85 protein-coding genes (2 of these 85 only partly in view) are annotated in these 115,343 nt (G+C 67.4%); 43 read left to right on the forward strand and 42 right to left on the reverse strand.

What is annotated here, in order from left to right; genetic code table 11:
* The 3 genes from QHF85_RS00840 to QHF85_RS00850 all read right to left on the reverse strand — a co-directional run.
* On the reverse strand, positions 1-180 hold the start of the coding sequence (locus tag QHF85_RS00840; RefSeq protein ID WP_281325068.1) for a sigma-54 dependent transcriptional regulator. Its footprint begins 1,488 nt before the window's first position; the window shows 180 of its 1,668 coding nt (coding positions 1-180); it begins with the start codon at positions 178-180; its stop codon lies beyond the left edge, outside the window.
* A gap of 372 nt (positions 181-552) precedes the next feature.
* Entirely contained in the window at positions 553-1,044 is a 492-nt protein-coding gene (locus tag QHF85_RS00845) for an HIT family protein (RefSeq protein ID WP_281325069.1), read from the reverse strand.
* A gap of 4 nt (positions 1,045-1,048) precedes the next feature.
* Complete coding sequence (locus QHF85_RS00850; protein WP_281325070.1) at positions 1,049-2,125, reverse strand: hypothetical protein; 1,077 nt, start codon at positions 2,123-2,125, stop codon at positions 1,049-1,051.
* Here QHF85_RS00850 and QHF85_RS00855 point away from each other — a divergent pair.
* Positions 2,112-4,133 (forward strand): c-type cytochrome, encoded by a 2,022-nt coding sequence (locus QHF85_RS00855; protein ID WP_281325071.1) that lies wholly within the window; start codon positions 2,112-2,114, stop codon positions 4,131-4,133. The genes QHF85_RS00850 and QHF85_RS00855 overlap by 14 nt on opposite strands.
* Positions 4,134-4,369: 236 nt before the next feature.
* Here QHF85_RS00855 and QHF85_RS00860 read toward each other — a convergent pair whose 3' ends face one another.
* From QHF85_RS00860 to QHF85_RS00870, 3 genes are all read right to left on the reverse strand, one after another.
* Positions 4,370-5,038 carry a hypothetical protein gene (locus QHF85_RS00860; protein ID WP_281325072.1) on the reverse strand — a complete coding sequence of 223 codons (669 nt, stop codon included), beginning with the start codon at positions 5,036-5,038 and terminating at the stop codon, positions 4,370-4,372.
* Positions 5,035-6,228, reverse strand: a complete 1,194-nt coding sequence (locus tag QHF85_RS00865) for a hypothetical protein (protein WP_281325073.1) — start codon at positions 6,226-6,228, stop codon at positions 5,035-5,037. Before QHF85_RS00865 ends, QHF85_RS00860 begins: the two co-directional genes overlap by 4 nt.
* Before the next feature lie 318 nt (positions 6,229-6,546).
* Positions 6,547-7,722: a tetratricopeptide repeat protein gene (locus QHF85_RS00870; RefSeq protein WP_281325074.1), complete on the reverse strand. Its 1,176-nt coding sequence runs from the start codon at positions 7,720-7,722 to the stop codon at positions 6,547-6,549.
* 191 nt (positions 7,723-7,913) lie between these two features.
* Here QHF85_RS00870 and QHF85_RS00875 point away from each other — a divergent pair, with 191 nt between their 5' ends.
* Positions 7,914-8,330 carry a hypothetical protein gene (locus QHF85_RS00875; RefSeq protein ID WP_281325075.1) on the forward strand — a complete coding sequence of 139 codons (417 nt, stop codon included), beginning with the start codon at positions 7,914-7,916 and terminating at the stop codon, positions 8,328-8,330.
* A 42-nt stretch (positions 8,331-8,372) separates the two neighbouring features.
* Here QHF85_RS00875 and QHF85_RS00880 read toward each other — a convergent pair whose 3' ends face one another.
* From QHF85_RS00880 to QHF85_RS00890, 3 genes are all read right to left on the reverse strand, one after another.
* On the reverse strand, positions 8,373-8,996 hold the full coding sequence (locus QHF85_RS00880; RefSeq protein ID WP_281325076.1) for an MXAN_6652 family MXYO-CTERM-anchored protein: 624 nt from the start codon (positions 8,994-8,996) through the stop codon (positions 8,373-8,375).
* Positions 8,997-9,041: 45 nt separating this feature from the next.
* Positions 9,042-10,394: a hypothetical protein gene (locus tag QHF85_RS00885; RefSeq protein WP_281325077.1), complete on the reverse strand. Its 1,353-nt coding sequence runs from the start codon at positions 10,392-10,394 to the stop codon at positions 9,042-9,044.
* A gap of 261 nt (positions 10,395-10,655) precedes the next feature.
* Positions 10,656-11,117: a nuclear transport factor 2 family protein gene (locus QHF85_RS00890; RefSeq protein ID WP_281325078.1), complete on the reverse strand. Its 462-nt coding sequence runs from the start codon at positions 11,115-11,117 to the stop codon at positions 10,656-10,658.
* 351 nt (positions 11,118-11,468) lie between these two features.
* Here QHF85_RS00890 and QHF85_RS00895 point away from each other — a divergent pair, with 351 nt between their 5' ends.
* Positions 11,469-16,565 (forward strand): AAA family ATPase, encoded by a 5,097-nt coding sequence (locus tag QHF85_RS00895; RefSeq protein ID WP_281325079.1) that lies wholly within the window; start codon positions 11,469-11,471, stop codon positions 16,563-16,565.
* A 63-nt stretch (positions 16,566-16,628) separates the two neighbouring features.
* Here QHF85_RS00895 and QHF85_RS00900 read toward each other — a convergent pair whose 3' ends face one another.
* Together QHF85_RS00900 and QHF85_RS00905 are read right to left on the reverse strand one after the other, a co-directional pair.
* Positions 16,629-17,147, reverse strand: a complete 519-nt coding sequence (locus QHF85_RS00900; RefSeq protein ID WP_281325080.1) for a hypothetical protein — start codon at positions 17,145-17,147, stop codon at positions 16,629-16,631.
* 170 nt (positions 17,148-17,317) lie between these two features.
* Entirely contained in the window at positions 17,318-18,448 is a 1,131-nt protein-coding gene (locus QHF85_RS00905) for a hypothetical protein (protein ID WP_281325081.1), read from the reverse strand.
* 110 nt (positions 18,449-18,558) lie between these two features.
* Between QHF85_RS00905 and QHF85_RS00910 the strand changes: the two genes are divergently transcribed.
* Positions 18,559-18,966, forward strand: a complete 408-nt coding sequence (locus QHF85_RS00910) for a nuclear transport factor 2 family protein (protein WP_281325082.1) — start codon at positions 18,559-18,561, stop codon at positions 18,964-18,966.
* Positions 18,967-19,025: 59 nt separating this feature from the next.
* Here the strand turns inward: QHF85_RS00910 and QHF85_RS00915 are convergent, their stop codons facing one another.
* Positions 19,026-19,520 (reverse strand): hypothetical protein, encoded by a 495-nt coding sequence (locus tag QHF85_RS00915; RefSeq protein ID WP_281325083.1) that lies wholly within the window; start codon positions 19,518-19,520, stop codon positions 19,026-19,028.
* A 215-nt stretch (positions 19,521-19,735) separates the two neighbouring features.
* On the opposite strand from QHF85_RS00915, the gene QHF85_RS00920 reads away from it, so the two are divergent.
* Complete coding sequence (locus QHF85_RS00920) at positions 19,736-20,656, forward strand: hypothetical protein (protein ID WP_281325084.1); 921 nt, start codon at positions 19,736-19,738, stop codon at positions 20,654-20,656.
* A gap of 73 nt (positions 20,657-20,729) precedes the next feature.
* On the opposite strand, the gene QHF85_RS00925 is transcribed toward QHF85_RS00920, so the two are convergent.
* The 3 genes from QHF85_RS00925 to QHF85_RS00935 form a co-directional block, all read right to left on the reverse strand.
* Entirely contained in the window at positions 20,730-21,182 is a 453-nt protein-coding gene (locus tag QHF85_RS00925; RefSeq protein ID WP_281325085.1) for a hypothetical protein, read from the reverse strand.
* 289 nt (positions 21,183-21,471) lie between these two features.
* A complete protein-coding gene (smpB, locus tag QHF85_RS00930) occupies positions 21,472-21,954 on the reverse strand; it encodes an SsrA-binding protein SmpB (RefSeq protein WP_281325086.1) in 483 nt (160 codons plus the stop codon).
* A 55-nt stretch (positions 21,955-22,009) separates the two neighbouring features.
* On the reverse strand, positions 22,010-22,213 hold the full coding sequence (locus QHF85_RS00935) for a helix-turn-helix transcriptional regulator (RefSeq protein ID WP_281325087.1): 204 nt from the start codon (positions 22,211-22,213) through the stop codon (positions 22,010-22,012).
* Between the two features lie 514 nt (positions 22,214-22,727).
* Here QHF85_RS00935 and QHF85_RS00940 point away from each other — a divergent pair.
* On the forward strand, positions 22,728-23,264 hold the full coding sequence (locus QHF85_RS00940) for a hypothetical protein (protein ID WP_281325088.1): 537 nt from the start codon (positions 22,728-22,730) through the stop codon (positions 23,262-23,264).
* 344 nt (positions 23,265-23,608) lie between these two features.
* On the opposite strand, the gene QHF85_RS00945 is transcribed toward QHF85_RS00940, so the two are convergent.
* Positions 23,609-24,037, reverse strand: a complete 429-nt coding sequence (locus tag QHF85_RS00945; protein ID WP_281325089.1) for a hypothetical protein — start codon at positions 24,035-24,037, stop codon at positions 23,609-23,611.
* 80 nt (positions 24,038-24,117) lie between these two features.
* Between QHF85_RS00945 and QHF85_RS00950 the strand changes: the two genes are divergently transcribed.
* Entirely contained in the window at positions 24,118-26,964 is a 2,847-nt protein-coding gene (locus QHF85_RS00950; protein ID WP_281325090.1) for a hypothetical protein, read from the forward strand.
* A 37-nt stretch (positions 26,965-27,001) separates the two neighbouring features.
* Here QHF85_RS00950 and QHF85_RS00955 read toward each other — a convergent pair whose 3' ends face one another.
* The 5 genes from QHF85_RS00955 to QHF85_RS00975 all read right to left on the reverse strand — a co-directional run bounded on the left by QHF85_RS00955 (position 27,002) and on the right by QHF85_RS00975 (position 32,711).
* Positions 27,002-27,820 carry a ferritin-like domain-containing protein gene (locus QHF85_RS00955; protein WP_281325091.1) on the reverse strand — a complete coding sequence of 273 codons (819 nt, stop codon included), beginning with the start codon at positions 27,818-27,820 and terminating at the stop codon, positions 27,002-27,004.
* Between the two features lie 226 nt (positions 27,821-28,046).
* Positions 28,047-28,355, reverse strand: coding sequence for a hypothetical protein (locus tag QHF85_RS00960; RefSeq protein ID WP_281325092.1), 309 nt, complete (start codon positions 28,353-28,355; stop codon positions 28,047-28,049).
* Positions 28,356-28,363: 8 nt separating this feature from the next.
* A complete protein-coding gene (locus tag QHF85_RS00965; protein WP_281325093.1) occupies positions 28,364-29,128 on the reverse strand; it encodes a hypothetical protein in 765 nt (254 codons plus the stop codon).
* Between the two features lie 103 nt (positions 29,129-29,231).
* A complete protein-coding gene (locus QHF85_RS00970; protein WP_281325094.1) occupies positions 29,232-32,003 on the reverse strand; it encodes a hypothetical protein in 2,772 nt (923 codons plus the stop codon).
* A gap of 201 nt (positions 32,004-32,204) precedes the next feature.
* The gene (locus QHF85_RS00975; protein WP_281325095.1) at positions 32,205-32,711 is read right to left on the reverse strand and encodes a hypothetical protein; all 507 of its coding nucleotides are present in this window, start codon (positions 32,709-32,711) and stop codon (positions 32,205-32,207) included.
* A gap of 297 nt (positions 32,712-33,008) precedes the next feature.
* Here QHF85_RS00975 and QHF85_RS00980 point away from each other — a divergent pair, with 297 nt between their 5' ends.
* The gene (locus tag QHF85_RS00980) at positions 33,009-33,260 is read left to right on the forward strand and encodes a hypothetical protein (protein ID WP_281325096.1); all 252 of its coding nucleotides are present in this window, start codon (positions 33,009-33,011) and stop codon (positions 33,258-33,260) included.
* A gap of 78 nt (positions 33,261-33,338) precedes the next feature.
* Here the strand turns inward: QHF85_RS00980 and QHF85_RS00985 are convergent, their stop codons facing one another.
* Together QHF85_RS00985 and QHF85_RS00990 are read right to left on the reverse strand one after the other, a co-directional pair.
* The gene (locus tag QHF85_RS00985) at positions 33,339-35,456 is read right to left on the reverse strand and encodes a hypothetical protein (RefSeq protein ID WP_281325097.1); all 2,118 of its coding nucleotides are present in this window, start codon (positions 35,454-35,456) and stop codon (positions 33,339-33,341) included.
* Positions 35,457-35,559: 103 nt separating this feature from the next.
* Positions 35,560-38,289 carry a kelch repeat-containing protein gene (locus QHF85_RS00990; RefSeq protein ID WP_281325098.1) on the reverse strand — a complete coding sequence of 910 codons (2,730 nt, stop codon included), beginning with the start codon at positions 38,287-38,289 and terminating at the stop codon, positions 35,560-35,562.
* 482 nt (positions 38,290-38,771) lie between these two features.
* Here QHF85_RS00990 and QHF85_RS00995 point away from each other — a divergent pair, with 482 nt between their 5' ends.
* The 3 genes from QHF85_RS00995 (at position 38,772) to QHF85_RS01005 (ending at position 44,111) form a co-directional block, all read left to right on the forward strand.
* Positions 38,772-39,923, forward strand: coding sequence for a histidine kinase (locus tag QHF85_RS00995; RefSeq protein WP_281325099.1), 1,152 nt, complete (start codon positions 38,772-38,774; stop codon positions 39,921-39,923).
* Positions 39,920-40,717 (forward strand): LytTR family DNA-binding domain-containing protein, encoded by a 798-nt coding sequence (locus QHF85_RS01000; RefSeq protein ID WP_281325100.1) that lies wholly within the window; start codon positions 39,920-39,922, stop codon positions 40,715-40,717. The genes QHF85_RS00995 and QHF85_RS01000 overlap by 4 nt, the downstream gene beginning before the upstream one ends.
* Before the next feature lie 691 nt (positions 40,718-41,408).
* A complete protein-coding gene (locus QHF85_RS01005) occupies positions 41,409-44,111 on the forward strand; it encodes a hypothetical protein (protein ID WP_281325530.1) in 2,703 nt (900 codons plus the stop codon).
* Positions 44,112-44,208: 97 nt separating this feature from the next.
* On the opposite strand, the gene QHF85_RS01010 is transcribed toward QHF85_RS01005, so the two are convergent.
* Positions 44,209-46,095: a N,N-dimethylformamidase beta subunit family domain-containing protein gene (locus QHF85_RS01010; RefSeq protein ID WP_281325101.1), complete on the reverse strand. Its 1,887-nt coding sequence runs from the start codon at positions 46,093-46,095 to the stop codon at positions 44,209-44,211.
* 479 nt (positions 46,096-46,574) lie between these two features.
* Here QHF85_RS01010 and QHF85_RS01015 point away from each other — a divergent pair, with 479 nt between their 5' ends.
* The 5 genes from QHF85_RS01015 to QHF85_RS01035 all read left to right on the forward strand — a co-directional run bounded on the left by QHF85_RS01015 (position 46,575) and on the right by QHF85_RS01035 (position 50,672).
* Positions 46,575-47,105: a hypothetical protein gene (locus QHF85_RS01015; protein WP_281325102.1), complete on the forward strand. Its 531-nt coding sequence runs from the start codon at positions 46,575-46,577 to the stop codon at positions 47,103-47,105.
* 11 nt (positions 47,106-47,116) lie between these two features.
* Positions 47,117-47,275: a hypothetical protein gene (locus QHF85_RS01020; RefSeq protein ID WP_281325103.1), complete on the forward strand. Its 159-nt coding sequence runs from the start codon at positions 47,117-47,119 to the stop codon at positions 47,273-47,275.
* An 86-nt stretch (positions 47,276-47,361) separates the two neighbouring features.
* Positions 47,362-48,183 (forward strand): class I SAM-dependent methyltransferase, encoded by an 822-nt coding sequence (locus tag QHF85_RS01025; protein WP_281325104.1) that lies wholly within the window; start codon positions 47,362-47,364, stop codon positions 48,181-48,183.
* A 163-nt stretch (positions 48,184-48,346) separates the two neighbouring features.
* Entirely contained in the window at positions 48,347-49,870 is a 1,524-nt protein-coding gene (locus QHF85_RS01030; protein WP_281325105.1) for a hypothetical protein, read from the forward strand.
* 49 nt (positions 49,871-49,919) lie between these two features.
* Positions 49,920-50,672 carry a hypothetical protein gene (locus QHF85_RS01035; RefSeq protein ID WP_281325106.1) on the forward strand — a complete coding sequence of 251 codons (753 nt, stop codon included), beginning with the start codon at positions 49,920-49,922 and terminating at the stop codon, positions 50,670-50,672.
* Positions 50,673-50,724: 52 nt separating this feature from the next.
* Here the strand turns inward: QHF85_RS01035 and QHF85_RS01040 are convergent, their stop codons facing one another.
* Positions 50,725-51,354: a hypothetical protein gene (locus QHF85_RS01040; protein ID WP_281325107.1), complete on the reverse strand. Its 630-nt coding sequence runs from the start codon at positions 51,352-51,354 to the stop codon at positions 50,725-50,727.
* A 108-nt stretch (positions 51,355-51,462) separates the two neighbouring features.
* On the opposite strand from QHF85_RS01040, the gene QHF85_RS01045 reads away from it, so the two are divergent.
* On the forward strand, positions 51,463-52,440 hold the full coding sequence (locus QHF85_RS01045) for a DUF4423 domain-containing protein (RefSeq protein ID WP_281325108.1): 978 nt from the start codon (positions 51,463-51,465) through the stop codon (positions 52,438-52,440).
* Positions 52,441-52,635: 195 nt separating this feature from the next.
* Positions 52,636-54,561, forward strand: coding sequence for a glycosyl hydrolase family 8 (locus QHF85_RS01050; protein WP_281325109.1), 1,926 nt, complete (start codon positions 52,636-52,638; stop codon positions 54,559-54,561).
* Positions 54,562-54,574: 13 nt separating this feature from the next.
* Here the strand turns inward: QHF85_RS01050 and QHF85_RS01055 are convergent, their stop codons facing one another.
* The 5 genes from QHF85_RS01055 to QHF85_RS01075 all read right to left on the reverse strand — a co-directional run bounded on the left by QHF85_RS01055 (position 54,575) and on the right by QHF85_RS01075 (position 64,615).
* Entirely contained in the window at positions 54,575-55,705 is a 1,131-nt protein-coding gene (locus tag QHF85_RS01055) for a hypothetical protein (protein ID WP_281325110.1), read from the reverse strand.
* Between the two features lie 42 nt (positions 55,706-55,747).
* Complete coding sequence (locus tag QHF85_RS01060; RefSeq protein ID WP_281325531.1) at positions 55,748-56,167, reverse strand: response regulator; 420 nt, start codon at positions 56,165-56,167, stop codon at positions 55,748-55,750.
* Entirely contained in the window at positions 56,167-61,686 is a 5,520-nt protein-coding gene (locus QHF85_RS01065; protein WP_281325111.1) for an AAA family ATPase, read from the reverse strand. The genes QHF85_RS01060 and QHF85_RS01065 overlap by 1 nt, the downstream gene beginning before the upstream one ends.
* 485 nt (positions 61,687-62,171) lie before the next feature.
* Positions 62,172-63,557, reverse strand: coding sequence for a hypothetical protein (locus QHF85_RS01070; RefSeq protein WP_281325112.1), 1,386 nt, complete (start codon positions 63,555-63,557; stop codon positions 62,172-62,174).
* A gap of 155 nt (positions 63,558-63,712) precedes the next feature.
* Complete coding sequence (locus QHF85_RS01075; protein ID WP_281325113.1) at positions 63,713-64,615, reverse strand: sigma-70 family RNA polymerase sigma factor; 903 nt, start codon at positions 64,613-64,615, stop codon at positions 63,713-63,715.
* Between the two features lie 98 nt (positions 64,616-64,713).
* On the opposite strand from QHF85_RS01075, the gene QHF85_RS01080 reads away from it, so the two are divergent.
* Together QHF85_RS01080 and QHF85_RS01085 are read left to right on the forward strand one after the other, a co-directional pair.
* Positions 64,714-67,761, forward strand: a complete 3,048-nt coding sequence (locus tag QHF85_RS01080) for a serine/threonine-protein kinase (RefSeq protein ID WP_281325114.1) — start codon at positions 64,714-64,716, stop codon at positions 67,759-67,761.
* An 86-nt stretch (positions 67,762-67,847) separates the two neighbouring features.
* Complete coding sequence (locus QHF85_RS01085; RefSeq protein ID WP_281325115.1) at positions 67,848-69,074, forward strand: hydroxymethylglutaryl-CoA synthase; 1,227 nt, start codon at positions 67,848-67,850, stop codon at positions 69,072-69,074.
* Between the two features lie 35 nt (positions 69,075-69,109).
* Here the strand turns inward: QHF85_RS01085 and QHF85_RS01090 are convergent, their stop codons facing one another.
* Together QHF85_RS01090 and QHF85_RS01095 are read right to left on the reverse strand one after the other, a co-directional pair.
* On the reverse strand, positions 69,110-70,084 hold the full coding sequence (locus tag QHF85_RS01090) for a DUF5050 domain-containing protein (protein ID WP_281325116.1): 975 nt from the start codon (positions 70,082-70,084) through the stop codon (positions 69,110-69,112).
* Positions 70,085-70,231: 147 nt separating this feature from the next.
* Positions 70,232-71,506 (reverse strand): PAS domain-containing protein, encoded by a 1,275-nt coding sequence (locus tag QHF85_RS01095; protein ID WP_281325117.1) that lies wholly within the window; start codon positions 71,504-71,506, stop codon positions 70,232-70,234.
* A 707-nt stretch (positions 71,507-72,213) separates the two neighbouring features.
* Between QHF85_RS01095 and QHF85_RS01100 the strand changes: the two genes are divergently transcribed.
* From QHF85_RS01100 to QHF85_RS01110, 3 genes are all read left to right on the forward strand, one after another.
* Positions 72,214-72,813 carry a hypothetical protein gene (locus tag QHF85_RS01100; protein ID WP_281325118.1) on the forward strand — a complete coding sequence of 200 codons (600 nt, stop codon included), beginning with the start codon at positions 72,214-72,216 and terminating at the stop codon, positions 72,811-72,813.
* 95 nt (positions 72,814-72,908) lie between these two features.
* On the forward strand, positions 72,909-73,289 hold the full coding sequence (locus QHF85_RS01105; protein ID WP_281325119.1) for a hypothetical protein: 381 nt from the start codon (positions 72,909-72,911) through the stop codon (positions 73,287-73,289).
* On the forward strand, positions 73,264-73,416 hold the full coding sequence (locus tag QHF85_RS01110) for a hypothetical protein (protein WP_281325120.1): 153 nt from the start codon (positions 73,264-73,266) through the stop codon (positions 73,414-73,416). Before QHF85_RS01105 ends, QHF85_RS01110 begins: the two co-directional genes overlap by 26 nt.
* An 85-nt stretch (positions 73,417-73,501) precedes the next feature.
* Here the strand turns inward: QHF85_RS01110 and QHF85_RS01115 are convergent, their stop codons facing one another.
* On the reverse strand, positions 73,502-75,040 hold the full coding sequence (locus tag QHF85_RS01115; protein WP_281325121.1) for an FAD-binding oxidoreductase: 1,539 nt from the start codon (positions 75,038-75,040) through the stop codon (positions 73,502-73,504).
* A gap of 351 nt (positions 75,041-75,391) precedes the next feature.
* On the opposite strand from QHF85_RS01115, the gene QHF85_RS01120 reads away from it, so the two are divergent.
* Complete coding sequence (locus QHF85_RS01120; RefSeq protein ID WP_281325122.1) at positions 75,392-76,168, forward strand: hypothetical protein; 777 nt, start codon at positions 75,392-75,394, stop codon at positions 76,166-76,168.
* Positions 76,169-76,201: 33 nt separating this feature from the next.
* Here QHF85_RS01120 and QHF85_RS01125 read toward each other — a convergent pair whose 3' ends face one another.
* A complete protein-coding gene (locus tag QHF85_RS01125; RefSeq protein ID WP_281325123.1) occupies positions 76,202-77,035 on the reverse strand; it encodes a hypothetical protein in 834 nt (277 codons plus the stop codon).
* Positions 77,036-77,169: 134 nt separating this feature from the next.
* On the opposite strand from QHF85_RS01125, the gene QHF85_RS01130 reads away from it, so the two are divergent.
* Complete coding sequence (locus QHF85_RS01130) at positions 77,170-78,147, forward strand: acetoacetate decarboxylase family protein (protein ID WP_281325124.1); 978 nt, start codon at positions 77,170-77,172, stop codon at positions 78,145-78,147.
* 7 nt (positions 78,148-78,154) lie between these two features.
* On the opposite strand, the gene QHF85_RS01135 is transcribed toward QHF85_RS01130, so the two are convergent.
* Together QHF85_RS01135 and QHF85_RS01140 are read right to left on the reverse strand one after the other, a co-directional pair.
* Positions 78,155-80,410, reverse strand: coding sequence for a polyprenyl synthetase family protein (locus tag QHF85_RS01135; protein WP_281325125.1), 2,256 nt, complete (start codon positions 80,408-80,410; stop codon positions 78,155-78,157).
* Positions 80,411-80,420: 10 nt separating this feature from the next.
* A complete protein-coding gene (locus QHF85_RS01140; RefSeq protein WP_281325126.1) occupies positions 80,421-81,281 on the reverse strand; it encodes a hypothetical protein in 861 nt (286 codons plus the stop codon).
* Positions 81,282-81,446: 165 nt separating this feature from the next.
* Between QHF85_RS01140 and QHF85_RS01145 the strand changes: the two genes are divergently transcribed.
* Positions 81,447-84,878: an NAD(P)-binding protein gene (locus tag QHF85_RS01145; protein WP_281325127.1), complete on the forward strand. Its 3,432-nt coding sequence runs from the start codon at positions 81,447-81,449 to the stop codon at positions 84,876-84,878.
* Positions 84,875-85,831: an acetoacetate decarboxylase family protein gene (locus tag QHF85_RS01150; RefSeq protein WP_281325128.1), complete on the forward strand. Its 957-nt coding sequence runs from the start codon at positions 84,875-84,877 to the stop codon at positions 85,829-85,831. The genes QHF85_RS01145 and QHF85_RS01150 overlap by 4 nt, the downstream gene beginning before the upstream one ends.
* A gap of 13 nt (positions 85,832-85,844) precedes the next feature.
* Here the strand turns inward: QHF85_RS01150 and QHF85_RS01155 are convergent, their stop codons facing one another.
* The gene (locus QHF85_RS01155) at positions 85,845-87,050 is read right to left on the reverse strand and encodes an MFS transporter (RefSeq protein WP_281325129.1); all 1,206 of its coding nucleotides are present in this window, start codon (positions 87,048-87,050) and stop codon (positions 85,845-85,847) included.
* Positions 87,051-87,146: 96 nt separating this feature from the next.
* Between QHF85_RS01155 and QHF85_RS01160 the strand changes: the two genes are divergently transcribed.
* From QHF85_RS01160 to QHF85_RS01175, 4 genes are all read left to right on the forward strand, one after another.
* Complete coding sequence (locus tag QHF85_RS01160; RefSeq protein WP_281325130.1) at positions 87,147-88,109, forward strand: LysR family transcriptional regulator; 963 nt, start codon at positions 87,147-87,149, stop codon at positions 88,107-88,109.
* Between the two features lie 170 nt (positions 88,110-88,279).
* Complete coding sequence (gene traA, locus QHF85_RS01165) at positions 88,280-89,503, forward strand: outer membrane exchange protein TraA family protein (RefSeq protein ID WP_281325131.1); 1,224 nt, start codon at positions 88,280-88,282, stop codon at positions 89,501-89,503.
* Between the two features lie 340 nt (positions 89,504-89,843).
* Positions 89,844-90,833, forward strand: coding sequence for a glycoside hydrolase family protein (locus tag QHF85_RS01170; protein ID WP_281325132.1), 990 nt, complete (start codon positions 89,844-89,846; stop codon positions 90,831-90,833).
* 42 nt (positions 90,834-90,875) lie between these two features.
* Complete coding sequence (locus QHF85_RS01175; protein WP_281325133.1) at positions 90,876-92,327, forward strand: aminotransferase class I/II-fold pyridoxal phosphate-dependent enzyme; 1,452 nt, start codon at positions 90,876-90,878, stop codon at positions 92,325-92,327.
* Positions 92,328-92,362: 35 nt separating this feature from the next.
* On the opposite strand, the gene QHF85_RS01180 is transcribed toward QHF85_RS01175, so the two are convergent.
* Positions 92,363-93,442 (reverse strand): aldo/keto reductase, encoded by a 1,080-nt coding sequence (locus tag QHF85_RS01180; RefSeq protein WP_281325134.1) that lies wholly within the window; start codon positions 93,440-93,442, stop codon positions 92,363-92,365.
* Between the two features lie 89 nt (positions 93,443-93,531).
* On the opposite strand from QHF85_RS01180, the gene QHF85_RS01185 reads away from it, so the two are divergent.
* The 7 genes from QHF85_RS01185 (at position 93,532) to QHF85_RS01215 (ending at position 104,262) form a co-directional block, all read left to right on the forward strand.
* A complete protein-coding gene (locus tag QHF85_RS01185) occupies positions 93,532-93,960 on the forward strand; it encodes a MarR family transcriptional regulator (RefSeq protein WP_281325135.1) in 429 nt (142 codons plus the stop codon).
* A 164-nt stretch (positions 93,961-94,124) separates the two neighbouring features.
* Positions 94,125-96,509, forward strand: coding sequence for a pyridoxal-dependent decarboxylase (locus tag QHF85_RS01190; RefSeq protein WP_281325136.1), 2,385 nt, complete (start codon positions 94,125-94,127; stop codon positions 96,507-96,509).
* 172 nt (positions 96,510-96,681) lie between these two features.
* Complete coding sequence (locus tag QHF85_RS01195; protein WP_281325137.1) at positions 96,682-97,749, forward strand: isoaspartyl peptidase/L-asparaginase; 1,068 nt, start codon at positions 96,682-96,684, stop codon at positions 97,747-97,749.
* A gap of 73 nt (positions 97,750-97,822) precedes the next feature.
* On the forward strand, positions 97,823-98,788 hold the full coding sequence (locus tag QHF85_RS01200) for a hypothetical protein (protein ID WP_281325138.1): 966 nt from the start codon (positions 97,823-97,825) through the stop codon (positions 98,786-98,788).
* 187 nt (positions 98,789-98,975) lie between these two features.
* Positions 98,976-99,863, forward strand: coding sequence for an ABC transporter ATP-binding protein (locus tag QHF85_RS01205; protein ID WP_281325139.1), 888 nt, complete (start codon positions 98,976-98,978; stop codon positions 99,861-99,863).
* A gap of 12 nt (positions 99,864-99,875) precedes the next feature.
* The gene (locus QHF85_RS01210) at positions 99,876-103,484 is read left to right on the forward strand and encodes a M1 family aminopeptidase (RefSeq protein WP_281325140.1); all 3,609 of its coding nucleotides are present in this window, start codon (positions 99,876-99,878) and stop codon (positions 103,482-103,484) included.
* A gap of 10 nt (positions 103,485-103,494) precedes the next feature.
* Positions 103,495-104,262, forward strand: a complete 768-nt coding sequence (locus QHF85_RS01215; protein ID WP_281325141.1) for a hypothetical protein — start codon at positions 103,495-103,497, stop codon at positions 104,260-104,262.
* A 17-nt stretch (positions 104,263-104,279) separates the two neighbouring features.
* Here QHF85_RS01215 and QHF85_RS01220 read toward each other — a convergent pair whose 3' ends face one another.
* Complete coding sequence (locus QHF85_RS01220; RefSeq protein WP_281325142.1) at positions 104,280-104,744, reverse strand: hypothetical protein; 465 nt, start codon at positions 104,742-104,744, stop codon at positions 104,280-104,282.
* A 603-nt stretch (positions 104,745-105,347) separates the two neighbouring features.
* Here QHF85_RS01220 and QHF85_RS01225 point away from each other — a divergent pair.
* From QHF85_RS01225 to QHF85_RS01240, 4 genes are all read left to right on the forward strand, one after another.
* A complete protein-coding gene (locus QHF85_RS01225; protein WP_281325143.1) occupies positions 105,348-107,642 on the forward strand; it encodes a choice-of-anchor J domain-containing protein in 2,295 nt (764 codons plus the stop codon).
* Positions 107,643-107,652: 10 nt separating this feature from the next.
* Positions 107,653-108,789, forward strand: coding sequence for a vWA domain-containing protein (locus tag QHF85_RS01230; protein WP_281325144.1), 1,137 nt, complete (start codon positions 107,653-107,655; stop codon positions 108,787-108,789).
* Between the two features lie 44 nt (positions 108,790-108,833).
* The gene (locus tag QHF85_RS01235; RefSeq protein WP_281325145.1) at positions 108,834-109,928 is read left to right on the forward strand and encodes a hypothetical protein; all 1,095 of its coding nucleotides are present in this window, start codon (positions 108,834-108,836) and stop codon (positions 109,926-109,928) included.
* 218 nt (positions 109,929-110,146) lie between these two features.
* Positions 110,147-110,977, forward strand: coding sequence for a TonB family protein (locus tag QHF85_RS01240; protein WP_281325146.1), 831 nt, complete (start codon positions 110,147-110,149; stop codon positions 110,975-110,977).
* A gap of 10 nt (positions 110,978-110,987) precedes the next feature.
* Here the strand turns inward: QHF85_RS01240 and QHF85_RS01245 are convergent, their stop codons facing one another.
* The 3 genes from QHF85_RS01245 to QHF85_RS01255 all read right to left on the reverse strand — a co-directional run bounded on the left by QHF85_RS01245 (position 110,988) and on the right by QHF85_RS01255 (position 114,731).
* Positions 110,988-111,455, reverse strand: a complete 468-nt coding sequence (locus QHF85_RS01245) for a hypothetical protein (protein WP_281325147.1) — start codon at positions 111,453-111,455, stop codon at positions 110,988-110,990.
* Between the two features lie 240 nt (positions 111,456-111,695).
* The gene (locus QHF85_RS01250; protein ID WP_281325148.1) at positions 111,696-113,615 is read right to left on the reverse strand and encodes a hypothetical protein; all 1,920 of its coding nucleotides are present in this window, start codon (positions 113,613-113,615) and stop codon (positions 111,696-111,698) included.
* A 105-nt stretch (positions 113,616-113,720) separates the two neighbouring features.
* Complete coding sequence (locus tag QHF85_RS01255) at positions 113,721-114,731, reverse strand: M23 family metallopeptidase (protein ID WP_281325149.1); 1,011 nt, start codon at positions 114,729-114,731, stop codon at positions 113,721-113,723.
* Between the two features lie 189 nt (positions 114,732-114,920).
* Here QHF85_RS01255 and QHF85_RS01260 point away from each other — a divergent pair, with 189 nt between their 5' ends.
* A protein-coding gene (locus tag QHF85_RS01260; RefSeq protein ID WP_281325150.1) for an MgtC/SapB family protein crosses the window boundary here: on the forward strand, positions 114,921-115,343 show its 5' portion. Its footprint extends 264 nt past the window's final position; the window shows 423 of its 687 coding nt (coding positions 1-423); it begins with the start codon at positions 114,921-114,923; its stop codon lies beyond the right edge, outside the window.

The raw sequence follows: 115,343 nt of genomic DNA on the forward strand, positions 1-115,343 counted from the left end.
GACCGCAAAGGAGCCCCCTTCCCCGGTTTCCTCGAATATCGCGCGCTCGCCCACGCGCTCGAGGTCGGGGTGGTAGAGGATCGTGAGCGCGAGCCTCGACGCGCCGGCACCGGACTCGGCTGCGGTGCCTTGCCCCACGAGGGTGGTCTTCTCGATGGAACGGGTCGGTCCAGGCTGCATGCTCCGCGTAAGGGTAGGCCGGCACTCACGAAATCCGCAAGTCCGACCTCGCACCGACGCACGCGCCCTGCGTGCGGCGTGCGCCGCGCCAATCAAGATGAGTGCCAGCGATCCACGCGTCCGTGGCCCACAAACGCGTGGGTTACCCCACCCGATGGAGGCGCGTCGTCGTCGGCTGACGTCAGCGCGCCGCGGCTGACGTCAGCGATCCCCGGGCGGAGGGCGCGGCGCGGGCGGCGTCGGGGAGCCGGAGCCCCACGAAACATGCTGCGCGGCGACATCGCGGGCGCGAGACGAACAGGGCATGGGCTTTGTGGAGGTGCGTCGCTTGTCGACGCATCACCTTGCGGGTGCCCCAACCCCCGGATCCACTCACCACGCTTCCCCATAGCGTGCGCGAAGAGATTCCCATTCCTCGGAGTCGGCAATGTAGACGCCCGCCGACCAGCTGAAGATGTCGGCCGGTTTGTCGTCAGGCTCGAGGAGCGGAATGACGTGGACGTGGAGGTGCGTCGAGCTTTGCGTGATCTCGCCGGCGGCGCTCCCGGTCGAGGCGAGATAACAGCGCCGCGGACGCATGACGCGCTCGACGACCCTCGCAGCATGGAGGACGAGGCGGTTCGTCTCCGCCCAGGTCTCATCGTCGATTTCGCCGAACGATACGGCATGTCGCTTCGGCATCACCATCAGCTGTCCCCAGCGGCGCACGTAACGCGGCAAGAGGACGAGCTGGTGATCGTCTTCATGGACGACGAAGACGGGGCCGGCGCGCCGATCGCGGATCGCGCACATCAGGCATGCGACCTCGCCCGTCTCGTTGCGAATTCGATCGAGCGCTTCGACGCGCGAGACGAGACGGGGCATGCGCCTAGACCATGATGCGGACGCGCTTGGGGAGCTTCCGCATCCGGACATCCGGAACCTGCGCGTCGTACGCGAATTTCACCGAAGGCACGACGACGAGCGGAGCGCCTACCTGCTCCGCGCGTGCGAGCGCGTCCGCGAGCGTGCGGAGGTTATTGGCGGTCGAGCGATAGCGCTCGTTGTCGAACGCGAGGGCGCTCGCGTACAGGGCGGCACCGTCTCCGCCGCCGCTCGTCCAGTGCGGTCGCGCCGACCCCGGTTCGAGATGGGCCCCGGCGAGCGCCTGCGCGAGCGCGCGGTCCGCGGAGATCGCGTCCGTGATCTCCGGGGTCGCGAGCGACCATTCGGTGACCATGGTCTCGTTGCACAAGACATATTCTCGGTAGGCGACCGGAGACTCGTTTTCCGCGTGCACGTGGTAGACGGCGGCGACGACGGATGGATCGGCGAGGACCTGCCCGATCGAAATGGCGCGTCCGTCGAGATCGCGAAACTCGAACGGCGCGGGGCGCGCCGGATCGAAGCGCGCGACGATCGCCCTCGGCGAGAGCACGACGCGCAGGAGCTGATCGCCGTAATCGCGCTCGGCGAGGCCGAGCCGCGTGGGCCAAGGACGCGTCCACGCATAACGTCGAAGGCGAAGGCTCGGGTGAAACAGGAGCAGGCGCGCCATGTCGCCGTTCGGACCGCCGCCGGCCGCGACCTGTTCGAGGAGCTGGACGTACGTCGTCGGTCCCTCGGGCAGCGTGGTATCGAGCAAGAGCTGTTTGTCGCGCCGGAGCGTCGCCGCCTGCTCGCGCGAGGTCCAGGACCACAGCATTCGGCGCGCGTACGACGCATCGTTCACGGACGCCTCTTCGAGGCTCGCGACGACGCGTCGATCGAGGGGTCGCGCCGGTGGTCGCTCGATCGACGGCGCAGCAGGCGTCGCGGAAGCCGCGACCCCTGCAGACGCCTCGGGCGGCGGATCGACGGATGCGTCGCGACGCGCGCACGCCGCGAGCAGCGCTGCCAGCGCGAGGGAAGACGGAGCGCTCCGAACCCGCAGCGGCCGCCGTCCGCGCTCTTTGGAGGAGGGCATCCGTGACACGTCGAAGCGGAACGCTACTATAGCGGCAGCGGTCATGCACTGGGCAACGCGCGCCTCCGCGATCGTCGTGTGTCTCGCCATCGCCACGACGTGCGAACGACGCGACCCGCCGGGCGTCGAAGCAGGGACGCCGCACGCGCCGAGCGCGAACACGAGCTCGGCGTCGACGGCCAAGCGGACGAACCTCACGGCCGTGCGGGAGTTGGAGCGATCCTCGTCGGCGCTCGCGCTCGGGCGGATGGGTGACGAGACCGTTGCGATCCTCGCGGATGAAGACGACGCGAAGCTCCGCGTGATGAAGCTGCCCGAAGCTCGCGAGCTCGCCTCGGCGAAGCTCGACGGCGTCCCCGGGCACGTGCTCGTGGGGGACGACGGCACGATCTGGATCGCGGTGCGTGACGCGGATCTCGTCCAGTCATTCACACTGTCGTGCATCGAGAACACGTCCGAATGCGCGCTCGCCGAGGGGTTGCGCATCCGAACTGCGAAGGAGCCGCTCGCCCTCGCGCTCGCCGACGATCGCGCGCTCTTCGTCGTTTCCAGCTGGGGTCGCGAGCTCGCGCGGCACGCGCTCCCGTCTGGAGAAAAGATCGAAGCAACGCCGCTCGCTCGCGAAGCGCGCGCCGTCCTCGTCTCGAAGGACAAACGCCGCTTGGTGATCGCGCATGCGGCCGGATCGATCGTCACGACCGTCTCGCTCTCGCCCGGTTTGCCGACGCGCGAGCATCACCTCGACTTCCGCGATCATCATCTCGACGAGACCGCTTCGCTCGTGATCGGCGACGAGCCGCGTTTCGCCGGACAAGGCTTCGCCCTCACGCGTGCCTCAGGCAGAGTGATCGCACCGATGGTCCTCGTTTACCCGGGCGATCCGGTGCCGTCATCAGGGTATGGCTCGCTGGAGAGCCCGTACTTTCCGAACGAGCCCGTCCTTTGGGGCCTCGCCGATGCTTCGGAAGACGAGCCGCCGAAGCTCCGCGTACGTCACGCTGTCCTCCCCGCGGACAAACACCGCAGCAGCGTCGAGCGCGCCTCGTCGCCGAAAGCGACGCCCCCGTGCCTGCTGCCGCGCGCTGCGGCCTCCGACGAAACGCGCGGCTCGATCCTCGTCGCCTGCGCGGGGATCGATCAGCTCCTCGAGCTCGATGCCGCGGACGCGCCGCTCGCGACGTCGGAGCTTCGACGATGGCATTTGCCCTCGGGCCCTTCGGCCATCGCGATCGATCCGCGCACGCACGATGCGTGGGTCTGGTCCGACCTCGATCGAAAGCTCTCGCGGATCGTGCTCGGATCGACCGGCGTGGAGCCCGACGCCGGGAAGGCGTTCGTGTCGATCCACGACGCCGACGCGTCGATCGCCATCGCCCGCGACACGCCGCTCGATCCCGACTGGGAGCGAGGACGCCGCCTCTTTCATTCGAGCCTCGCGCCCGACGGTCGCGCCTGCGCGAGCTGCCATCCGGATGCGCGCACCGACGGCCTCACGTGGTCGTCGCCCAAAGGACCGCTGCAGACGCCGATCCTCGCAGGCCGCCTCCCCTCCACGGGTCCGTTCGGCTGGTTCGGGGAATCTCCGGCCGTGGAGGCGCACTTGAAGTTGACGTTCGCTCGCCTCGGCGCGCGCTCTCTTGACGACGCCGACCTGCGCGCGATTGCCACATACGCCACGCGCGCGAGAACGTATCTATCCGCTCGCCTGCGCACGGCGGAGGAAAACCGCGGGCGACAAATCTTCGATTCGATCGAAGCCGGCTGCGCGATGTGCCATCAAGACGGCGGCCTCAAGGGAGACGGCTCGCAGCGCGACGTCGGCACCGGCGGCACGTTCGACACGCCGTCGCTCCGCTTCGTCGGCGGCACGGCCCCGTACATGCACGACGGCCGCTACGCCACGCTCCGCGAGATGTTCGACCGAACCGAAGGCAAAATGGGGAGGACCCGCCACCTCGGCGAAAAAGACATGCTCGCCCTCCTCGCCTATCTCCGCTCGCTCGAGTAAGTTCTGCTGCGACGCGGCGTCAAAGCGACGACCTCGCCGCGGCCGAAATCAGGACGCAGATCAGGGGATGAGCAGGGCGACGAAGATATCGTAGGTCGGTGTCGAGTCGAACCACTCGGGCTTGGGTTCAATGCCTGCGCTCACCAGCGGGCCTCCGCCGAGGTCGAGGGTGCCATAAAAGTTCCCGGAACGGCGCGTGCTTCGTAGAGCCCACTCATCTCCTGAAAAGAAGCGGTCTAGAAGCCGTATCCCAGACGTATCCCGTAACGGCGCCTGGACGGCTCCTCCAGCGGTACTTCCATATCGAAAGCGTATGTATTGGGACAAAAGATCAGAAACCACGAGGCCGGCTTCTCTTCATCGAGGATCGACCAGACCGCGGGGAAGGACGCTCCAGCGCCGAACTTGAAGTCCCAGCCATGTCCTGCCTCCGGCAACCGATCGCTCAAGCCGTCCGCGAAGACCATCGTCAATGCCGAGCTCACGTAAAACTGAACATGGGGCCAAGCGCGCGAGAAGAGCTCGACCTTCTTGCCTCGCGCGACGCCCAGGCGAAGCTCGGGGCCGAGGGCGAAACGTGTGACATCGACCTCCCCATCGATGCCGCGAAGATCGTCGACGGTCACCTTTCCAGCGCTCAGGTGCATGCCGGCGCCCAGGAAGGGTGCCCAGCCCGGGTCCCGAACGGCGGACGCGAGAAACGCACCGGCATAAAGCTGCCCATCGACCGTGAGCGTTCCACCTCCTCCCCGTACGCCAAAGGCGACGTCTCCGTGCCAATGACGGAATCCCAGCTTGGTTTCAACTTCGTTCGGCTCGGTTTGCGCTTCGTCCGGCTCGGTTTGTGCCGCGGCCGGTGCCGAGAGCAACAAGATCGCGAGCGTCCAGCCCATGCGTTTGCTCACTGCCCCGACTCCCCGCGTTCATTGATTCCCCAGCAATAAATCTCGTCCTTGTCGGTCCGCGCGCAGGTGTGCAGATTGCCGCAGACCATTTCGACGATACGTCCGGGGACGGACTTGACCGCGACCGGCGCTCTCTCCAGGGTCCGGACCTCGTCGCCGAGCTGGAGAGACTGGTTGCTGCCCCAGCAGATGGCGCCTCCGCCGGCCAACCACGCGCAGGTGTGGTATCCGCCCGCGGCGACACCCACGGCGCCGACCACGCCCGGGACGCTCACCGGCTTGCGACGACAATCGGGCCAGCAGGACGGCTCGTCGTTGCAGCAGTCATTGCCGCCCGAGGAGACACCACACTCGCCATTTTGATTGCGGCCCCAGCACCAGACGCTTCCGTCGTCGAGGACTGCGCAGGCATGCCCCTCGCCCGCCGCGATGGTCTTCGCGGGGATGGGCAACTCGATCCGCTCGGCGCCCAGACCACCGGGCTGATCATACGCGTCCTCGGTGCCCCAGCACCACACAGCCCCTTCGACGTCGAGCGCGCATATCCGATGCGCGCCCGCCGCCACTTGCGTGACGTCCCGCAAAGGAAAGTTCTGGGCGTCCACCACCACCACGGGTGTCGTGCTCAACGCTACATTGCTCCCGCGCCCGAGCATTTGCTGATCACCTCCCCCCCAGCAGCGCACCAGGCCGTCCTCGTCCAGCGCACAGGCGACATGGCTCCGTTTGGCGGGGATTCCCTCCTCGGAGAGGGTCCTTCCCGCGACGACGGTCACGATGTTCTCGAGCGCCTGTACCTTCGCTGGCTCCGCCATGCAGAACGTTTGGCCTGCGCTACAGTCCGCCGTCACACCGAGCTGACCGTCGCCGTTATTGCCCCAGCAGCGGACCGTGCGGTCCTCGAGCACCGCACACGAACCAGCGGCCCCGGCTCCCACGTGAATCACCTTGTCGAGGATCGGCACCGGCTGGGGTGCAGCGGAAAACGCGGCGCCGTCCGCCAGGACTTTGCCGAGCTCACCCCGGTCGGCCTTGCCCCAGCAAGCCAGGTTGCCATTACGAAGTGCAGCGCAGGTATGCGAAAGTCCCGCGCTGAGCTGCGCCGCCGGGGCCACGTCGATGAGCGTCGGGGCGGCGGAGCCATTGGTGGAACAGGCGACGGTGCTCGCCGTGAACACGAGCGAAGCCAAGCCGAACCAAGCGGTAGGTTTGTTTTCCCGCATGAATGCCATCCTGGATTGGGGACGGGTGTAAGGAACGAGCCGCCATCGCAAGGACTGGTCCACATGGCTCGACCCTTGGGGAGCCACGGCGCCGAAAACTCGACAGGCAGCACTTGTGCCGTCGGCGAGCCGGATGCGCGGAGCAAGGTAGGATTGCCGTCGCGGGGGGACGCGCGCCTGCGGAGGATGGCGCTCGGGGAGTAGACGGTTACGCAGTGGCCGCGCGAAGGACGCTTCTGCACGCGCGAAGGGTCGTTCGCCCAGAAAGATTGGTGCCGAGGCCGCTCAATCGGCGCCGTGGCACTGTTCAAAACGAAGGCCGCTGCCACACGCGCAAGGGTGGGCCCCATGAAGCGCCGGCGTGGGCGCGCTTGTGGTGGCCCCCTCCGCTTCGCCTCTCGCCTCGAGGTTCTTGAATGTTTCGCGCATCTCCCACGATATCTGGATGTATCGCTCCGCGTCCACCAGCGCTTCGTGAATCCTGATCGTCTCCGGATGACCTGGGCCATTCTCCGTGATGGCGATCGCCAGCCTGCGTTTGAGGACGACCGATGCAGCTTCATACTTCTTCTGCTGCATCAAACAGCCCGACAGGCGCTTCATCGTGGACAGCGTCTCGGGGTGGCGCTCCCCGAGCGTTTTTTCCTGAAGGTCGAGCTGTCTCCGGGTGCACGCCTCCACCTCCTCGTACTTCTCCTGCACAGCCAGGATGTATTGGAGCAGGAACAGCGATTGCCAATATTCAGGGTGGGCTTCGCCCAGCGTCTCCTCCTTCAGGTCCGCCACCCTTCGCAAGAGCACCTCCGCCTCGCGATGATTCCCCTGCTTTTCCAATACGGCCGCGAGCCCGGACGCCGCCGACCAGAACTCGGGATGGTTGTTCCCCACCGCGCGCTCCGAGAGGACAAACCCCCTCCGGTGGACCGCCGCAGCCTCGTCGAGCTTGCCCCCAGCGTGCAGGACGCCGCCGAACAAGCGGAGCAGCGACCGGTACGAAGGCCGCCCCCCGTCCCGCGCGTCGTCCTTTTTGGAGAGGGCTCGCGAAAGGATCGCCTCGGCCTCCGCGTCCTTCTGGCGCTTTCCGAGGACGTTCACGAGGACGCTCAGCGACTGCTCGGTCAGAGGATGGTCGGGCCCGGCGACGTTCTCGTGGAGCGTCAGCACCTCCCGCAGCAAAGCCTCCTGCTCATCATGTCGGGCCTGGCTGCTCATGGCCGCCGCGAGGAGGTTCAGCGAAACCGGATAGGCGACATGCCGCGGCTCGAGCGGGCCTCGATCGAGGGCCAGCGTCCGGCGCAGAAGCGCCTCGAGCTCGGCGAACTTCTGCTGCGCCACGAGCGGCTCCACCTGCGCGAGCAGCGCGGCTTCGTCCAGCGCGAAGGCGGGAGGCGACGGCGCCTCCGCCGGCTCCGCGACGACCTGCAGTGTTGTTTTGCCCTTGAACCAGTCGAAGACGCCCATGTCCTATCGTTCCTCAGCGAGGAGATCAGAGAGGGACACGGTAGAGCACGCGCCGGACGACATCAACGCGAGGTTGGTTCGTCGGCCAGGACCTTCGAAAGGGGACCATGTGGGTCGCCTCTCGAAGGTCCGCCGCAAGTTTTCCCGGGGCGGACTTGTCTTCGAGGGCTGGCTGCGTAAGATGCGCCGCCATGCGCAAACTGTTTCCGTTGCTGATGCTTGTCCTCTTCGGGTGCGGCAGTGGAGCCGCCTCCGCGGTGCGGGTCCACGCCGCCACCGAAATGAAGTGCGAGGAGAGCCAGCTCAAAGCCACGCCCGTCAAGCCCGGGAGCAACTCGTTCACCGTCGAGGGCTGTGACCAGATCGGCCGCTACTTTGGCGTATGCAACGGCTTTGGCTACTGTCCCCAGGTCCAAGGCCAGTTGATCACGCCGATCCTCCGCAAGCAGGCAGCATTCGACCTGAACTGCGGCGAGGCCGAATTGACGATCGTCTCGCTCAACACCGATACCTTCGGGCTGCGCGGCTGCGGCCGGCAGGCGAGCTACATTCTCGTCGATTGCGAGCGTGGAAACTGCCGCGCGGTGCAGAACACGCAGACCCAGTAGCGGGTGGTTCCGAAAACCACCCCGCACCGCTCCAGGAGAACCTCAGCGCTGGCGCCGCCGGAACGACGCCAGGCGTACCATCATGAGGCCCCACACGGGCGCACCCCCTGCGGTACCGCATCCGCCGCTGTCCTCCGCACCTTCACCCTCGGAAGCATCGACGGGCGAACCCTTGCCCACCGTCACGGTCATTTTCGTGGCCGCGGCCTTGTCCCCCTCCGGAACGAGGTCCGCGTTCGAGGAATTGCCAGCCCCGAAGAGCGTGAGGGTCACATCGGCCGCAGGCGCGACGAGCGAGAAGTCGAAGCGCAGCTCCTCGGCGTCGAACGGCTGCGGAGCGGAATGCGTCAACTCGGCCCCGACCTTCTTCATCCCGCTGCTACCGGTCTGAAGGTCGGCCTCCGCGTTGTCCACGGCGATGTCGAGCCCTCCCGTCTTCGCGGCACCGCCCCGAATGACGAAGCTGTATTGGCCCGTGGCCCCCGGCTCCAGGATCGTGGGCCCCTCGAATTCGACGGTCGCGAGCGCTCCGCCCTTGTGACACGTGATGCACGTCGCCCCGGACTTGCCGGACTGTCCAGCGATGCCCGTGCTGGTGGCGAGAGCTGGAGACGACCACAGCGCCGAAAGGGCGACCCAACCTGCGACACGAAACAAACGATGCATGAAACCTCCCAGGAGGGATGAGGCACGGTGTGGCTTGCGGCCGCGTTAGCGAAGCTGGAGGAAGGAGAAGGAAAGACCTTCCGTGGTCACCGTCGGTTTGCCGTTCTCCTCCAGCACGTGCAGGGTGGTGGACGCGGCGCCCGCGCCGAATTCGGTGTAGAGGGTCCGGTTCTGCGACTCGAAGAGAAAGACGCTGCCCGAGGTCGCCGGGAAGCTGGCCTTGTGCGTCGCGGTCATCGTGTCGAGCGATAGCTCCCACCATTGCCAGCCCGTCCCGCTCGCAATGGTGCGAGGATGCGTGCCTTCCAGGACCGGGGCAATGGTCTCATCGAGCACGCGCACATACGCCAACCCCTCGGGGCCCGGGATGAGCGTACCCGCGGTGCCACCGCCCACGAGCTCCTCGAGCGTCCGGTAAAAGCTCGAATCAAAGGCGCGCGTCTGGGGATCGAACCTGAGCAGGCACGGCGCGGGCGCGTCCTCGCCCACCACCCGGCGCACCGCGGCTCCATAGGCCTCCGTCGCGATGTACACCTTGCCGTCAGCGCCCACGGCGGCGTCATGCGTGTACCCGCACCGGTCGTCCGTCGCAATGGTGGCCACATCGGTCGCCGTATCGATGGACACCACACCCGCCTTCGGGGTAATGCCCACGCCCGAGACGGGACGCCAACCCACGGGCATGAGGAGCTGATTCTCGAGCTGAATGGCCGCGCCCGAGAAGGCCACGACCGTGTCCGGCAGGTCGAGCTCGTCGAGCGGGATGTTGCCCGTGACCGTCATCTCCTCGGGGTTCCAGATGACGACCTGGGCCGTGGCGCCATCGAAGAAGTAGGCCTTGGTCTCCGAGACGAACTGGAAGTTGGCTTGGTACTCCCCGAGGGACGTCACCCCCAGGCTGTCGAAGCTCACGGTGCCCGTCGGCTCCAGCGCCCCCGCGCCGCTCAGCGTGTAGCGGGTCACCGTCGCGCTCGCGTCGCTCACGACGTAGAGCGCGCCGGACTTGGGGATGCCCACGCCCAGCGCACGGCCGGACACCCGGATGGCGTTGTCCAGCGAGAGCGACGCCGTCTGCTCCGCCTGGCCCGTCACGACGACGTAGCTGTCCACCGGATCGCCGGCGAGCAGCTGCGTGGTGATGGCGTACAGCGGCCCGTTGCCGTCGCCCTTCGGCTCCTCCGCGCCGGAACAGCCCGTGAGCAAGGCCAGGGCGAGCATGCCGGCGGAGAGCCGCAACCAAGTGCGGCCAACTACACTTTTCACCGGAACGCTCTCGTTATAACTGAAATCAATTTTCATTATCATTTTCAATACTAGAACTTCCCGCGTCGTGTCAAGCAGCTCGCCATCGAGGGGCACACGCGACCGGATGTAGCCGCTCGCACCGAGCGTCGTCACGCGTGGCTCGGCGGGCTCGTCCTGAAGGGCATCACGGAGGCTCGGTGGCGCTCCGCGCTGGGCTCAGCTCCCGCGCGCGGAGCAGCACACCGTGACGGGGTCGATGAGCACGACCTCCTCTTCCAGGCGGGCAATTTCTTCAGGGAGTCACCTGACCGCGCGGATCGTCACGAGAGGGATTTCGCGTCCCCTCGTGCATTCGCGCCCGACGCGATCGACATTTGCGAGGCAATGGCTCGATGTCGGCGCTCGGCAGGCTCTTCAGGGCAGGTCGGAGGGGAACGCCTGGGCCGTGACGGTCGACCCCGCGCGCATGTAAAGGAGATCGAACCGACGCCGGGTGAACCGGAATCCCGTCGACGTCCGCACGTAATCATCGCTGTAGACGCCGCCCACATAGGTGTCGACGCTTTCCTTCACGCCGAACTCGCTCAGATACCAGCGCCCCGTGGCCCGCTGGGGGTGCGTGTCCGACACCAGCTCGACGGTGCCGGAGTGGACCGCCTGAACGATACCGCTCCAGAGGCTCAGGATGTCGGCCAGGAACGTGATGATGTTATCACGGCCGACGACGTGCGTGGAAAAGCCGGGGATGTCGAGCACCGCGTCCACCGTGAAGAGCTGGTGCATTTCATTCATCGCCTTGCGGTTCACGAGATCGGCGAACCGGGCGACGAGCTCGTGGATCTCGAACTTTTGCCTCATATCAGCGTTTTTGGACATGGGTCACCTCATGACTTCGTACGTTGACGTGCCATCCCGCGGCGCCGACGCGCATGACAACCCGCGCGGTCATGCGCCATCCAGAATCGGCGGCGGCGCGCACGAGATATCGATAGGATAGCACCGTCCGAGGCATATGCGGCATATTGATTTTCGCGGCCCGGACATTGTTTGACATAGATTTCGTTTCACCAAAATGGCGCGTCGCGGCATTCTTTGCAGCGTCAAACCAGTGGCGGCCCGCTGGATGCATGGGCACAAAATTTGATGACACGTCGGCGTTGACTGATTTTCGGCGTTGTGAAACCTTGCTTGCACCCCGTTCGGGACTGAAAGGGCAACGCTCGCCCCATGGACGCCCCCCTCTTCCTCCCCAATTATTCCGGATTCGAGAAGATTCACGAGGGGCCTACGGTGGCCCTTTTCCGTGCCCTCCGGGACAACGACCGCGCACCTGTCGTACTCAAGGTGACGCGAGGGGAGCGCCCGCACCCGCGCGAGCTGGCCAGGCTGCGTCACGAGCACTCCATCCTGCGCATGCTGGATGGCCCGGGCATCATCAAGGCCCACGCGCTCCTCCGGTACGGCGCCGGCCTCGCGCTCGTCCTGGAAGACACCGGCGGCGCGTCGCTCGCTCGCCGCCTGCGACGCGGCCCGCTCGATCTCCGCTCCTGCCTCGACATTGCGCTCGCGCTCGCGCGGATCCTCGACGGCGTCCACGCGCGCGGCGTCATCCATAAAGACGTCAATCCGAGCAATGTCCTCGTGGGGGAGCACCCCGCAGACGTCCGGCTCATCGATTTCGGCATCGCCACGCTCCTCTCCCACGAGAGCGCGCCGGCCGGGGGTCACGCGTTCATTGAAGGGACGCTCTCCTATATCGCCCCCGAGCAGACGGGCCTCCTCCGGCGCACGGTGGACTCCCGCGCGGATCTCTATTCCCTCGGCGCCACGATCTACGAGATGCTGACCGGCGCACCGCCGTTCGACGAGCAGGACCCCATCGATCTGGTGCACAGCCACGCCGCGAGGGTGCCCGCGCCCCCTCACGAGCGCCGGAGCGGGATCCCGGACGTCGTGTCGGCGATCGTGATGAAGCTCCTCGCCAAGGCCGCGGAGGACCGTTATCAGCAGGCCGCCGCGCTCGCGGCCGACCTCTCGAAGTGCATTGCGGCGCTCGACGCCGGCGGCGCCGTCGAGGCGTTCGAGCTTGGCCGCAGGGATATTCGCGAGACGCTGACCATTCCGGAGAAGCTCTACGGGCGCGAAGCCGAAGTCGCGGCCCTCCTTTCGACGTTCGACAGGATGAGCCGCGGGGGCGCGGCGGAGATCGTCCTCCTCGCGGGCGCGGCGGGCGTCGGCAAATCGGTGCTCGTCCAGGAGGTGCAGCGCGCCCTCGCGCTTCGCGGGGGCCAGCTCGTCGCCGGCAAATTCGACGCATTGCGCCGCGATATGCCGTTCAGCGCGTTCACCCAGATTTTCCGCGAGCTCGTGAAGGGCGTGCTCAGCGAGCCGCCGGATCGGTTCGCGGAGCGCCGGATCGCGCTCCTCGCGGCGCTGGGCGAGGGCGGCGCGCTGCTCATCGACCTCGTCCCCGAGCTCGAGCGCGTCATCGGCCCGCAGCCCCCGGCCCCCCCCGCGGGCCCCGTCGAGGCACAGAACAGGCTCGGGATGCTCATGCAGAGCTTCGTCCGCGCCCTCTCCGGCCCGCAGCGCCAGCTCGTCTTCTTCATCGACGATCTGCAATGGGCCGACGCCGCATCGCTCTGGCTCATGCGCCTGCTCACGACGGATCCGGCCGGGAGCGCCGTCATGCTCCTCGGCGCCTATCGGGACACCGAGGTGGACGACACCCACCCGCTTCGAATGGCGCTCGGCGAGATCCGGAAGCAGGGCGTGATCACGACGGAGCTCGCGATTCGTCCGCTCGACGAGGCGAGCGTCGTGAGGCTCCTCGGGGACACACTCCCGCGGAGCGATCCCGAGCGCCTCCGGACGCTCGCGGGGCAGCTCGCGGCAAAGACGGGGGGCAATCCGTTTTTCCTCTCGCAGCTCCTCCTCGCGCTCCATCGCGACGGCCTCTTTCGCGCGGATCGCGCCGAGGGGAAATGGACGTGGGACGACGCGGCGATCGCGGCGGCGCAGATCGCCGACAACGTGGCCGACCTCATGGCCGCGCGCCTCGGGCAGCTCGATCTTCGCGCCCAGCGAATTCTATCCATTGCGGCGTGCGTCGGCCGCGAGTTCGACCTGGCGACGCTGCATGCGATCGACGGCGAGCCCCCGGGCCACGTGGCCGCTGCGCTTTGGCCCGCGCTCCGCGAAGGGTTCATCGTGCCGCTGGATCAGGACTATCTGCTCCTGCCGACGTCGGGGGACGGCGAGGCCCCAAGCGGCGTGTCCGGCGTCGATGCCACGGACGGGGCCGCCGCGGACGGGGATACCGCGATCAATGCGCGATATCGATTCCTGCACGATCGTGTCGAGCAGGCGGCATACGCGCTCGCTCCGGCCGAGGTCCGGGCCGGGGTTCACCTGCGAATCGGATGGCGGCTCCGTCGCGCGCTCGGCGAGGGCGCGCGTCCCGAGGAGCTCTTCGACGCGGCCCGCCACCTCAATGCCGGCGCCGCGCACCTCCAGGGCGTATCGGAGAAGCGGATCGTCGCGCGACTGAACCTGCAGGCCGGCCGGGCCGCGAAAGGCCAAGGAGCGTACAGCGAGGCGGCGGCCTTCTTTGCGGCGGGCGTCGCCCTGGTCCACGACGAGGGGTGGGTCGACGAGGACGATCTGACATTCGCGCTCCTCCGCGATCAGGCGGAGTGCGAGGCCACGGCGGGGCGCTCCGCCCAGGCCGACGCGCTCATCGATCGCATCCTCGGGCAGGCAGGCCGCGCGTGGCAGCGCGCGGACGCCTATGGCGTGCGTGCCATCATGTACACCTCGCTCGGTCGATTCTCCGAGGCGATGGACGCGGGGCGCGCGGGCCTCGCGCTGCTCGGCGTCGACCTCCCCCGGACCCCGGAGGAGGCGGACGAGATTGCGACACGCGAGGCGGAGCGGATCGATCACCTCCTCGCGGACGCGGGCGAACGCGCGCTCCTCGCGTCGCCTGAGCTCACGGATCCCGAGGAGCTCGCGGCGGCCCGGATCCTTCCCGATCTGCTCGTCCCTGCGTACTGCACCGACATTCGATTCTGGAAGCTCGTCCTCGCCACGCAAACGTTGCGCGGGATGACGCGTGGCCATTGCGGAGCGACCGCGCAATCCTATGTGTCGTACGGGTTCTATCTGGCCGGAGCGCTCGGGCGTTATGCCGAGAGCCGCGTCTTCGGCGAGGTCGGGCTCAGGCTCGCCGAGGCGCACGGCGACCCGGCGCTCCTCTGCAAGGTGACCCAGTCGTTCGCGACGTTCGCCGGGTATGCGCATCCGCTGCGGCGGGTGGTCCCGCACTTCGCGCGGGCCCGGCAATTGAGCCTCCAGTCGGGAGAGCTCGTGTATGGCTCGTTCGCGTGCGTTTTCGTCCCGGTGACGCTCTTCCGGCTGGGCGAGCCGCTCGACGCCGTGACCGCAGAGGCGCGTCGCAGCAGCGCCATCCTGAAGCGGATCCAGAACCCCATGTCGAGCGCGCAGCTCCTCGCGGTCGATCAGGCGATCGCTTGCCTGCGTGGAGACACCGAGAGCCCCACGTCCTTCAGCGACGGGACGTTCGACGAGGCGGCGTGGCTCGAGGGCCTCGATCCGGTCATGATGGGGTTTGTCCGGGTCCTCTATTTCACCTACAAGACGCTCACGCTTTTCCTTCACGACCGCCCCGCCTTGGCGCTCCCGCTCATCGAGCGGGCCGAGGAGGGCGCGGGGGCGGTCGTGGGACATCACTGGCCGACCGATCTGCCCTTTTATGCGAGCCTCGTGCTCGCCGCGGTGCACCCGGATGCGAAGCCCGAAGAGAGGCCGGGCCTGCTCGATCGGCTTGTGCGTTACAGGGACAAACTCGCCTCGCTCGCCGACGCGTGCCCGGAGAACACCGCCCACCGGCACGCCCTCGTCTCGGCTGAAATCGCGAGGCTCGAAGGGCGCCCCGGCGAAGCCATGGACGCCTACGAGCAGGCCATCGCGCTGGCCGGCAAGCACGGCTTCGCGCAGGACGAGGCGATCGCGAACGAGCTCTACGGCCTCTTTTTCCTCGCGCGGGGGCAATCGAAGAATGCCCGCACGTATTTGACCGAGGCGCATTATGGCTACCTCCGCTGGGGCGCCTCGGTCAAGGTCGCGCAGCTCGAAAGAAAACACAGGGCCCTCTTGTCCGTGCCGGACCTCCAGCCCGCCCCTGCCGTCGACGCGGGCTCGATGAGCCTCACGAACCGGTCGACGGTCGGCAAGCTGCTCGACCTGACGACCGCCGTTCGCGCCGCGCATGCGCTCTCGGGCGAGATCGTCCTGGATCACCTCATCGAGCGGCTGATGCGCATCATCCTCGCCAATGCCGGGGCGGAGCGTGGCTTTCTGATCCTCGATCGGGGCGGAACATGGGTTGTCGAGGCCCGATTCCAGGTCAGCCCGGATCTCGTGGAGGCTCGGCTCGACACTCCGCTCGAAGCGCGCGCGGATCTCGCCCAGTCCATCGTCCGTTACGTGGCGCGCACGCAAGAGCCGTTGGTGCTGGAGAGCGCCGCGCGCGACCCGCGCTTCGCGGCGGATGCGCACGTGAGGAGCGCCGCTCCCCAGAGCGTGCTCGCCGTCGCGCTGATCCACCAGGGCCGCTGTCGCGGCGTCCTGTACCTCGAGCACAACCGCACCGCGGGCGCATTCGCCGAGGAGCGTCTGGAGTTCTTGCAGATGCTCTGCGCGCAGGCGGTCATCTCCATCGAGAATGCGAGGCTTTACGATCGACTGCAATCGGTGAGCGACGAGCTCCGCGAGCTCAACCAGCACCTCGAGCAGGAGATCGCCCGCCGCACCGAGGAGCTCTCCACGGCCAACGAGCGCCTGGAGCGGGAGCTCGAGGAGCGCGCGCTGACGGAAACCGCGCGCGCCGCGCTTCAGGAGGAGATGATCCAGATGCAAAGCGCGCGGCTCGAGGAGCTCTCGATGCCGCTCATCCCGATCACCGAGGAGATCCTCGTGCTCCCGCTCATCGGGACGATGGACGCTCCGCGCGCCGACGCGATGATGCAGGCACTCCTCCACGGAACCCAGCAGCACAGGGCGCGCACGGTCATCATTGACGTGACGGGGATGAAGCGCGTGGACGCGCGCGCGGCCAGCGCATTGCTCCAATCGGCGAGCGCGCTCCGCCTGGTCGGCGCCGAGGTCGTCCTGACGGGCATGCGCCCGGATTTCGCGCGCGCGATCGTGGATCTCGACCTCGACCTCGCCGCGATCGTGACCAAGGGGACGCTCCAGAGCGGCATCTCCTACGCCATGGGCCGCGCGCGCCGACGGATTTGAACACGACAGGTGCGGTGAACCGGCCTCGTCCGGCCTGGAGGGATTGAAGCGCAGCGTGTATCATCACGGAATGACGACGCGCTCTGCTCCCCCTTCCGCCGCCATATCGCTGCTCGTGGCGCTCGCCGCGTGCGGTACCACCGTCGACACGCAGCACGCATCCGGCGGCGCGGGGGGCGCCGGCGGGGCCGCGGGCGCGAGCAGCGGGGGCAGCGTGACCGCGAGCAGCGGCGGGACGGCGAGCAGCGGGGGCGCCTCGGGCGGGTGCGACGCGCCGCCGCCGGAGGCCTGCCTCGCGACGGCGCAGTGCGTGAGCCCGACCCTCGATTGCGGGTGCATTGGCTCGCCGGGAAATTGGTCTTGCTCCCCTGGCGGCACGCCGCCGAGCCTCCCGAGCGTTGCGCCCCTCGATGGATCCTGCTGCGAGGAAGAGGGCATGTTCTGCGGCGGCTTCGAGACCTGCGGGCCCATCTGCCATTGCGTGGGCGGCGCTTGGTCCTGCAAGACCCCCGCCGGTTGCCCTCCATTCGCCTGCCCGAGCCCCGTCGAGACCCTCGCCGGCGAGGCATGCCCGACGCTCATCGGCGAAGTATGCGAGGGGACCGGGTTTTGCCATTATACCTGCATCTGCAATCTCGACCCGGCGACCGGATCGGCCACCTGGGAATGCTCCATTCCGCCCTGCTGAGGCGAGCCGACGTTTGTCCAGGAAGCCCAAGGGCCACGCACCGCGGCGTGGACGAGGTCGACGGCTATTGCGCGATCCGTACGATCACGCCTTCGATCGGCTCGTCGGTGCCGCCGCGCGTGTACGCGACGTAGAGGCCGGTGTCGTCGAACACGGGCGGCGTGAGCTTCGGGGCCATGGCCAGATCGACGAACTCACCGCTGCCGTCGGCGCGCACGCGCGACAGCCAGGCGTAGCCATCGCCGTCGCCGAAGTTCTGCAGGAAGTACAGCCACGCGCCGTGGCGGCGCAGGCTGTGCGGCACGCCGCGCGGGATCTCGAAGTCGCCCATCGGCGCAGCGAACACGAGCTCGTTCACGCCGCCGGCCCCGAACCGGCGCAGCTCGTAGGGCGCGGCCGCGGACGTCGTGTACACGTAGTCCGCGTCGACAGCGAAATCGAGAAGGCCGTGCGACGACAGTCCCGACGCGAGCAGCTCGGCCGCGCCGCCCGCCATCGGCACACGCTTCGCCTCGCTGTCGTGCCGGTAATAGAGGAACCCGCCGGCGACGCCGATGGGCATACCGTACTCCTCCGTGAGCACGGTCGGGCTGCTACCGTCATACCCGATCGCGATCACGGGGCCCGCGCTCGCCGAGGAATCCTCGTGTACGATCGATTCTGCATACAGCCGCTCGCCGTCGCCGATCATCGGCGCGACCAGCTCGTAGCGGTCGCCCCATGCAACGACCTCTGCTTCGCCGTCGGGCGTGGCGGTCACGGCGTCGAACGCCATCAGCGCGGTCCGCACGTAGCCGGAATGAATGATGTTCCCGGGGAAGTACAACGTCTCGTCGCGGACCACGGTGCTGCTCGCGAGCTGCAGCGTGGTCGCGGTGAACTCGTAGCGGAAGAGGCGCGTCGTGCTCGCGGCCGCGAGGTCGATCGCCGAATACGTGTTACTCGGAGACACCACGTACACGCGCCCCGCGGCGGCCGCGACGGGCGTGATGCCGGGGCCGAAGTCGCAACCGACGACGACCTGCCCCTCCGGGACCTCCGTCGTGCACGCCGGAGGGACTGCGATATCGATGTTGTCTGCAGGCGGCGCGGGCTGGATGTCGTGGGAGACGCACGCCGCGGCGTGCGGGAGGAGCAGGAAGGCCACGAGGAGCTGGCAACGCATGCGCGGCACGATGCCGCCGGCGGCCCGCATCCGCAGCTTAATTCACATTAAATCCGCTCCGTGGTCCGACCGCACGATCAGCACGTCAGGTCCAAAGCGCCCTTGACGGCGCGGCAGACTTGGGCGAACAGCCTCGTACCATGAACGCGGCGCTCGTCGTACGGTCGGTTTGGGAAGGGATGGAGGCGAGAGAGTGGAACGCCGTGCGGCGCCTCCTCGCCGAGGATCTGGTCGTGACGTGGCCGCAGACGCGGGAGCGGATCCGCGGCGCCGATGCATTCGTCGAGGTAAACCGGACCTACCCCGGAGACTGGCACATCACCGTGGAGGATGTGATCGCCGAGGGCGAACGCGTGGCTGCGAGGGTGACCATCGTCAGCGGGGAGGACGTATTCTACGCGAGCGGCTTCTACCGGGTGCGTGATGGCCAGCTCGTCGAAGCCACCGAGACATTCGCCGACCCGGGGGTGCCCCCGTACGACCGCAGCCACCTCGTAGAACGCTACGAATCGCGGAATTCGCCGGCGGAAGGCCCCACATCCTCCTGACCTCTACCCCGCCGCCCGCGAGCACTTCGCCGGGATCGAAGCGCTGGCACGGATCCAGTCTACGGCTTCGTCGACGCCCCCGCGGGCGCTTGAAGCCCTCCCACGCGCACGCACGCGGCGCCACGCACTTCGCATGAAAATGGCGCGGGGCGGGGAGCCGCGTGCGCCGTGCATTCCTCGTCCTCGGCGACGAGCGCGTCCACGCAGCTCGATGCCGCGCCGGCTCCGGTGCAATATACTTGGCAGCCGGACGTGCCCGCGTCCTCCGGGAAGCAATGGTGCCTTCGCGTGAAGATGGCGCCCTTGGACGGCCCGGTCTCCGCGCGCCATCGCTCGGGCGTCCCTTGGTCGATCCGCTCGAACGATTGACACTCGGCCCATACACCGCAATGCGCCGCCGGCTCACAGGTGCGCTGCCCAGCGGTGCGTCGCGCCTCGGCCGATCCGAGGGCCGCCGGTGACGCCACGGAGCTCGCCACGGGAGGCGTGGAGGATGGCTCGGCGTGGCACCCCGCGGCGAGGACGACGAGGAAAACGGGGCGAGCGGTGTGCATGCGACATGCTACGCGACGAGCAAAGGGTGTCAAGACATGGAGGGGGCGCATTCATCTCGATACTGCTGCCATTGGATGAACGTCGGATTCTTGCCGGGTTGGCAGCACCACCTGCAGGGCGCCAACCGGGTTGCCAAGGCGCGAAGGTGCAGAACGAGAAAAAGCCGCCCATTCGCGGCATGCACGTTGCCGTACTCCAGGCCCGGATTGTCGAAATGCTGCCATTATCAGCAGGGGTCCTGGCCATCGACAAGTTCCTGCTGGGTGATACGGATCCCGACGGCACGCAAAACTACTTCACGGGCTGGAAGCAATATGGAATGAACCTCGATGGCGTGACGTCGACGAAAAACTCCGTCGGGTTGTGCCAGCCGGCGGGCGGTGGCGTCCCCGCCGCGGTCTACCCGGACGGGAACGACGGCAAAGACAACTCCTTCGGCAAGAACATCCTGCCCATCATCCTGGGGCTCACCAGCGACGACTCGAACCAGGTCAACGAGGACCTGCAGGCCGGCATATTCACCTACATGCTGGCCATCGAGGGGCTGGGCGCGTCGACGTCGTGCGCGGCGACGAGCAAGCTTTATCGCGGCGACAACCTCGCGACGCTGCCGCAATGGGACGGGAGCGACGCCTGGCCCCTCGGCCCGGATTTCTTGAACGACCCGGCGAATCCGGCCTCGGCGAAGAACGTGTTCCTGGAGAGCGTGATCGATCAGGACGTGTACCGATCCGGTCCCGAGGCAAACTTCGACCTGGTGCTCGGCGATGGAAGCGGCGCGATCCTCACGGCGATCCCGATCCGTCACGCGCGCCTCGGAATGAAACTCTCTCCAGGCCACGACGGGGCCATCGAGGGTCAACTCGGTGGCATCATCGATACCGAGGCGTTCGTGACGGAGATCGCGAAATCGGCCGCGAAGCTCGACGAATCGTTCTGTGATCCGAGCTCGCCGACATTGCAATCGATCCTGAGCCAGATCCGCCAGGCATCCGACATCATGAAGGACGGGACCCAGGACCCGACGAAGACGTGCGACGGGATCTCGATCGGAATCGGATTCACGATGAAGGCAGTCGATCTGGGCGTCGTGGCCCCACCGGACCCGCCGCCCGTCGATCCCTGCGTGCCCTGATCACGCGTCCCGGGTACGCGGCTTGGTACGGCCGCGTTCGCCCATGACCTCGCAATCGAGGCGATCCATGAGCTCACGGCGTCGGTGACATCGCCGCCGTGACCTCTCCGCAGGTCCAGTCGGTTTCGAGCGGCACGCAATTCTCGAGTTTCGGGAATTGGGAGCAACTGCCCGGCTGGCACGTATCCGGCGGGTCCGCCACATCGCACAGCTCGTGCGCGGCGAGCTCCCAGGGCATAGTCTGCAAATCGCTGCAGCTGCTGTCCAGGCAGCTGCGGCTTCGGCTTTGGACGAGCGCCCTGCCGTCCCCCAGGAGCAACGTGAGCTTATCGCCCATCCAATTGCCAGGCCCCGGCCGATCGTTCACCTGGATCGCGCCGCTCGAGCCTTCGAGCCAGAGGTCGCCCGGGCACGTCAGCGCTTCCGCGCCGCCGCAGTCGCCCACGCCGAGGTGCGTGCAATATTCAGGGCAGCTGAGCTGCACGCCGCAGGCGAACAGATCCACGTGCGCAGGCGTGCTGTCCACGGGCTCATTCTCGATTGCCGTGCCGCAGGCGATCGAGCCAAGCGCCAGGACCGAGGAGAATGCGCCAAGAAGGAGGGAACGAAGCAAGGAAGAATGGTGTGTCATCGCGGCCGGCGCCTCAGGCACGGGTCGTGCCACGCGAAATGACGCTGCTTTGATGGGGTATGAGCAGACCGCGTGGCCATCTTGGCGCAAGATGACACAACGTGTGCCTCATGTCGGGGGGGCGCATGTCGGGATGCGAATGATGGTGCCCCATCCGCGGCGCGCTCCTGTCGACAGGACGGCGTTACCCGCCGCGGCGCTGACGGGCGCGCAGTTCTTGCAGCGCTTCGCGCTCCTCCGTGCGCTCGGCGATGGCGGCGCGCTTGTCGTGGACCTTCTTCCCGCGACCGACGCCGAGGGCCACCTTCACGCGGCCATGGCTAAAATGCAGGTCGAGCGGCACGAGCGTGTAGCCCTCGCGCATGATGACGCGCTCGATCTGCCGGATCTCGCTCGCGTGGAGGAGCAGTTTGCGCGTGCTGCGCTCGTCGTGCGGAAACGCGCGCGCCTGAGCGAAGGCTGCGATGTGCAGGTTCTTCAGCCATACCTCGCCACGCTCGACCACCGCGAATGCATCGACGAGGTGCACGTGCCCCTCACGCAGTGACTTCACCTCGCTCCCGCGCAGCACGATGCCCGCCTCGTACCGGTCCGACAGCTCGTAATGGAACGTCGCCGAACGATTTCGCGCGATGATGTGCTCATCGCTCTGCTTCCGTCCTGTCATGCAGCGTCTTTCTGATGTTCCGAGCCGCGAGCGCTGGGAAGGCGGCGAGATGTCGTCACTTCCGCCTCTGCCTCGCTTCGACCTCGGAGACCAGGCGCGTCATCGTGGTCCCGAGCGCCGTCGCGAGGGCCTGGACGACACGCAGCGACGGATTGCGCTTCCCTCGCTCGAGCAGGCTCACGTAGGTGCGATGCAGCTCGGCCCGATCGGCAAGCTCTTCCTGCGAGATCCCCACCCCGATCCGGGCTTCGCGGACCACTTGCCCAAAAATCTGCTCCAGCCCTTTGCCGGTCACCTTGATGGCAACGGTCGGTCCATCGAGACTCGGCGTCTACAGACAATCGTCTGCAACACGCCGCCACGAGGGACCTGGACCCGCGCCGGCGCATGGTGCTTGAAGAGCCTTCGCCGCGAAGCACGTTCGTCGTGGCGGAGGAAAATCGGCAGGTGTGCCCCTCCTTTTGCGTGCGCTTCGTGCTATCCAGGGCGCCGCTATGTTTCATCGTCTCGTCAAGTGCATTGAAACGGTCTGTCTGCGAACGTTCGCTCGACCTCGGCTCCTCGCGTATGCCCTCGCGCTCCCGGCGGCTGCCAGCGCGTGCGGCGGGGCTGCCCCTCCTCCCCCTGCGGACGCCACGAATGCGACAGTCCGTCCCACAGCGGACCATCCCACAGCCGAAACGTCGGACCCCCAGAAGGTATGTGAACACCTGCGTGTCGTCATTTCGCAGGAGCGCTCGGCGAACGGAGACAACGACGAGGAGTTCGTTCCGGTGTGTCTGGAGGAGGAGTCGGCTTTCCGGTCCAAGAGCAAGGAGCGCTGGCTAGGCCGCGCCGCCTGCTTCCTCGCCGCGAAGACGGGCGACGAGGTCCTCGACTGCGAAGAAAAGCACCCCTTTCCGCTCGTTCCCGTCCATTGCGACAAATTGCTCGCGCCGGAGGATATCCAGGCGGAGCTCGGCATTTCGATGAGGCTGCCGACGGACGAGGACGAAGACGCGACGGAGGACCACTGCAGCCAAGACTTCCACGGGGAGGCTGGGGAGTTCGTGCTCATTCACCTTCGATCGCAGCGCACCGAGACGGAAGCCAAGGCCATCGTCAAGGGACCTCATCCGCGGGCGACGCAGGTGAAGCTCCTGCCCGCCCTGGGCGATACGGCACAACGCTTCGTGTCGGACTCGTTATGCCGTGTGGCGCTGGCGAAGGGCAGCGTCACCATGGTCATGACGCTCCATGTGCCGGGGCAGGCGTGCGCGTTCGACGCGTTCGAGCGCCTGGCAACCAAGGCGGCTGCGCATCTGCCCTGACGGCACCCCTCCCAGCGCTCCCGCGCGTGGCGCGCACGAGGCATCGAATTCGTGCGCGGGCATCGCGGGCTCGGCCTCGACGCGCGGGAGCGCAGTGGGCTCGAGCAGCGCCCGGTTGCGCTCGCGCTCCCAGATCAGTGTGTCCTCCGAGACGCCGTCTCCGTCGGTGTATTCGACGCGCACGAGGTGAAGCCGCCCTTCGGGCCGCGTGTCGTAGGGGTCGACGGAGACGATGACGCACCGACGGTTGCGAACGGTGGCAACCATGCCGACGCGGGGGAGCTCGGAGGATGCTGTCATGGGAAGGGTATACGGCCATGCCAACTGGCATCGGCCCAGAAGGCTCAGTCGAGCACGTCGAATCCCATCTCCCTCAGCTCGTCGAGCTCGTCATCCGAAAAACCCATATCGAGCTCGTCCGGACGCTTGATGAATCCGGATGAATTGATGATGTACTCTACACGTTTCTCGACGACCGAAACGACATAGGTGATCGTATTGGTGCCTTCGATCGTGGAGGGCGGGAGCGGCGCTTCGATCACCCAAGCGGCGCCTGTGACGCCTTCCATGGAATCGTACAGCCTGGCATCCGTCCCAGCATCGATCGTCGTTTCGTATCCCTGGCGATCCCGAAACGCCGTTGCAATTTCCAATGCTTCTTGTTTCGTCATGGTCTTGCGCCCCTGCGCCTCCGCGATCCCCGACCATTTGTCTACCGCACGACCATGATCAAAAACAAGAGAGGAAAGGTCCGTCGCCGTCCGTCGATCCACCGCGCACCGCGTTGGACAGCAGGATTCCGACGCCGGTGGCGCTGAATACCGTCGCGGGGACGAGCAACGTAGGTGCCAGCATGCGTTCCAGCAGAAAGAACCGGGCATTGCCGTGGTCGGGGGCCGCCGCGCTCCTGGGGATCGTGTTCTCCGGCAGCGCGGCGTTCGCCGCGGAGATGGGTGCGAGCGACGCCGTGCTCGCTGCGTTCGGCCCGGAGGGGATGCGGTTTTCTCCGCGGAACCAGGGCCCGGCCCGCGGGATGACGCTCACCGGCGCCGGATGCAAAGGCGATCCGCGGCCCGTGGGACCCGCCGTCGTGCACGCCGCGCAGGGGCGCGTGGAGTACGTCCGGCACGGCGTACCGCTCGTGGAATGGTACGAGCAAAAGCCCGAGGGAATCGAGCAGGGTTTCACGCTGGCCGCGCCGCCGTGCGAAAAGAGGGGCTTCGAGCTGTCGCTCGCGCTCTCCGGGATGGAGGCCACACCGGGCGCGAGCGCCGGGGATATCGCGCTGCGCGACGCGAGCGGGGGGATTTCGCTCCGCTATGGCGAGCTTTCGGCCTTCGACGCGCTCGGCCGCGTGCTGCCCTCGCGCATGGAGGTGGAGGGCGGGCGCGTGATCTCGCTCCGGGTCGACGACGCCGGCGCGGTGTATCCCGTCATGGTGGATCCGCTGGTGGTGCTGAACGTGCGACGATCGCTCATCACCAAGGACGTCCTCGATGTGGCTTTCTATCAGGATGGACGGGGCATCGCGCTCGAGGACGGCTTTTTGGCCGTCAGTTTTTTTGGCCCCGACCTCGGGGGGCTCTATCCCCCGGGCACCCGCTTCGCCCCGGACTGGCAAAAATTCTACGACACGTCGAGCCCCGGCACCGGCTTCCCCCTCAGCCCCTACCCCTACGGGGCCTTGGCCATCGGCGGGAGGAGCCTGTTCATCGCGCCCTCCAATGCCCCGATCGAGGTGTACGAGCCACAGCCCAACGGCACCCTCAACCAAACACAAATCGGCCTTGTGGGCAGCGGCATTGCCGCCTCGGGGACGACCATGGCCGCGCTGAGCTCGGGCTCGCTCTACGTTCACGTGAACGGCGCGCAGGGCTGGGCGCAGGAAGCGGTGGTACCGCCGCCCGGAGGCGGATGGCAAGCCCCTCTGGCCGTCTCCGGCGACCGGATCGCGCTCTTCAGCGGCAACCGTGTGGTCGTGCTCCTGCGCAGCAATGGTATCTGGGACACGGAGGCCACGTTGCCTTTCCCGATGACCGGCACCCCAAAGAGTTTGGCGCTCTCCGGCACGGCACTCGTGCTCGGTATGCCGGACGCTGACATTGCCGCGACGGGCGCAGGGGCGCTCCAGGTCCATGTCGTGAGCGGGGGCGTATGGGTCCCGCACGCCATTCTCACGGCGAGCGACGCGGCGGCCGGCGACAAACTGGGCGCCTCGGTGGACATCGACGCGGATACGATCGTGGCTGGTGCACCCGGCAAGAACGGCGACGAAGGGATGCTCTATGTCTTCGGCAGGACCGGCAGTCTCTGGTTCCAGCACGGCTCGTACCGGCCGAGCAACTACAACCCCTTCCCCGGCGGCACGTCTGGCCCGTCGAAGTTCGGCAGCAGCGTGGTCATCTCGGGCGACGTCGTGGCCGCCACCGCGCCCTCGGAGGAGGGTTATTACTCGCAAAAGCCGTATATCGGCGCGGAGTACGCTTTCCGGATCGACGTGTCGTGCAAGGGCCCGGCGGACTGCCCGAGCGGCTTCTGCGTGGACGGGGTCTGCTGCGACACGGCGTGCGGCGGAGGGGACCAAACCGATTGCATGGCGTGCAGCACGGCGTTCGGCGCGCCGGCGAACGGAACATGCGTCACGGTACCCACGGGCGGCATTTGCCGCGTGGCCGCGGGTGTATGTGACGTGCCCGCGACGTGCAACGCCGGGGTATGCCCTCCAAACGCGGCGGGTCCCGCAGGGATTCTCTGCCGGGAGAAAAAGGGAGATTGCGATGTGGAGGACTTCTGCGACGGGGTGAGCCCGCTCTGTCCGCCCGACCAGGTGCTGCCCGCGGGCACGTTCTGTAACCCCGCGTCGGCGTCCCCCTGCGACGTGGACGATACGTGCACGGGTATCAGCCCGTACTGCCTCAACAAGTTTGCGCCACCAGGGACGATCTGCCGCCCCCAGGCGGGACCATGCGACAAGGCCGAGGTGTGCACCGGCAGCATTGTGTGTCCAAAGGACACTTTCCTGCCCGCCGGGATCTTTTGTCGTGTAGCGAATGGCCCATGTGACAAGGCCGAAGCCTGCAGCGGCGCGAGCATCGATTGCCCGGCGGACGCTTTCCTGCCCGCCGCGACGACTTGTCGCGTGAAGAATGGAGCATGTGACACGGCCGATTCCTGCAGCGGCGTTAGCGTCGATTGCCCGGACGCGGTGCAGCCGGCCGGAGTCGTCTGCCGCAATCCGGTGACCGAATGCGACGTGGCCGAAACGTGCGATGGATCCGGCACGTCGTGCCCGGCGAATGAATTCGCGCCGGATGGGTCGATGTGTTCCACCGGATTGTGCATGACCGGCCTTTGCATGAGCCAGGGCGGCGCAGGTGGCGGCGGTGGCGGCGGCGGCAGCGGCACAGGAGGCGGTGGCGGGAGCAGCGGCACCGGCGGCAGCGGCACCGGCGGGAATGGCACCGGCGGGAATGGCACCGGCGCCACCGGCGGGAATGGCACCGGCGGCACCGGCACCGGCGGCACCGGCGGAAGCTCGGGTGCGGTGCCGGCCGCCCCCGACGGCGAGGCCATCTCCACGAGCCTCTGCGCATTTCGACTGGCCCCGACGCGAATGCCCTCCCCGGACCTCGCACTCCCCGCGCTCGCCGCCCTCGCGCTCGTCCTGCGCAGACGAGCGACACCTCGCTCGAATCGATGACCGGCGCGGGATCAGGCCGCCCGAGAAGGCTTGATCCTCACAGGAGGATCCCCACCCGCGCGAGCGGCCCCCGGACCGACATTTCGATCGTCTCCCGCGCGAGCTCCGCATACGCCGACGCTTCCATCCACCCGAGCTCGCGCACGTGTTCCAGGAGAAACCCTTCGCTCGTCACGCCGTCCACCACCCGGCTCCGGGTATTCTCCCAGAGCGAACGATATTCGTCGACCGTCTCGCGCGCGGCCTTTCCCAGGCGATCCCGCTCGGCGGGCCCGAGCTCCGCGGCGATCCAGTCGAGGTAGAGGAAGCCGAACTTGCCATGGAGCGCCTCGTCCTTGACGATCGTCTCCAGAATCGAGCGACTGAGCGGGTGAGAGGCGCTCCGCATCGCGCCGGAGAGCAGGGGAAAGCTCAGCGCCTCACCCACGCAGCAGAGGCGCACGACGATCTCGGTCGCGCGCTGGAGCGGGTCGAGCGAGGGGTCGAGCTCGAAGACGAGGTCCTCGGGATCGTAATGGAGCGGCGCGCCTCCACCGAGGCGCATGGCCATGCGGGCGCAGAGCTCGACGTGCAGCACCTCTTCCACGGCGAACCGGCTCGCCATGCCGATGAGGTCGAGCGGCGCGCGGGCTTGCACGAGCGCCTGCAACATCTGGCCCATCGCCGCGGCGGTGGTGAACTCGTTGAAGGCATTCTCGGTCCACCCGAAGCGGGCCCGCGCGACGAGGAGCGGTGGATAACGAGCTGGATCGAGGCTATCCCAGGGATAATCGCGCTCGATGGCGCCGAGCGCGCGCTCGTGCAGCGTGCGCGCGAACCCGTTCGAGAAGGAGAGCTCGAAGATCTCGCGCGGCAATTCTCAGCTCCGCCGCAGGGTCGGGGCGATCCCGCGAGGATGCCGAGGATGGACGATGCCGCGCCGACGAATCACGAGCCGCGCTTCGAGCTCCATCTTCCTCTTCTCGGTCATGCGCTCCTCCGCAAGGAAAGTATCACGCCCGCCCGCCCACGACGAGATCGATCTCCCGCGGAGGCGTTTGGGCGGCGAAGGTTTGCCTGGGTGGACTGCCACCCCTTCACGACTACGTGCCGCTCGGGCGCCAAAGCTGCATGATTCCGTCGCGCGTCACGCCGTCCACGGATGCCGCGTAGGCGACGCCGTCACTCCACGCAAACGACCTCAGCTGAGGAATGTACCGCCACTTCGACAGGACGACCTCGCCGCCGCCTCCCGTCCCTTGAAGGCTCCACGCCGGCGCGTCGCCGCCGAAGGTCTCCGTCCCCCAGGTCCAGGTCGCGGTCGTGAAATCGAGGCTACTCGGCGTCAGCGTCTCGAGGAAGCCAGGGTCGAGCGGGCGGCGCCGCGGGGGGAGACAGCGCCGCCCGCTCATCGCTCGCTTCACCAGCTCGCCAAGAGGGATCCGTCGTCGCCGACGACCAGCGTCGTCGTCTCCGCCGGGTCGAGCCGCGCGTAAATCACGTACTGGCGCTCCCAGGAACTCCCGTCCGCACGCGGCGTCGTCTCGCTGATGTCGCTGCGGGCGATGAAGCGCGTGGCGTTCATGGCCGCGTTCGCGAGCAGCGGGAGGATGCGATACTGCGCGATCTTCCCGCCCGAGCTGCAATGATAGGAATGGGAGACGGGCGCCGTCGTTTTGCCGGACGCCGTCTTGAACATCCCGTTGAATGGTATCCAGCACTCCCCGGGGAACCCGACAGGCGTGACATAAGCCGTCCCGTAAACAACCGGATTCTTGGCATTGGTCCCGGTCCCATATTTGAGCTGTGCCAGGCCGTCCACTTCCATGGTGACGCTGAAATCGTACTCGCTGCCTAGCGCGTCGGTCTGCTCGTACACGGGAACCGTGGCGCCCTGCCAGGCTCCGCAGACGCCGGCGACGCACGATCGCTGACGCATGCCCAGCACGAAGTTGCCGAACTTGGCAGGCTTCGAGGCGTACTTGGTGCGAATCTGCGTCGCGGTGAGCGCGCCCGTCTTGAGGTTGCTCTCGAACAGCTCCTCGGTCCCCGTGGTGATGGCCTCCGCGCTGCTCGAAACCGTGTCGTCGAGCGCGTCTTCCACGTCGCCCTCCACGACCGGCGCGGCCACGCAAGCGACAGGAGCCAGGCAAAAGAGCATACACAAACCCATCCAGCGGGACATCTTGCCTCCGTGTTCGTCTTCGGCGCGGCGCTGCAAAGGAGCGCGACCGCGTTGATGGAGAGCAAGATGCGTCGAGAACGGGCGCGCTTGCGGTTACCAGCGGTTACATCCCGCTCGCGCCGAGGCGGCCGAGACGCACCAGCACGCCGAGGCGATAGCCGTCTCCGTCGCGGAGGAGCAGCGCCGGCTCTTTTGGATTTTCCTCCAGCACCTGCCGCATCCGGTGGACGGCGACCTGGAGCCGCTTGTCGTCGCGGTGCGGATGGTAGCTCGCGAGGCCCCACGCGCCGAGCACCAGGTCCTGCTTCGTCGCGCGCCCGCCACCGCGCACGAGGACCTCCAAAATGCGCACGTGCAAGTCCGCCGACGACAGGTCCACCTGCTTGCCGGAGGGCAGCCGCACGGCGCGCTGTTCGAGGTCGAGCACCACCACCGAATCCTCGCTCCGTGTCACCGCGTGGGCCGAGCGCTCCACGATTCTTCGGTCGAGCGCGTCGAGCGTGACCTCGCGCCCGAGCAGCCCCCGCGCTCGCCGGCGCACGACGGGCGACGCCGGATCTTCCGCCATCTCCAGCAGCACGGCCGGGTCCCTCCGGTCCGAGACGAGCCAGGTCGCGAGGCGCGCCTCCGCGGCGAGGTGCGCCGAGCCGAGTCGCTCCGCGGCCTGCGCGAGCCCGCGCGCCGTGAGCTCGACGAGCGTGCGCGCGCTCGTGCCCCGAGCCGCGCGCAGGAGGCGCACGTCGAGCAGGACCGCGAGCAGGTTCGCCTCTTCGATGGCGAAGCCCTCGTGCCGGGCGAGATCCAGCGCGCTCTCCGCGATTCCGTCGGCGAGATCGAGCTCCTCCCGGGCGATCGCAGCCTCCGCCTCCGCGCGTCGCGCGACGAGCCCGACGTCGGTCGGCAGGTCCGGCGGCGCCGTGAACGAAGCCGTCGTCGCGCCGCGACGCGCCGCGACAATCACCTGCCACGCTTCGAGCAACACGCGCGCCGTCCCTTCCGGGACAGCCATTCCTGCCGGAAGATCCGCGAGCGTCGCAGGAGGCGCGCACGTGACGTCGACCGCCGCCTTGGCGCAGAACGACCAGATGACGAGCTCCGGCAATTTGAACAGCGGCGCGTCGAAGGCGAGCTCACGCGCGAGCTCCTCCAGGCCTTCCCCGGGCCCCGCGAAGAGGCGCAAACGGAGCGTGTTGTACCGGTGGACGAACCGCAGGTAGACCGACTCGTCGACGAAGGGCTCGACGCGATCGAGGAGCCGACGCCCGAGGCCGAAGCGGCCACGCTCGACCGCGAGCGCGAGGTGCGCGAAGAGCTCGGTGGGGCGGCAATCGGCGGGCGGATCGCCGTCGCCGAGCACGCGTTCGAGCTCGCGGAAGCGCGAGGACGCGAGGAGCGCCGAGGCGAGCGTGGCGCGCAGCCGGCGGCGCTCCTCGACGCGCAGGCCTTCGAGTTGGTCCGGCATGGACGCGAGCATGTCCGTCGCGCGGGCGAAGTCCCCGCGCAACATGAGCGCGGTCGCGAGGCGCAGGTCGCGATCGATCCGCTGGGATGTGGTGCGTACGTCGAGCCGCTCGAGCAAGGCGACCGACGCGTCGACCTCCGCCGTGTGGCGGAGGATGTCCGCAAGGAGCAACGCCGCGTCGGTCTGGACGTCGTGGGGCCCGTGCTCCGCGAGCGCGCGTGCCGCGTCGCGCGCCCGCGCCACGGCGCCACCATGCACGAGCAACCGGCACCAGAGCAGGCGCACGCGGGGATCGGCGGGCTCGGCGAGGGCCGCGGCCCATGCGAGCGACGCACCCCCATGGATCCAGTCGGCGCAGCCGAGCCGATGCCCGATCAGGGCGGGGCTCTCGAGGCGGCCGAGCAGCTCGAAGAGCCCCTCGGCATACCCTGCCGCGCAGATCGTGAAGAGGCGCTCGTCGAGCAGCGACGTGCAGAGGGACGCGTCGCCCTCCTCGATCGCAAGCCGTACGGCCTCGAACGATGCGGCAGGGCCCTCGGTGCGAAGGAGCAGCGAAAGCGCTGTGCGCCGCGCCTCGGCGGCGTCGAGCGGCTCGGTATCCAGAAGGGAGCGCAGGCGATCGTCGAGGCGAACCCCGCCCGCCGTGAGCCGGATCAGGCCACGCTCGTCGAGCTCGCGCGCCACGTGCGCGGGGAGCGCGACCGCGAAGCGAACGACCCGCAACGCTTGCACCGCGCGCTTCGCCTCGTCGCCGAGATCGACGAGCAACGAGCCGCCTGGATCGGCTCCCTGCGAGAGGACCAGGCGGCGTGCGCGGAATGGGGAGCCCATGGCCTCGCGCGCGAGCGCCGCGGCCTCGGGGGCCGAGCGCAATGGCGCGCAGCGACGCACGAGCCGCGCGAGATCCTCTTCGGGGAGCGGCTCGATGCGCAGCGCCTTGTCTGCGAGCTCCTCGTGGCGCGGGCGCGTGCGTGTCATCACGACGAACCGGCTCTTGCGCGCATAGCGGCAGATCGACAGGAGCAGGCGCTCGGTGAGGTCGTGATCGACTGCGTGGAGGTCGTCGACGAGAACCACGGCCCCCGCGCGCTCGGCGAGCTCGATGTTCAGCATGATGAGATCGGCGCGCGAGCGCCCCTGCGCCATCCATTCGACCGCTTCTCCGGCGAGCCCTGCGAGGCCCCGCCCGAGGCTGATCAGGAAGGTCGTGTCCTCGGGCGTGTCGAGCGCCGAGTGATAGGCGGCGCGTGGGCTCTTTAGGTCCGCGACGACGCGCAGCGCGAGCCCTGTCTTGCCGAGGCCGAGCGGACCCCAGAGGATGGAGAGGGGCCTCTGCGCGAGACGCTCGCGGAGCCACGCGCGCTCGTCCGTTCGGCCTTCGAAGGTCTCCGGGGGATTCGGCAGGTGGAACATGTGCCGAGAGTGCAATGGGTGGTCTCTGGCCGCAATCTCGGACGGCGCCGGGGGGAAGCAGCGCCACGCCCTTCGGCACAGCAGGCTGCGCAGATGAGCTTGCTGCGCGCCCAGGCTCGTGGGTTGTATTCGTGATGATTCACGTGACGTTGCGTGGGGGCGCAACGCAGATCCTCGTTTTCGCCTCGGGCGCGAGCGCGATCAGCCGGGCGGAAGCAAAGCGAGCAGGGCTCTCGCGCCGACCTTCTTGTCGACGACGAGCACGCTCCGGACCATCTTCGCGCTGCCGAGGAGCGCTTTGCCGAGCTCTTCGCCCGGAATGTCGAGACGGCACGCGAGAAGGCGCTGCGGGTAGCGGGAGAGGAGCGCTTCGCAATCTCGATAGAATCGCTCGCTGCCGTCGTTCGCCAGGAAGAGGATCCGCGACACGCGGGCGTTCTGCGGGCTGCCGGGGGTCTTCTCGTTCAGCGCGTCGAGGCCCTTCTGCTCGCCGGCCAGCTTCTCGCCGATGAGCTCGAGGCCCTGGTAGGCGTGCCCAGCGACGAGCGCGCCGCGGAGCTCCGCGGCCAGCGTGTCGGTCATCGGGAGCGTCGCGACCTCGTGGCGACCACGCTCCCATAACGGACGCGCGTGCGTCTCGAGGAGGCGCACGACCGCGTCGTGACGAGGGTCGGCGACGACGTCTTTCGGCAACTTGAGGGTGGACATCGCGGGCAGGTCTAGCAGAACCCCGCTCCCCCGGCGAATCGACGTACCGAGCCGGCCTCGTGGATTCTGGTCCCGTGTCCCAACACGTACGCTTTCGATATGGAGGTACCGCTGAAGGAACCGTCCAGGCGCCGTCACGGGATACGTCGGGGATACGGTTTTCAGGACCACCTTGCGACGACGAGCGCTGGCGCACCGCCGCGAGGTCGAAGCGTGAGACAGCAACCAACTCGCCGCCCACGCGTCGCTCCGGCCGGGCCTTGACACGGTCGGTTCCGGTCATACGTTGCGCAGCCTGTGAGCACCAAGGCCTCCCTTCACCTCGCCCGGGCCAGCAAAGCTGCGAAGCTTCTGCAGGAGGCGACGTCCCAGGAGGAAGCTGCGCTCTTGCTCGACGCGGGCCTGAGCGAGCTGAACGCAGCCCTCGCAGCCGCGCCGAAGGCGATCGCCGAGCGCGTCCAGCGCGTCGTGAACGACATCGCGCGGCAGATGATGAGCGTCGTCCACGAGGACGTGCTCGCCGAGGCCGTCGAGGCGGCGCAGGCCTGACGTTCAGGGCGGCGGCGCCTGAGGGTCGACGGCTCGAAGCGAAGTCGACCCTCCGTACACGCCGGAGCGATCAGGGTCCTATGACTGGTGGACGAAGGAGCGGGGCCCGATCCCCCAGCGCGGATCCTCGGCCAGCGCCGCGCGGCACGCAGGGAAATTCGAGGCCTGCGCGATCCGCATGAACGCAGCTTCCGCCCCCTCGATTTGCCGATTCGCGCACTGGGCGAGCGCGCACATCGCATACTCGAAGTAGTCGGCGCCGAACCCCTCCTTCACCGGCATGCCCTCGAAGCCGAGGGTCGACCAGTTCGTGCCGTGAATCTTTCCGTCGTCCAGGTCGGTCCCGTTGGGACGGCCTGCGAATCGCTCGAACGCGATTCCCCAGTTCGCGTCGTAGTTGGCCTGCTGCTGATTGTCGGGGTAAGCAAAGGTGCTGACATTCGGCGAATAGGCCTGATGCGCCCAATGCCACCCCTCGGGGTTCGAGCCGTCCGACATGCGCTGGACGAGGCCCTTGCCGAGCCATTGCATGAACGCCTCCGCGTCGGCCTCGTGGGTCGCGTCGAAGATCTCGAGGTCGAGCACCCACGCGACCGAGCCGACGACGTAATCGCTCATCCACGTACGTTGTCCGCCCGGATCACCCCAGGCGACCTGGTCCGGCTCGGTCACGAGCCCGAGCGCATTCGTGTGATAGCCGCGCATCCACACGAGCGACGCGCCCACGGCGCCAGCATACGCGAGGCGCTCGGGATCCTCGTCGGGCGTGATCGCGGCGGCCATTCCGCAGTTGCGAATCTGCCAGGCCGTCCCGCGCGCCTGGAGGCTGCGCACCATGAGGCCGGTGGTTCCACCGCGCCCATCGATACTCAGGGTGTAGTGGGTCCACTTCACAAAGAACTGGAGCGATTCGAGGTGCCACCAATCTCCCGTGACCAGATAGGCGACATAACCCGGCAGCCATCCGTGCGAGATGTCCCAATCCGTGCCGTATTGGCCCGAGTAATAAGCGCGTCCCCCGTATTCCTCTCCGGTCGAAAGCGGGACTTTGACGTCGGGATACGCTGCGAACGTCGGCGGATTGTTCGTCTTCGGGTCACGCAGGTGCACGCTCCATGCCCCTGCGGCGAACGAGTTGACCAGCACCGATCGGAGCGCGCGCGGCTCGGCCGAGACGACGTAGGTGGCGTCCCACAGCGGGAGCCAGCCGATCGACTGGCTGTCACCGCCGCCGCCCAGGGAGTTTCCAGGCAGGTTGTGTTGCGCGTAGGGTACGTACTTGTCCGCGAGCTTTTCGAGGAGCGTCCCGCTGACCGACTCCGCGAGGAAGGAGGGAACCGCCGCGCTGCGCTGGAGGTACGTGGTGTCGTGCGCGACGACGATCTGCGGATCTGTATCGAGCCAGAGCTTGCCGCTGTACCCGTCCGTGCAGACGATCCGCGTGTGGTGCTTGATGTCGATGTCGCTCATCGAGTCGTAGAGCGTCTTGCCCTTCGACGTCACGACGACGCGACCGACCTTGTTGATGGCGCCTGCAGGGTCGAACCAGCCATTCTCGACGCTGACCAACGTCTCGATGGCGCCCCCCTTGTAGAGGCGGACGAAGAGCCAGACGATGAGCTGGTCGTCGATGTCGAGGCGATATCGCCACTCCGAAGCGACCGGGCCCGAGAGGATCTGCTGGACCGGGCTGCCGAGCGCGGACGAAAGCGAAACGGTGCCGAGATTGCCCACCTGGACGCCGAGGTCCGGCGCCGCCGCGACGAGATCGGCTTCGGTGATCGCGGGCGGGGAATCCGCGGCCTCGCCGGTGCGCGAGATCGTCACGGTCCGAGGGGTTTCAGCGGTGAAATCGCAACGCCCCGAGAGGACGGCGAACTTCACCGAACCGTCGGGCCATCGATTGCGAACGACGGCCTGGAGTTCGTCGACATCCGCAACGATCCGGGCCTTCTGCGGGATGTCTCCTTCCACGAAAAAATGCCCGATCGTCCACGGGAGCAGCTTGCCGCTCGTGCCCGCGGTGAGGTTCACGGTCGTGATGTCCTTGGGCGTCACGTCGGATCCGCCGCCCCCCGCCGTCCCGCCGCCGCCGGCGGCACCGGAGTCCCCCTTGCCACCACCGCACGCGCCGAGGCCGACAACCCCGACGAGCGCGAACGTGGACCCGAGAAAAAGTCGTCGATCGATCAACATTGTAAGCTCCTTTAAACACTCGACTCGGGAGTCACGCGCCACGGCGCCCATCGCATGGCGCGCGACTCCTCGAAGGCAATACAAGCAGGCGTGTTCGCGCCGCTCAGAGAGGCGTCGTCGTGATGTTCCCGAAGGCCGCGCGCAGCGCGAAATTCTCGGCGTAGTTGCAGAGCGAATAGAGCCGGCTGCGCGTGGCGTCGATGGCGATGCCGCAATCGACGCTGCCGAATTGCTGGTTCGGGTGTCGCGCGATGTTCGTCTTCACCCAGCGATTGTTCGCCACGTCATAACCGACCTGCTGGTTGTCGACCCACATCTGCACGAAGAGCACGAGATCGAGGGCCTCGATGTAGACCGTCTCGCGAACACGATTGAGCCCCGATGCCCCGGTGCTGTCGTCGATGAAGGCGCGGTTCGTCGGGTCGAGCGCCGCCGCCGCCCCCGAAGCGAAGTCGTAGGCCCAGACCTGCCCGCCCGGATCGTCGTATCCCTGCGCGGAGAACATGAGCATGCGATTGCGCTTCGAGTCGTAGACCATTCCGCCTTCGTCACCGCCGACCATGGGCGCGAGCTCACCCGTGACGGGAAGGGGCTCCCACGCGTGTTTGTCGGCGACGAACTTTCCGAAGAATCCGCCGGCCGTCGGGCCGCCCGTCCACGCCACGACGCCGACCGGGGTCGACGCCGTCTTGACGGCATAGAGGTCGTAGCCGAAGGGCTGCGTCGGAACGAAATCGACCCAGTCTCCGAGCGCGGGATCGTACACGTGCGTGCCTGCTCGATGCGGCGCAATGAGGAGACCGGACACGGGATCGAGGGCGACGGCGTTGTACGTGTGGTTGTTGCAATCGGGGCGCCCGTTGAACGTGTTTCCGATGCCGAGGGCCTCCGCGACGTGCCCGATGCTGTAGCGACCCGTCTCGAGGTGGAGGTGCTGCACGGCGTTCGTCGGGTCGGACTGGTGGCCGCCGGTCCAGTGCAGGATCTGATGATTCTTCTCGTCGAAGATCGTGCTGCCCCAGGAACGGGAGGTGTTGGGGCGCGGGGCGGTCGGCAGCGCCGTCCAGACGTTCTCGGGCAATGCGTCGACCCACGCGCCGAACGTGCCTTCCGGATCGCGCGGCGCTTCGTCGTACCACGCCGGCGACCAGCCGGGCGTGGCTTCGGTGCGTGAATACGAGGTGCCGGGGCCGACGGCTTTCGCGGCCGTGGCGGACGCGTCGAGCGTATTCGGATCGAGCCGGAGCGCCCACGTGCTCGATCGCTGCAGGCTCACGTACTCCGAGCCGCCGTTCGCGACCGCGAGCATCGCATCGCCTCCGAGGTGCGCCGCGCCGACGACGCGCATCAGGGCCGCCTCTTCTTCCGCGGGCACGCCCGCGACGAAGGACCATTTCATCGTCGTCGCGTCGAAGAGCCACGCCTCGGTCGGGAGCTTCTCGTCTGGCATTTGCGCGTCGATCTTTTTGCGGAACGTGTTGCCCCCGACGAGCAGCGCGCGTCCGCCCGTCATGCCAAGGAAGCGGGCGCCGTGCCGCGGGCTCGGCGAATGCTCGGGCCAGAGCTGCCGGTAGCGCCGCGAGGCGAAATCGTAGAGCCAGGTGTCAGCCGTGACGAAATCGCCATGGGTTCCACCAAAAAGGACGAGGCCGCTGCAGTCCGGCAACACGGCGACGGAGGCACCCATGCGCGGGGGCGGCTCGGGGGCGACGGCCCATGCGGCTTCTCGAACCGCGGCGGCGACGCGATCGAGCTCGGTGAGCGTCTCGCCGGCGAGCGCACCGCCGAGCTTCTCCACGCCGGCCACATGACCGGCGACGGCCGCGTCGATCTTCGTCTTGCCCATTGCAATGCTTTGCTCGTCGAGGCCGGACATGCCACCGAGCCCGGCCACGCGATTCTGGAGCTGTTTGAGCTCGGCATCGAGCCCTTGCCACGCCGGGACGATGTCGGTCTGGACCCGCGCGGCGAGATCGCTGGCCGACAAACCGCGATGCCACGCGGCGCGGGCGCGCGCGACGACGAGCCGGAGCTTGTTCGAGGTCGTCTCCAGATCGGTAAAGAGGGCGCGCGCGATGTCTGTGCCGCTCGGAGACGCCTGCCACGTGTTGGCCTTGGGATCGAACGTCCAATTCCCGAGGGTCGCTTTGGCGGCGCCGGGCGCCTGGCCGCCGAGCATCAACACTGCCTCGTGCGCGGAATCCCACACGAGATTCGTCTGGTCGATGGTCCCGAACGGATTGCCGTAGTCACGAAACGCCGCCCAGGTCGGGCTCACGTCCGTCTTCCACGACTCGTCACCAACCGCGGTGCTCGTGAGCGCCGCGAGATCGACCTTTTCGAGCAGCGTCGACGTCCCGTAGACCTTCGTGAATGCGTACGCCGCGTCCGGCGCGAACGCCGGCTGAAGGGCCCCCGAGAGCGACACCCCGAACATCGTGGGCGTCGTCGACCAGGCCTTCGTCGCGGGGTCGAACGTCATGACGGCGCTGCGCGCCGCGCCCGCCGGCTCGGCGCCGACATCGACCGCGGGCGAGGCGAGGACCACCTTGCCCTCGCGGAGGAACATGAGCGAGTTCCCTCGGATGCCGGTCGTGTCGACGTCGATCTTCGTCAGGGTGTTCGCCGGGATGTCGAGCGGCGAGGACGATCCGGGGGCGGGTTTGCATGTGAGCGCGAGGTTATCGACGGGCGTCGTATCGGGGGGCTCGGTCCCCGCGTCGCCGGAGGTGCTCGGTTTCGTCGTATCATCTTCGGGGCTGCCGCATGCGACGGCGAGAAGGCAGGCCGCGACGGGGAAAAAGAAAAGTCGTCGAGAAGAAAGGTTGCGCATGCGCGCACTCGACCACGTCGTGCGGTCGGGCGGCGGTTACGAGTGGTTACAACTGGCTACCCGGGCGCTCCGGCGATCGGCCGCGTGTCGTCAGCAACGCCGCCCCTTCGGCGTACTCGCGCGCACACCCCTCATTCGCCCGACGGCGAGCTCCGGGCCCTCTCGCCGCGGACCCCGATTGGACCCTCAGGTTCTTGATGGGCTCAATCCTGTGCGAGCCATCCGAAGTCGGACCGTACCGACGAGGACGCGCGGGGCGAGCAGAATCCGACGACGGGTCATGCGCGCCGGACGAGCCGTGCCCTGGAGGGGACGAGCCGGATATCACGAGGCGATTCGAATGAGGGCATTCTTGCGCTGCCGTACACTCGCGCACATCTCCCTGCGCCGAACCGCAAGCGCATGAGAATCACGAGCACCCGATCGAGCACTTCGCGCAGCTTGTGGTTTCCCCGGACAACATGGGCGGTTATCATCACGCCATGCGCGAAACCGACACGGCGGGGCCCTCGCCGCTCTACGCCGAATTCTTCAGCGGGAGGCGCTGGGCCGTCGGGACGCTCGTCGTCCTCGGCGTCATGATTCTCCAAGTGGTCCCCGCGTACCTCAGCCGCGACCGCAATGCGACCGTCGTGACGATCTTCCTCGTCGTGAGTGTCCCCGCCCTCATGTTCACCCTCTCGCTGAGCTCCCGCTGGGGCACGCGGAGGCGTCTCGGGTCGGGGCTCGCGCTCACCGCCAACCTCCTCGTCGCCGCCGCTGTCGGCGCAGCGTGCACCCTCGCCATCACCGCCGTCGCCCGGAACGTCCCCAGCCTCGGCCTGCAGACCGAGCCCTCCCGCACGTACCTGCGCATCGCGGGCATCGGCATCGGGTATGGCCTCCTCATATGCGCCATGTGGGCCCTCGTGGTCGTGTATCCCTTCGCGGCCGAGGATGCGCGCCTTCGCGCGCTCGAGACCGAAAAGCTCAAAATCGAGGCCGAGAAGCTCCGCGCCGCGGCCGAGCTCGCACACCTCCGCGCGCAGCTCGAGCCCCATTTCTTGCTGAACACCCTGAATGCGATCGCCGGCCTCGTCACCCAGGATCCCCGCGAGGCGCGCCGCCTCCTCGCTTGCCTCGGCGATCTCCTCCGCGACGCCTTGCATGACGCGGACGAGATGCAGACCCTCGACGAAGAAATCGAATGGCTGCATCGTTATGCCGAGATCCTCGAATCCCGTCACGCCGGCGCCCTCCGCTTTCAGTGGGACATCGAGGCCCGCGCCGAGCACGCGCTCCTGCCCCGGCTCCTCCTTCAGCCGCTCGTCGAGAATGCCGTCAAGCACGGGGCCCTGCGCAGGCGCGGCGGGGGGACCGTGCTCGTGCGCGCGGTCGTGACCCCCGCCGAGAAAGGCGCCGACGCGCGCCTCGTCTGCACCATCGAGGACAATGGCCCCGGAATCCCGAACACGCCCCCGCGCGCCGGCGCCCTCGGCTTGCACGTGGTACGGAGACGCCTCGCGCTCAAATATGCCGATGCGGCCATGCGGCTCGACTCCTCGCCCGACGGGACCCGTTCCATCGTCGAGCTCCCGTGCATTCGGCGGAAGAATGGCCCCGGACCCGAGACCTACGTCGAGGTGACGCGATGAATGATCTTTCGAGGACCGTCGATACGTCTCGATTCCGCGTGCTCGTCGTCGAGGACGAGTGGCCCGCGCGCAATTACCTCGTCGAGCTGCTCGAAGCCTCGCGCCTCGCCGAGGTCGTCGGCGCGGTCGCGAGCGTCGGCGAGGCGCGCCAGGCTTTGCAGCCGGCCCCCGCCGGGCTCGAGGTGGACGTCGTCTTCGTCGACATCGCGCTCGAAGGTGACGACGAGACCGGGCTCGATCTCGTGCGGGCTTCGGTGCAGAACCCGCGGCGGCCGATGTTCGTGCTTGCGACGGCGTTCAAGGAGCATGCGATCGAGGCATTCGAGCTCGGCGTCGACGATTACCTCTTGAAGCCGTTCACCGAGGAGCGCGTCGAGCAATGCATCCGACGCCTCGCCGCTCGGCGTCGCCTCGTCGTGCCCCAGAGCCCGCTCCGGATCGTCGCGCGCCGCGGGCGCAGCCTCGTGTTCCTCGAACAGAACGAGGTATGGGCCTTCGAGGCGGCCGACCGGCTCACCTCGGTGCACACCCCGCACGGCACGTTCGACCTCGACCTCTCGTTGTCGGCGATCGAGGCCTCGTTCGGCCGGGCGCTCACGCGTGTCCACCGCAACTGGCTCGTGAATGCGGCCCATATCAAGGAACTCGAACGGGACGGGGGGGAGACGCGGATCTTCGTCGGCGTGGGCATCGGCCCCGAGCGGCGCGGCGTGAGCGTGCCCGTCGCCCGCGAGCGCGCGCAGGCCGTGCGCGAGATGCTTCTCGCCAGCGCGACCGGTCTCCGCCGCATCTGATCGCCCCTCGCCTCCGGACCACTCTCTCTATAGAGGGGCTCGCACGACGGAAGCGGTCGCACGCCGACCGATGCGCGCGGTCACCGCGCCCTGCATGGAAAGCGCCGCGACCACCCCAGTGACTGCCAGGTAAACCGATGCGGCGGGTGCGGGAACGGTGACCTCTTCATAGAACTGTTCCAGCCGAATCCGTGTGCGCTGCCCGTGCGTGAGGATACGGGAAGCGAGGGTTGGCGCAGAGGGACGGGTGGGGACGAGCGCCGAAAAGGCAAGGTGCCTTTCGTGAGCGTGCCGCGACCACGCGGGCGTGACGAAAGGCTCATGCCAACGATGGCGTCGAACATTTGGCGTTCTACCCATTCATGCGCACCGGGATACAAAATAATCTTGAAAAACGGACAGGGACCGGGTAGTCAGTACACTCGCAGGAAGAAGACCCCAACCGATAGGTAGGAGGAGTCGAGCGATGGTCCGTTCATGTCGACCATCGATCCCCTCTGCCTTGTCCGCTTAGCTGAATTCCATTCGTCCGACCTTGGGCGATTGCTTGGTCGCTGAAAGGGGAGATATGTCCACCGATCTCCACACGCGGGAGCTCCATGGCTCCGGGCTCGATCACGCCATGAGCACGGCGGCGCCACGTCGCCGCAACAAGACCTGGCTCACCCTCGCGGCCGCCCTTTCGGGCGCGATGTTGCAAGTGAGCCCTGCCAGTGCGGCGTCCTATACACTCTTTGAAAGCGGCCAGGTCCGGCCTCTCGCGCTCTCGCCAAACGGTCAGCGTCTATACGCCGTGAACACCCCCGACAATCGGCTCGAGGTGTTCCATGTCACGACCTCGGGGCTCTTGCATATTGGGTCGGTCACGGTCGGACTCGAGCCTGTCGCCGTCGCGGCGCGAAATGACAGCGAAGTCTGGGTGGTCAATCATCTCTCCGACAGCGTGAGTGTGGTGGACGTCTCCGCCCCCTTTGCGCCGCGCGTCGTCCGGACGCTGCTCGTCGGCGATGAGCCGCGCGACATTGTGTTCGGCGGCCCGAGCCGCAGCCGCGCGTTCATTACCACGGCGCACCGCGGCCAAAACGCTCCTTTTGATCCCCAGCTCACGACGCCCGGCATTGGCCGGGCGGATGTCTGGGTCTTCAACGCTACAAACCTCGGATCGAGCACGCTCGGAGGGGTCCCGCTCAACATCATCAGCCTGTTCACGGACACGCCACGGGCGCTCGCGGTGAGCCCGGACGGGCAACGGGTCTACGCGGCCGGCTTCCACACGGGCAATCGCACCACGAGCATTCACAGGAACCTCGTCCTCAAGTATGGCGCGATGCCGCCGCCGCACACCAATGCGGACGGCGACCCCCAGCCGCCGACGGCGCTGATCGTGAAGTACGACGGCAATCACTGGGTGGACGAGAGCGGGACCGCGTGGGATCCGGCCGTCAAGCTCTCCCTCCCCGACAAGGACGTGTTCGTCATCGACGCGATGGCCAACCCCCCCGCGCAGCTCGCAGGGAGCTCGGGCTATTACACGGGTGTGGGCACGGTCCTCTACAACATGATCGTCAACCCCGTGAACGGGAAGGTCTACGTCACGAACACCGAGGCGAACAACCTTCAGCGATTCGAGGGTCCGGGAATCTTCGCCGGCTCGACGGTCCGGGGTCACCTGCATGAAGCCCGTGTCTCGGTGCTGTCGAATGGCACGGTCAAGCCGCGCCACCTCAACAAGCACATCAACTACGCCTCCTGCTGCGCGCCGCTGCCCAACGCCGTGAGCGAAAGCAGCCTGTCGACGCCCGTCGGGATGGCCATCACCAGCAATGGCTCGAAGCTCTACGTCGCGGCGCTCGGCTCCAGCAAGATCGGCGTCTTCGACACGGCCGCGCTCGAGAACGACACGTTCACCCCGAGCGCCTCGAATCAAATCGTCCTCGATGACGGCGACGAGCCCGTCGGCCCGACGGGCCTCGTCCTCCACGAGTCGAAACATCGGCTCTACGTGCTCACGCGGTTCGACAACTCGATCGCGATCGTCAACACGACGACGAAAGCCGTCGTCGGCCGCGTCCCGCTCTACAACCCCGAGCCTGCGAGCGTCATAGGCGGCCGGCAATTCCTCTACGACGCTCGATTCAGCTCCGCCAACGGGGAGTCGTCCTGCGCGAGCTGCCACGTCTTCGGCGACATGGATAGCCTCGCCTGGAACCTCGGCAATCCGGATGGCCCGACAGGCGTCCTGCCGGGGCCGATCGCCAGTCCATTTCCGAAGTTCTTCGCGACGTTCGATGGTTTCTCCTCGCTCAAGGGGCCAATGACGACGCAGAGCCTGCGCGGAATGGCGAACCATGGCCCCATGCACTGGCGCGGCGATCGCACCGGCGGCAATGACGAGCCGAGCGCGCAGCCGAACGCCGGGACCTTCGACGAGCGCGCGGCGTTCCGGCAATTCCAGGCCGGGTTTGTCGATCTGCTCGGCCGCAGCGAGCCGATCCCCGAAGACGACATGGAGTCCTTCGCGGATTTCGCGCTCCAGATGATGTACCCGCCGAACCCGATCCGGAGCCTCGACAACTCGCTCACGCCGGACCAAGAAGCGGGGCGCGATCATTTCTTCCTGGAGGGTGGGGCCCTCGCCGGCGCTTGCGAGACGTGCCACAGGCTCGACCCGGCCGCGAACGCCGAATTCGGCGAATCCATTCCGGGATTCTTCGGCACCGCGGGCGGATACATCGTCAACGAGCAACCCCAGAGCCTGAAGGTCCCGCATCTGCGCAACCTGTACCAGAAGGTGGGCATGTTCGGCATGGACCAGGTGCCAAACATCTTCGCCAAGGACAACCAGCACATGGGCGACCAGGTGCGCGGATTCGGCTTCACGAACGACGGGTCCGAGGACACGGTCTTCCGCTTCATGAACTCACGCGGGTTCGATAATCTGACGTCGTTCCCCGCGAGCCCCCCCGTTTCTCCGAACGGCTTCGACGAGAGCCCTCCGGGGGCAGGCGACCCGGTGCGCAGGCAGGTCGAGCAATTCCTCTTGGCATTCGACAGCAACCTGGCGCCGATCGTCGGTCAGCAGGTCACCGTCACGAACCACAACAGCGCCGCCGCGAAGGTGCGCCTCGATCTTCTCGTTGCACGCGCCGAGGTCGGCGAATGCGATCTCGTCGGAAAGACCCGCTTCGCGCTGCACGAGGTCGGCTTCCTGTATGTGGGCGCGAACGAGTTCACGTCGAGCTACCAGTCGTTCGGAACGGTTTCAAAGACCGCGCTGCTCAACCTGGCGCAATTCTTCCAGCGCGAGCTGACCTTCACGTGCGTGCCCCCCGGGACCGGCGAGCGAATCGGTCTCGACCGGGACGAGGACGGCATCCGGGACGGCGACGAATGATCCCGCGCGCTGCCGGAAAGCACGGCCCCACGCCTTCGCGGTCCTGAGGACCCTTCGCTCGTGGCGGCCCTTCGCCGCGATGCAATTCACCGATGGCTCATCCCGTCTCCGAGAGCTCGTCGAGCAACTGGCGCGCGAGCTCGGCGAGGCGATCGGCATGATCGCGGATCGCGCGTACGATCCGCGCTTCGGGCGGGGCACTGGGGCGCTGGAAGAAGGGCTCCGTCGGATCGAGCGGCTCATACTCGGATGCAGATAGAAGGGGGTCGCGCGCTCCACAGCGCGTCGCGTGCTCCGTCGGGCCCCCGTCGTACGCGATTGCGGCGACCTCGCACCGCATCTCCAGCCAGCGCACCTCGGCGCGTGTGTAGGGCACGACGGTGAGCGTGCCGAATGCGCCCGCGGGATCGCCCTCCACGTCGATGAGCACGCTGACCGTCACCGGCGCGCGCGGCGAGGGCATCGTCAGTGTGAGCGAGGGGCCGTCGAGCGGCCCGGTCTCGCCTCCGGAGGCCGACCAGCGATACGTGAGCGCGCGCCCCGGCGGCAAGGAGCTCGTATCGATGTAAAACGTGCCTGCCTCGCCCTCGATGGCGACGGGACGGCCGCACCGGGTCGGGAAGGAGCCGCTGATGCGTACCGACGCAGCGCCGAGCCTGTCGAGGACATTGCGCGTGATGCATTCGACCGCCGGCTCGCCCGCGTCGAGCACGCGCGGCCAGTCGACCGTGGCTGCACTGAAGACGATCCCGCGACGTGCATGAAGGCCCATCGTCGCAGCCGCGAGGGGGCCGCGACTCGCGCCCTCCCAGCCCGCAACCGAGGCCGTGGCGAGGATGTCGAAATCGAGCGGTGTGCCATCCTCGCCCGTCGGCATCGGCACGCCCGCGGGGCCTTCGGTGAACACGGCGCCGTCGGCCTCGTAGCCGACGACGGCCTCGCGCTCGCCGAATACGGAGCCGTCGTCGAGCCCGGTGCCCTCGAAGACCCAGTGTCGCGCGCGCCGGACCGTGTAGCCGCCGTTCGACGGCCGCGGTCCATTCCATTGCCCGCCCGCGCCGGCGTAGCCCACGCCGGTGAGAACATTCTCGGGAAGGATACGGCGCCATAGATCGCAGGGAAGGCGCTCCCCGGGGGCCCGCCTCTTGTCGACCGTGATCGCGGCTCCGCCGTCCTCGACGCTGACGCGCCAGTAGCAAACGTTGCCGCTGAAGAAAGCGACGTTGCCGCCGCGATTCACGAAGGCCTGGATGTGCTCGCGCATCGCCGCGCTCCAGTATTCGTCGTGACCGACGCTCAGGAGGAGCCGATAGGCCGAGAGGAGGCCTCGATCTTCGTGGATGTCGAGATCGGTCGCGTAATCGACGTCGTAGCCGTTCGCCTCGAGCCAGCGGATGAATTTGGCGTCCCAGTGCTCGAACACCTGTCGAGGCGACGCCAGGTCGTAGACGTCGACGGCGAACGCGTCCCACGGCGTGCCACCCGTGCCGTTGCCGGGCCTGTGCAGCGTGACCTTGCGGCCGGGCCAGGTGTAAAGGCTTCCCCTGGGCTCGCCCTCCGCGTTGTACGCGCAATACGTGAAGAGAGGGATCTTGTAAAGGATGCGCGCGGAAGAGCCGGGCGTCAGGTTTTTCACGACGAAGAGCGCCTTGGCCTCGCGCCCGTCGGCGCTCGAGCGATCGAGCTTTTGGCATGCGCGTTCGCGGCCGTGGCCATCGCCCTCGATGAACATCGCGACATGAGCGCCGGTCCGGAAGCTCTGGGGGATCTGAAATGGGTGGCCCCGCCAGGCCCTCGCCCCATCGTCGTAGGGCGCGAGCCGTGGAAAGCGCTCTCCCGCGATCCAGTCGGTTTCGGCCACGCGCTCGAGCGTGGCGCCCTGCCGGTAAAGCTCGATCCGGAACTCGGGGGCATCGGTGGAGACATGAAAACGAATCGTTTGTCCCGGAAATACGCTCGCGGCGCTGGGGTAGCCGAGGATCATGCCGGGCTCGTGAGGCCAGCAAGCCGCTCACGCAACTGGCCGTCACCGTCATCGACCACGCCGGCGACCGCCGCACCGACACCCACCGCTGCATGCGGACAAGCCGAATACGCCGAAGAGCGTGGAGGGCGCGAACTCTCCCACCAGAGACGGGCTCGACGTGGCCCCCGGATTCAATGCACACGAAAGAATTCATCGCAGCCACAATGTCCTGAACGCGGAAGTTTTCACGACTATCGCTTTCACCAGCGACGCAATCGTGCTGCGGGCTGGCCGCTCCCATGGGCGCACACCAAGGTGAGCGATTCTTATCGTTTGTGCACGTACGGCTTTGGCGTGTTCGATGCCGGGATCCGGCGCTCGTTCGCACGCACGGGGCTGCTTGCGCGGTCGCTGTCCGCGGTGGAGCAGAAATGAGACACGCAAACACCGAGCCTTTCGCGCGCGAGGAGACGCTCGCTTCCCGCGGCTCCCGGCCAATGTCCCCGCTCGAGGGGAAGCTTTCGTCGCTCGACGAGGTCCTCGCCTACAGGAACCGCGACGTCGTCCAGCGCTTTCTCGATTCGTATCCCATCGATCCGGCGGACGCCGAAGAGATCTTCATCGAAATGAAGCGATGGCTCTGGTTGACGGGACATCAACCCATGCTCCGCAGCCGCAGGCAGCTCGTCGTGACCCGGCCGATGGCCGCGCTCGACGAGATGTGGCACTGCTTCGTCCTGTTCACGCAGGATTACGCGGATTTCTGCTCTCGCTTCTTCGGTCGATTCATCCACCACCAGCCCGTGACCCTGGCCGAGAAGGCACGCACGCGAAGGCGCCTGCAGAAGGATCCGGAGGGATTCGCCCGCGCCATGGCTCGGCAAATGGAGTGGCAATACGGGCTCATCGCGGAGCACCTCGGGGAGGATACGCTCCGCAAGTGGTACATCGAGCTACCCTCGAAATATCCACTGGAAACGTTGCAGCGGCTGAATGCGCAGTCCGCTGTGGCTGGTCGGCACGGTTGAAGGAGACGATCATGAAGAAGAAGAGCAAGGTGATCACGAAGAAGGCCGCGAAGAAGGCGGTGGTGAACAGCGCGCTCATCCAGTCGCTCGTGAAGAAGGACCTCGAGAGCCTCGCGTCCGGCGACTCCGCCGTGTGTAGTGGTCCCGTCTGCATCACCAACTGCAAGTAAACCAAGGCACCCCCATCGAGCGGCCCTCGGGTCCCCCGGGGGCCGCTCCCCTGACAGGCCGGACGCGCCCGGACGAGGACGCCACCATGGATGCGACAGCGCTGATTCGCGATACATACGACAAAGTGGCTCCGACCTACGATCGGGACGAGAACGATCAGGTGCTCCGCCGTCGGCTCTACTGGTTCGTGTATGAGAGCCTCACGTGGAATGCGGTGGCCGCTATCCTTCCCGAGGGCCGGAGCCTGCGCGTCCTCGACGCCGGAGGCGGGAGCGGCAAGTTCGCCGCGCTCTTCGCCGAGCGTGATCATCACGTCACGGTGCTCGATCTCTCGCCTGGAATGATCGAGCAGGCCAAAGCCCGCTTCGCACAGCGAGGGCTGCTCGCGCGCGGCGCCTTCGAGGTGGGGACCATCGTCTCCTTGCCTTTCGCCGATGGCGCATTCGATCTGGTGTTCTGTGAAGGCGATCCGGTCTCGTACTGCACCACCCGATATCGAGAGGCCATCGCAGAGCTATGCCGGGTGGCGGTCCCAGGTGCTTACGTGGTCCTGGGGGTCGACAATCGGCAGTCTTATTTCACGGACGCCCTGAGGTCCGGAAACAAGGCGGAGGCCATGTCGATCCTGCTCACCGGGCGGGCGACCTGTCCCTACGGGCTGCCCACCCACGCCTTCACGATTCCCGAGCTCGAGGAGGCGGTGGACGCGGCCGGCGCCGACGTGGTCGAGATTTTCGGCAAGCCGGTGCTCTTTCGCGAGGTGGTGGAGGCCCTCGCGTCGGCGCGCGGGCCCGACTTCGATCCTTGGGATGCACGCCACGAGATCCTCGCATTGCAAGAGCGAATCGCGCACGAGGGGTATGCGACCGCGGGCGGCCACCTCCAGGTGATGGCGCGCCGTCGCTGATCTCTCGACGGCGGAACAGAGACCGCAACGCCGCCCCTGGTGGGTGTTTCCCGCGGATTCTTCGGGCCCGCGCGCCCTTTCTCCTGGACGCCCACCGTGCGAGCGCTCTACCGTGCACCGGACGGAGGGACAAAGCCGCCCTCGTCGGGGGGGTGATTCCATCATGGCCAGGAACCGGGGCGCACTTTTGTCGAGCGTCTACGACCGGGAGTTCCCGGACGTCAAAGGCCTGGACGCGCTGGCCCGAGCCGTCCAGCAACGCGCCATCGCTCAGCGCAAGTGGTCGTCCGAGGGGCTCCTCGCGTCGCTCGCGCATATCGCGAGCTACGACGACGCCACGTTCGACGACATCGTGATCGACCCCGGGTTCGTCGACGCCCTCGCCGAGGGGACAGAGGCGCGAGACCGGGACATCGTCGCGGAGGCGAGCGTGGAGCTCCGGCGATGGCTCGACGATGGTGACGGCGGCAAACGACAGCGCGCGCTTTACACGCTCGTTCGGTTCGTCGGCCCCACGTCGGAGCTCGTCGCGAGCGGGCTCGCCGGCCCCCCCGAGGACCAGCTCGCGGTGATTCACGCGCTCGCAAACGGCGTCCGCTTCCCGGTGCTGCCCGCGGAGCTCCTGCCGCTGCTCCGACCTCTGCTATCGCCCGCGGCCGTGAAGCGGCGCGCCGACGGAGACGTGGCGGATTGGCGGGACTCCGAGCGCATCGTGCGACTTTTCCTCCGGATCGAATCGAGAGCTGGGTCGGACGAGGTCCACGCCGTATTCCTCGACGCGCTGGAGGTCGACGAATTCCGGCCGCTCCTCCACCGGCAGCTCGCGCGAGGCGAGCTCTCCGACCTTCGAATGCCCGCCTCTCCTGTGGTCCGAGGCCGATTCGAGCGCGGAGCGGCCATCCTCGAAAAAGCTCGCAAGGCCGGCCTACCGAATCGCGTCGAAATCGTGGTGCTCGGGCTCCTCGCCGCGCTCGTGCGACGCGACGAGGCCCTCGCTCGCCGAACGGTCTCCATTTTCGATTTGATCGGAAGCACGACGTCGCCCGAGACGTTGGTCCCTTTCGTCGAGCTCCTCACGGGCTCGATCGATCTGCTCGGGCCGGACGAGCTCCTGAAGCTCGCGGCATTCATGACGTGGGATCCCGAGGAGCGGCTGCCCGCGGCCGCGGCCGCGTGGGTGCGCCTCGAGCCTGCGAAGGCGAAGGAGCTCGCGCAGCGCTTTCACGAGGGGGACCGGGCCCGCGTCGAGAGGCGCTGGCTCGCCGCCGCCCGCGCGCACATGGCCTGGCCAGGCCGCAAGCCCGAGATTGCCGCGCTCATCCCCGAGACGGCGCTCGCCGCGGCGCTGGGAGATGCTCCGAGCGCGATCGCCCGGCCCATTCTGGAGAGCCTCCTCCGCAAAGCGCGGAACGGCGCCGAGCTGATGTTCGCCGTCTCGGTCGCTTCGGAGCGCCGCGAACGCGACGTCCTCCGCGCGGTGCTGGAAAAGCTCCGAGACACGCCGTTCCGCGTCGACGTTAAGCTCGAGCGCCTGCTCGTCCCGCTCATGGGGCCGGAGAACGAAGACGAGGTGCGAGACGAGATTGCCGGGGAAAACCCTTTTCGCGACCGGCGCGAAGCATTGGCGCGGGCCCTCGCCGCGGCCCTCGCGCAGCCCACCTCCCGAGGGACCTCCGCGTCTTCATGAGGCTCGCGCGGCCCTACGAAACCCCGGGTATGCTACGAGGAGGAATGTGATGCTTCGCTCCCGCGCGCGGGTCGTCAGCACAGGCTTGCTGCTCGCGTCCTGCCACGCGCCCGATCAGCGCGCCGACGCGCATACCACCGATTCCGCGGCGACCGGTCGCCCAGCCGCGCCGGCGCATTCCGCGCCCCCGACGCCTGGCGCGGGGAGCGCCGCGGGAGCGCCGCCCCCGGCCGAGCGCGCATGCAAGCGGGACGATGAATGCGCCGTGGCGCGGGTGGACGTGGAGGGCGCGAATGCATGCTGCCCGGCTTGCGGGACGACGCCGGGCACGCGCCGCTGGCACGCGGATCTGCAGCGGTATTGCGCGGCTCACCCGCCCTCGACGTGCTCGGGGCTCGCGTGTCCGGAGGGGCCCACGCGCGCCAGCTGCCGCGATGGCCACTGCGAGGCGACGGCGACGGGCACGGACGGACAGCCCGCACGCGTGCCGGTCGAGCAGCAATGCATTCCCGCCATGGTCTGCGACGCGTGGGCGGGTTGCGCCCTCGTGACCGGGAATGCGCAGGACGGGTGGTTCGTCGCCGACGGCGAAAAGGTCCCGCGCGGCGAGATTGCCACGATGGGGAACGTGTGCACCGTCGGGGATCGCTGCGAGGCGGCGCGGGTCCTGCCGCCCGGCGTGGTTTGCCCGCCCTGGAGCGTGCCGCCGCGCATCGAAGCGCCGCCCTATACGTGCGCAATGGTGGGCGGGAAATGCCGCTCCCGCTCCTCGCCGCCTCCTCCCGGCACCCGCGCCCCGTGAAAGCGCGTTTCGCCTCAGGAGAGGCGATGTGAGCACGTGCAGGTGCTCGGTCTCAAAACGTGCCGACTTCGCCGAGCAGCGTGCCAGCTTGGACCAGGTCCGCATGACCCCGAGGGGTCGACGCGCCCGCCTCCCAGTGCAACTCGACCTGGAGCTCGTAGGAGGAGCCGCACGCCTCGCAATTGTCCCCCGAATTGCCGCCGGCGTACACGTCCGGAAACGGGTTCGTCTGGAAGTAGAGAACCAAGCGAAGGTCCGCGGCCCCGTCTTCAGCCCGATAGAGATCCCCGCGCTGCTCGTGCTGGAGAATGCCGTCGGCGCTCGCCAGGTTGCTGAGCACGGAGACACCCAGATACTCGTCGCCGCACTTGACGCGGTCGAGGTGAACCACCACCGGCGAGCTCTCGGTGTCGGCGGCGAGCGACCAGCTCACGGTGCTCTTCTTTCCGTTGGCCCACGCTACCTCGAAGGTCCCTGACCCGCCCGTCGCGTCGATCGCCTGCTGGCCGCTCACGCCGAAGGGCGTCACGTCGTTGAGGTCATGCTCCGTGGCCGTCCCAACCGGCCACCAATGCGGGGACATATCGCAGGGATCGGCGGCGATCTCCCCCGTCTGTCCCCCGATGCTCGTGCACCCCATGAGCAACCCCGCCAAAGCCCAGCAAGCAAGTCGTGCGTTCATCGAAGCCTCCGTTGCCCTCCATTTGCCGCAGCCCTCGGGCCAACGCAAGGACCGCGTAACGCACATACGCACTATCTATCCTTCCGATCTGCTATCCTATGTGCATATATGCGATACAAAAAGGCGCACTACGATGAAATCGCAAAGGATTTCTGCCGAGCGCTCCGCGGTCGGCGCTCGCAGCGGCAGCTGAGCGTCCGGCTCGGGTACGGAACGAACGTGGTGTTCGGCTGGGAGTCCGGGCGGCGTTTTCCCACGCTCCCCACCCAGCTCCGCGTCGCGGCGTACAACGGCGTCGACGTCCATCGCGCGCTCTCGGAATTCGTGCGCCAGGAGCAACCGTTCGGCGCGGACATCGCCGTCTCCGACCCGGCCCTCACGGCCGCCCTCTTTCAGGTCCTCAAGGGCGGCCTGAGCAACGCCGAAATCGGCTCTCGCATCGGGCGCAGCGCCTCCCAGGTGTCGCGCTTCATCGCGGGCACGTCCCAGCCGCGGCTGCCCGACGTGCTTGCCATTCTCGACGCGACCACCGACCGGCTGCTCGACTTCCTCGCCCTCTTCGTCCACCCGGGCGAGTTGCCCTCGGTTTCGCGCGACTTCCGCGTGCTGGAGGAGCGCCGCCGGATCGCGACGGAGCTACCCTGGTCCCACGCCGTCCTTCGCGTCCTCGAGCTCGCCAGTTATGCGGCCCTGCCCTGCCACGACGACGCCTGGGTCGCCGCGCGCCTCGGGCTCCCGGACGACGAGGTGCGCGCGTGCCTCGAAGCCCTATCGCGGGCGGGCCTGGTCCGATGGCACGAAGGGCGATATGCCGCGACCGCCGAGACCGTCGACATGAGCCGAGGCCCCGCCGAGCCACGACAACGATTGAAAGCGCACTGGCTCGACGTCGCCGCCCGCCGGCAGCGTCGCGGCGATCCCGGCCTGTATTCCTACAATCTGGTCAGCGTCGCGCGCGCGGACCTCGAACGGCTGCGCGCTCTGCACGTGCGATATTTCCACGAGCTTCGCCAGATCGTGTCGGATTCGCGCGAGCCGGACTGCGTCGCGCTGGTGGCGATGCAGCTCCTGGAGCTCGGCGCGTGAGGCCTCGGACCTCGCGGGGGTGATTTCGTTGATCACCCCTGCGATCGAGCAAATCACCTGCCTTTGACGCATCCGCCGGCGAGCCCCTCGAATCCCGCGCGATGGAAGGGCTCGGAGCGTGGCACAGGAGCTGCTCTAGCTCCGGGCCGACGACGCTGACCCGGAGCGGGTTGGCCGAACCTCAAGGAGCGCCCCATGAAGACGAATCGTGCCTTCTTCCACGTCGCGACATTCAGCCTCCTCGCGGCGACCACGGCGATCGGCTGCGGCGACATGGATGCGACCGAGCTCGACGAGGACGTGTGGGAGGCCGAGAGCCTGCTCATGGCGCCGAGCCAGGCCGACGCGGACAGCGCGATTAGCAGCGCCTACAGCTCGTGGAAGAGCAAATACGTCACGTCTTCGGGCGCGGGCGGCTTCCTGCGCGTGCAGCGGCCCGAGAACTCGAACGACACCGTGTCGGAGGGCATCGCGTACGGCATGCTGCTCGCAGCATACCTGTCCGACAAACCCACGTTCGACGGCCTCTGGAGTTACGCGAAGAGCCACCTCGACGGCAATGGCCTCATGCACTGGCAGATCAACGCGAGCAACTCGGTCATCGGCTGGAACGCGGCCACCGACTCCGACGAGGACATGGCGCTCGCGCTCATCGTGGCCGAGAAGGCCTGGGGCGCGTCGTACGGAGTCGACGCGAAAGCGCTGCTCGGGCGCATTCTGCAGTACGAGGTGGAGAGCGGGACGAACGTGCTGAAGCCCGGGGACGCGTGGGGCGGTTCCTCCGTGACGAACCCGAGTTATTTCGCGCCCGGCTATTACAGGGCGTTCAAGGCCTACACGGGCGACGCGCGGTGGGAGAGCGTGGCGAACGCGTGTTACCAGATCATCGCGAATCTGAATACCAAGACGGGCGCGGGCACGACGGGCCTCCTGCCCGACTGGACGACCGCGGCGGGCACGCAGGCCTCGGGGATGGGCTTCGATTATCGATACGACGCGGCGCGCGTGCCGTGGCGCCTCGCGGTCGACGCGGCCTGGTACGGGGCGCCGCAGGCGATCGCGCAGCTCGACAAGTTGAATGGGTTCTGGAAGGGCGTGGGCGTCGGGAACATCAAGGACGGGTACACCGTGTCCGGGGGCCTGCTCGGGCAATGGCACAACGCGACGTTCGTGGGAACGGCGGCGGCCGGGGCGTCCGTCTCGACCGACGCGGCCTTCAAAGCGGCGATGTGGAACGAGACGAAGAACTTCCAGAGCGAGAATTATTATAACGACTCGCTCCGCGTGCTCGCGCTTCTCTTCATGGGCGACCGGATGCCGAACCCGGTGGGCGGGAGCACGCCGCCGCCGTCCCAGAATGCGGCGCCCTCGGTGAGCGTCACGGCCCCGTCGAACGGGGGCACGTTCACGTCACCCGCGAGCATTTCGATCGAGGCGTCGGCGAGCGACAGCGACGGGACGGTGAGCAAGGTGGAGTTCTTTGCGGGCGCGGTGAAGCTCGGCGAGGACACGACGGCCCCGTATTCGTATACGTGGAGCAACGTCGCGGCGGGCTCGTACGCGATCACGGCGAAGGCGACCGACAATGCGGGCGCGGCGACGACGTCGAGCGTGGTGGCCGTGACGGTGAACGACCCTGGCCAGCCCCCGCCGAACGGGGGCGGCTCGCTGTCGGTGCAGTACAGGGCGGGGGACACGAACGCGAGCGACAACCAGATCCGGCCGCATCTCAACATCGTGAACACCGGGGCGAGCAGCGTGCCGCTGAGCGAGCTCAAGATCCGGTACTGGTACACGAGCGACGGCGCGAACGGGCAGCAATCGGCGTGCGACTATGCCGTGGTCGGGAGCTCGAACGTGACACGGCAATTCACGGCGGTGAGCCCCGCGCGGTCGGGCGCCGACACGTTCGTCGAGGTGGGCTTCACGGCGTCGGCGGGCAGCGTCGCGGCGGGCGGGCAGAGCGGCGAGATTCAGCTTCGGTTCAACAAGGACAACTGGTCCAATTACAACGAGGCGAATGATTACTCGTGTGATCCGACGAAGACGAGCTTCGCGAACTTTACGAAGGTGACGCTCTACAGGAACGGCGCGCTCGTGTGGGGGACGGAGCCGCAATAGAGCGGAAGCTGCTTCAATTCTCCACGGGCGCACACCCGTGGAGATCGAAGGCCCTCACGAGGAAGGCCGCATCCTCGACCGGGTGAATGGCCTTCGTCCACGCCTGCACGCGCGCCTCGTCGCCCGCGCGTTCAAGCACCTCGATCGGCGTGTCCTTCGCAATCGCGCCCACGGTCCTGCGTTCGCCGAATGCCTCCGCCACGAGCGGCACGTCGCGCGCGCAGCGCCATCGCTCCTTCACGACGAACGCAGGCTCCGGAACGCCCCTGCCGCCGCCGCCGCTCCCGTATCCCGCGAGCGAACCGGCGGGCTTGAGATCGGATGTCTTCACCCAGCCGAACACGACGAGCGTGTCCACCGGCAAGGACACGCGGGACATTCCACCCCTTGATTCGAATACGGTCACGTGCGTCGCTTCCTTCACGGCGATACGAGCGACGGGTTTTCCCTTCGGCTCGACGGCGATCGCCACCCGGCTGCCCGGTAAAAACGCCTTGATGTCCTGCTTCTTCGATTCACCCCCGCCGGGGACGGCCTCGTCCGCGTCGAAGGAGCCCCCGTCGAGACCCACGTCCCCGCACGGCCGCGTCGCGCGGAGGGGCGGATCGAGCACCTCGAGCGTCGCGGATCCGGGGTGCGTCACGGTGAGCGACGCGTCCTTGCCCTCGGACCAAGCGAGGCGGGCGAAGATCGTGGGAATGGCAAACCCATTCAGGACGAAGGGCACATTCGGGCTCAAGGAAGAGCCCGCGGCCGGAAGGTGGCCCTGGACGGTGAAGCCCGCGTCCCGGATCTGCAGGACGGTATCACCGGCCGGCCCAACGGGGACCGAAAGGCGCGCCGCGCCGCCCCTGATTCGAACGAACGGTTTGTCGCCGAGGCGCAAAGCGAGGTCGGTGATGTCGGCAGTGCCCATCCATCGCGGCGCGTCGAAGGCGCACGCGACCGCGGCGTCGAGGGCGACGAGCGGAGGCAATGGGGTTTCGGGAGGCGGAGACGGAGGCGACGGCCCGGGGGCCGGCAGGGGCGCGGCGGCGACAGGCGGCGGCACATTCACGAGCGGCTGGGGTTCCGGTGGCGGCGGAGGCGCAGAGGCGCAGCTTGCGAGGAGGAGCAGGAGTGCGAGGGCCGGCGAGCGAGGCATGCCGCGGGACGGTATCATGGAACCGCTCCCGCGTCCGTTCCTTCAGGCCCCTTCCTCGCTCGACGATGGGTTCGTCGCGAGCGGCGAGCGCCATTGCGTCATGATTTCCACCAATCGATCGAGGTTGTACGGCTTCTGCAGCACGGGCCGGCCCCGATCCGAATCGCGCAGCCCTGCTCTGCCGTACCCGGTCATGAAGACGAACGGGAGACCCCGCTCGGCGAGGATGTCGGCCACGGCATAGACCTTCTCGCCTGCGATGTTGATGTCGAGCCCAGCCCCATCGATCACCGCCTCGCGGGCCAACCGAAGCGCGTCCTTCATGTTCAAGGCCGGGCCGATCACCTCGCAGCCGAGGTCGGTCAGGGCGTCTTCGAGGAACGAGGCGATCATGGCTTCATCCTCGACGATGAGGATACGGAGTCCCCGCAGCACATCCGCGTTGTGGGCATCGGGGTCCATCATACGGCCACGCGCTCCAGGGGCAGGTCCATCACGCAATGCACACCCTCGGGCAGGAATTCGAGGTGCACAACACTAGCGAGCTGACGCCCGAGGTCGCGCTCGATCAGGCGCGAACCGAATCCCTTGCGGCGCGGCGCCCGCACCGGCGGCCCGTCCATCTCCTGCCATTCCAGGTGGATCCTTCGTTCGTCCGCGCAGGTGTTCACGCTCCACGTGACGTCGACGTGGCCGGACGGCACCGAGAGCGCTCCATACTTGGCCGCGTTGGTCGACAGCTCGTGGAAGACCATGCCGAGCGTCACCGTGGCCTCCGGGCGCAGGCGCACGTCCTCTCCGGTAAGGCGGAAGCGGGCGGCGTCGCCATGGGCGTGCGGCGCCAGCTCCGCGCATACGACGTCGCGAAGGCTGGCGCCCTGCCAGGAGGTCTGGTTCAAGAGGTTATGCGTCTGGGACAGGGCCAGGAGCCGGGCCATGAAGGATTCCGCGAAAGCCTTCGGCGAATCCGCCATGCGCAGCGTCTGCCCGGCGATTGCCTGCACGATCACCAGCGTGTTCTTGACCCGATGGTTCAGCTCGTTCAGCAGGATCCTCTGGCGCTCCTCCGCCTGTTTGCGCTCGGTCAAGTCGAGCAAAAATGACACTCCCTCGCTCTTCGACCCCTCGAATCGCGCACCGCCGAGCAGCACCGGGACGCGGCTGCCGTCCTTCCGGAAAAACTCTTTCTCGAAGAGCCCGAACTGGCCTGTCAAACGCACTTCCTCCCGCGCCCGCTCATCGAGCGCATGGTATTCCGGAGGCGTCATCGCCGTCCAGCGGAGGGCCCCCGAGGCCAGATCCTCCCGAGTATAGCCAACGAATCGAAGAAATTCATCGTTCGCGTCCGTGATCCTGCCATCCAGGTCCCAGAACGAGATCCCGACGATGTTCGAGTCCACCAGGCGCCGGATCCGCGCTTCCCTCTCCCGCAGCGCCTGCTCCGCCCGCTTGCGCTCGCTGTTTTCTTGCTGCAACTGGGTATAGAGGCGGGCATTCTCCAGCGAAATGGCAGACTGGGAGGCCAGGAGCTCCAGCATCGAGATCCGGTCGGCGGTGAAGACGCGCGGAGTCAGGTTGTTCTCCAGATAGAGCACGCCCACCAGCGTCCCCTGTTTCACGAGGGCGAGGCAGAGCACGGAGCGGGGACGCCGGTCGCGCACGTAGACGTCCTCCGAGAACAGGTTTGGCGCGGCAGCGTCGTCGAGGATCACGGTCTCCCGCGTGCGAATCACGTATTGCAGAATGGCCGTGGGGAGATCGGCCGGGGTGACGGGCGCCTGGCGCAGGGTGACCTCGACGTGGTCGCGCACGGTGACGACCTCGGCCTCGATGTCGCATTCGGCGCCGCGGGGGCGGATCAAGAGGCCTCGCTCGGCGCCCGCATGCTCGATCGCAATCGATAGCAGCGTGTCGATGAGCCGGTCGAGCTCGAGCTCGCCGGAGACGGCCTGCGAGGCCTTGAGCACAGTGGCGAAATCGAGCTCCGCGCACGTGGCGTCGAAGAAGGCGGGAGGCCCCAGCGCGTCCCGGTCTTGCTGTCGCGGCGAGCCGATATCGCGCCGATCCAGCGGCTCGACCTGCCGAGCCGGCCCCGAGCGTTCCCGCATCTGGCGGGCGGGCTGCCGGCGCGTCGCGTCGCGCTGGAGCAGGTGCGGGACGTCTCGCTCCAGACGCGCAATGACCCGAAAGGCGCCCCAGCGAGCGTACAGGCGATGCGCCTCGGTCATGTAGGCGCTCGCCAGGAATTCCCTGCCGAGGTCGAGGTAATGCCGGGCGCAGAGCTCGCTGGCCAGCGCCGCGTCATGCAGGAATCGCCCTTCCCGCGCGGCGGCGATCCCGTCGTCGTAGTACAGGGCGGCCGCGGTGGCGCGCCCCTCGACCCGGGCAATCTCTGCCTGCAGGATGAGGCTGCGATGGCGGAAGCTCGCCGGGCCAAACCGCGCCCAGGTCTCCACCTTGCGCGCGCATTCCCCGAGCCTCGCGAGGTACGTTTCCCGGAGCGCTGGGGCGGCCGTCATGGCGGCCCGCGAGAAGGCCAGCCCGCCATAAAAATAATAGCAGGGGCTCGCGTGCCACGCCGCGAGCATTCCCAGGCTCCCCGGATCGGTCGAGCCCCAGATCTCCGCCACCTTCTCGTACGCGCCCTGGAAGACGCCGGTGAGGACGGCGAAGACGTTCAAGAAGTAGAGGGACGCCTGGTTGTTGATCCTGCGGGCCTCCTCCACGACGGCGTCGATGTCCGCCCAGCCCCCCGCGTGGGTCCGCTCGCCCTCGGCTGGCGCGCCGAGCTCCTCGGCGAGATGCGCGACGGCGGCGACCAGCCACATGATCGCATTGAATTTGTCGAGCTTGCAGAGGGGCTGGTAGAGCTTCGCCTCCTCGAGGACATCGCGCAGGTGCGCCCCGCGGAGCAGGCTGTTCTGGACGGCGTTGCACGTGTTGTAGAAGGCCCAGATGTATTGCCCCGTCTCGAGGCCGGCGTGGATGCCCTTGCGCAGGGAAGCCTTCGAGTTCTCGTAGGTGTCCTTCCAGTGCTGGACCCACGCGCCCCACATGTTGCACAGCATGGCCTCGGACTTCTTGTCGGGATGGATCTCGTTCAGGCGGATCGCCGCCCGCCCGAACGCGTGACCCTTCTCGATGTCGTTCCTCGAGCAGAGGAGCGTCCCGAAATTCACGTATGCGTAGACCGAATTCTTCGAGATGCCATGCTCGATCGAATTCTGCAGGATCCGCATCACCGTGATCCCGAAATTGTTCGTGCCGAGCTGATAGGTGGGCGAGAACATCTCCTGCAGGACGTCCTGCAGGACGGCGATCTCGGGATCGTCCAGCGCGGGCAGGTCCACGAGAGATGCAATGGGGCGGTCGCCGATCATGGCGATCGTCCGATCGAATTCGGCGGCGAGCGTGCCGTCGTCGGGGTAGGGCGGCAAATGGATGTCGAATGCCCGCAGGGCGGCGAGCCCCTCTTCCAGGGCAGCGGGCAGATCGTTCTTGAGGATCTGCACGTTCATTTTCAGGCGCCGCACCTCGGTCTTGTGGAGGCGTCCTTTCGCAACCTCGAAGCAGCCCGCGAGGGTCGCGAGCGCGTCGTCGTGCCGCCCGCAGAGCGACTCCATCAATCCCTTTTTCGTGTGGTAGACGAAGGTCAGCTCGTACTCGGAGGTCCACGCATCCCCGGGCAACATGGCCATGCCATGCTCCAGGTACTTCAAGGCCGCGGTGAACGCCGCCGAGTCCTCGGCTCGCCCGGCGGCCTCGAGGTTCAACCTGGCCGATTGCATGCGCTCTTGCGGGGTCCGGATCAAATCGCCCGCGCTGTTCAAGTGGTTGACGATGTCGAACAGGTTGCGCCCCGCGCCAGGATCCAGCTTGCCGAGCAGGAGCTTTGCGATCCGGTAGTGAAACGCCGGTCGGTCTCGCACCGGGATCAGCGAGTACGCCGCCTCCTGGATCTTGTCGTGCGCGAAGCGGTACTGCTCGTCGGCGCTCACGATCAAGCCTTCCCCGAGGGCTCTGTCGAGGCTCCCGTACGTCTCCTCGGGAGGGCGCTCGCAGACGGTGTTCAGGACGTCGAGCTCGAACATGTTGCCGATCGCCGAGGCCAGCCGCAGCACCTCCTGCGTCGCGTGCGACAGGCGCCGAATGGTCTCCGCCATGAGGTCGAGGACGTTGTCGGTGTATTCGAGCCCCGCGATCTTCGGCAGATCCCAGCCCCACCCGGACTTGGGATCGAAGACGAGCACCTTCGTCTCGTACAGGTGCCGCATGAACTGCTTCACGAAGAACGGATTGCCGCCGGTCTTCTTCAAAACCGCGCTCGCGAGCGCGCCCCCGTCGGTGGTCTGCAGGCTGTCGTTGACGAGATCGATCAAATGGACCAGCCGGAGCGGCTGGAGGACGATGTTCACCACCTCGAGGCCGCTCTTTTGAAGCTCCTCCAGCGCGACGAGGAAGGGATGCGTCGGGCTCACCTCGTTGTCGCGGTAGGCGCCGCAAAAGAAGAGCGATTCCATGTTCTCTTCGTTCGCGAGGATGCTCGTGATCAGGCTGAGGCTGGCCGAGTCCGCCCATTGCAGGTCGTCGAGGAAGATCGCCAGCGGGTGGGCGTGTCCGGCGAAGACCGACACGAATTTTTGAAAATACAGGTTGAATCGGTTCTGGGCCTCGACCGGGCCGAGCGCGGGGACGGGCGGCTGCTCGCCGACGATGTGCCCGAGGCACGGGAGGACGTCGCAGAGGACCTGCGCATTGCTCCCGAGGGCATGCAGGATGGCGTCCCGCCACTTCGTGATCCTCTCCTCGCTCTCGGAGAGGAGCTGCTTGATGAGCGAGTCGAACGCCTGGACGATGGCGCTGTAGGGCGTGTCGCGGTTATGCTGATCGTATTTCCCGCTGATGTAGTAGCCCTTCTCGCGCGCCAGCGGCTTCAGGATCTCCTGAACGAGGGACGATTTGCCGATGCCCGAATAGCCCGACACGAGGACGATCGCGCGCTTGCCCTGGAGCACGTCCTCGAACGATTCAATGAGCTTCCGGATGTCCCCTTCGCGGCCGTAGAGCTTCTGGTGGATCTGGAAGAGATCTCTCCTGTCGTACAGGCCCGGGCTGAACGATCCGATCCGGCCGCCGCGCTCCCATTGCCGCTGGCACTCTTCCAGATCGGCCTTGAGCCCGTCGGCGCTGTGGTAGCGGTCCTCGGCGTTCTTGCAGAGGAGCTTCATCGTGATGGCGGAGAGCGCGTCGGGCACCTCCGGGTTGATTTCCACGGGTGGAACCGGCTTCACGGCGATGTGCGCGTGCATCAGCTCGAGTGGGTCCGTCGCCTCGAACGGCTTTCGCCCGGCGAGCATCTCGTAGAAGACGATCCCGAGCGAATACATGTCGGAACGGTAATCGACGCTGCGATTCATGCGGCCGGTTTGCTCGGGCGACGTGTAGGGGAGCACCTCCGACAAAACGCGAGGGCTGTAGATCTCCTCCTTCTCGCGCGTCACGAGGGAATCGACGCCGAATCCGGTGAGCTTCACCTGATTTCCCTCGCCGAGCAGGATGTTCGAGGGCCTCACGTCGCCGTGGATGAGACCTCGCCGGTGAATGTCGGCCAGCGCTTCGGACATCGAGGCGGCGACGGTGAGGAACGCGCGGACGTCGAGCTTGCCGAGGGGCTTCGCGGACAGCGCGGTGCCCGGGAAATCCTCGGTGATGAGCATCAGCCCATCCCGGTGCTCCTCGACGTCGTGGACCTTGACGACCCGCTCCGAATCGATGCGCTTGATGATGCCGTAGGTGTGCTTGAAGCGCGTGATGTCGGCGATCCGCGTGTAATCGGTGTGCAGCACCTTCATCGCCACAAGGGCGCCGTCAGCCTCGCGGTAGGCTCGATACGTGATGGAACCTGCGCTCTCGCCGGTCTTCGCGGTGACGTGATACCCTTTGAGCTGAACCGTCCCAGGGTCGGTCGGAAGGTGTGTCATCGGGATGTCCTCCGCATGCCTGACGTCGAGCAGGCGAGACCGCCCTCGCGTGGCGGATCGGGCAGGCTCTTGAAAGCTATGCCGCAACTTTCGGAGGCAACCCTTCGAGCAGGAGAAGCGCGTCGACAGGGGAGCGGAACGGCGAGGCTCGCGGACAAGCCGAGCCGCGCGGCGCTCGGGGCATCGCGGAGCCGCCACGTATCGAGAGGCGAGAGGCCGCGCCTCGGGCCCGAACAGGCCATCCACGGCGCGGGCGCTCTGGTCCGCAGGTACGACCGTCGGGGCAGAGCGGCCGCGATTTCGGATCGACGAACTCCCCCCATATCGCATGCTTACGAGCGTCCCTCCGCCCTGTCAACGCGAGCCAGCGGATAGGAAAAACCCCGCGATTGCGCAACATCTGCCGGGCGAGCTCGTGATGGGGGGTCCGAGGACGCGGGACGGCGGGACGGCGGGACGGCGGCGACGTTGCGGATGCGGACGCGTCAGAAGGAGTGCACGACCTTGCCCTCGCGCTTCACCTGCACGAGGTGTTTTCCTTCGAATGCGTGGGAGCGGCTGGTCACGACCTCCGACGGGGTTTGCTTCACCGTCTTGTCCTTCTCCTCGCGGGAGAGATCGCCATAAAACGTGACCTCGTCGCCCTTCGCGAGCGGAATCGAGGCAGGGAGGTCGGCGAACGTGACCTCCGAGATGCGGATGCTCGTCTTCGAGCCCACCTTGCAATTGCGCCCGTAGACGGGGTTGTTGTTGATGTCGTACGACTCGATGACGCCGGTCGAGCGGCAATCGTAATTGAACGGCTCGGTCTTGCGCTGCTCGCCGACGACCACCACCTTGTCGCCCGCGCGCTGGATGGCGGTGAGGGTGTAGGGCCCCGTGTAGAAGAGCTTGGGCGCCTTGGGCTCGCGATCGAGCGTCCCCATCTCGAGCCTGGGCACATTCCATCCCTGGATCGCGAGCGCCGCCGCCGATTGCGGTTGCAGGCTCCGGAGCTTCTTGTCGACCTCGGCGTGACGCTGGGCGGCGACCGGCCAGCGCGCCGGCGCGTCGCGGCCGGGCTCCCAGCCGCCGATGTCAGGCAGCTTCGGCGTGCGGTGCGTGCCGCTCACCTCGGCGTACGCGCAGAAGGCGTCACGATCGAACGTCTTGTCCTCGGACCAGGGCCGGCCGAAGCGCGAGAACGTCTCGACCTGGTCTCCCACGGGCTTCACGAAATCGGCGAGCGCATACTCGTGACCGCCGTCGCGGTACACCTGGAAGAGGGCCGTGATGATTTCGTAGGGCAGGCCCACCGAGTTCATCGGATGCCCGCCGGGGAGCTTCAGTCCCTTCTGCTCGGCCTCCTTCGCGACGTCGACCAGGAGTGCGCTCAGGCCCGCGGACTGCTCGTAGAAATTGCCCTGCTTGCGCAGCGTTTCCAGCCGCGGGCGGTGCTTTCCTTCGATGTCGGCCCAGCCCTTGCGATAGTCCTCGTAATCGGCAAAGCATTGCTTTTGCCAGGTGCGGTTGACGGCGGCCTGCGCCAGGGCGTTCATGAGCTCGATGGTCGAGAGGTCGTTCGACCAGCCGGGGATCCACTCCGGATCGACGTTCCCACGCTTGAAGAGCCCCGTCTGATCCACGCCGGCCTTCTGGAAAAACCCGAGGCCGCTCGCGCGCGTCTGCGTGCAGCAGGTGTAATCGATGGACTGGTACAGCTCGAGGAGCTCCTCGTCGGTGGACTTCGGGCCGGCGGCCTCGGCGGAGCCGGCGGAGCTCTCCGATGGCTCACCGGACGAGGACGAGACGGAGGGAAGGCCCGATACCTTGATGAAGCCGCATCCGGCGACGAAGGTGGCGAGCAGCGAGGCGAGGAGCATTCGTGTCATGGTCGATGGTCTTCCGGGGGTGAAGGGGCAGGCGCAGCGTCTCCTGCCGCCCGAGATCGGACCCCGGCGAACAGGCGCTCGCCTTGGAGGACGGGGAACCCGCGCGCGTTTGCGTTTTTTGTTTGGCGGGTACGCGCGGCGACGGGGCTCTCGCCCTACCGTCGTCCGTCGAGCATGCTCCGCGAGAGCTCGAGCTGGCTCTGGACGAGGAGCAGGATGTTGTCCACTTCACGCCCGCTGATCCGCAGCCGCGCCATCAGCGCGTTGCGCACCCGTCCCATGAGGGTCGCGCGGGTCTTCGCGAGGCTCCGGCTCACGGCGGAGGGCGAGACCCGGTAGAGCGCGGCGAGCGCCTCCAGGTTGGCGCCGTCGAGGTAGTACTGCTGGAGCAGGGTCCGCTCCCGCGGGGCCAGCGCGCCGAGGGCGTCGCGCAGGGCGAGCTTGAGCTCGGCGAGCGAGGTGCGCTTCAGGTGCGACAGCTCCGGATGGTCGGCCGGGACCTCGATGGCGTCGAGCAGCTCGTCCTCGACGGGGATCTCGCGCGCGGCGCGCAGGGCGTCGATGCTGGCGCGCACGGCGACGGCGCGGAGCCACCGCCGCAGCTCCCCGCGGCCCCCGTACTCGCGGATCTTCGGCCCGGTCTCCGGCTCGCCGACGAATAACTTTTGCCGGAGCACCTGCAGGACGTCGTCCGCGTGGCTGCCGGATCGATCGACGTGCTGGATCGCTGCAATGAGATCCGGGACGTAGGACCGCTCGAACGCCGCGAGCGCCGCGCGGTCGCCCCGCTCGCAAGCACAAGCGAGGTAGAGGTCGCCGAGGCGCAGCGTTCCGAGCGTCCGCTCGAGCGTCTCCACGTTCGCCGCCGGCAGCCGCGCCGCGAGCCAGCCCACGAAGACCTCCACGGGCACGTCGATCTCCTGCCACGCGGCTCGCGCGGACGCGACGGCGCCTTCGAGCAGCCCCTCCAGCGCGTCGTGCCCCTCGTCTCGCGCCGCCCCTTGCCCGCTGACTTGTCGCAGGAAAACCTCGGTCAGACGGCGCGCCGGGGCGGTCACGCGCAGACTTTACCGGATTCACGCGACCCCTGTACAGTCACGCGTGTCCCACGCCCTCGTCCGCCAAACCTCGCGTCGTCCACGGCAAACGGGATTCGATGAGCTGCCTGAGTGACAACACGGTCGCCGAGTTCGCGGAGGGTTTGCTCGATGCGCAGGCGGTCGAGCGTGTCGAGCGGCACGCCGCGACGTGCGTGTCCTGCCGGAGGCTCCTGTCCGAGCTGGCCAAGCAGTTCTCGGTGCTGGAATTGCCCGGCGGCGAGGCGAGCGCCACGGACGAGGGGCGCGCCGGACGGGCGACGCCTCGAAAGAGGGCCATGGCGGCCGCCTCCGCGCCGGTCGGGGGGCTCTCGCGGGGCGCGATCCTCGGGCGGTACATGATCCTCGAGACGCTCGGCGCGGGCGGGATGGGCGTCGTGTTCGCCGCCTACGACCCCGAGCTCGATCGGAAGGTCGCGCTCAAGATCCTGCGACCGGAGATCCTGCAGCGGGCCCCGGGGGCCGAGCTGCGGCTCATGCGCGAGGCGCAGGCCATGGCGCGCATCTCCCACCCGAACGTGCTCGCCATCCACGACGTGGGCACGCTCGGCGACGGCCTGTTCTTCGCCATGGAGTACGTCGACGGCTCCACGCTCGCCGGGTGGTTGTCGCAGAAGGAGCGCTCGTGGCGCGAGATCCTCGACCTGTTCGTCCAGGCGGGCCGGGGGCTCTCGGCCGCGCACGCCGCGGGGCTGGTTCACCGCGATTTCAAGCCGGAAAACGTCCTCGTCGCCAGGGACGGGCGCGTCCGCGTCGCCGATTTCGGCCTCGCGCGCGCCCTCGCCGCGCCCCCCTCCCCTCCGGAGGACGCGCCGGCGGCGCGCGAGGACGGCGAGGGCCTCGCGTCGCTGACCCGCTCGGGCGCCGTCCTCGGCACGCCGGCCTACATGGCGCCCGAGCAATTCGAGGGCGTCACCGTCGATGCGCAGGCCGACCAGTTCAGCTTTTGCCTCGCGCTCTTCGAGGCGCTCCACGGCGAGCGGCCCTTCTCCGTGAACACGCGTGAGGCGGTCATGACCGAGGCGCCCTCCGGCAGGTTGCCGCGGCCGAAAGACGCGCCGGGGCTGCCCGCGCACGTGCTGCGCGCGCTCGAACGGGGCCTCCGGCCCTCGCCGGCGGAGCGCTTCCCGTCCATGGACGCGCTCCTCTCCGCGCTCACGCACGACGGGCAGCGCGCCTTCCGGAACCGCGTGGTCGGCGCGCTCGCCGTGGCGGCGCTCGGGGGGGCGGCGCTCTTCGGCGTGCTGCGCGCCGAGCCGAGCGCGCCGCTCTGCAGCGGGGCGCCGGAGAGGTTCGCCGCCGTCTTCGGGGAGCCGCAGAAGCGCGCGATCCGCGAGCGCTTCCTCGCGACGGAGCTCCCGTACGCGCAGGACGCCTGGCTCGGCATCGAGCAGGCGCTCGACGCCTACGGGCGCGGCTGGTCGACGATGCACACCGAGGCGTGCGAGGCGACGCGGCTGCGGGGCGCTCAGTCCGACGAGGTGCTCTCGCTGCGGATGCTCTGCCTCGATCGGCGACTCGACGAGGTGCGCGCGCTCCTCGGCGTGCTCGAGACGAGCGGCAAGGACCAGGTGGCGAAGGCCCCCGAGGCCGCGAAGTCGCTCGGCGACGTCTCGGTCTGCGCCGACGTCGAGGGGCTCCGGTCTCCGGTCCGCCTGCCCGAGCGGCAAGCGGCGGCCGACGAGGCCCGGCAGATTCGCGAGCAGATCGCGCGGGCCTCGGCGCTGTCCGCCGTCGGCCGCTACCAGGAGGGCCTCGCCGTCGCCGAGGCGGCGGTCACACGCGCGCAGGCCCTCGCGCACGCGCCGACCGAGGCCGAGGCGCTCACGGCGCTCTCCGAGCTGCAGAGCGCCATGGGCGACCCCAAGGCGGCCGAGGCGTCGCTTCGGCGCGCGTTCTCGGCGGCGCAGGCCGGACACCACGACCGCGCGGCGGCGCAGGCGGCCATCCAGCTCGTCGACGTCGTGGGCTCGCAGCTCCGCCGCTTCGACGAGGGCCTTCAATGGGCCTGGCTCGCCGAGGCGCTCCTCCGCAGGGGCAAAGAGGACGAGGGCCTCCTTGCCCAGCTCCACGAGAACCGGGGGGATGTTTACCTGACGCAGGCCGATCACACCCGCGCCGGGGAGCAATACGCGCGCTCGCTCGCGCTGTGGCAGCGCGTGGCCGGGCCGCAGGACTTGCGGGTGGCCGGGGTGCTCTACAACCTGGGTCAGGTGGCGACGTGGCGAGGCGACATGGCGGAGGCCATGGAGCAGACCCGCCGTTCGACCGAGCAACTCGAGGCCATCCTCGGCCCCCATCACCCGAAGGTCGCGTTCGTCTTGGGCGGGGTCGCGACGGCGCATTTCAACGAGGGGCATCACGTCGAGGCGCTTGCCGTCTACAAGCGTGCGCTCGCGATTCAGCGGGCGGCGCTCGGCTCCGGGCACGTCAACGTCGCGCGCACGCTGCTCGGCATGGGCCACGCGCTCCAGGCGCTGCACGAGAATGCCCAGGCGCTCGCCGCCTACGAGGAGGCGCTCTCGATCTTCGAGAAAGACAGGAGCACGCTGCCGCTCTCCGCGGAGGTGCTCCTCGGAATCTCGTGCGCCGAGGTCGACGCAGGCCGCCTGGAGAAGGCGCTCGCCGCGAGCGAGCGGGCGCTTTTGGCCTTCGAGCAGGTCTTCGGGCCCGAGCACGACCAGGTCGCCGCCGCCCTCGACAACATGGCCGATGTCCTCCTGGAGCTCGGGCGAACGGAGGAGGCGGGCGCGCGTTTTCTCCGCGCGCAGAAGATGTGGGAGAAGGTCAACGGACCTGACGATTTCCAGATCGGCATCGCGCTCACGGGGCGGGGCAAGGTCGAGCGGAAGATGGGACGAACCGCGCAGGCGGTGCCCCTGCTCGAACAGGCAACACAAACCCTCGAGAAATTCGACGGCAACCCTGTGTTTCTCGCGCTCGCGCGCTTCGAGCTCGCGCAGGCGCTCTGGGACGGCGGCAAGACGCGCGACCGCGCCAAACAGCTCTCGACCCAGGCTGAACAGACGCTCGCGAGCATGGGCGAGGCAGAGACGAAAGAGCTCTTGCGCGTGCGGGGGTGGCTCGCGCGCGTGGCGGGCCGCTGATCACGTCGCCTTTTCCCACGATCGCTCCCTCGACCCTCCTTCGAGTCTCCTCGGCCGATGCACGCGCCGCCCGTAGGCTCCGCGCCATGAATTCTTGCAGAAGCACGCCCGACGTCGGGATCGATGCCATTGCCTTGAGTGTACCTCGCGGCTATGTCGAGCTGTCCGAGCTCGCCGAAGCGCGTGGGGTCCCGCCGTCGAAGTATCTCAGCGGGCTCGGGACGCGCCGGATGGCGATCGCCGCGCCGGACGAGGATCCCGTGACCCTCGCCGTGAATGCGGCGCGTCGGCTCTTCGAGCGATCCAGCGCGAGCCCTGCGGAGATTGGCCTCTGCATCGTCGGCACGGAGACGGCGGTCGACCATTCGAAGCCGGTGACCGCGTTCGTCCACGGCCTGCTCGGTTTGCCGAGCACGTGCCGCATCTTCGAGGCCAAACACGCCTGCTTCGGCGGCACGGCCGGGCTCCTCTCCGCCGTCGATTGGATCGCCTCCGGCTCGGCGCGCGGCCGCGCGGCGCTCGTCGTCTGCACCGACATTGCACGATATCCCCTCCACTCGGCGGGAGAGCCGACGCAGGGAGCGGGCGCCGTCGCTCTGCTCGTCCGGGAAAAACCGCGGCTGCTCTCGCTCGACGTGGGCCAGACCGGCACGTTCGCGCGCGACGTGCACGATTTCTGGCGTCCCCTCCACCACAAGGAGGCCCTCGTCGATGGGCACTACTCCGTGCAATGTTATCTCGCCGCCCTGGAAGGCGCGTACGACGCGTGGCGCCGCCTCGAAGGCGCGACGGACGGGCCGCTCGTGCGGACTTGTTATCACGTGCCTTATGGCAAGATGGCCCGCAAGGCGCACCGGCATCGCCGGGGGATGGACGGCCTGACCGAGGAAGCCGCCGACGCGTCGTTCCCGGTGGAGGTGGAGCCGTCGCTCGATCTGCCGTCCCGGATCGGCAATGTCTACACGGGCTCGCTTTACCTCGCCCTCGCGTCCTTGCTGAACACGCAAGCGGGCGAGCTCGCCGGCCAGCGCATTGGTCTCTTCAGTTATGGATCGGGCTGCTGCGCGGAGTTCTTCGCCGGCAGGACGAACCCGGAGGCCGCCGAGCTCGTGGCTCGACTGGAGATCGACGGCCCCCTGCGGGGCAGCCAGCGAATGACGGTCGCCGAATACGAGCGGCTCCGCGCCGAGGACGCCGCCGCCGACACCCGGCCGGCGACGGCGCGCGCTCCCCTGGGAACGGCGAACGAAGGCGGACGGGCTGTGTATCTCGGCGTCGATTCGAACGAGCGACGGGTGTACGCCTACGCGTGACTGTCGGCGCGAGCCGATTCAGCTCCCGTCTCGCATCATTTGCAGCTCGCGACGGCGCCTGCGCCCACCACCTTGACGGTCCAGTACACGTGCGTGGCATCGACCGCCACGTCGTAGGCACTGATTCGCCCGCCGCGCGCCACATCCTCCACGGCGCCGCCCTCCTTGGGGACGCGAATGACACCCCGCTCGTCGACCGAGCCGCCATCCTTGCTGCGCAGCGTGACGTAAACGTGACCGCCGTCCAGCGTGAGGCTCATGGGATCGGCGAGGTCCTTGGCCAGCACGACCGGCGTGCCGCCGGCCTTGGGGGCCTTCATCAGCGTCCCGGCCGAGGGCTCGACCCAGTAGACGTTCGCCCCGTCCACCGCAAGCTCGTGGGAAAAATAGTGGTATGCGACGGGGGCGGGTGGCGCGATCTCCTCGATCTCGCCACCCGCCTTGGGCACGCGCACAGTGCGGCCCGATGAATCGCCCACATTGCCGATGGTGCGCACGTAAACGTACGCGTCGTCGAGCGCGATGGAATCCGCGTCCGGAATCGACGCGACGGATTCGACATCGGAGGCGTCCTTCGACGTCCGGAAGACGCCTTCCGTCGTGGTGAAATAGACGCGATTTTCGTCCACCGCGACCGCGCTGCCCACGTTCTCTGCGAGGACCACCGTCGCGCTGCCGTCCTTGTCGACCCGGACGAGCTTTTCGGCGTAATCCACGACGTACAGCGCATCGGCATCCATGGCCAGCGTGTACGCAGACTGGAACCCCTGCGCGAGGCGCTCCGGCGAGGCGCCGCCCGGATCCGCTCTCCATACCGAGTCTTCGCGGGTCCAGTAGACGCCGCTCGCATCCGCGACGATACCGTTCGTCCAGCTCTCGTCCACGCCCTCGTTGAACGTGACGAGCGGACAGCCACCAGGGCCGGAGCTCGTATCCGATCGATCGTTCGTTGGCTCGTCGCTGCACCCAGCGAGGAGCGGGATCACCAACATCCACGAAAATGCACGCACGTTGATCCTCCTGGAAGGAAGCGGGTCGGCGCCCGTGCACGCGACGTGCCAACAATCAATTCCGAGGGAAATGCCCTCCCACTATGAATGGAGGTTCACGACGGTCCGGACCCAATCGTCCTCTCCGGCCGCTGCGGAGCCCAGGCGCTACGCGCGCGGGCCACCGCTGACGCGGAGGCGAGGCGCGAGCGCCCGCCCCTTTCCTCGCACCGCGTACGCAATGCCGTCCTGCAGCGACGCGAGCGTCACCACGCCGCCGAGATCGGCGTCGAGGTCGACCAGCGCTTGCGCCACGGCGGGCCGGATTCCCGTCATGATCACCTCCGCGCCGAGCAGCTTCGCCGCCCGCGCGGCTCGCACGAGCACGTCGGCCACGTGCGTGTCGACCGTGCTCACGCCGGTCACGTCGACGACGACGAGATGCGCCCCGCGCTCCTCCACGCCGCGCAGCATCGTCTCCACGAAATGCGCGGCGCGCACCTCGTCGATCGCCCCGATGAGCGGAATGGCCACCGCCGCGTCCGTGAGGGGGACGAGCGGCGTCCCGATCTCCTGAATGGCCAAGCGTTGCGCCTCGATGATCTGCTCCTGGAGCCGCCGCTGCTCCTGGGCGGCGCGCCTCTGTTCGGTCACGTCGCGCCCATAAATCGCCAGGCGCGCGAGCGATCCGTCACGGCTTCGCACCGGATACGCGGTCACCTCGAACGAGCGCTCGTCGCGCGCCGCGTCAAAACGCGCGGGCGTTCCTGCGTGCCGCACCTCCTCCACCAGGGAGGCCAGGCGGTCCGGCTCATCGAGCGGGAACACGTCGCGCATCCCGGCCACCTCCGCCGGCGTGCACCCGAGCCGCTCCGCGGCCGCTTGATTGGCCGTGATGACCACGCCATCGAGCTCCACGAGCAGGAGCAGGTCCGTCGACGCATCGAGCATCGCCTGCGCGCGCGCCTGGCTCTCGCGCAGCCGCTCCTCGGCCCTGCGCTGCGCCGTCACGTCCGTCGCGATGCCGCCGATCCATCGAATGGTCCCCTCGCTGTCGCGCACGGGGAACTTGATGGATTGGTACACGAGCATGCCGTCTTCGCTCGGGCCTGACTCCTCTGCCACGATGGCTTCGCCCTTCGCGGCGACGAGGCGATTGTTCTCCCTCCAGGACGCGAAGACCTCGGGAGGAAAGAACTCCCTGGCGTTGTGCCCGACAATCTCGGAGACCTCACGACGACCCATGAAAGCCGCGCAGGACTGATTGGTGTGACTGTACGTGTCCTCCAGATCCATCACGAAGATGAGCGCCGGGACGTGGTCGATGACCGCCTGCATGACCCGATCTCGTTGCCGGACGGTCCCCTCGAGCTCGGCCACACGCTTGCGCAGCGTATCGTTCTCGCGCGTCAACCTCTCGACGATGTCCGCCTCGTTCGTCATCGCATCTCCCCGGAGCCGAACTCTACCAGGGTTTTTCTCGACATAACAGAGCGGAAACGCCGCGCTGGCCCCCGAGCGGCGGCGACGCGCTGGCGCCGCCGATGTCATCGGGTCTACGTCGACGCGGTACCCGTCAAGGGAAGGTCGGACACAGCCATACCTGCGTGTCGCATTTCGCCGTACACGCGCAGTACCCGAGATCGCACAGCAAACCGACGGGGAAATCGGTGCATGTGGTCCCATTTGTGATCATACCCAGGTTCGGGCATGGCCCTGGGTGCGTGGCGCAGCGCCACGTGCTCGTCGCGTCGCACCGACACGCCCTGGTGCCTTCCCCGGATGCCTGATTGCACTGGCAGGTGAGCGGCACCGAAGGGTCGCACGGGTCCCCGCACGTCGGGTGCACCTCCGGGCACACGGGAAACACGCGCGGCTGGCACTCGTAAACGCCGCTCGCGTTGCAGAGGCAATCGCTCCAGCACGACAAGCTGGAGAGGAACCCGCCCGTCGAGCACGTCGATCCGGGCTCGCATGGGAACCCGGGCTCACATCGTGGCGGGCAAAGCCCCATCGTGAGTCCACACCCCGACGCGGTGCAGCAGTAGTTGTTGCCGGGTGGCGGCGACGGACAGCTCCCTGCGCAGTCTGCGTCCGTCAGGCACCCCGGCGCGCAAAAGCCGCCGCCAGAGCTGCTCGACGACGCGCTCGTGCTGCTCGACGACGCGCTCGTGCTGCTCGACGACGCGCTCGTGCTGCTCGACGACGCGCTCGTACTGCTCGACGACGCGCTCGTGCTGCTCGACGAGGTCGACCCACCCGACCCCCCATCAGGGCTCGACGCCGCGCCTCCTTCGCCGAGTCCGCCCGTGGAGATGCTGGGCTCGCAGGCCGAAACCACGATAGCGAGGCCAATTGCGGCCAAACGGAGGCGAGGGCTCATGCAAAACGATATCTGGCAAGCTTGTTGCGCACCATGCATGGCTCACATCCTTGCCAGATTCGCCGAAGGAACGCTACCGCGCCGCTCCTCGAACGCTCCGAAACGATTTTTCTGCGCGCGGACCTCCCTCGTGAACCGTCGGCGCTTGACGGTGCGCATGGCCTACGTATTTACCCGTCAACGATACGTCATCGTCGCGAGAGCCACGCGCTCTTGCGGTGAGGTGCTCATGTCATCGCTTCGCACGAAGCTGGAAAGACGAGCGTACGGATATCGACGCGCGGCCGAGGCCGCGATTGAACAACGCGGATGGGACCATGAAGACGTACAAGACGAAAGTAGGTTCGGTCATGCTATTTCGAGATGAAATGACAGGCCGCCAAAGATTGAAACGCGGGGACACGGACGACGGGTGAGGCCGAGAGGCGGAGGCTGACCTCGTTCTCCGGGTAGAGGTCAGGTATGAGCGAGAGCCACAACATAGAGCGGAGGCTGGAGGAAGCGAAAGGCATTTACGACGAGCTCGTGGGAACCCCGACGACCCGTCAGGGGGCGATCTCGATCGCTTTGCGGATGGCGGCCCGGTTCGGGCCGGCCTGCCTGGTGATCGTGATCTCGGTCATCGCCTATGTCATCCTGGGGGTCGCCAGGACGACCTGCTTGTTGCCCTATGGCGGCATCCTGACGATGGCGGTGTCCTTCGTGCTCGTCGAGGCCATTGCACGGGGGAAAAATCATGGCGAGAATGGCCAGCAAAGACGAAAAGGTTCGGCTCAACCTGGAGGTGCCCAGGCGAGTGCGAGAGCGGCTCGAGCGCGTGCAGGAATTGAGCGAGGCGGATAGCCTCACGGAGGTGATCCGACGGGCGCTGACCCTCTACGACGCGCTGCTCGTCACGGCGCGCGAGGACAGGGGCAAGCTCGTGGTTCGATACGAGGATGGGTCCGAGCGCGAGCTCATGCTCGTCTGAGCGGCCCCGCAAGCACGGCCGCCACGTCGAGCCCGCACCGGTCCACGCCGGAGGCGGGCTCGACGTGTTTCGATGGACGCTTTCGTCACACGACGGGCAGGCTCTGCGCGAAACGAAAGACGTTCTCTGGATCGTATTTCGCCTTCACCTCGAGGAGCCGCGGCAAATTCGCGCCGTAATAGGCGTGCTGCCAGTCGGCGAGGTCCGGATCGATGTAATTTTGGTACGCGGCTCCGGACATGTACGGGCGCAGGGACGCATACATGTCGTTCATTCCTTCGCGGTTCTCTTGTTGCGCCTCGGGCGTGTCCGTGGGGCGCTCGTAGCCGAGGTACTGGCAAGAGAACAGCGGGTCACGATGCACGAACGCCGTCGCGTCCGGCGCGACGTTGCGCAGCGCGCCGCCGTAGGCGTCGAGCAGGATGGCCCCCGTGGCGGTCGCGCTCGCGCGCGCGGCGACCCATTGCATCATGAGGTCGATGGCGGCCGCCGGGAGCGGCTCCGTGACGTAATCCGATTTGGCGCGATAGGTCTCGCGTTCCAGCGTGCCCTGCGGCGCGAGGTGGCATGCCGCTGCGGTGCTCTCGCAGCCCGCCCACATCCGCGTGATGTTTTCGTACGAGTCGGCTTCGACCACCTGCTTCGTCGGCGTCCCCAACCCCGGCGCCAGCATCGGGAGGAGCAGCTGCGCGAGCGCCGCCACCGGCCCGAGGTACGTGCCAATGACCCGGACCCACGGCTTGTCGCCGGGACGACCGAACAGGCCGCAGAGCGAGGTGAGCTCGTCCGGCGCGTACGGGGCCCAGGCCTGCCACGCGTCGACGACCTTCGCCGCGTCCGGCCAGTCCCATGTGAGGATGAAATAAGACGCCTCGTTGACGGGATGCACCCGCAGCTTGAGCGAGGTCACGACGCCGAATTGCCCGCCCCCTCCGCCGCGACACGCCCAGAACAGGTCCGTGTGCTCCTCGTCATTGCAGGTGAGCAGCTCCCCGGCGGCCGTGACGAGCTCGACCTCCAGGAGGTTGTCCGAGGCCAGGCCGAACTTCCGAGAAATCAATCCATACCCGCCGCCGAGCGCGTGCCCCGCGATGCCGACCGTGGGGCAGGTGCCGGCCGTCAACGCGAGCCCGTGGGCGAAGAGCGCGTCGTAGATGTCGATCAGCGCCGCGCCGGCCCCGACCAGGACCGTAGGCTCGGTCGTGTCCACTTCGATCTGCGCCATGTCGCGGACGTCGAGCACGAGCCCCGACGTCGTCGAGAATCCTCCATAACTATGCCCGCCGCTGCGCGCCGCGATGTGAATACCGTTCCGGCGCGCCCACTCCAGGGCCTTTTGCACGTCGCCCGGCGACCGGCATTTCACGATAGCCTGCGGATGAACCGCGTCGAACCGGGTATTGTACAGAAGGCGGGACGCGTCGTACGCGTCGTCCTTCGGCAGCACGACGGTGCCTTGCAGCGATCTCGCGAGCGCGCCGATATCGTCGGGGACGGGCGCCGGCGCGGTCCCGGGCAGGGGCGCGGGCGCATCCCCGCAGGCATCCAGGAGAGCAACCCCGAGCGCTCCCGCGGCGGTCTGGGTGAGGAACGTGCGGCGTGACGTCAGGCCGTGCGCAGTCATGCCGGAACGTGGCAGCCATGGCCCCACGACGCAAAGCCCGGCGGCGCCACCGTGTGCATTTTTTGGCGATCCATTCATCCCGGACGGTCGCTCGCCCGAAGAGGAAGGACGGCACCGAACAGGGCCTCACGCCATTGCTTCGCGTGGGACATGACGCGCTCGGATACAGACGTACGCCAACGAGCGGACGCCCTCCCGCGTCGAGGTCGCGTTGCGTGGATGCCTTCGGGTGATAGATTGGCCTCCCATTCCCGCCGCGCGGAGCGTCGACACGAGACGTGAGCTCGAGCGGCGCCGCGAGCCGCTCGTTCTTCGACTCGTCATCGAGCTCGTGCCAAAAAGGAACGGTGCATGCGACGAACCACGCAATGGTATTCGATGAGCGCCTTGGCGCTCGTTGCCGTCGGCCTCTTCGTGTCGACGGAGACGAATGCGAAGCCCACACAAAAGCTCGAGAGCCTGGGCGCCGCTTGGTGGCAATGGGTGTTGTCCATACCCACCGATGAAAACCCCTTGTTCGACGAGACCGGGGCAAACTGCGACGTGGGCCAGTCGGGCCATGTTTGGAACCTGGCCGGCGTGCTCAACGCGACCGGGACCGTGATACGCGCATGCACCATTCCTGTGGGGACGAAGCTCTTCTTTCCCGTGATCAACGCCGAGGCCGACAACTTCGTTTGCATCCAGGATCTCCTGGGCGTCCCCGACTTGCACTGCTCCGAGGAAGACCTGCGATACATGGTCCAGAAGTCGATTGACAGTGTGGTTGGCGTCGAGGTCACGATCGATGGCGTGCCGGTTGCCGCGGAGGACATCCTGCGGGTGCAGACCCCCGCGTTTTCGTTCACCTTGCCCGAGAACAACGTCTTGCAGAACTTCTGCGCGGATGCGGCTCCCGGCACGTACACGGGCGCCGTCTCCGATGGCTATTGGGTCCTGCTGCCCCCGTTCTCGGTCGGCGAACACACGGTCCAGTTTGCCGGGCAGAGCCCGGTACCCGTCATCGTGCAGCCAGAAGAAGTCCCGAGTTGTGAAATGCCGGGGCCTCTCGAGTTCCCTTCCGCCTCGCCGAACATCACGTACAACATCACGGTCACCCCCACGGGCGTGGGCGTCGGCCCTCGGTGAATCCGCGGCTCCCCCCCATCGATTCCGACAGGCTCACCAGAAGGAAGGCGCATCCTGCGAGGCGCCTGGCGCACGCCCTTTTCCGCAGCAATACGGCAACGACAGCTCCCAGCGCGCGCGGAGCTGGAATGCGCCCATGGGCGTCTGGTCGATACCCTGCGACGAATATCGCCCGGGCGCGAGCCCCGGGACGAAGGCATCCCGGATGGATGTCTTCGTTTGCACCGGCCGGATCTCGGCCTCCTGCCAGATCTTGTCGAAATCCGAGCACGAGAGGAGCGGCCCCACGGAGACGGGTTGTCGCGATACGAGCGGCTGCGTCATGATCTCGAGCTGCCTCTGGAACGAGGGCACCGCCGAGACGGGCCGGAACGGCCCCGTGGCAGCCCACTCGACCCCGATGATCTCATCGCCGCCCCGGAAGGGACATACCGCATACGAGCCGTCCGTCCCTCCCTCGTTCACGCTCTCCAGGACGCTCACCATTTTCTTGGGAAAACCCCAGAGAAGAATGCCGCCGAGCGTCGCGAGCAGGTTCGTCAAGAACAGCCGCGGCATGTAAAAGAAGGGGCCTCGAACACGCCCCCCACAGAGCGGGCGCTTCGAATACACGAACGGCACGCCGACCACCTGCTCGAAGTACGTCATGTCGGGCGGAAAGGCGCGCGGAAATGTCATGTGCGCGTCGCGCACGCTGCCGAAATACAACGTGACGGGATGCGTATCGGGAGGCGTCAGGTCCTGCGCGCCGAGCTCGAGCGCGTCGGGCAACATCCACTGGACATCCTCCCGGGGGAGCACGATCGTCACGCCGTAGACCGACCATTGGCCCACGAGCTTCATGGCCTGATAGGGCTTCAGGAACATTGCATGCCTCCGCGCGCATGCCCCCATACGAGGGATGCGTATAGGTGTCAAGGCACATCCATCCTCACGACACTTGATTCGGCCCCCCAGGCTCGGGTAGCCTCCCGCGGCGCTCGGAGCCCTGACGAGAAGGTATGAGCAGAGCCAATTTGCCGCGATACGTCGAGCGGGCGGACAACCAATCCATGCCGACGCCCGCCACGCTCCGGAACGTGACGACGTACTTTTTCCCGGTCAAGAGCGACATACGACGCCAGCAGGCCCTCTGTGACAAGTTTCTGAACGCCCCGTCGAGTGGCCTCGCCAGCTATCGCGCCTTTTTTCCCCAGGTGTTTTTCATCTTCAACCGCACGGGGAGCGTCTCCTCGCGCGTACCAAAGGCCCGGGATCAGGGGTGTTTCCCGTACTTCGAGGCGGGGATCTGGATTCCGCTCGTCTCGGTGGACAGGAGAGGGCCCTTTCCCGTCGCCGATCGCCTCGTCCTTTTTCCCTATTACATGTTCGCGACGTCGAGCCAGGCCATCGTCAGCGGGCGCGACGAACAGGGTTGGCCCAAGGAGCTCGCCGAGCTCACGATCCCCACGAACCCTTCCGTCGCCGACCTCTTCCAGATCCGGCCCACGCTCTTCGATCGCTTCGGGGGCGACGTGCTCGCACAAGCAGAGCATCTCGTGCAGGTGATCCGGATCGGAGGCACGTCGAGCGGCGCCATCACGCAGGGTTTTACCGAGGGCAAAGCGGCGCTCGAAGCCCTCGCAGACCTCGTCTTCGGCGGCCCCACGGTCACGGTTCCCGGCCTCGGGCTCGCCTTGTCGGTCGTCGACCTCTTGCGCAAGGGCCCCACATTCGCGTTCCTGAAGCAGTTCCGGGACGTCGCGGACCCGCGCCGCGCCTGTTATCAGGCCGGCATCGAGGCCGCGACCAAGGTCGACCGCTTTCGCTGGGCCGGTCTGCTCGGAGGCCGCTACACGCTCGACGTGAAGACCACCGACAGCCATCCGCTCGTCTCGGAGCTCGGGCTCGACGCGCGCACGTTCGACGCGCTGCGCGGCTTCTTCGTCGAGATGGACTTCACGCTCGACAGCGGCGTCACGCGCTGGCAGGCGTCCTGAGCCGTCGCTAGAAGTTCCGTTCGAGCACGTACCATCCGAGCGCGCGCAGCCTTGCTTTCGCGACAGAAGGCGGAAGAAGCGGATCCACGCGCCTCCACGCCTCCTCGACGAGGTGACGGGCCTCGAGCACGCACGCGTCGAGCGCGCCCGTGCGCTCGATCTGCTCGATCAGGTCCTCGACGAGCGCGTCGTCGTCGGGTTTGTCGCGGAGCGTTTGCCAGAGCTGTTCGCGCGCGCGCCGATCCAGCGACCCGAGCGCCCGTACGACCGGCATCGTGACCTTGCCGATGCGGAGGTCCTCGCCGCGTTGCTTGAGATCGCCCTGAAAACCACGCAAATTCAGCACGTCGTCGATGAGCTGGAAGGCCATGCCCACGGCCTCGACATAGGCGCCGAGGCCCTCGACCTGCGCCTCTGTGCCGCCTCCCGCGATCGCGCCCATGCGCGCCAGCGCGCCCACGGGAGCGGCTGTCTTGAGCCGGTTGATCGCAGCCACGCGATGCGCGAGCTCCTGGATGTCGCCCGTGTCCACGGCGGCCGGCAAGAGCTCTCCGAGGCCGGCGATGTCGAGGGCCTGACCGCCGTGCCCCGCGCGCATCGCCTCGAAGTACAGGAAGAGCACGCGCTGCGCACGCTCGGGCGGCAAGGGACAACGCGAGAGGAAGAGCTCGGCCAGGAAGTACGCCGCCGTGCCCGAGTTGATCGCGATCGCCTCGCCGTGCACGAGGTGACACGCGGGCCCACCGCGGCGGATCGTCGATCCATCCTGCACGTCGTCGACCAAAAGCGAGCCCGTGTGGATGAGCTCGGGGATCGCGAGCCACGGGGAAAAACCCGTGGAGTCGCCGCCGGTCGCGTCGATGCAAGCGAGCGTGACGAAGGAGCGCCAGGCCTTGCCGCCGCGGTCGATGACGTCGAGGAGCGGCCCCGTGAGCGAGCGACCGATCAGCACCGGATCGACGCCCTCGAGGCTCTCCTCGCGGCCCACGCAGCCGATGAGCTCCACGAGCGCCGTCTGCGAAGGCGAGCGCGAGACGAGCGAGGTGATCTCGTGTTGTGCACCGCGACGCACGGCCGAGAAGAAGCCCCCGAGATCGAGGTACGCGGGCGGGAACGTCTGCTCGATCCATGCGATGCCCGCGATCGGCCGACCCCAGCGCGTCCCCGACGCGCGCGCGCGTCCTCGCCATGCGGGCGGGCTCGCGATGAGGCTCGCGATCTCCTGCGCGACCATCGACGTTTCGAGGACGAGCTCGAGCCCGGCCGCGGGGACCTCGAGCGTGAAGGAGACGGGATACTCGCGGTACGAACGGGTGCTCTGCCACGTGGTGCGCGCCGCGAGCGAGGCGCGCTCGTCGACGAGGGCGTGGCCTCGCACGTCCATGACGATCGCACGCGCGCGCGTCGGCTCCGCACCTGCGCGCGCAGACATCTGTACGACCACGGAGCTTCCATCGTCGAGGTGGACGAACGCTCGCTGCGTGACGAGCGAGCCCATCGAGGCATCGCACGCGGAGGCGCGGAAAGGAGGCCCGATCACGCGGTCGTAGTGGCCGAGCCCGGACACCACGAGCTCCTCGCCATCGAGGAAGATCGTGCCGTCGACGAAGCAACTCGGGAGCGCGTAATGGAGCGAGGCGCCGGCCTCGTCGGGCATGTTCTTCGTCGCCTCGTGCAAGACGACCCCCGGCTTCAGCGCGCGGAGACGCAGGTCGCATCCACGCGCGCCGCGGAGCTGCCCGAGCACGAGCCGATAGCTCCCATCGGGCCTCCGTGAAAACAGGCTGCCGCCGTACCGCAGCTCGAGCCCCCGCGCGGAGGCGGCTGGCTCGCCAAACATCACGTGCTCGGGCGCGGGAAGCGCGCCTGCGTCGAGCATTTCGAGCGCTGCGCGGGCGAGGCCCCGATCCATGGGCGTCTCGCCGCGCGTGATGGCCTCGCGCATGGCGCGAAGACGCGCGGCGTCGAGCTCCTGCCGCGCGCGGTATCGCTTTGCGCTTTCATCCGCGAGCGCGAAGGAGAGGCCGTGCGTGGGCACCGGATCGCCGCCCGCGGAGGCGAACACGCGCCGATCGAAAGCGGCCCACAACGAGAGGGCGCGCTGCGCCTTCGTCTCGACGTGGACCGCGAGGGACCATCGTTCGAACGACGCGCCCTCGGGCTCGTCGCGCTGCGTGACATCCACGCTCGCAGGCCGCGTTTGCTCGGGATCGGCGTGCGTCCGAGCGGGCTCCGGCTTCTTTGCGAACGGGGTCGATCTCATGTCGCCTTCGTCAAGCGAGCCGATGCCCGCGTCCGCAGCAATGGGGCAAGGTGAGCTTGAAAGGGGCGCGGAGCTCGAACGATCCGAGCGGCGACCGATCGATCCCGCGCGAGCGATAGGTGCCGACGACGAGCCCCGGGACGAACGCGTCCTCGATGCGCATCGTCGTATCGAGGGGCCTCACCTGCGCGCGCTCCCAGTCGCTCTCGTGGTCGGCGCAGGAAAAGAGGGGCCCGCGCGAGATTGGCTGGCAGCAGATGAGGGGCTGGCGAAGGACGTCGAGGATCGCCTCGTGGTTCGGCGCCTGCGTCGCGGGCTGGAATTCGCCTGTCACCTCGTAGCGCAGCGACACGAGCGGCTCGCCGCCGCTCCCGGACGAAAAGACGCGGAACGTGCCGACCTGGCGGGGTTTTCCCTCGGAACGCGCCTCCTCGTTTTCCGCGCCGCCCGCCGTCGTCTCCGGATCGACCGTCGTCTCGCGGATGCTGCCGTGGTGCTTTGCGAATCCCCAGAACAGCCATCCGCCGATCACGGGCAAGAGCTGGCTCGCGAAGAGGCGTGGCAGGAAGAGGAAAGGTCCACGCGCGCGTCCTCCGCAGAGATCGCGCTTGGAATGAACGAACGGCACGCCGACGATCTGCTCCTTGTACGTCGCCCCGGGCAGGAGCATGCGAGGGAGCGTGAGGTGCGCGCCGTACCGGTGATTGAAAGAAAGCAAAACGGGGTGCGTCCCCGGCGGCGTGTGGTCCTGAGGTCCGAGCGTCAACCCGTCCGGCAGCATCCACGCGACCTCGTCACGAGGCATGACCACGGTCACGCAATGGCTCGAAAGCTTCCCCACGACGTGGATGGATCGCGGGCTCTCTATCATTGATCCTCCGCCAAACGGACGAACTGTTGCACCGACGTGGCGGTTTGTCCACTCCCTCGCGCCGTCCATCGACCGGTGCCGCGTGTCGGTGTGGGGCTTGCGTGGCTCCGCGGCGGCCGTTTACCATCGCGCCCTCTCCCCACGTGGAGGAGGCAGAGCCGAACGATGTCCGAATCAGCGCCGAACAGGAAAAAGAAGATCGCCATCCTCGGCGGCGGCGTGGGAGCAATGACCGCGGCGTTCGAACTGACGAGCGTACCTGGCTGGAAAGACGAGTACGAGGTGACCGTCTATCAGCAGGGCTTTCGCCTCGGCGGCAAGGGCGCGAGTGGCCGCAGCCGCGAGATGGCCGATCGCATTGAAGAGCACGGCCTGCATATCTGGCTCGGCTTTTACGAGAACGCCTTCAACGTGATGCGGCGCTGCTACGAGGAGCTCGGGCGCAACCCGAACATGCCGCTCGCGACCTGGGACGAAGCGTTCAAGAAGTTCTCGTACGTCGGCGTGATGGAGTGCATCGAGGGGGAGGACGGTATCCCTCCCGGGTTCGACGTCGATCCGGACTGGGTCTTCTGGATCGAGCATTTTCGCGAGAACGACGAGACGCCGGGGCAGGGCAAGGAGTTTCTCTCGATCTGGGACACCGTCGGCAAGATGATCGGCCTCGCGCTCCGCGCATTCGAGACCTCGCCTTTCGGGCCGCCGCAAGGCGCGCCCGTGCCGGGGGCAAACCCGGACAGCGCTGCTTCACGGACGCCTCCACCGCAGTCGACCGCGCTCTCGCTTCGCCTCACCACAAAGGCGGGCCCGCGCAAGGAGAGCTTCCTGGCGGACATGGCCACGATGACGGTCGGCGTCGTGGGGAGCGCGCTCGGGCTCGTCGCGCGTGGCTCGCGCGCCCCGCGCCGCCGCCCCCGGACGAAGGTGGTCTTCGGGCCGCTGACCGCGCGCATGCAGCTTCTTCGCGCGCGCGAGCTCGCCACGGGCTCGCACGAGCACGGGTCGGCCATCGTCGCGATCCTCGACGACGTCCGCGAATGGTTATGGGACGAGCTCGAGCCGGTCGTCGAGCAAAACACCGTCCTCCGGCGCCTGTGGATCCTCATCGATCTCGTCGCGTCCGGCCTGCGCGGCATCGTCTTCGACGGCGTCCTCGAGCACGGCTGGGACGTCCTCGACAAGTACGACCTCGTCGAATGGTTGCGCCGCAACGGCGCGAACGAGCTCACGCTCCGCTCGGGCGTCCTTCGCGGGACGTACGATTTCGTGTTCGCGTACGAAAAGGGCGACACACGAAGGCCGAACCTCGCCGCGGGCACGATCGCGCGCGCGATGTTGCGGATGATCTTCGAGTATCGAGGGGCCATCTTCTGGAAGATGCAGGCCGGCATGGGCGACGTCGTCTTCGCGCCGCTTTACATCGTCCTGAAGAGCCGCGGGGTGCGCTTCGAGTTCTTCCACCGCGTGACCCGGCTCGAGCTCGACGACACGAAAGACGAGGTCGAGCGCATTCACGTCGACCGGCAGGTCTGGATCAAGCCAAACGCCGAGGCCTCGGCTCCGGCCCCTGCATACGACCCGCTTTTCCCCACGAAGGGCCTGCTCTCCTGGCCGAGCGAGCCCCTCTACGAGCAGATCGTGGACGGCGACGCGCTGCGCGCGGGCTGGACGACGCTCAATTCCAACCTCGAATCGTTCTGGTCCACCTGGAAGCCCGTCGAGAAGCGCGTCCTCCAGAAAGGCGAGGATTTCGACCTCGTACTCCTCGGCATTTCGCTGGGCGCTCTCCCCTTCCTTTGCCAGGAGCTCATCGCGCACCGGCGGCAGTGGCAGGACATGGTCCAGCACGTCACGACCGTGCAAACCCAATGCATGCAGCTCTGGATGCGCCCGAGCCTCCAGAACCTCGGCTGGAACGGGGCCTCCTCGTGCGTCGCGGGCTATGCGCAGCCCGAGAACACGTATTGCGACATGACGCACCTCATCAACCGCGAAAACTGGCCCGTGGGGACGCCGGAAGACCCGAACCTCGATTATCCCGGCAGCCTCGCGTATTTCACCGGCCCGCTCCTCGACGCGGATATCTTGCTCCCCTCGAAGGACAGACCCGACGTCGTCGAGAGGCCGTTCCCCTCGCCTCCGTTCGTCGGTCCCTCCGACGCGGTGGCCCCTTTTGCGCCCTCGCAGGCGGCCGCGCCTTCCACGGGTGAGGCAAGCATCGCCCACGATGCGCTCCGCAGAAATGGCCTTCCTCGGCCCTCGGATCACGATTTCCCCCGGCGAATGCACGAGGAGGTCCGGCGCATCTCCATCGATTGGCTCCAGAAGAACCCCGGCGTGCTCTGGCCTGTCGCGACGACGACGCATGACGCGAACGAGCTGAACTGGTTTTTCCTGGTCGATCCCCGGCGCCGCGAGGGCACGGCGCGCTTCGACGCGCAGTACTGGCGTGCGAACATCGATCCCTCGGAGCGCTACGTCATGTCGCCGAAGGGCTCGACCTATTATCGCATCCATGCGGACCGCTCCGGGTACGACAACCTCTACCTCGCCGGCGACTGGACGAAAAACGGGCTCGACACGGGCTGCGTCGAGTCCGCCGCGATGTCCGGCATGCAGGCGTCTCGCGCGATCTGCGGTTTCCCCGAGAACATCGTCGGCGACTACGACGCGAAAGGCACCTCGGCCGCGTTTGGCCCCCTCGAGGTCGTCGGCGATTACGACGGCGTCTGCATGGTCCTCTCGATGCCCGAGAACGACGTGCGGCGCATGCTCCCCCCCGGGCTCGATCTCGTGGAGCAGGAGATCACGCCGCCCGGCTTCCACCCGCTCGTGATCGCGCTCGGCGCGCGGGAAGGCACGCACCTCTCGTTTCCGCTTTCTCTCTTTCATCGGACGTACCGGGAGGTGATGAATGCCATCCCGTTCGTCCGCATGACCGGGTTTTCCCTCGGTCGCGGCCCCTTCACGTACGTGCCCCGCTTCTACGTGAGTGATCCGCTCATGGCGGGCGGGGGGCTGCTCTTCTGGGGGTTCGATACCGAGCTCGCCAGCATCGACATGAGGGAAAAACGGTCGTCCGGCAATGAGCGGTTCTGGCAGGTCCGCTCCCCGCTGCGCCGCTTCTGCGCGCTGTCGGCGTCCACGCAGGGCCGCGACTCGTTCCGCAGCCTCGAAGATTGGCTCGACCGCGGCCCGGCCTGCAAGCTGCCGATCCGCGGCGCCGCGTCGGATCCGCTCGGCAAGACGGGCGCCATCGCGCGCAATGTGAATGCGATCTCGTCGATGCTCTCGCAGCCGCTCCTCACGCGCTCGGCGCGCGGCCTCGGGCCTCTCGTCTCGGCCTGCCTCGACTGGGGGCTCGGGCGGTGCGAGGTGCGTCCCCTGGACGGCCGCTTGAACCTCGAAGACGAGTATCTCAAGGGTCCGATGCGCGGCAAGTATGACGTCACCGGGTTCGACACCGGAGCGAGCGCGTCCTTCGGCTTCCAGATTCGCACCCGCTGGAAGCTCTCGCTGCCTGCGCCCTCCGGCCTCGCGTCGCGCTTCGTCGAACAGCACGGAATCAACCAGCTCGCGCTCCGGAGGACGTCGTGAGCGACACCGGGGTTTCGGGGTACATCGAGCGCGCGGACAACCAGGCGCTTGCGCAGCCGCTCGCGCTCTCGCGCGCGACGCTCTACCTGTTCCCCGTCGAGGCGGACGTCGGGCGGCAGCAAGCGCTCTGCGATCGGTTCCTGAACCGCCCGTCCTTTGGCGTTTGTGATTATCGCGCATTCCTGCCGCGCGTCGTCTTTTGCTTCGCGCGGCTCGGTGTGGCCCGCGCGCAGAGCGAGCCAGACGCCGAACGAGGCTTTTTCTCCTTCACCATGGCCGGCGTCTGGGTCCCCGCCGTGTCCACGCGTGGCGCTCGACCTGTGGTTTTTCCCTACTATACATTCGTGGACGAGAGCCACGCGCTCGTGACCGGACGCGAGGTGTGGGGGTTTCCCATGGAGCTCGCGAGTATGGAGGTCCCCCGCGATGCCGCCGCCGCGCACGTGTTTCGCGTCGCGCCGGTCCTTCTCGACCGATTTGGTCCACGGACCCTGGCGCGCGCGGAGCAGCTCTTCCAGATCACGAAGGTGCCCGGGACGAGCCGGGCGCTGTTCGGGGAGGTCTGGGAGGATACGAAGGCCGCGATCGCCGGCGCCTCGAACCTGCTTTTCGGCGGGCCTCGGATCGCCGTGCCCGACGCCGGTGTGCTCCTCGACGTCGCGCAATCGATCTCGTCCGGGCTCACGTTCGCGCTCCTGAAGCAGTTCCGCGACGCCGAGCGGCCCGAACGAGCCTGTTATCAGGCGGGCGTCGAGGCGCGCGCAGCCACCCAGCATTTTCACCGGGCCGGTGTGCTCGATGGCCGCTTCGCGCTGAACCTCAAAGTCGCCGACAGCCATCCCATGGTCGAGGAAATGGGGCTCGCCGCGAAGTCGTTCGACCATCTCGTCGGGCTGTTCGTGGACCTGGACGTCGTGGTGGAGAGCGGCGTCGAGCTCTGGCACGCGCCCTGACGAACGCCTCTCTTCAACGTGACATCCGCGCGACCAATGCAGCAGCGGAGGACGCCGTTGCCAGCGCGACGACGCCGAGCCAGCCCCATTGCGCCAGCGCCAAGCTGCCGAGCGCGGCGCCCCCGGCCATGCCGATGAACATGCCGGTGAACAACAGCGCGTTCAGGCGGCTGCGCGCGCCGGGCTCGATTCCATAGACCAGGGTTTGATGCGCGACCAGCGTGGCCTGGACGCCGAAGTCGAAGCCAATGGCTGCAATCACGATCAGACCCAGTTGCGCCGTGCTCGGCAGCATCGGCAAAAGCCACATGGTCGCGAACGAGACCGCGGTCAGCCCTGCGCCGAGCCGCGTGACGAGCGCCGGTCCGCGTCGGTCGGAGAGGCGCCCGGCCAGCGGCGCGGCGAGCGCGCCTGCCGCGCCGGCCAATCCGAAAGCGCCGGCGGCGGCGCTGCCCAGGTGGAAGCTGCCGTGCAGCATGACCGCGAGCGTCGACCAGAAGGCACCAAACCCGAGCGACAGCAATCCCTGCGCGAGCGCCGCCTGGCGGAGCTGCGGGTAACGGCGCCATAACGCGATCAACGAACCCATCAAGGCGCGGTAGCCCAGTTGCGTCGTGGGCTGAAAGCGCGGCAAGCCTTGCCAGGCGACCACGCCGATCAACGCCATGGCCGCCGCGGCGGCGATGTACACGGAGCGCCAGCCGAAGCGCTCGGCCACGAAGCCGCTGACCACGCGCGACAGCAGAATGCCGAGGAGCAAGCCGGTCATGACCGTGCCCACGACCTTGCCGCGCTGCGATTCCGGCGCCAGGGTCGCGGCCGCCGGCATGATGTCCTGCGCCAGCGTCGCCGTCAGCCCGACGGTCAGGCTGGCCCCGAGCAGCCATGCAATCCCCGGGGCGAAGCCGCTCAGCAAGAGCGCGAGCGAAAGCAGCGCCGCCTTGATCAAAATGATGAGCCGCCGGTCATAGCGGTCTCCCAGCGGGGCGAGCAGCAGGATCCCGAGGGCATAACCGAGCTGCGTCATCGTGGGCACCAGGCCCACGAGCCGGTCGCCGGCTTGAAGATCCGGGCCCAGCACCCCCAGCATCGGCTGGCTGTAGTAGAGCGACGCGACGCTCAGCCCGGCGCCGGCGGCCAGCAGAAGCACGAGCGATCGTGGGAGCCCGACCTGGGTAGGGGCGGCGACGGTGGCATGCGTGACATGAATGGCTGACATGGGAGACGCCTCTTCCGTTGACGGTGATGCCATCGTACGAGCCACTCCGAGCACGTGGTAGCTGCCTCTCGCGCAGACTTGATATACGCTTCGCGCATGACCAACGCGGACATGACGGGCATGGACCGGATCGGCCTGATGCAGACCTTCGTGCGCATCGTCGAGGCCGGCAGCCTCTCGGCCGCGGCCGCGCAGCTCGGGACCAGCCAGCCGACCGTGAGCCGGCGCCTGCAGGCGCTCGAGCGCTCCCTGGGCCTCAAGCTGCTCCAGCGCTCGACGCATGCCATGAAGCTCACCGACGACGGCGCGCGCTGCTTCGCGCACGCCAAGACGCTGCTCGATAGCTGGCAGGCGATGACCTCCGATTTGCGCGGGGCCAAGGACGCGCCGGAAGGCCATTTGCGGGTCCTGGTCCCGCACGCGTTCGGGCAGCACCAGCTGCTCGCGCCGCTCTTGACGTATCTGAAGCGTTATCCGCAGGTCACGGTCGAATGGCTGCTCCAGGATCGGCGTCCCGATTTCATCGCCGAGGGCATCGACTGCGCGGTGCAGGTCGGCGCGGGGGACGATCCTTCCGTCGTGGCCGTTCGATTGGCCGAGGTCCCGCGCATCGTGGTGGCCGCCCCGGAGCTGTTCCGCGAGCGGCCGTTTCCGAAAGAACCGGACGATCTCGCAGCGCTTCCCTGGCTCGCGCTGCAAACGTATTATCGCAACGAAGTGGCGCTCACGCGAAAGGCCGACGGTGTCACCCGCCGCTTCGAGATCCGGCCTCGCCTGAGCACCGATAGCCTGTTTGCGTTGCGCAATGCGATCCTCTCGGGGCTCGGGGTCGGTATCGTCTCCGCGTGGATGGTGAACGACGATCTGGAGCAAGGGCGCCTTCGGCATCTGGCGCCCGCGTGGGAAGCGCCGCGGCTGCCTGTCCACCTCGTCTATCCCTATGCGCGCTTTTACCCGGCCCGGCTGCGCGTGTTCCTGGAGGCCATGCGCAAGGCGGTGCCGACGATCACCGGGGTAGGCTCGAGCGCGCCACCGGATACGTCAAGGAACGTCAGCTGACGTCAGCTGACGTCAGACCGGCGTGCGCTGGAATCGTGCTGTCATACGGCGCCAGACAGCTCGTTCTTGCGATATCGGCCATATCATGTTAGGGCCCCAACTGTGCGCGCGCAGTGCGGCACACCCTTAATGGTGAGATAATGCAGCTGAAACGAACACTTGTAGGTTCCTTGATCGGCCTCGCTCTCGCTCCGGCCGTGGCCCGCGCCGAGCCCGTCGTCGTGCCGGAGGGCGTCGCGGATGCCGTCGACGGCGTGGGCACGGGCCTCTGCGCCGCGTCGGCGATATCGACGAATCCGGTGATGGACTGGAACCTCAACAGTCCCGGGAGCTATACGGAGTCGGTCGACACGTTCATCGACGCGCACGCGGCCGACCGCGTCGAGAACGTGATCCGCTCGCGCCTCGATCTGTCCAACAACGCCGCGTCCGGCCCCAAGATGAGCTACGGCGATTTCATCGACGCCGAGCTGCCGGATTGCATGACGGGCGGGTGCGATTTCTTCGTCAACGATACGACGACGACCTTCGCCTCGCGCATACGCGGCTTCTTCAACGTCACGGCCGACCTCGCGAACAAGCCCATTCACTTCGGGGTGTACGCGGACGACGCCATCAGCCTCACGGTGTACGACAAGAACGCAAACGCATATCCCGTCGTCGTCCGCGCCCCCGAGCTCGGTACCGCGACGTGGCGCGTGACGAACGAGGTCACCTTCTCGACCCCGGGGCTCTACCCGATCGAGATCCTCTACACCCAGATCGCCGAGCACGCCGCGCTCGAAATCTCATATTTCGTGGGTGATTTCGACGACTTCAAGCGAGGGGCCAACACGCCGCCCATCGTCAAGCTCAACGAGGCGGGATTCACGCTTCTCCCATCGACCTCCTTTTTCCAGACGTTGAGCGGCACCCCCTCGTACCCGGATCTCGGCGTCTGCAAGCAATGCGAGCGGCAGTTCGTCAACCAGGCCGGGAGCAACGGCTGTGACGCCGGGCAGTACTGCAATGAAGCGGCGCTCTGCGCGCCTTGCGACACGAACGAGCTCTGCGGGCCGAGCTGCGCGCCTTGTGGTGGCGATACCCCGTTCTGCGTGAACCTGAATGGCAATCTCCAGTGCGGCGGTTGCCGCACGGACGCCGACTGCCCGAGCGGCGCCACCTGCGATCCGAACACGAAAACCTGCAACGAGCCGTCTTCGCCCGCGGGCTCGGGTGGAGCCGGCGGCAACGGCGGCAGCGGCGGCGACAGCGGCGGCCCACACGGCTCTTGTGGTTATCGGGCCGAACCGAGCGCGTCGCACGCTGGCATCGCGGGCATTCTGTGTCTCGTGAGCGCGGCGCTGGCTCATGCCCGGTCGCGTCGGCGCACGTCCAGCTCCTCACGCCGTTGAGGTCCCCTGTGCCCTCACGGGCACGTCTCGTCCAATCACCTCGGGGATGGCGCCGGTGACGGCGCCGTCGCCCCCACACGATCGATCCGCTTTTCTCCCGCAGTAAATTCCGATTTTTGCTCGACATGGCCCTTGACTTCGCGAATCCGCTTGGGCCCACTGTCCGCATATGCTGTCCGGCCCCGAGATAGGTGCTCCCGTCGCTGCCCGGCGCCCTGTCCCGCGACGCGATCGATGCGCTTCTCTCGATGCGCCTGCCCGAGTGATCGATACCCACGTGGAGGTGATCATGTCCCTGATTCATGACGCACGGACTCGATGGTTTGCGGGCGCGGCTGCCATGGCAGCGCTCGTCTCGATGGCCGCGTGCGGCTCGAACGAGCCGTCCCCGGGCAATGGCGACGCCGGCTCCGGCGCGTCGATGAGCACGAGCAGCAGCAGTGGCTCCGGTGGGAACGGTGGCCCCGGTGGCTCCGGTGGCTCCGGTGGCTCCGGTGGCTCCGGCGGGAATGGCGGCAATGGCGGCGGGCCGCCGACCAACCATCCCACCAGCTGCAAGCGCGGCGTCGCTTATGGGTACCATTCGAAGGCCGACATGCAGGTGCTCTCGCCGACGGTGGCGTGGTGGTACAACTGGGCGCACGTGCCGGACGAAGGCGTCAAACCCGACGCATACAAGACGCTCGGCGTCGAGTACGTGCCGATGGTGTGGGGCGGTGGCGGCCTCGACAGCGCGCACGCCGCGCAGATCGCCAGCGAAATCCCCGAGGGCGCGAGCTTCTTGCTCGGCTTCAACGAGCCGAATTTCGGCTCGCAGGCGAATCTGTCGGCGTCCCAAGCCGCAGCGCTCTGGCCCCACGTGGAGGCAATCGCCGACGCGCGTGGCCTCGCGCTCGTCTCGCCCGCCGTGAACTTCTGCGGCGGTTCGTGCCAGGAAACGGATCCCTTCAAATACCTCGACGAGTTCTTCGCCGCCTGCGAGGGGTGCCGCGTCGATTACATCGGCATCCACATCTACACAGCCTGCCAGGGCGACGGGAACAACAAGGCCCAGTGGCTCATCAACCACGTCGAGACCTACAAGACGCGGTTCGACAAACCGCTCTGGCTCACCGAGTTCGCCTGCGACAACGCCAGCTCGCTCGCCGAGCAAAAAGACTTCATGGTCGACGCGCTCGAGTACCTGGAGAACGAGCCGCGCATCGCGCGATACGCCTGGTTCTCGGGCCGCGCCGACAACGTCGCGAACGCGAACCTGCTCGGCGCGGACGGCGTGCTGACCGAGCTCGGCCAGGCGTATGTGGCCGCACCCCACAAGCCCTGCGAGTGACGGAACCGCTCCGTTCGCCGTCGTTCTGCGGTAGAAGGGCGCATGCCTCGCCCGTTCCGACACCCCGCGCCGCTCGAGCTCGGCGGCGCCGAGCTCCGCGACCTCGTCTCCGCCTGCATGGATCGGCTCGCGCCCTTTCTGGATGGGCTGAACGAGCAACCCACCCATTCGCTCGACGGTAGCCACAAGGTCGCCCGCGCCTTCGACGAGCCCATGCCCGAGCGCGGCGTGCCCTTCCGGCGCGTGCTCGCGAGGCTCTTCGATCGCGCCATTCCGGTCAGCTTGAATCCGGCTTCGCCCGGCTATCTCGGGTACATCCCCGGCGGCGGCCTGCCGAGCACGGCGCTCGCGGATCTCATCGCCGACGTCACGAATCGTTACACGGGCCTCTGGATGCCTGCGCCGGGGCTCGTGCAGCTCGAAATCAGCGTGATTCGCTGGTTCTGCTCGCTCGCGGGGTACGGGCCTTCCGCGGGGGGCTGGATCTGTTCGGGCGGGTCGATGGCGAACCTTGCCGCCGTCGTGGCGGCGCGCGAGGCGAAGCTCGGGGAGGATATCGCCGGAGGCGTCCTTTATACCTCGGAAGGAGCGCATCACTCGGTGGCGAAGGCCGCGCGCGTGGCCGGTTTGCCGCGGCGCGCCACGCGCGTCGTGCCCGTGGACGCTTCGTTCCGATTGCAGCGTGACGCTCTTGCAAAAGCGATCGCCGAGGATCGGACCGCGGGGCGCCGGCCCTTCCTCGTCGTCGCGCAGGCCGGCTCCACGCCGGTCGGCGCGGTGGACGACCTCGCCGCATTGGCCGACCTTTGCGCCGCCGAGGGATTGTGGCTCCACGTGGACGCGGCGTACGGCGGGTTTTTCCTCCTCACCGAGCGCGGGCGATCCTCGCTCGCGGGGATCGAGCGGGCGGACTCCATCGCGCTCGACCCGCACAAGGGATTGTTTTTACCTTATGGAACCGGCTGCCTGCTCGTGAAAGAGCGCGCGACCTTGCGCGCGGCCTTCTCCGAGACGGCCGCGTATCTGCCGCCTTCGCAGGAGGACGCAGACCACTGGGATTTCGCCGATCTCAGCCCGGAATTGAGCCGCCCGGCCCGCGGCCTGCGCATCTGGCTGCCGCTCTGGCTCCACGGCGCGTCGGCCTTTCGCGCCGCGCTCGACGAGAAGCTCGATCTCGCGCGGGACGCGGCGGCGCGGGTGCGGGCGCTGCCCGGAGTGCGAATCGTGGCCGAGCCCGAGCTATCGTTGTTCGCGTTCCGGGTCGAGCCGCCGGGCATGAACACCGCGGAGCTCGACGCATTCAATCGGCGCGTGCTCGCCCGCGTCAATCAGCGAAAGCGCCTGCTGCTCACGGGCACGACGCTCCGTGATCCGGCGCTCGGCGAGGACGTCTTCGTCCTTCGCGTCTGCGTGCTCTGCTTTCGCACCCACGCGGACAGGATCGACATGCTGCTCGAAGATCTCGCCGAGGCCATCGCGGACCCGCGGGGGTGAGCGCCGCCCACACCCGCCCCCGCTGTCCGCCTTCGTCAGTAATGATCGCCCTTCTTCGTCACGCCGAACGGGATGAGCTGCGAGGGTTGACCATTGATCGTCGTCCCCCCGGCCTGGATCATCCGCGCCAGCTCGAGGAAATCGGCCGGGAAGTTCAGCTTCGGCTTGGTGAGCGCGTCGAGCGCCGCCGTCTGCTCCGGCTTGAGCTTCAGGTCGAGCGCCTTCAGGTTGTCATCGAGCTGCGAGAGCGTGCGCGCACCGATGATCGTGGACGAAACCCCCGGGCGGGCCTGCACCCAGGCGAGGGCGACGCGCGCGACGGTGCTGTCGAGCTCCTTGGCGATCCGCTGGAGCTCATCGATCACCGCATAACTCGTCTCGTCGAGGAAGCCCGCGGCCCATTGCCGCCCCTCCACCTTGACGCCGTTCGTCCGCGTGTATTTGCCGCTCAGGATCCCGCTCTTCAAGGGGGACCACGGCGTCACGCCGAGCCCGAGCTCCTCGGCCATCGGCATCAATTCCCCTTCGACCGTCCGCTCGAGCAGCGAATACTCGATCTGCAGCCCGACGAACGGCGCCCACCCGCGGAACTGGGCGATGAGCTGCGCCTGCGCCACCTTCCACGCGGGCGTGTCGGACACGCCGATGTAGCGGACCTTCCCCGATCGGACGAGATCGTGGAGCGCCGCCATCGTCTCCTCGATCGGCGTGAACTTGTCCCAGTTGTGCAGCCAATAAAGATCGATGTAGTCGGTGCGCAGCCGGCGGAGCGATTGCTCGCAGGCGGCCACGATCGACTTCCGGTTCGAGCCGCCGCCGTTGGGATCGCCGACGTACAGATTCGCGCTGAACTTGGTGGCGATCACCAGCCGGTCCCGCTTCTGCCGGTCGTGGCCGAGGTGATCGCCGATGATCTTCTCCGAATGCCCCTTCGTGTACAGGTTCGCCGTGTCGATGAAGTTGCCCCCGAGCTCGATGTAGCGGTCGAGGATGGCTTCGGAGTCCTTGACACTGCTCCCCCAGCCGAGGTCTTCTCCGAACGTCATGGCGCCGAGGCAGAAAGGGCTCACCCGCAGACCTGAGCGACCAAGCGTGACGTAGTGATCGAGCGGCATCGCGTCTCCTCCCGAACTAGTTCCACATCTGAACAGTTCAAGATTAAACTAGTCTCGCCCGCGCCGTTGTCAAGGGCAAGCAGGAGAACATGAGAAAACCTTCCCCTGGGGAGCTCTGGACGCTGAACTTCGAGATGACGATGGGCGTCATGGCCGAGGTCGAGCCCGAGGTGCGCGAGCTGGGGCTCGAGATGAAGGAGTTCTTCCTCCTCGGGAAGCTCGACGACCACCCCTATCCTGCCGACCTCGCGCGCGCGCTGATCACGCCCAAGCCTACGATCACCTTCATGGTGAAGCGGCTCGAGGCGGCCGGCTTCGTCAAGCGCCAGACCGAGGCGGACGACCTGCGGCGCTTTCGCCTGACGCTCACCCCCTCCGGGCGCAAAACGATGGAGGCGACGCGCGCCATCCTCGACGAAGCCTTCGGGCGAAGGCTCGCGCGGCTCTCGGCCGGCGAGCGCGCCGAGCTCCTGCGAATCCTCGTGCTGCTGGCGGAGAAGCACGCCGATCCCTGCTGACGACGCGGGCCCGCGGTCGTCACGAAGGGACGCGCGGCTCCCCCTCCGCCGGCGCCGGGCATTCCATGGGCTTTCCTTGATTCGACGGGATCGCTCCTGTATACGGCCTTCACCCCGCGCTGCGGAATGCTCGGGACAGCGGGGAAGGAAGGGTCGTGGGAGAGATGAGCGACGAAAAAGCCCGGAACGGCAAGTCGAACGTGAAGCAGTATTTCCGCTTCGGCGAGAGGCCATTTCTCAAGGGCGCGGGGACCCGGTCGCCGGAGGCTTGGTTTCTGGGCACGAAGGCCGAGAACGCGGACGAGCTCGAAAAGCTCATCGTGGAGGCCATCCGGGACCATTCCTTCTGGCGGCGGAACTTCCACCCCCAGGATCCCACGCACATCACCGAGCAGGCCAAGCGGCACCCGTCCTACCTCCACGCGATGGACTCGCTGAAGGACAACCTGCGGTCCTTGATGTCGTTCCTCAAGAAATCGGTGCCCTTCTTCAGCGGCCGGTATCAGGGGCACATGAACTGGGACACGTCGCTCCCCAGCATCCTGGGGTATTTCGCGGCGATGCTCTACAACCCCAACAACGTCGCATTCGAAGGGTCGACGTCGACGACCATCCTGGAGATGATCGTGGGCGACGATCTCTGCCGGATGCTCGGCTATCCGGTCCCGGAGGACGGCGACGCCGCGAAGGGGCTCGTGCGGCCCTGGGGGCACATCACGTGCGGCGGGACCGTGGCCAACATCGAGGCCATCTGGTCGGCGAGGAATCTCAAGTTTTACCCGCTCTCGCTCCGCGATGCATTGAAGGCCGAGCCCTCCCTCGCCGCGGCGCGCGACATCGAGGTGACCACGTGCGACGGCAGGCGCGCGCGCCTCGCCACGCTCGACGCATGGTCGCTCCTGAACCTCAAGGTGGACGACATCCTCGCGCTCCCCGAGCGCCTCACGGAGGAGTACGGCATTTCGAGTGATACCATCACGAAGGCCATGTCGGGCCACTCCCTCCAGCACCTCGGAATGCAGGAGCTCTTCCGGCGCTGCGGGACGGACGTGGCCGCTTCGCCGGTGATCCTCGTCCCCGCCACGAAGCATTACTCGTTCCCCAAGGCCGCGGCCGTGCTCGGCCTCGGTTCGGCCAACGTGCTCGACGTCCCCGTCGATTGCGACGCGCGCATGAGCCTGACCGCGCTGGAGAAGATGCTGCGGGATTGCATCGCGCAGCGGCGGCCCGTCATCACGGTGGTGGCCGTCATCGGCAGCACAGAGGAGAGCGCCGTGGATCCGCTGAAGGGGGTCCTCGAGCTGCGCCACAAGCTCCAGAAGGAGGGTTTGTCGTTCACGGTCCACGCGGACGCGGCGTGGGGAGGTTATTTCGCCTCGATCCTGCGGCCCGACGAGGGCCCGCGCCCGAAAGACGATCGCACCGGTCCGGCGCCCGAGATCGGAATGAGCGGGTACGTGACCTCGCAGTTCTCGGCGCTCGGCCGGGCGGATTCGATCACCGTGGATCCGCACAAATCGGGCTACATTCCTTATCCGGCCGGGGCGCTCTGTTACCGGAATTCCGCCATGCGCGACATGGTGACGTTCAAGGCGCCCTACATCCTGCACGGGGACGCCGAGCCCACCGTGGGGATCTATGGGCTCGAGGGCTCCAAGCCGGGCGCGGCCGTGGCGGCGGTGTATCTGAGCCACAAGGTCATTCGACCGACGCGGAGCGGATACGGGCAGATCCATCGGAGGGCGCTGTTCAATTGCAAGCGGTTTTACGCGCGGCTGCTCAGCATGGCGAGCCCGGACGATCGGTTCATCGTGGTGCCGGTCCCGCGGCTGCCCGCGGAGATCTCGGGCGCCGACGTGGAGACCGAGCGGCGCTTCCTCCGCGAGCGCATCGATCGGCGCAGCGTCGACGAGCTCCTGTCCGACCCGGAGGCCATGGCGCTCCTGCCCGAGATCGGGCCCGATCAGAACATCCTGACCTACGCCATCAACTTCAAGCACCCGGACGGCTCGCTGAACACGAACCTCGACCTCGCGAATCGATTGAACAAGGCCATCTACGACCTCCTGAGCATCGATCCCGGGGACGACATCTATGGCTATCGAATGATCGTGAGCACGACGGACTTCAGCGAGGAGCACTATGGGAGCGTCTTCATCGAAGACTACAAGCAGCGCCTCGGGGTCGCGTCGTCCCCCGGCACCACGGTGACGGTGCTCAGGTCGACGACGATGGAGCCATGGATCCTGGAGACGCCCGAGGGGTCGATGCTCGACGTGCTGGAGAACGAGCTCCGGGACGCGATCTTCAAATCGATGATGCGCGACTCGATGTTCCAGATCTTCGAGGAGATCGATGCCAACCGGGATGGCGTCCTCGACGTCGGCGAGGTGATGGGCAAGTTCCGGGAGAAGGGCTATCGGGACACCGAAATCGACGAGTTCTTGCGCCTGTGCGACATCGACAGGAGCGGGACCGTATCCATGGATGAATTCCTGGGGGCGTTCTCGCAGTTCGTCGCCAAGGGGGCGCTCACCGCCAGCAGGTGACGCGGACGGGCCACGCCGTCGCGGAGGGGCCGCGGCCGACGAATACACTGGAAATCCCATGGTATTCGTGTCCCGGCCCCCTGGCAGACGCCCGTCGATTCGTGGCTGCATGCGCGCAGGGAAGGGTGTACACCCATGCATGCCTGCTCTGCGCCCTCGCTCCCTTGCGGCCATGGCTGCCTTGGGTGCCCTGCTCCTGTCGCTCGGCTGCTCGCCGGTTTTGCCGAGCCCCCGCGCGGACATCGAAGAGACCCACGTCGCCCCTCCGGCGCCTCGCTGGGGGATCGCCATTCACGGAGGCGCGGGCGTCATCGATCGCGCCAAGCTCTCGGCCGAACGCGAGGCCGAGATGCGCGCGGTCCTCACGGCGTCGCTCGAGGCGGGGCACGGGATCCTCGCGAAGGGGGGCAGCAGCCTGGACGCCGTCACGGCGGCCATTCGAATCCTCGAGGATTCGCCGCTCTTCAATGCCGGCAAGGGCGCGGTCTTCACGCACGAGGGGACGAACGAGCTCGACGCGGCCCTCATGAACGGCCACACGCGTGAGGCGGGCGCGGTCGCCGGGCTGCGCCACGTGCGAAACCCCATCGCGCTCGCGCGAGCCGTGATGGAGAAATCGCCGCACGTGATGATGATGGGCGAGGGCGCCGAGCGCTTCGCCGAACAAGAGGGGCTCGAGCTCGTGCCGGAGAGTTATTTCTACACGGAGGAGCGCTGGCAGGCGCTCCAGCGGGCCCTCGCGGCGGAGAAAGAGAAAAAGGCAGAGCCAGAGCAGCAGGGCAAACAGCAGAGCTTCTGGGAGAGCCCCGCGGGGCGTGAATACAAATTCGGCACGGTGGGCGCGGTGGCGCTCGATCAGGCGGGCCACCTCGCGGCGGGGACGTCGACGGGCGGGATGACGAACAAGCGGTTCGGGCGTGTCGGGGATTCGCCGATCATCGGGGCGGGGACGTACGCGGACGAGGGCTGCGCGGTATCGGCGACGGGGCACGGGGAATACTTCATCCGCTACACGGTGGCCCGCGACGTGTGCGCGCGGGCCGCATATTCAGGAATGAAGCTCGGGGCGGCGGCGGATCGGGTGGTCATGGATGTCCTCGTGAAGGCCGGGGGCGAGGGGGGCATCATCGCCATGGACGTGCAGGGGAACGTGGCCATGCCTTTCAATTCGAAGGGGATGTACCGCGGGTACATGGGGGCGGACGGGGCCGCGTCGGTGGCGATTTTCCGGGATCCGTGAGGTTCTCCCGTTTTCTTTCCTCGCGCCTCCGGGCGCCGCGTGACGGCGCGTGATTCGCGCCTAGACTTTGCCCATGAGGCTCGTCGGACAGATCCACGTGACGCTGCGGGGCGAGGTCATCCATCGGGAGCCGAGCTTCTGGGAGAAAATCAAGCAACGGCTCGGCGGCCCGCCGGACCTCGCCACGGACCGCGTGCGCGTGGCGTTCGAGGCGAGCGCGCTCGTCGACGCGATCAAGCGCGCGCTCGTGAGCTTGGGGTTCGACAACGCCGTCTCGCTCGTGGTCGACGATACCGTCGTTTTTCAGGACACGGACGGCAAGGCGGGTGATTTGCCCGATCTCATGATCGCGATGTCGGAGCACACGTCGCTCTTCGGCAGTGGATTCCGGGAGCTCCGGCTGGCGCTCGAGCACGAGGAGGCTGGTTTGCACCTGCTCGTGGAGACGCGGGCGTTCACCGAGCACCACGCGGGGGAGCCTTCGGCGTACGTCTCGATCGGCGGTCGGCTCGTGGAACTCGAACCGAGGCGCGGCGAGTCCGCGGAGGAATACCGCAATCGTGTCACGCCGCTCGTCGCGGACAGCACACGCCTCGACGGCGCGCGGCTCCAGTTCGAATCGTTCGTGGCGCGCCTCGAGGACGCCTTGCGGGCCACGATGCCCGAGGCGCTCATCTCGCAAAAGCGCGCCGAGGCGCTCGTCGTGAGGCCGTCGCGCGCGCCGGCAGCAGAGGAGGCGAAGCTCGAACCTTCGAACCCTGCCTACGACCCCTACGCGCGGTATTACCCGAGCCCGATGGGGATGATGCTCGACGTCATGCTGATCTCGTCGTTCATGCACATGATGCACGCGCCGATGATCCACGTGGTGAGCCCGTCCGGAGCGCCGGTTGGATCGGCCGCGGACGTCTCGCAGGATCCCGGTCTCGCGGAGGCCGACGCCGCGGATACGGGCGACGGCGGGGACGTGGGGGACGACGTCGGAGGCGACGACTTCGGGGGCGGCGACTTCGACGGGGATTTCGGCGGGTTCGACTGAAACGGTTTGCCCGCCGTCGGGGTCCGGCACATTCGTCGTGAATGGCGCGACCTGAGAAGCAACAGCAGGGCACGCCGGTTGACCGCGGCCCGGAACGCTGGTACGCGTCCGGTGAGACGAATCACGGTTTCATTGCCGTCTGCCATGAACACGCCCGCTGCCCGCGGCTCTCTCCTGCAGGGACATCATGCTCGCCATCCGTAACCTCGGAAAAACCTACGCCAATGGCGTCCACGCGCTGAACGACGTCACCCTCGACATCCCGCGCGGCATGTTCGGCCTGCTCGGCCCGAACGGCGCCGGCAAGTCGTCCTTGATGCGCACGCTGGCGACATTGCAGGAGGCCGACAGCGGCAGCGCCACGCTGGAAGGTGTCAACGGCGAAACCATCGACGTCCTCCGCGACAAGGACGCGGTGCGGCGCCAGCTCGGCTACCTGCCGCAGGACTTCGGCGTGTATCCGAAGGTCAGCGCGGAGGACATGCTGGAGCATTTCGCCGTGCTCAAGGGCCTCGTCGACCGCAAGCAACGCCGCGAGGTCGTGGACGGCCTGCTCAGGCAGGTGAACCTGTGGGACGTGCGCAAGCGCAAGCTCGGCACGTACTCGGGCGGCATGCGGCAACGCTTCGGCGTCGCGCAGGCGCTCCTCGGAAATCCGCGCCTCGTGATCGTCGACGAGCCCACGGCCGGCCTCGATCCCGAGGAGCGCAATCGCTTCCTCAACCTGCTCGCCGAGATCGGCGAGAACGTCGCGGTGATTCTCTCCACGCACATCGTCGAGGACGTCACCGACCTGTGCCCGACCATGGCCATCATGAACAAGGGCCAGGTGCTGCTGACCGGAAAGCCGAGCGATGCGATCGCCGCGCTCGCCAATCAGGTGTGGCGCAAGCAGGTCACGAAAGCGGCGTTGCCCGAATACGAGGCGAAGCATACCGTGTTGTCGACGCGGCTCGTCGCCGGCCGTCCGGTGATCCACGTGTTCAGCAGCGAATCGCCGGGCGAAGGCTTCGAAGAGGTCGCGCCAAACCTCGAAGACGTGTACTTCCAGCTCCTGCGCGCGCAGGCCTCCTGACCTGGTGCTGCCATGATTCGTGAGCTTTTCCGCTTCGAGCTGCGCGAGCAGCTCCGTTCTCCACTGCTCTGGCTGATCTCCGGCTTGTTCGGATTGATGGCCTTCGGCGCGGCCAGCAGCGAGGCCGTCCAGCTCGGCGGCAGCATCGGCAACGTCTTCCGCAATGCGCCGACGGTCCTCGCCACCTGGCTCGCGCTGTTCACGCTGCTCGGGATGCTGGTCATCACGATCTTCATCACGAGCGCACTCCTCCGCGATTTCGAGCAGGGCACGGCGGAGCTCTTCTTCGCCAGCCCGATCCGCAAACGCGACTACCTGCTCGGCCGGCTCGGCGCAGCGCTCGCGGCGAGCCTGGCCGTGTACGGCGTGATTGCCCTGGGCATGTTCATGGCCCAGTTCATGCCGTGGATCGACCCTGCGCGCCTCGGGCCGGTATCGCTGAAGCCCTACCTATGGGGGTTCGCGGTGTTCGTGATCCCGAACCTGCTCTTCACCGGCGCGCTGCTTTCGCTGATGGCCGTGGTGACGCGCAGCATCCTGTGGGTCTACATCGGCGTCATTGCGTTCTTCGTGCTGTACGGCATCAGCTCGGCGCTGCTGCGCGACCTCGACAACGTCTGGGCCGCGACGCTGATGGATCCGCTGGGCACGCGCGCGCTCGAACGCACCATTCGTTACTGGTCGGCCGAGGAGCGCAACACCGGCCTCCCGGCCATGAAAGGCTACCTGCTCGCCAACCGCGCGCTATGGACCGCCGTCGCCGCGGCGCTGTTTGCCGCGACCTTCGCGCTGTTCAAGACCGAGCGCAGCGGCACCGGCCGCCGGCGCTGGGGCCGCAAGGCGAACCAGGAGGCGCTCGCAGTGGCGAATCACGCGGCCCGGCCCGTCGCCGTCGCGGCCGTGCAGAGGCCCGCGCCCCTCTTCACGACTCGCACGGTGTGGGGGCAATTCCTGCGTCAGCTTCGATTCGACACCGTCGGCGTGTTCCGCAGCGTGCCATTCCTGGTGATGCTCGCGTTCGGCATGGCGAACTTCATCCCGACGGCGCTGCTCCGCCGCACCATGTATGCGACGCCGATCTATCCGGTGACCTCGCAGATGCTGTCCGCGCTGCAGGGCAGTTACAGCTTCCTGCTGGTGATCATCGTGCTGTTTTACGCCGGCGAGCTCGTGTGGAAGGAGCGCGGCGCCAAGATGCACGAGGTCACCGACGCCATGCCGGTGCCGAGCTGGGTGCCGCTCGTGGCGAAGTTCGGTGCGCTGATCGCGGTGATCGCCGCATTCCAGGTGATCGGCGCGGTCACGGCGATGCTCCTCCAGCTCGGCAAGGGCTATACCCATCTCGAGCCGCTGCTTTACCTGAAGACGCTGACGCTGGACTCCGGCGTGTATGTGCTGATGGGCGGCCTGGCATTGACCCTCCAGGTGTTCAGCAACAACAAGTTCGTCGGGTATGCGCTGCTGATCCTGGTGCTCATCCTGCAAGGCGCGCTCGGCCTGATGGACTTCACCCATCACCTCTACAACTTCGGGAGCTGGCCGAACGCGCCGTATTCGGACATGAACGGGTATGGCCACTTCCTGTCGGGGCAGCTCTGGTTCCAGGGGTACTGGGCCCTCCTGCTGCTCGCGCTGCTGCTCCTGTCGGTGGCATTCTGGGTGCGCGGCAGCGTCGGCACCCGGCGCGAGCGCTTCGCGGTGGCCCGCGAGCGCCTGCGCGGTCGGCTCGGCGTGGCATTCGCCGCGAGCTTGATCTCGTTCGCAGCCGTGGGCGGTTTCCTGTTCTGGAACACGAACATCCGCAACACCTACCGCTCGCCCGAGCAGAAGCTCGACCTCTCGGCGCGTTACGAAAACGAATACGGCGCCTACAAGAACCTGCCGCAGCCGAAGATTTTGGCCTCGTCCTCGCAGATCGACCTGCACCCCGAGTCGCTCGTCCTCCGCGTCGATGGGGTCTACCGCGTGCATAACCCGCACGCCTCGGCGATCCACGAGGTGCACGTCAGCCTCGACGAGGACAAGGCGCTCGTCTCGATCGACCTCGGCGGCGCCGAGCTCACGAAGCACGACGCCCCGCTGGGCTACCGCATTTACCGCCTCGAGCGCCCAATGCAGCCGGGCGAGGTGCGCGAGATACGCTTCAAGCTCGACTATCACCCGAACGGCCTGACGAACGAGCAGGCGCAGACGCAGATCGTCGAGAACGGGAGCTTCTTCAACAACCGCATGTTCCCGCAATTCGGCTACGACGAGCGCGCGCAGATCGACGACCGGAACGACCGCCGCAAGCGCGGGCTGGGCGAGCCCACCCGCATGCCCAAGCTGGAAGACCAGGCCGCGCGCGCGAGCACCTATATCGGTGACGACGCCGACTGGATCGATTTCAAGACCACCATCTGCACCGCGCCGGATCAGATCGCGCTCGCGCCGGGGTACTTGCAGGAAGAGTTCCGCCGCGACGGCCGCCGCTGCTTCAGCTACGCGATGGACCGGCCGATGCTGAACTTCTACGCGTTCCTGTCGGCCCGCTGGCAGGTGAAGAAGGGGTTTTACAAGGAAGGCACGCCCGAGCAGATCCCGATCGAGATCTATTACGATCCGAAGCATCCGTACAACGTCGATCGCATGATCGAAGCGGTGCGCAAGTCGCTCTCGTACTTCGAGGCCAATTTCACGCCGTACCAGCACCGCCAGGCGCGGATCATCGAGTTTCCGGGCTACGCGAGCTTCGCCCAGAGCTTCGCCAACACGATCCCCTATTCGGAGTCGATCGGCTTCATCGCCGACCTGCGCAACAAGGACGCCGTCGATTACGTGTATTACGTGACCGCGCACGAGATCGCGCACCAGTGGTGGGCGCACCAGGTGATCGGCGCGAACGTGCAGGGGGCGACCGTGCTGTCGGAGTCGCTCGCGCAGTACTCGGCGTTGATGGTGATGGAGCAGGAATACGGCCGCGCCAAGATGCGACGCTTCCTCAAGGAGGAGCTCGACAAATACCTCGCCAATCGCGGCGGCGAGCGGGTCGAGGAGCTGCCGCTCTACCGGGTGGAGAACCAGCAGTACATCCACTACCAGAAGGGATCGCTCGTGTTCTACCGCCTGCGCGAGGAGATGGGCGAGGCCGCGCTCAATCGCGCGCTGAAGAAGTTCCTAAAGGACAAGGGGTACCAGAAGCCGCCGTACACGACGTCGGCCGAGCTCCTCGAATACATCCGTGCCGAAGCCGGCCCCGCGCACCAGGCGTTGATCACCGATCTGTTCGAGAAGATCTGTTTCTACGACAACCGCGTGCAGACGGCGACCGCGCGCAAACGCGACGACGGCAAGTACGAGGTCACCCTCGACCTGTTCGCGGACAAACGCTATGCCGACGGCAAAGGCAAGGAGACGGCCGGCGAGCTCGATGATTGGATCGAGGTCGGCGTCTTCGCGCGCGGCGAGTCAGGCAAGGAAGCGGACGAGAAGGTGCTTTACCTGGAGCGCCACCACGTGACCACGCAGCACATGCAGGTGAAGGTCGTGGTCGACGCCGAGCCCCACGAAGCCGGCTTCGATCCCAACAACAAGCTGATCGATCGCGTGTCCTCGGACAACCGCAAGCGCGTGGAGCTCTGAGTCGAACGCCATGACCCCTCGCCTCCGCATTCCCACCGTCGCCATCGGGATCCTGGTTTCTGCCTGCGATCCCAGCGTCACCGTGAGCGACGCCGGCCAAGGTGGCGCGGGGCCGAGCGGGTCGGGCGGATCGAATGCGGGGTCAACCTTGTCGAGCAGCACGAGCGCGTCGTCGAGCGGCGGCGCGTCGTCGAGCAGCACGAGCGCGTCGTCGAGCAGCTCCGGCGGCGGCTCGTGCGAGACGTGGTGCCTGGCGCACGTAGACTGCCAAGCGGTCTGTCCGTCGCCGTACCCCGACCAGAATTACTGCTGCAAAGCGCCGGGGTGTGTTCTCACGACGGGCGCTTGTCCGTCCCCTTGTGAGCCCGGGCTCCCGTGCGAGCCCGGGACGAAGTGCGAAATGAGTTCGTTCATCGCCCCCCTCGCGTGCTTTCGCGATTGCGTGTGCAACGCGAGCGGCGTGTACGACTGCCAGCCCCGAGAGTTTGCCCTGTGCCCCGAGGCGCGCCCGACGTGCGGGGACCCGTGCGAATCATCGTCCCCGCTCACCTGCATGTGCAACCCGGTAGCCGGGGGAGGCCCCGTGCCGTGCCTGTGCGAAAGCACGCTGCAAACGTGGCAGTGCTCGACCGGCCCTGGGCCATGCCCCGACCTGGGCCAGGTCAGAAACGGGTCCACGTGCACCGAATTCCCGGTCGGCTTGAAATGCGATATCGGGTATTGCAAGTGCACGGCGATCTGCGGCACGCAGGTCTGGATCTGCCCGCCGATCCTCTAGCAGGCTCACGCCTGTCGCTACTTGCCGTTCAACGCCGTCCGTAGGCGAACGCCGAGCCCGTCGAGCTCCTTCTGATTCCTCTGGTAGTGCTCGTCCGTGGTGACGCACGGACCACGGACGCCGGTGCTATCGATGGTGAAGCGGCCCTTGGGGCAGCGCTGGAGGTCGGCACGAACGAGGATGTCGCTTCCATTCGCGCCGCGGGCGATCGTGACCGTGAAACGCCGGACGAGCGTGGCCGTGGTGTCCTGCACGCGCCCATAGTTCAAGCCGGTATCTTGCCACTGCGTATGCAGGATTCCGAGCTCTTTGTCGACGGTGTCAGGCGCGTACCCCTCGCTCGCCAGTTGCCGGGCGACGACGTCCACAGGGTCGCCGTCTCCCGAGGCAGCGGTGAATTTATAAGGCTGCTGGGGCTGCGGGAGGATGCCGCTGCAAGCCGCGCCGAGGAGCGCGAGGAGCACGAGGGAAAAACGTTTCATGAGGACCTGTTCCCGTGAGATGGCGGCGGAAGATACACGACGTCGGGGACGAGGTTCCAGACTTTCTCGCTGCCCAAGCGGGGGCCGCTGACGTTGGCCGGTGGGGTGGAAGGTTGTCTCATCCACCCCAGAACACCCCACGCCAAGCACGTGCCCCCATGCAGGCCTCCTCGCGTGTCCTGGCGCCGTTCCTCGTCGGCATCCTCCACGCCGTCGACGACGCCTCGGCGACGGCCACCGACTCGTCTCCCTCCTGGCCGGCGCCATGCGCCGAGATCCATTCGGCTTCTGGCTCCACCACGCCTCGCATCCGCACGTTTCGACGGGCGTCACATTCTCGATTTTCGATCGAAGCGCGAGGAGGGCGATCCACCTCCTGCCGCCCGAGGGGTGCGTCGACCGCAACCCCCTTCCGAGCTCACGGCCCCGCCGGCGCGCGCCCGCCGTTGGGTCGCGGCCCCGGCGCTCCACGCGCCGGCGGCAACCCGAAAGCACAAGTCCGTCAAAAAATCAAGTACTGATCATTGCTCAGGGTTCGGAGACGCGGAGCATGGCAAAAATCGGCCCTGCTCCCTGTACCCGCATGGGTTCAAGGTGTGGTACATGGATGACGACGTTATGCTCGGTTGCATCAGAAGCTTTCTTCCGGCTTTTCTCTTCGTCCCGGTGCTCTGGACCGTCGCAGGCTGCGAAGTGGGAGGCGAGTTCCCTGTCGGGGAAGACGCTGGCACCAGCAGCAGCAGCAGCAGCGGCACGGGCGGCAGTGATCTCGGGCCCTGCGGCGTGGACTGTTCGAAGTTCGAGACACCGCAGTGCGCGATCGCCGTGTGCAACACGGGGCAGGTGATCGGCCCGCTGAACACCTGCGTCGTGATCGCCGCACCACAGGGGACCGCGTGCGACGACGGGAAGTTCTGCACGGCGAACGACACCTGCGACGGCGAGGGCACCTGCGTCGGCGGCCCCACGAACCACTGCGGGATCAACCCCTCTCCCTGTTCGTCGGTCATTTGCTACGAGGGCTCGAAGTCCTGCGACGTCGCGCCGGTCAACGACGGGACGGAGTGCACGCCGACCGACCTCTGCCAGATCAACGGCGTATGCAAGCTCGGCGAGTGCATCGGCGAGCCCAAGCCCTGCGGCTTCTCCCCGCAGGCCGAGTGCAACACGGTCTCGTGTGATTCCGCCACGGGCAAGTGCATCGGAAAACCCGACCCCACGAAGGACGACGCCCCGTGCGTGCTCACCGGCGACCTTTGTAACGTCAACCGGAAGTGCTCGGCCGGGCAATGCGTCGGCGGCGTCCCCGTGGATTGCACGGCGCTCGACGTCGGGTGCCAGCGCGGCGAGTGCAACCCCGCGAACGGCCTCTGCGCCCCGAGGCCCGCGCCGGTCGGGACGAGCTGCGCGGAGGGCGTCGCCGAGTGCCAGGTGGGCGCGTGCGACGTGAAAGGCGTGTGCATCCCGTCGCTGGCGGACGATGGCAGCGACTGCAACGACTACAACGCCTGCACCACGGAAAACCAATGCATGGCCGGCGTTTGCGGGGCCGGCGTCCCGGTCTCGAGCTGCTCGACGTACCTCCACGAGGGCTTCGAAACCTGCCCGAGCGGCTGGACCCTCGGCGGCGACTGGGAATGCGGGAAGCCCGAGAACGTGGGTCCGGCCGCGGCCCACATCGGCACGAACTGCATCGGCACGCAGATCGACGACCTCTACCACGTCAACCAGCTCTTCAGCAGCGCCGTCGCGGACTCGCCGACCATCAACCTGACCGGCGCCACGAAGCCGACGCTTTCCTTCTGGGCGTGGGACCACACCGAGGGTGGCACCTTCGACGGCTGGAATCTGAGAGTCAGCAAAGACGGCGGGCAGAGCTTCTCGCTGGTCACGACAGTGACCCCGGCCTACAGCCTGAACATCCTCAGCCAACAAGCATGGGGCGGGAATCACTCGGTGGCAGGCTGGCAGAATTACTCGGCCGACCTGAGCGCCTATGCCGGGCAGTCGATCATCCTGCGCTTCGCCTTCCGCAGCGACGGCGCCGGGGTCTACCCGGGCGTCTATGTCGACGAGGTCGTCGTCGCCGAGCCGCCGCAGATCCCGATGTACATCACCACGACGTCGCCGCTCACGGACGTGTATGCCGGGATGGATTACTCGACGCAGATCACCAAAATCGGCGGATCGAACGACGTGGTGTGGAGCATCAAGCCCGGCGGTCTGAACACGGGCTGGCTGAACATCGATTCGACCGGCCGGCTCTATGGCGCGCCTACGGCGGCGGAGTCGGGGCCGGTGAGCGTCACCGTGAAGGTCCACGAGAACCTGTTGCCCTCGAATTACGCGGAGAAGACGTTCATCTTCACCGTCAAGCCGAACGCGTACTACACGAGCTTCGAGGGCGAGTGCCCGAACGGCTGGACGCTGACCGGCGATTGGCAATGCGGCGTCCCCATGAACGTGGGCCCCGCGGCCGCATACCTGGGGACGCAGTGCCTCGCCACGCAGATCGCCGCCAATTACAGCATCTTGCAGACCTGGGCGGGGACGACCGCCACCTCCCCCGACATCGATCTGACCGGCGCGGCGAGCCCGAAGCTCACGTTCCGGATGTGGCTCCATACCGAGGGTTCGACATGGGATGGCGTCAACCTGAAGGTCAGCACCGACGGGGGGATGAGCTACTCGGTCCTGAACAGCGTCGTGCCCGTCTACCCGCTGACGATCGCGGGCGAGCCCGCGTGGGGTGGTAACCAGAGCGCGTTCGGCTGGCAGCTCTTCCAGGCCGATCTCTCGGCGTACGCGGGTCAGATCATCCGCCTGCGGTTCGGCTTCCAGAGCGATAACGGTACGAACCACCCCGGGGCTTACATCGACGATTTCTTCATCCAATGAGGAGCTGCCCATGAGCCGCCCTGCAAACATCCAACGACTTGCTTTCGTATCAATCACCCTGGTCAGCCTCGCCGCCGCATGGGGGGGCTGCGCCACGTCCAGCACTGGGAACACCACGGAGGGGACGAACAGCACGAGCTCGAGCTCGTCCTCCGGGGAAGGCGGCGCGGGAGGCGCCGGAGGGGACGGCGCGGGAGGCGCCGGGGGTCTCATCGATTTCGACGGGGGCACCGGCGGGGACGACTCCGGCGCGTGCGTCTCGACGAGCGCAGAAGCCCGCCGCATCCCGCTCGACATCATCTTCCTGATCGACCAGTCGGGCAGCATGTCGGGCGCGAAGTGGAACGGGACCAAGGCGGCCTTGTCGACGTTCTTCAACGATCCGGCGTCGCTCGGCATCGGCGCCGGCCTCGTCTACTTCCCGACGAGCGAGCCGTACGACTGCAACCCCACGCACTACGCGCTCCTCGACGTGCCCATCGACGCGCTGCCGACGAACGCGTTTGCCTTGACGAACTCCATGCCCGCCGACGCCACGGGGGTCGGCACACCCACGTACGGGGCGCTCACGGGGGCGCTCTCCGCGGCGACCGCGTACCAGGACACACACCCGACGCACAAGGTCGTCGTCGTCCTCGCCACGGACGGCGAGCCCCTCGGCTGCGAGCCGAAGACGGTCCAAGACATCGCGAATCAGGCCGAGAACGCGCGCGGCTACAACGGGGTTCGTACCTACGTCATCGGCGTGAACGGCTCGCAGATCATGACCCTCAACAAGATCGCGGCCGCGGGCGGGACGGGGGCGGCCTACGACATCACGCAGGACATCAGCCAGTTCGCCGCGAAGATGGCCGAGATTCGCCAGGAGGCGCTCGGGTGCGATTTCGAGATCCCGCCGCCGCCGAACGGCATGGAGCTCGTGCCGGGCGAGGTCAACTTCACCTATATGCCGAAAGGCGTGGGTACGCCGAAGATCCTGCCCCGCGCCGACGATCTCGCCGACTGCAAGGACCTGCCTGGTTGGTACTACGACAGCAACGCCGGTCCCACGAAGATCCTCCTCTGCCCTGCGTCTTGCACCACGGTGCAGGCGGACAGCACCGCGAAGGTCAACGTTCTTTTCGGCTGCAATTCCGTGCTCAACTGAAGCAACAGCGAGCCTTAACCTTAACCCAAGAAGTGTAGGACGATATGCTTGGACGTGATCGCATCTCTTTGGCCTTCGCGCTCGTGACCGCCGTGGCCGCCATGGCCATGGGTTGTGGTGGCGAAGGCGAGAACAACGTGAACGCCGGCGGCGCGGGCGGCACCGGCGGACAGGGCGGCGGCTCCTCCTCGAGCTCCTCGAGCAGCAGCAGCAGCAGCGGCACTGGCGGCGCCGGCGGCGGGGCGGTTTGCCCGACGCACGAGGGCACCGTATTCGCCGTCCGCGAGCTCTTCTTCGGCGAGGGCAACAGCGGCGAGTGGAAGAAGTTCGGCTTCGACGTCGACGGCAAGGTGTCGGCCGGCAATTCGGACGACCTGTGCAAGCCGAACGCGGGTGGTTCGGCGGGGACGGCATACCCCGACGGCGAGGAGGGCATCGACAACTCGTTCGGGAGAAACCTCCTGCCGACGATCCTCTCCATCTATCCGAAATGGGTGACGGACGTCAACACGGGCATCCAGAACGGCAATTTCACCGCGCTGCTCAAGGCGGAGTGCCTGCCTGCGACGGGGGACGCCCCCGTGCTTCTGAGCAAGCTCTTCGGCGGGACGACGCTCGGCGGGGCGCCCAAGTTCGACGGGACGGACAAGTGGCCGATCGAGCCCGGTCTCCTCAGCGATCCCATGGATCCGCAATCGTCGACGATCCACTTCCCGGCCAGCTCGGTGACGGGCACGCTGTATGACTCGGGCAAGAACGTGCAGGTGATCCTCTCGGTCCCGGTGCGTACGCAGACGAAGAGCACGTCGATCAAGCTGACCTTGTATTCGGCGCAGATGAAGATGACGCTCGCGGACGATCGCAAGAGCGCGACGAGCGGCATGATCGGCGGCGTGCTCAATACCGAGGAGTTCGTGGCCGAGATCAAGAAGGTCGGCGACCTGATGGGGCTCTGCGGCAATACGCTGTTCGATGGCCTCGTGACGCAGGTCCGGCAGGCGTCGGACATCATGACCGACGGCACGCAGGATCCGACCAAGACCTGCGACGGCATCTCGATGGGCCTCGGGTTCGACATGTACGAGGCGCAGATTGGCGAGGTCGGGCCGGCGAACGAAGTGGGCTCGGCCTGCCCGTGATGGCGATTCGGGGATAGGGAGTGGTGGGGTGGAGGCTGTTCCCTGCCCCCTGCCCCGCCCCGGAGCCTTGCAGAATTCCCCGTCCTATCCCACCCCCGCGCGGACGATTCACATCCCCCACAGCCGCCCGACGAACCCCGTCGCCGAAAGCGCAGCCTGACGTGTAAGCGCCGGGGGACCCTGCCGGTTGATCGAACCGGTCAGAGATGCGTGAACTCATGAATCGATGGATCGCAGCGGCATGGTTCGTGGCGAGCGTCGCCGCGTGCGCGCCGAAGGAGGGAGCCGCGCCCTCCGAGACCCCCAAGGCCGCGCCTCCCGTGCCCGCCACATCCACGTCCAAGCCATCCGCGCCCGTGGCAAGTCCTGACCCGGTGCGCCGCGAGCGCTGCCTCACGGACCCCCTTCCCCCGGGCGTCGTGCCTTACACGGAAGGCATGAAGCGCCCGGAGCCGGCCGTGGCGCCGCCGATCGAGGGCGAGAGCGACATGTTCTCGCTCACGCCGGAGGACATCGCGAGACCATCGCAGGGAAACCGCATTCGCGCCCGTTGCATCGTCACGACGCAGGGGCAGGCCACGGATTGTATCTTGCTGGAGACCCTCCCGTACATGAGCGAGGCTGCCCTTTCTGCGCTCGCCCACCAGCCGTTCAAGCCGGCCGAATCGAACGGAGCCCCGATCGCCGTCGAGTACGAATTCGCGTGGGCGAAGCGCATTCCGCCCGAGCTCGTGCAAACGCCGCCATGGGCGCGCAACCCGCCCTTCGACTACGCAATCGATCCGCCGCCCCGCAAGATATCAGGCCCCGAAATCCGCCTTTCGCCGCAGGCGCTCTGCAATCAGGTGGAGGGCATGATGGTCGTGCGTTGCACGATCACCGAAGAGGGAGCGGCCGAGGGGTGTCGCGTCTTCAAGACCCTGCCTTACATGGAGCAGGAGGTCGTCCGCGCGCTCGAAGCGAGCCGATTCGAGCCCGTCGAGCGCAATGGCCGTCGCCAGCGGGTCACTCGTACGTTCCCGTTCCATTTCACGCTCCCCGAGCGTTAGCTTGGTTTCCTCAGGGGGTACCGCCGGGGACACCCTCCAGCGTATGACAATTGTGGCACGAGAACCCGTTCGGGTTGGTCTCGTGGTCGAACACCGCGACTTGGAGCAGCTCGGCCATCCGCGGCGAGACCTTGTCGAGCATGAACTGGCTCCATCGCGCGGCTTCTGGATCCTTGACGTATTCGAGGAACGCCTCCTCCGTGCCGGGCAATACGGGGATCTGCGGGCTCGGCATCGTGTAGGTGCCGTCGGTCGCGCCGTTCCCGTGGCAGGTCGCGCAGCTCATGGCCTCGAATTTGGGGTCGAACGCGACGAAGACCTCCTTCATCTCGGGCAGCACGACGTCGTTCATGAAGACGACGCGCTCTTCGAAGCTCATGTCCGCGTAGGCGGTCGGCTCTGCGGCGGGCCCTCCGTCCTCTCCACCGCATGCAGCGACGAACAGACACACGGCCATCGAGATGCGCTTCATGTTCATGTCTCTTCTCCCTGGACCGGGCGTGAAGCCCTGGCTCTGTCTTCACGACGATCGAGGGGTCACGAGATCGACACGGCGGTCGACTTTTTTGAACTGTGCTCCAAGTGGCCGAAATGATTGATACCTACCTGCACCTACCTCCGTGACGCTCACCCGGCTTACGCCCTGCGCGCGCCGCGGACGGTTCGAGCCCGAGCCTGGTGGCCCCCTCGGCCGCCGCCGGCCTGTCTGGAGCCGCACTCACCCACCCCGGCGCCGAAACACCACCGTATTGTCCTGACGAACCCCCCCACCGACGAGCTCCCATTCTCCGTTTCGGGACTCGATCGCCGCCCTCGCCTGGCTCTTCGCGCCGACGACGACCCACGTGGGGTGGAGCTCCGCGAGCCGCGCGAGAAAGGGGTCACGCCCCTCCCAGCGCACGTATTTCAGGTGGTTCGACATCGCGTCGTTCCAGTAGACGCCAAGAAACGCGGAGTCGTCGGTGAACACGACGAGGCTGCCCGGACCGAGCTCGCGCTCGCGTTGCTGCGCGACGATCGGCGGCAAATGATACCCGCCCGAGTATGCGCTCGCGCGCTCCGCCGGCGACATGCGGACGAGCGCGGAGAGCTTTTCGGGCATGGGCTCGAGGCCGAAGAACCACGCGTACCAGGCCCACGGGACGAGCGAGAGGACGAGCGCCGAGGCGACGGCGGCCTCGTGCAGCCGCGCGGATTTCGAGGCGCGCCCTGCGAGCCACGCGATGCACGCGACGGCGAGCGCGACAACGTGAATGTTGAACCGGGCAATGTTGAGGTTCGGGGTGACGCGGAGGAACACGGCGCCGAGGGCCACGAGGACGAGCACGCGCTCGGCGCCGACGTCGGGCTTTTTCGATAAGCGCGCGCGGACGGCGGTGAACGCCGCGACGAGCGCCGCGATCGAGGCGAGCGGGACGACGACCCAGGGGATGGCATACCCGTAATCCCGCGCGATGATGTCCGCGACGCCGCCCGTGGGGTGGTGATACTTGATGCGCGCGATCGTCGCGAGCGGCGGCTCCAGGCTGAGCTGCGCGAGGGTCCCGACGCCGCGGAAATGAACGCCGAGCCGCGCGACGTCGTAATCGACCGGCCAGAGCGGATTGCCGAAAGCGAGCCAGTTGCGGCCGAACGTGAGCGCGGCGGCCCCCGTGAGCACCACCAAGCTCGATACGACGATGAGCCCTGTCGCGCGCGGGCGCGCCTTCGCGTGGCGACCGAGGAGGCTCACGCCGGCGACGAGGGCCATGGGCGGCGCCCAGAGGAGCGAGGCGCTCTTCGAGGCGAGCACGAGCGCGAGGCAACCGGCCGTGATCACGGCGTCGCGCATGCGCGGCGCGGGCCGCGTCGCGAAATGGAGGGCGGCGAGCAAGAAGGCCCCGACGACGATATCGATCATCGACGTCCGGAGCTGGCTCGTCGTGGCGGGCATCAAGAGCACGACCGCAGCCCAGCCCATGCAAGCCACGGGATCGGGGGCATGTCGGCGCGCGAGGAGAAAAACGCCGAGCGCGAGGGCCGGCGCGGCCATCGTGTTGCCAATCTCGACAAAGGTTTTTCCGGTAAAAGCCACGAAAAAGAGCGCGAACGCCTCGGCCCCGCGGGGGTATCCATTGGTGGCCTGGACGACGAGGGTGCGCGGCAGGTCGACCATCTGGAACCCGTGGTTCTGGAGGGCGAACCCGATCATCGGCTCGTGATAAAAGAAGCTGTCCCACGACTCGGAGGGCGCGAGGTAGGTGATCCACGTGGACGCGACGACGGCGAACGCGCAGGCGACGAGGCCAATCACCACGGAGCTCTGCGCGCGCCACGCGAGCACGAGCCCGTCCCAGGGCAGCCGCGCGAGCGAGACGCCAGCGCGCGCGATTTCACGCACGAACGCGCGGGGCGCGCGCCCACGAGCCGAGACCGCGAAGGTCGCCGCCGACACGACGAACGAGAGCGGCGCGAGCGCGCCGGGCGTCAATCGGTTCGTGTACCCGAGCGCGAAGACGGGGACGATGATCAATCCGAAAAAGACCGTGGAGGCGAGCAGGCCAAGCTCGGCGCGGCCCTCGGGTTCTGCGCGGAGCGCGACGCCGAGCGCAGCGAATGCGGCGAACGCGAGCAGCACGCAGAGGAGCAACGAGGCCACGGCGAGTGGGATTACACGAACGACCACGCGGCGCCAAGCGCCTTGTCTTTATCGTCCGCGTTCGGGCGAACGTCGCGGACGTCGTGACCTCCCGCTCGCCGCGAATCAGTGCGCCATGAGCGGCGGCATGGCGTCGAGCCGCTGATCGAGCTCGGCCTTCGCCTTCAGGAAGGCGTATCGCTCGGTTTCGGGAACGGGCGCGACGGGCGGGCGGAGGAGGGTCTCCGCGTCGAAATAGGTCTCCTTGGCGCGCGCGCTGAAGTGCAGATGGGGGCCCGTGGAGCGCCCCGTGCTCCCGACATACCCGATGAGCTGGTGGGCGCGCACTTGATCGCCCACCTGGAGCCCTGGCGCGAACCTGGAGAGATGGGCATAACCGGTCTCGGTCCCATCCGGGTGCAGAATGGCGACCCAGTTGCCATGCGCCCCGTGCGGGCCGACGAAGTTCACGGTGCCTCGATACGACGCATAGACGGGCGTCCCCTGGGGCGCGCCAAAGTCGGTCCCCTGGTGCGGCATCGGCCGGCGCAGGATCGGGTGCATGCGGCGCGGGTTGAAAGGGGACGTCCGGCGCAGCTTGGCGAGGGGCGAACGCCAGCCGGTGGAGCAAGCGCGCGTCCCCGTCGCGTCATAAAACCCGCGCGCGTCGAGCCCTACGAACTCGTAGAACCGAGCCGGCTCGCCGGCGGGCGGTCGATACTCGAGCGCGAGGATATGCGTGTCGCGGCCGCCATCGGCGGCTTCCTTTCCATCGGCCACCAGCCGAATCGTGGCTCCGTCGCGCTGGTCGTCGTCGGGCAAACAACTGCCGAGCACGTCGTCGATTTCGTCGAGAAAAACGTCGTCGAGGGCCCCTTGCGCCGCCACGGGCCCGGGCGATCCCAATACGAGCGCGCCCGCCTGCTCGTGCTCGGGCGTGACGGCCTCGCTCTGCGGCGTCGTCGAGATCGCAGACGGGGCTGACACGGCTCGCGCCCCCGCCGTTCGAGCCCAGTCCTTCTCGAGCGAGACGGTCCAGCAGAAGAATGGAACCCACGCGAGCCCGAGGACCGCCACGCATGCGAGCGCGACGTCGAGCGCGACGGGCGTGCGTCGTGAGGAGTCTGGATCGTGCATCGCCACCGAAGAGCGCGGGTTTTACCAGCGCCACCCGAGGGGTGCAACCCGGAGGCACGACGCCTCCGCTTCCGAGGCTTGCGCCGCCGCTTCACCCGTGCACAATGGGTGTGCGTTGCAGCCATCCACACCGGTCACGACTGCGCCCAGCGCGTCGGGCGCGGGGCCGATTGTCAGGGAGTCGAGGCGATGATCTCCCACGTTCAGATGATCACACGCATCGCCGTGGCCACGGCGCTCGGCGGCGTCATCGGGTACGAACGCGACCGGCATGGCAAGCGCGCGGGCCTGCGAACCCACCTCCTCGTCGCGATGGCATCGGCCACGTTCATGGTCGTGTCCGCCCACTTCGTTTACTTCCAAGGGTATGGGGAGGGCGAGCTCGTCGAGGTCGACGGCTCACGCATCGCGGCGTCCGTCGTGTCCGGAATCGGGTTTCTGGCGGGAGGCGCCATTCTGCGGACCGGGTGGACGATCCAGGGGCTCACGACCGCGGCGGGCCTGTGGCTCGTGACCGCGATAGGTCTCTGCGCAGGCGCGGGCATGCTGCTCGAAGCCGCGATCGTGACGGCCATGGGTGTCGTGGTGCAGACGGTCGTGCGGCGGCTCGAG

This window comes from Polyangium sp. 6x1 (assembly GCF_029946515.1).
Taxonomy (GTDB): Bacteria; Myxococcota_A; Polyangia; order Polyangiales; family Polyangiaceae; genus Polyangium.

What these genes read in the sequence shown, in the direction of transcription:
- QHF85_RS00845 (WP_281325069.1), bottom strand. Translation starts at nt 1,044, where the DNA reads ATGCCCCGTCTCGTCTCGCGCGTCGAAGCGCTCGATCGAATTCGCAAC.
- QHF85_RS00850 (WP_281325070.1), bottom strand. Translation starts at nt 2,125, where the DNA reads ATGCCCTCCTCCAAAGAGCGCGGACGGCGGCCGCTGCGGGTTCGGAGC.
- QHF85_RS00870 (WP_281325074.1), bottom strand. Translation starts at nt 7,722, where the DNA reads ATGGGCGTCTTCGACTGGTTCAAGGGCAAAACAACACTGCAGGTCGTC.
- QHF85_RS00875 (WP_281325075.1), top strand. Translation starts at nt 7,914, where the DNA reads ATGCGCAAACTGTTTCCGTTGCTGATGCTTGTCCTCTTCGGGTGCGGC.
- QHF85_RS00880 (WP_281325076.1), bottom strand. Translation starts at nt 8,996, where the DNA reads ATGCATCGTTTGTTTCGTGTCGCAGGTTGGGTCGCCCTTTCGGCGCTG.
- QHF85_RS00890 (WP_281325078.1), bottom strand. Translation starts at nt 11,117, where the DNA reads ATGTCCAAAAACGCTGATATGAGGCAAAAGTTCGAGATCCACGAGCTC.
- QHF85_RS00895 (WP_281325079.1), top strand. Translation starts at nt 11,469, where the DNA reads ATGGACGCCCCCCTCTTCCTCCCCAATTATTCCGGATTCGAGAAGATT.
- QHF85_RS00900 (WP_281325080.1), bottom strand. Translation starts at nt 17,147, where the DNA reads ATGAGCGTCGGGCATGCCTCGCCGGCGAGGGTCTCGACGGGGCTCGGG.
- QHF85_RS00905 (WP_281325081.1), bottom strand. Translation starts at nt 18,448, where the DNA reads ATGCGGGCCGCCGGCGGCATCGTGCCGCGCATGCGTTGCCAGCTCCTC.
- QHF85_RS00910 (WP_281325082.1), top strand. Translation starts at nt 18,559, where the DNA reads ATGAACGCGGCGCTCGTCGTACGGTCGGTTTGGGAAGGGATGGAGGCG.
- QHF85_RS00915 (WP_281325083.1), bottom strand. Translation starts at nt 19,520, where the DNA reads ATGCACACCGCTCGCCCCGTTTTCCTCGTCGTCCTCGCCGCGGGGTGC.
- QHF85_RS00920 (WP_281325084.1), top strand. Translation starts at nt 19,736, where the DNA reads ATGCTGCCATTATCAGCAGGGGTCCTGGCCATCGACAAGTTCCTGCTG.
- smpB (WP_281325086.1), bottom strand. Translation starts at nt 21,954, where the DNA reads ATGACAGGACGGAAGCAGAGCGATGAGCACATCATCGCGCGAAATCGT.
- QHF85_RS00950 (WP_281325090.1), top strand. Translation starts at nt 24,118, where the DNA reads ATGCGTTCCAGCAGAAAGAACCGGGCATTGCCGTGGTCGGGGGCCGCC.
- QHF85_RS00960 (WP_281325092.1), bottom strand. Translation starts at nt 28,355, where the DNA reads ATGAGCGGGCGGCGCTGTCTCCCCCCGCGGCGCCGCCCGCTCGACCCT.
- QHF85_RS00965 (WP_281325093.1), bottom strand. Translation starts at nt 29,128, where the DNA reads ATGTCCCGCTGGATGGGTTTGTGTATGCTCTTTTGCCTGGCTCCTGTC.
- QHF85_RS00970 (WP_281325094.1), bottom strand. Translation starts at nt 32,003, where the DNA reads ATGTTCCACCTGCCGAATCCCCCGGAGACCTTCGAAGGCCGAACGGAC.
- QHF85_RS00975 (WP_281325095.1), bottom strand. Translation starts at nt 32,711, where the DNA reads ATGTCCACCCTCAAGTTGCCGAAAGACGTCGTCGCCGACCCTCGTCAC.
- QHF85_RS00985 (WP_281325097.1), bottom strand. Translation starts at nt 35,456, where the DNA reads ATGTTGATCGATCGACGACTTTTTCTCGGGTCCACGTTCGCGCTCGTC.
- QHF85_RS00990 (WP_281325098.1), bottom strand. Translation starts at nt 38,289, where the DNA reads ATGCGCAACCTTTCTTCTCGACGACTTTTCTTTTTCCCCGTCGCGGCC.
- QHF85_RS00995 (WP_281325099.1), top strand. Translation starts at nt 38,772, where the DNA reads ATGCGCGAAACCGACACGGCGGGGCCCTCGCCGCTCTACGCCGAATTC.
- QHF85_RS01000 (WP_281325100.1), top strand. Translation starts at nt 39,920, where the DNA reads ATGAATGATCTTTCGAGGACCGTCGATACGTCTCGATTCCGCGTGCTC.
- QHF85_RS01005 (WP_281325530.1), top strand. Translation starts at nt 41,409, where the DNA reads ATGTTGCAAGTGAGCCCTGCCAGTGCGGCGTCCTATACACTCTTTGAA.
- QHF85_RS01010 (WP_281325101.1), bottom strand. Translation starts at nt 46,095, where the DNA reads ATGATCCTCGGCTACCCCAGCGCCGCGAGCGTATTTCCGGGACAAACG.
- QHF85_RS01015 (WP_281325102.1), top strand. Translation starts at nt 46,575, where the DNA reads ATGTCCCCGCTCGAGGGGAAGCTTTCGTCGCTCGACGAGGTCCTCGCC.
- QHF85_RS01020 (WP_281325103.1), top strand. Translation starts at nt 47,117, where the DNA reads ATGAAGAAGAAGAGCAAGGTGATCACGAAGAAGGCCGCGAAGAAGGCG.
- QHF85_RS01025 (WP_281325104.1), top strand. Translation starts at nt 47,362, where the DNA reads ATGGATGCGACAGCGCTGATTCGCGATACATACGACAAAGTGGCTCCG.
- QHF85_RS01030 (WP_281325105.1), top strand. Translation starts at nt 48,347, where the DNA reads ATGGCCAGGAACCGGGGCGCACTTTTGTCGAGCGTCTACGACCGGGAG.
- QHF85_RS01035 (WP_281325106.1), top strand. Translation starts at nt 49,920, where the DNA reads ATGCTTCGCTCCCGCGCGCGGGTCGTCAGCACAGGCTTGCTGCTCGCG.
- QHF85_RS01040 (WP_281325107.1), bottom strand. Translation starts at nt 51,354, where the DNA reads ATGAACGCACGACTTGCTTGCTGGGCTTTGGCGGGGTTGCTCATGGGG.
- QHF85_RS01045 (WP_281325108.1), top strand. Translation starts at nt 51,463, where the DNA reads ATGCGATACAAAAAGGCGCACTACGATGAAATCGCAAAGGATTTCTGC.
- QHF85_RS01050 (WP_281325109.1), top strand. Translation starts at nt 52,636, where the DNA reads ATGAAGACGAATCGTGCCTTCTTCCACGTCGCGACATTCAGCCTCCTC.
- QHF85_RS01055 (WP_281325110.1), bottom strand. Translation starts at nt 55,705, where the DNA reads ATGCCTCGCTCGCCGGCCCTCGCACTCCTGCTCCTCCTCGCAAGCTGC.
- QHF85_RS01060 (WP_281325531.1), bottom strand. Translation starts at nt 56,167, where the DNA reads ATGGACCCCGATGCCCACAACGCGGATGTGCTGCGGGGACTCCGTATC.
- QHF85_RS01065 (WP_281325111.1), bottom strand. Translation starts at nt 61,686, where the DNA reads ATGACACACCTTCCGACCGACCCTGGGACGGTTCAGCTCAAAGGGTAT.
- QHF85_RS01070 (WP_281325112.1), bottom strand. Translation starts at nt 63,557, where the DNA reads ATGACACGAATGCTCCTCGCCTCGCTGCTCGCCACCTTCGTCGCCGGA.
- QHF85_RS01080 (WP_281325114.1), top strand. Translation starts at nt 64,714, where the DNA reads ATGAGCTGCCTGAGTGACAACACGGTCGCCGAGTTCGCGGAGGGTTTG.
- QHF85_RS01085 (WP_281325115.1), top strand. Translation starts at nt 67,848, where the DNA reads ATGAATTCTTGCAGAAGCACGCCCGACGTCGGGATCGATGCCATTGCC.
- QHF85_RS01095 (WP_281325117.1), bottom strand. Translation starts at nt 71,506, where the DNA reads ATGACGAACGAGGCGGACATCGTCGAGAGGTTGACGCGCGAGAACGAT.
- QHF85_RS01105 (WP_281325119.1), top strand. Translation starts at nt 72,909, where the DNA reads ATGAGCGAGAGCCACAACATAGAGCGGAGGCTGGAGGAAGCGAAAGGC.
- QHF85_RS01115 (WP_281325121.1), bottom strand. Translation starts at nt 75,040, where the DNA reads ATGACTGCGCACGGCCTGACGTCACGCCGCACGTTCCTCACCCAGACC.
- QHF85_RS01120 (WP_281325122.1), top strand. Translation starts at nt 75,392, where the DNA reads ATGCGACGAACCACGCAATGGTATTCGATGAGCGCCTTGGCGCTCGTT.
- QHF85_RS01125 (WP_281325123.1), bottom strand. Translation starts at nt 77,035, where the DNA reads ATGTTCCTGAAGCCCTATCAGGCCATGAAGCTCGTGGGCCAATGGTCG.
- QHF85_RS01130 (WP_281325124.1), top strand. Translation starts at nt 77,170, where the DNA reads ATGAGCAGAGCCAATTTGCCGCGATACGTCGAGCGGGCGGACAACCAA.
- QHF85_RS01135 (WP_281325125.1), bottom strand. Translation starts at nt 80,410, where the DNA reads ATGAGATCGACCCCGTTCGCAAAGAAGCCGGAGCCCGCTCGGACGCAC.
- QHF85_RS01140 (WP_281325126.1), bottom strand. Translation starts at nt 81,281, where the DNA reads ATGATAGAGAGCCCGCGATCCATCCACGTCGTGGGGAAGCTTTCGAGC.
- QHF85_RS01145 (WP_281325127.1), top strand. Translation starts at nt 81,447, where the DNA reads ATGTCCGAATCAGCGCCGAACAGGAAAAAGAAGATCGCCATCCTCGGC.
- QHF85_RS01155 (WP_281325129.1), bottom strand. Translation starts at nt 87,050, where the DNA reads ATGTCAGCCATTCATGTCACGCATGCCACCGTCGCCGCCCCTACCCAG.
- QHF85_RS01160 (WP_281325130.1), top strand. Translation starts at nt 87,147, where the DNA reads ATGACCAACGCGGACATGACGGGCATGGACCGGATCGGCCTGATGCAG.
- QHF85_RS01170 (WP_281325132.1), top strand. Translation starts at nt 89,844, where the DNA reads ATGGCAGCGCTCGTCTCGATGGCCGCGTGCGGCTCGAACGAGCCGTCC.
- QHF85_RS01175 (WP_281325133.1), top strand. Translation starts at nt 90,876, where the DNA reads ATGCCTCGCCCGTTCCGACACCCCGCGCCGCTCGAGCTCGGCGGCGCC.
- QHF85_RS01180 (WP_281325134.1), bottom strand. Translation starts at nt 93,442, where the DNA reads ATGCCGCTCGATCACTACGTCACGCTTGGTCGCTCAGGTCTGCGGGTG.
- QHF85_RS01185 (WP_281325135.1), top strand. Translation starts at nt 93,532, where the DNA reads ATGAGAAAACCTTCCCCTGGGGAGCTCTGGACGCTGAACTTCGAGATG.
- QHF85_RS01190 (WP_281325136.1), top strand. Translation starts at nt 94,125, where the DNA reads ATGAGCGACGAAAAAGCCCGGAACGGCAAGTCGAACGTGAAGCAGTAT.
- QHF85_RS01195 (WP_281325137.1), top strand. Translation starts at nt 96,682, where the DNA reads ATGGCTGCCTTGGGTGCCCTGCTCCTGTCGCTCGGCTGCTCGCCGGTT.
- QHF85_RS01200 (WP_281325138.1), top strand. Translation starts at nt 97,823, where the DNA reads ATGAGGCTCGTCGGACAGATCCACGTGACGCTGCGGGGCGAGGTCATC.
- QHF85_RS01205 (WP_281325139.1), top strand. Translation starts at nt 98,976, where the DNA reads ATGCTCGCCATCCGTAACCTCGGAAAAACCTACGCCAATGGCGTCCAC.
- QHF85_RS01210 (WP_281325140.1), top strand. Translation starts at nt 99,876, where the DNA reads ATGATTCGTGAGCTTTTCCGCTTCGAGCTGCGCGAGCAGCTCCGTTCT.
- QHF85_RS01215 (WP_281325141.1), top strand. Translation starts at nt 103,495, where the DNA reads ATGACCCCTCGCCTCCGCATTCCCACCGTCGCCATCGGGATCCTGGTT.
- QHF85_RS01220 (WP_281325142.1), bottom strand. Translation starts at nt 104,744, where the DNA reads ATGAAACGTTTTTCCCTCGTGCTCCTCGCGCTCCTCGGCGCGGCTTGC.
- QHF85_RS01225 (WP_281325143.1), top strand. Translation starts at nt 105,348, where the DNA reads ATGGATGACGACGTTATGCTCGGTTGCATCAGAAGCTTTCTTCCGGCT.
- QHF85_RS01230 (WP_281325144.1), top strand. Translation starts at nt 107,653, where the DNA reads ATGAGCCGCCCTGCAAACATCCAACGACTTGCTTTCGTATCAATCACC.
- QHF85_RS01235 (WP_281325145.1), top strand. Translation starts at nt 108,834, where the DNA reads ATGCTTGGACGTGATCGCATCTCTTTGGCCTTCGCGCTCGTGACCGCC.
- QHF85_RS01240 (WP_281325146.1), top strand. Translation starts at nt 110,147, where the DNA reads ATGAATCGATGGATCGCAGCGGCATGGTTCGTGGCGAGCGTCGCCGCG.
- QHF85_RS01245 (WP_281325147.1), bottom strand. Translation starts at nt 111,455, where the DNA reads ATGAACATGAAGCGCATCTCGATGGCCGTGTGTCTGTTCGTCGCTGCA.
- QHF85_RS01255 (WP_281325149.1), bottom strand. Translation starts at nt 114,731, where the DNA reads ATGCACGATCCAGACTCCTCACGACGCACGCCCGTCGCGCTCGACGTC.